This window comes from Streptomyces cyaneofuscatus, assembly GCF_033109485.1.
In the GTDB taxonomy this organism is placed as follows: domain Bacteria; phylum Actinomycetota; class Actinomycetes; order Streptomycetales; family Streptomycetaceae; genus Streptomyces; species Streptomyces cyaneofuscatus.
In genome coordinates, this window is record NZ_CP137002.1 from 1032266 (window position 1) to 1145472 (window position 113207).

The 113207-nt window shown below is 72.2% G+C and carries 100 protein-coding genes and 2 riboswitches (2 of these 102 running past the window's edge); of the genes, 56 read left to right on the plus strand and 44 right to left on the minus strand.

Going from position 1 to position 113207, the window contains the following annotated elements:
- A protein-coding gene (locus R2B67_RS04240; RefSeq protein WP_109980294.1) for a LacI family DNA-binding transcriptional regulator crosses the window boundary here: on the plus strand, nt 1-845 show its 3' portion. It extends 205 nt beyond the left edge of the window; 845 of the gene's 1050 nt are visible here — the last part of the coding sequence; its start codon lies beyond the left edge, outside the window; its stop codon occupies nt 843-845.
- A gap of 74 nt (nt 846-919) precedes the next feature.
- Here the strand turns inward: R2B67_RS04240 and R2B67_RS04245 are convergent, their stop codons facing one another.
- Entirely contained in the window at nt 920-3124 is a 2205-nt protein-coding gene (locus R2B67_RS04245) for a phage holin family protein (protein ID WP_317824774.1), read from the minus strand.
- A 294-nt stretch (nt 3125-3418) separates the two neighbouring features.
- Here R2B67_RS04245 and R2B67_RS04250 point away from each other — a divergent pair, with 294 nt between their 5' ends.
- Both R2B67_RS04250 and R2B67_RS04255 read left to right on the plus strand, forming a co-directional pair.
- The gene (locus tag R2B67_RS04250) at nt 3419-4201 is read left to right on the plus strand and encodes an MBL fold metallo-hydrolase (RefSeq protein ID WP_317816508.1); all 783 of its coding nucleotides are present in this window, start codon (nt 3419-3421) and stop codon (nt 4199-4201) included.
- Nucleotides 4198-4848: a DedA family protein gene (locus R2B67_RS04255; protein WP_317816509.1), complete on the plus strand. Its 651-nt coding sequence runs from the start codon at nt 4198-4200 to the stop codon at nt 4846-4848. Before R2B67_RS04250 ends, R2B67_RS04255 begins: the two co-directional genes overlap by 4 nt.
- A 75-nt stretch (nt 4849-4923) precedes the next feature.
- Here the strand turns inward: R2B67_RS04255 and R2B67_RS04260 are convergent, their stop codons facing one another.
- A complete protein-coding gene (locus R2B67_RS04260) occupies nt 4924-6129 on the minus strand; it encodes an aminotransferase class I/II-fold pyridoxal phosphate-dependent enzyme (protein ID WP_317816510.1) in 1206 nt (401 codons plus the stop codon).
- A gap of 232 nt (nt 6130-6361) precedes the next feature.
- On the opposite strand from R2B67_RS04260, the gene R2B67_RS04265 reads away from it, so the two are divergent.
- Both R2B67_RS04265 and R2B67_RS04270 read left to right on the plus strand, forming a co-directional pair.
- Nucleotides 6362-7867 (plus strand): bifunctional phosphatase PAP2/diacylglycerol kinase family protein, encoded by a 1506-nt coding sequence (locus R2B67_RS04265; protein WP_317816511.1) that lies wholly within the window; start codon nt 6362-6364, stop codon nt 7865-7867.
- A gap of 128 nt (nt 7868-7995) precedes the next feature.
- The gene (locus R2B67_RS04270) at nt 7996-8805 is read left to right on the plus strand and encodes a class I SAM-dependent methyltransferase (protein WP_317816512.1); all 810 of its coding nucleotides are present in this window, start codon (nt 7996-7998) and stop codon (nt 8803-8805) included.
- Between the two features lie 54 nt (nt 8806-8859).
- Here R2B67_RS04270 and R2B67_RS04275 read toward each other — a convergent pair whose 3' ends face one another.
- Entirely contained in the window at nt 8860-9357 is a 498-nt protein-coding gene (locus tag R2B67_RS04275) for a GNAT family N-acetyltransferase (protein ID WP_317816513.1), read from the minus strand.
- A gap of 95 nt (nt 9358-9452) precedes the next feature.
- Between R2B67_RS04275 and R2B67_RS04280 the strand changes: the two genes are divergently transcribed.
- Nucleotides 9453-9806: a VOC family protein gene (locus R2B67_RS04280; protein ID WP_018513445.1), complete on the plus strand. Its 354-nt coding sequence runs from the start codon at nt 9453-9455 to the stop codon at nt 9804-9806.
- 62 nt (nt 9807-9868) lie between these two features.
- On the opposite strand, the gene R2B67_RS04285 is transcribed toward R2B67_RS04280, so the two are convergent.
- From R2B67_RS04285 to R2B67_RS04325, 9 genes are all read right to left on the minus strand, one after another.
- Nucleotides 9869-10765, minus strand: a complete 897-nt coding sequence (locus tag R2B67_RS04285; RefSeq protein WP_018513446.1) for an arginase family protein — start codon at nt 10763-10765, stop codon at nt 9869-9871.
- 41 nt (nt 10766-10806) lie between these two features.
- Nucleotides 10807-11439 (minus strand): GNAT family N-acetyltransferase, encoded by a 633-nt coding sequence (locus tag R2B67_RS04290; RefSeq protein ID WP_317816514.1) that lies wholly within the window; start codon nt 11437-11439, stop codon nt 10807-10809.
- A 98-nt stretch (nt 11440-11537) separates the two neighbouring features.
- Nucleotides 11538-11777 carry a LapA family protein gene (locus R2B67_RS04295; RefSeq protein ID WP_018513448.1) on the minus strand — a complete coding sequence of 80 codons (240 nt, stop codon included), beginning with the start codon at nt 11775-11777 and terminating at the stop codon, nt 11538-11540.
- A 107-nt stretch (nt 11778-11884) separates the two neighbouring features.
- A complete protein-coding gene (locus R2B67_RS04300; protein ID WP_317824775.1) occupies nt 11885-13642 on the minus strand; it encodes a CocE/NonD family hydrolase in 1758 nt (585 codons plus the stop codon).
- A 186-nt stretch (nt 13643-13828) separates the two neighbouring features.
- Entirely contained in the window at nt 13829-14758 is a 930-nt protein-coding gene (locus R2B67_RS04305; protein WP_317816515.1) for a S66 peptidase family protein, read from the minus strand.
- 26 nt (nt 14759-14784) lie between these two features.
- Nucleotides 14785-16800 carry a prolyl oligopeptidase family serine peptidase gene (locus tag R2B67_RS04310; protein ID WP_317816516.1) on the minus strand — a complete coding sequence of 672 codons (2016 nt, stop codon included), beginning with the start codon at nt 16798-16800 and terminating at the stop codon, nt 14785-14787.
- A 53-nt stretch (nt 16801-16853) separates the two neighbouring features.
- On the minus strand, nt 16854-18197 hold the full coding sequence (locus R2B67_RS04315) for a M20/M25/M40 family metallo-hydrolase (RefSeq protein ID WP_109980281.1): 1344 nt from the start codon (nt 18195-18197) through the stop codon (nt 16854-16856).
- Complete coding sequence (locus R2B67_RS04320; protein ID WP_237328761.1) at nt 18190-19023, minus strand: M55 family metallopeptidase; 834 nt, start codon at nt 19021-19023, stop codon at nt 18190-18192. The genes R2B67_RS04315 and R2B67_RS04320 overlap by 8 nt, the downstream gene beginning before the upstream one ends.
- Nucleotides 19024-19075: 52 nt before the next feature.
- Nucleotides 19076-19732: a TetR/AcrR family transcriptional regulator gene (locus R2B67_RS04325; RefSeq protein ID WP_317816517.1), complete on the minus strand. Its 657-nt coding sequence runs from the start codon at nt 19730-19732 to the stop codon at nt 19076-19078.
- A 133-nt stretch (nt 19733-19865) separates the two neighbouring features.
- Here R2B67_RS04325 and R2B67_RS04330 point away from each other — a divergent pair, with 133 nt between their 5' ends.
- The 14 genes from R2B67_RS04330 (at nt 19866) to R2B67_RS04395 (ending at nt 37413) form a co-directional block, all read left to right on the plus strand.
- Nucleotides 19866-20627, plus strand: a complete 762-nt coding sequence (locus R2B67_RS04330) for an SDR family NAD(P)-dependent oxidoreductase (protein ID WP_018513455.1) — start codon at nt 19866-19868, stop codon at nt 20625-20627.
- Nucleotides 20628-20795: 168 nt separating this feature from the next.
- Entirely contained in the window at nt 20796-22265 is a 1470-nt protein-coding gene (locus R2B67_RS04335; RefSeq protein WP_317816518.1) for an MFS transporter, read from the plus strand.
- A 109-nt stretch (nt 22266-22374) separates the two neighbouring features.
- Nucleotides 22375-23871: an FAD-dependent monooxygenase gene (locus R2B67_RS04340; protein ID WP_317816519.1), complete on the plus strand. Its 1497-nt coding sequence runs from the start codon at nt 22375-22377 to the stop codon at nt 23869-23871.
- Between the two features lie 185 nt (nt 23872-24056).
- The gene (locus R2B67_RS04345; RefSeq protein ID WP_317816520.1) at nt 24057-25724 is read left to right on the plus strand and encodes an FAD-binding oxidoreductase; all 1668 of its coding nucleotides are present in this window, start codon (nt 24057-24059) and stop codon (nt 25722-25724) included.
- Nucleotides 25725-25825: 101 nt separating this feature from the next.
- On the plus strand, nt 25826-26281 hold the full coding sequence (locus R2B67_RS04350) for an SRPBCC family protein (RefSeq protein WP_317816521.1): 456 nt from the start codon (nt 25826-25828) through the stop codon (nt 26279-26281).
- Nucleotides 26282-26377: 96 nt separating this feature from the next.
- Nucleotides 26378-28231, plus strand: a complete 1854-nt coding sequence (gene asnB / locus R2B67_RS04355; protein WP_317816522.1) for an asparagine synthase (glutamine-hydrolyzing) — start codon at nt 26378-26380, stop codon at nt 28229-28231.
- 206 nt (nt 28232-28437) lie between these two features.
- Nucleotides 28438-29610 carry a 3-deoxy-7-phosphoheptulonate synthase gene (locus R2B67_RS04360; protein WP_317816523.1) on the plus strand — a complete coding sequence of 391 codons (1173 nt, stop codon included), beginning with the start codon at nt 28438-28440 and terminating at the stop codon, nt 29608-29610.
- A 50-nt stretch (nt 29611-29660) separates the two neighbouring features.
- Nucleotides 29661-30431 carry a 2,3-dihydro-2,3-dihydroxybenzoate dehydrogenase gene (locus R2B67_RS04365; protein ID WP_018513462.1) on the plus strand — a complete coding sequence of 257 codons (771 nt, stop codon included), beginning with the start codon at nt 29661-29663 and terminating at the stop codon, nt 30429-30431.
- 22 nt (nt 30432-30453) lie between these two features.
- Nucleotides 30454-31110 (plus strand): isochorismatase family protein, encoded by a 657-nt coding sequence (locus tag R2B67_RS04370; protein ID WP_317816524.1) that lies wholly within the window; start codon nt 30454-30456, stop codon nt 31108-31110.
- Nucleotides 31111-31136: 26 nt separating this feature from the next.
- The gene (locus R2B67_RS04375) at nt 31137-33023 is read left to right on the plus strand and encodes an anthranilate synthase family protein (RefSeq protein ID WP_317816525.1); all 1887 of its coding nucleotides are present in this window, start codon (nt 31137-31139) and stop codon (nt 33021-33023) included.
- Nucleotides 33011-33352 (plus strand): hypothetical protein, encoded by a 342-nt coding sequence (locus R2B67_RS04380; RefSeq protein WP_317816526.1) that lies wholly within the window; start codon nt 33011-33013, stop codon nt 33350-33352. The genes R2B67_RS04375 and R2B67_RS04380 overlap by 13 nt, the downstream gene beginning before the upstream one ends.
- A gap of 43 nt (nt 33353-33395) precedes the next feature.
- The gene (aroA, locus tag R2B67_RS04385) at nt 33396-34697 is read left to right on the plus strand and encodes a 3-phosphoshikimate 1-carboxyvinyltransferase (protein ID WP_317816527.1); all 1302 of its coding nucleotides are present in this window, start codon (nt 33396-33398) and stop codon (nt 34695-34697) included.
- 56 nt (nt 34698-34753) lie between these two features.
- On the plus strand, nt 34754-35941 hold the full coding sequence (locus R2B67_RS04390; protein WP_317824776.1) for a 3-hydroxybenzoate 6-monooxygenase: 1188 nt from the start codon (nt 34754-34756) through the stop codon (nt 35939-35941).
- A gap of 236 nt (nt 35942-36177) precedes the next feature.
- The gene (locus R2B67_RS04395) at nt 36178-37413 is read left to right on the plus strand and encodes an IS701 family transposase (RefSeq protein ID WP_317816528.1); all 1236 of its coding nucleotides are present in this window, start codon (nt 36178-36180) and stop codon (nt 37411-37413) included.
- On the opposite strand, the gene R2B67_RS04400 is transcribed toward R2B67_RS04395, so the two are convergent.
- Both R2B67_RS04400 and R2B67_RS04405 read right to left on the minus strand, forming a co-directional pair.
- Nucleotides 37374-39344: a helix-turn-helix domain-containing protein gene (locus R2B67_RS04400; protein WP_317816529.1), complete on the minus strand. Its 1971-nt coding sequence runs from the start codon at nt 39342-39344 to the stop codon at nt 37374-37376. The genes R2B67_RS04395 and R2B67_RS04400 overlap by 40 nt on opposite strands.
- A 253-nt stretch (nt 39345-39597) precedes the next feature.
- On the minus strand, nt 39598-40401 hold the full coding sequence (locus R2B67_RS04405) for an AfsR/SARP family transcriptional regulator (RefSeq protein ID WP_317816530.1): 804 nt from the start codon (nt 40399-40401) through the stop codon (nt 39598-39600).
- 143 nt (nt 40402-40544) lie between these two features.
- Here R2B67_RS04405 and R2B67_RS04410 point away from each other — a divergent pair, with 143 nt between their 5' ends.
- Nucleotides 40545-41171 carry a TetR family transcriptional regulator gene (locus R2B67_RS04410; RefSeq protein ID WP_317816531.1) on the plus strand — a complete coding sequence of 209 codons (627 nt, stop codon included), beginning with the start codon at nt 40545-40547 and terminating at the stop codon, nt 41169-41171.
- A 70-nt stretch (nt 41172-41241) separates the two neighbouring features.
- Here R2B67_RS04410 and R2B67_RS04415 read toward each other — a convergent pair whose 3' ends face one another.
- Both R2B67_RS04415 and R2B67_RS04420 read right to left on the minus strand, forming a co-directional pair.
- Entirely contained in the window at nt 41242-42015 is a 774-nt protein-coding gene (locus tag R2B67_RS04415; protein WP_317816532.1) for an SDR family NAD(P)-dependent oxidoreductase, read from the minus strand.
- 130 nt (nt 42016-42145) lie between these two features.
- The gene (locus R2B67_RS04420) at nt 42146-42772 is read right to left on the minus strand and encodes a ScbR family autoregulator-binding transcription factor (protein WP_317816533.1); all 627 of its coding nucleotides are present in this window, start codon (nt 42770-42772) and stop codon (nt 42146-42148) included.
- Nucleotides 42773-42896: 124 nt separating this feature from the next.
- On the opposite strand from R2B67_RS04420, the gene R2B67_RS04425 reads away from it, so the two are divergent.
- The gene (locus tag R2B67_RS04425) at nt 42897-43838 is read left to right on the plus strand and encodes a ScbA/BarX family gamma-butyrolactone biosynthesis protein (protein ID WP_317816534.1); all 942 of its coding nucleotides are present in this window, start codon (nt 42897-42899) and stop codon (nt 43836-43838) included.
- Between the two features lie 112 nt (nt 43839-43950).
- Here the strand turns inward: R2B67_RS04425 and R2B67_RS04430 are convergent, their stop codons facing one another.
- Nucleotides 43951-44952 (minus strand): aldo/keto reductase, encoded by a 1002-nt coding sequence (locus tag R2B67_RS04430; protein WP_317816535.1) that lies wholly within the window; start codon nt 44950-44952, stop codon nt 43951-43953.
- Nucleotides 44953-45064: 112 nt separating this feature from the next.
- On the opposite strand from R2B67_RS04430, the gene R2B67_RS04435 reads away from it, so the two are divergent.
- On the plus strand, nt 45065-46006 hold the full coding sequence (locus tag R2B67_RS04435) for a LysR family transcriptional regulator (RefSeq protein WP_317816536.1): 942 nt from the start codon (nt 45065-45067) through the stop codon (nt 46004-46006).
- 52 nt (nt 46007-46058) lie between these two features.
- Here R2B67_RS04435 and R2B67_RS04440 read toward each other — a convergent pair whose 3' ends face one another.
- Nucleotides 46059-48461, minus strand: coding sequence for an MFS transporter (locus R2B67_RS04440; RefSeq protein WP_317816537.1), 2403 nt, complete (start codon nt 48459-48461; stop codon nt 46059-46061).
- Between the two features lie 220 nt (nt 48462-48681).
- Complete coding sequence (locus tag R2B67_RS04445) at nt 48682-49125, minus strand: SRPBCC family protein (protein ID WP_015612512.1); 444 nt, start codon at nt 49123-49125, stop codon at nt 48682-48684.
- Between the two features lie 159 nt (nt 49126-49284).
- Between R2B67_RS04445 and R2B67_RS04450 the strand changes: the two genes are divergently transcribed.
- The 3 genes from R2B67_RS04450 (at nt 49285) to R2B67_RS04460 (ending at nt 52733) form a co-directional block, all read left to right on the plus strand.
- Nucleotides 49285-50319 (plus strand): Rv2578c family radical SAM protein, encoded by a 1035-nt coding sequence (locus tag R2B67_RS04450; protein WP_317816538.1) that lies wholly within the window; start codon nt 49285-49287, stop codon nt 50317-50319.
- Nucleotides 50320-50498: 179 nt separating this feature from the next.
- Entirely contained in the window at nt 50499-52091 is a 1593-nt protein-coding gene (locus tag R2B67_RS04455; RefSeq protein WP_317816539.1) for an alpha/beta hydrolase, read from the plus strand.
- Between the two features lie 63 nt (nt 52092-52154).
- Nucleotides 52155-52733 (plus strand): GNAT family N-acetyltransferase, encoded by a 579-nt coding sequence (locus tag R2B67_RS04460; protein ID WP_317816540.1) that lies wholly within the window; start codon nt 52155-52157, stop codon nt 52731-52733.
- Here the strand turns inward: R2B67_RS04460 and R2B67_RS04465 are convergent.
- Complete coding sequence (locus tag R2B67_RS04465; protein WP_202481501.1) at nt 52711-53283, minus strand: adenylosuccinate lyase; 573 nt, start codon at nt 53281-53283, stop codon at nt 52711-52713. The two genes, R2B67_RS04460 and R2B67_RS04465, sit on opposite strands and share 23 nt — an antisense overlap.
- Nucleotides 53284-53641: 358 nt before the next feature.
- On the opposite strand from R2B67_RS04465, the gene R2B67_RS04470 reads away from it, so the two are divergent.
- Both R2B67_RS04470 and R2B67_RS04475 read left to right on the plus strand, forming a co-directional pair.
- Nucleotides 53642-55423: a 3-hydroxyacyl-CoA dehydrogenase family protein gene (locus R2B67_RS04470; protein WP_317816541.1), complete on the plus strand. Its 1782-nt coding sequence runs from the start codon at nt 53642-53644 to the stop codon at nt 55421-55423.
- A 91-nt stretch (nt 55424-55514) separates the two neighbouring features.
- Nucleotides 55515-56330, plus strand: a complete 816-nt coding sequence (locus R2B67_RS04475) for a TetR family transcriptional regulator (protein WP_317816542.1) — start codon at nt 55515-55517, stop codon at nt 56328-56330.
- On the opposite strand, the gene R2B67_RS04480 is transcribed toward R2B67_RS04475, so the two are convergent.
- The gene (locus tag R2B67_RS04480; RefSeq protein ID WP_317816543.1) at nt 56317-57090 is read right to left on the minus strand and encodes a restriction endonuclease; all 774 of its coding nucleotides are present in this window, start codon (nt 57088-57090) and stop codon (nt 56317-56319) included. The genes R2B67_RS04475 and R2B67_RS04480 overlap by 14 nt on opposite strands.
- Before the next feature lie 134 nt (nt 57091-57224).
- Between R2B67_RS04480 and R2B67_RS04485 the strand changes: the two genes are divergently transcribed.
- The 8 genes from R2B67_RS04485 (at nt 57225) to pssA (ending at nt 66157) form a co-directional block, all read left to right on the plus strand.
- Nucleotides 57225-58031 (plus strand): GNAT family N-acetyltransferase, encoded by an 807-nt coding sequence (locus tag R2B67_RS04485; RefSeq protein ID WP_317816544.1) that lies wholly within the window; start codon nt 57225-57227, stop codon nt 58029-58031.
- A gap of 356 nt (nt 58032-58387) precedes the next feature.
- The gene (gene ccrA / locus R2B67_RS04490) at nt 58388-59725 is read left to right on the plus strand and encodes a crotonyl-CoA carboxylase/reductase (RefSeq protein ID WP_237328742.1); all 1338 of its coding nucleotides are present in this window, start codon (nt 58388-58390) and stop codon (nt 59723-59725) included.
- A 9-nt stretch (nt 59726-59734) separates the two neighbouring features.
- Nucleotides 59735-61747, plus strand: coding sequence for an ethylmalonyl-CoA mutase (locus R2B67_RS04495; protein ID WP_109980259.1), 2013 nt, complete (start codon nt 59735-59737; stop codon nt 61745-61747).
- Nucleotides 61744-62718 (plus strand): HpcH/HpaI aldolase/citrate lyase family protein, encoded by a 975-nt coding sequence (locus tag R2B67_RS04500; protein WP_317816545.1) that lies wholly within the window; start codon nt 61744-61746, stop codon nt 62716-62718. Before R2B67_RS04495 ends, R2B67_RS04500 begins: the two co-directional genes overlap by 4 nt.
- Before the next feature lie 2 nt (nt 62719-62720).
- The gene (locus tag R2B67_RS04505; RefSeq protein WP_010058362.1) at nt 62721-63224 is read left to right on the plus strand and encodes a MaoC family dehydratase; all 504 of its coding nucleotides are present in this window, start codon (nt 62721-62723) and stop codon (nt 63222-63224) included.
- Between the two features lie 49 nt (nt 63225-63273).
- Nucleotides 63274-64479, plus strand: coding sequence for an acyl-CoA dehydrogenase family protein (locus R2B67_RS04510; RefSeq protein ID WP_018513491.1), 1206 nt, complete (start codon nt 63274-63276; stop codon nt 64477-64479).
- 180 nt (nt 64480-64659) lie between these two features.
- Entirely contained in the window at nt 64660-65307 is a 648-nt protein-coding gene (locus R2B67_RS04515) for a phosphatidylserine decarboxylase (RefSeq protein ID WP_018513492.1), read from the plus strand.
- A 22-nt stretch (nt 65308-65329) separates the two neighbouring features.
- Nucleotides 65330-66157, plus strand: coding sequence for a CDP-diacylglycerol--serine O-phosphatidyltransferase (gene pssA, locus R2B67_RS04520; protein ID WP_317824777.1), 828 nt, complete (start codon nt 65330-65332; stop codon nt 66155-66157).
- Nucleotides 66158-66248: 91 nt separating this feature from the next.
- Here the strand turns inward: pssA and R2B67_RS04525 are convergent, their stop codons facing one another.
- The 3 genes from R2B67_RS04525 to R2B67_RS04535 are packed head-to-tail and all read right to left on the minus strand — an operon-like array spanning nt 66249 to nt 68840.
- Nucleotides 66249-66995 (minus strand): PIG-L family deacetylase, encoded by a 747-nt coding sequence (locus R2B67_RS04525; protein WP_317816546.1) that lies wholly within the window; start codon nt 66993-66995, stop codon nt 66249-66251.
- Nucleotides 66996-67017: 22 nt separating this feature from the next.
- Nucleotides 67018-67638, minus strand: a complete 621-nt coding sequence (locus R2B67_RS04530; RefSeq protein ID WP_317816547.1) for a DUF1796 family putative cysteine peptidase — start codon at nt 67636-67638, stop codon at nt 67018-67020.
- Nucleotides 67639-67649: 11 nt separating this feature from the next.
- On the minus strand, nt 67650-68840 hold the full coding sequence (locus tag R2B67_RS04535; protein ID WP_317816548.1) for a class I SAM-dependent methyltransferase: 1191 nt from the start codon (nt 68838-68840) through the stop codon (nt 67650-67652).
- Between the two features lie 464 nt (nt 68841-69304).
- Between R2B67_RS04535 and R2B67_RS04540 the strand changes: the two genes are divergently transcribed.
- From R2B67_RS04540 to R2B67_RS04550, 3 genes are all read left to right on the plus strand, one after another.
- Entirely contained in the window at nt 69305-70153 is an 849-nt protein-coding gene (locus R2B67_RS04540; RefSeq protein ID WP_317816549.1) for a hypothetical protein, read from the plus strand.
- Between the two features lie 38 nt (nt 70154-70191).
- Nucleotides 70192-72357, plus strand: a complete 2166-nt coding sequence (locus R2B67_RS04545; protein ID WP_317816550.1) for a bifunctional serine/threonine-protein kinase/ABC transporter substrate-binding protein — start codon at nt 70192-70194, stop codon at nt 72355-72357.
- A gap of 185 nt (nt 72358-72542) precedes the next feature.
- Nucleotides 72543-74918 carry a discoidin domain-containing protein gene (locus tag R2B67_RS04550; RefSeq protein WP_317816551.1) on the plus strand — a complete coding sequence of 792 codons (2376 nt, stop codon included), beginning with the start codon at nt 72543-72545 and terminating at the stop codon, nt 74916-74918.
- Nucleotides 74919-74985: 67 nt separating this feature from the next.
- On the opposite strand, the gene R2B67_RS04555 is transcribed toward R2B67_RS04550, so the two are convergent.
- The 5 genes from R2B67_RS04555 to R2B67_RS04575 are packed head-to-tail and all read right to left on the minus strand — an operon-like array spanning nt 74986 to nt 79873.
- Complete coding sequence (locus tag R2B67_RS04555) at nt 74986-76236, minus strand: ABC transporter substrate-binding protein (protein WP_317816552.1); 1251 nt, start codon at nt 76234-76236, stop codon at nt 74986-74988.
- Entirely contained in the window at nt 76233-77393 is a 1161-nt protein-coding gene (locus R2B67_RS04560; RefSeq protein WP_317816553.1) for a branched-chain amino acid ABC transporter permease, read from the minus strand. The genes R2B67_RS04555 and R2B67_RS04560 overlap by 4 nt, the downstream gene beginning before the upstream one ends.
- A complete protein-coding gene (locus R2B67_RS04565) occupies nt 77386-78276 on the minus strand; it encodes a branched-chain amino acid ABC transporter permease (protein ID WP_018513502.1) in 891 nt (296 codons plus the stop codon). Before R2B67_RS04565 ends, R2B67_RS04560 begins: the two co-directional genes overlap by 8 nt.
- Complete coding sequence (locus tag R2B67_RS04570) at nt 78273-79079, minus strand: ABC transporter ATP-binding protein (protein ID WP_381074498.1); 807 nt, start codon at nt 79077-79079, stop codon at nt 78273-78275. Before R2B67_RS04570 ends, R2B67_RS04565 begins: the two co-directional genes overlap by 4 nt.
- Nucleotides 79076-79873: an ABC transporter ATP-binding protein gene (locus tag R2B67_RS04575; RefSeq protein WP_018513504.1), complete on the minus strand. Its 798-nt coding sequence runs from the start codon at nt 79871-79873 to the stop codon at nt 79076-79078. Before R2B67_RS04575 ends, R2B67_RS04570 begins: the two co-directional genes overlap by 4 nt.
- 457 nt (nt 79874-80330) lie before the next feature.
- Here R2B67_RS04575 and R2B67_RS35960 point away from each other — a divergent pair, with 457 nt between their 5' ends.
- The gene (locus R2B67_RS35960; RefSeq protein ID WP_381074501.1) at nt 80331-80669 is read left to right on the plus strand and encodes a helix-turn-helix domain-containing protein; all 339 of its coding nucleotides are present in this window, start codon (nt 80331-80333) and stop codon (nt 80667-80669) included.
- A gap of 112 nt (nt 80670-80781) precedes the next feature.
- Here the strand turns inward: R2B67_RS35960 and R2B67_RS04585 are convergent, their stop codons facing one another.
- On the minus strand, nt 80782-81897 hold the full coding sequence (locus R2B67_RS04585; protein WP_317824778.1) for a glycerate kinase: 1116 nt from the start codon (nt 81895-81897) through the stop codon (nt 80782-80784).
- Nucleotides 81898-82042: 145 nt separating this feature from the next.
- Here R2B67_RS04585 and R2B67_RS04590 point away from each other — a divergent pair, with 145 nt between their 5' ends.
- Nucleotides 82043-82540 carry an NUDIX domain-containing protein gene (locus tag R2B67_RS04590; protein ID WP_317816556.1) on the plus strand — a complete coding sequence of 166 codons (498 nt, stop codon included), beginning with the start codon at nt 82043-82045 and terminating at the stop codon, nt 82538-82540.
- A 44-nt stretch (nt 82541-82584) separates the two neighbouring features.
- On the opposite strand, the gene R2B67_RS04595 is transcribed toward R2B67_RS04590, so the two are convergent.
- Nucleotides 82585-82785: a hypothetical protein gene (locus R2B67_RS04595; RefSeq protein WP_018513508.1), complete on the minus strand. Its 201-nt coding sequence runs from the start codon at nt 82783-82785 to the stop codon at nt 82585-82587.
- Nucleotides 82786-82848: 63 nt separating this feature from the next.
- Between R2B67_RS04595 and R2B67_RS04600 the strand changes: the two genes are divergently transcribed.
- On the plus strand, nt 82849-83571 hold the full coding sequence (locus R2B67_RS04600) for an SIR2 family NAD-dependent protein deacylase (protein WP_317816557.1): 723 nt from the start codon (nt 82849-82851) through the stop codon (nt 83569-83571).
- 9 nt (nt 83572-83580) lie between these two features.
- Here the strand turns inward: R2B67_RS04600 and R2B67_RS04605 are convergent, their stop codons facing one another.
- Complete coding sequence (locus tag R2B67_RS04605; RefSeq protein WP_151512778.1) at nt 83581-83985, minus strand: (2Fe-2S) ferredoxin domain-containing protein; 405 nt, start codon at nt 83983-83985, stop codon at nt 83581-83583.
- Nucleotides 83986-84368: 383 nt separating this feature from the next.
- Here R2B67_RS04605 and R2B67_RS04610 point away from each other — a divergent pair, with 383 nt between their 5' ends.
- Entirely contained in the window at nt 84369-84953 is a 585-nt protein-coding gene (locus tag R2B67_RS04610; RefSeq protein ID WP_317816558.1) for a TMEM165/GDT1 family protein, read from the plus strand.
- A gap of 96 nt (nt 84954-85049) precedes the next feature.
- Here R2B67_RS04610 and R2B67_RS04615 read toward each other — a convergent pair whose 3' ends face one another.
- From R2B67_RS04615 to R2B67_RS04635, 5 genes are all read right to left on the minus strand, one after another.
- A complete protein-coding gene (locus R2B67_RS04615) occupies nt 85050-85577 on the minus strand; it encodes a methylated-DNA--[protein]-cysteine S-methyltransferase (RefSeq protein WP_317816559.1) in 528 nt (175 codons plus the stop codon).
- 16 nt (nt 85578-85593) lie between these two features.
- Nucleotides 85594-87066 (minus strand): AlkA N-terminal domain-containing protein, encoded by a 1473-nt coding sequence (locus R2B67_RS04620; protein ID WP_030571932.1) that lies wholly within the window; start codon nt 87064-87066, stop codon nt 85594-85596.
- 106 nt (nt 87067-87172) lie between these two features.
- Nucleotides 87173-87709, minus strand: coding sequence for an O-acetyl-ADP-ribose deacetylase (locus tag R2B67_RS04625; protein WP_018513514.1), 537 nt, complete (start codon nt 87707-87709; stop codon nt 87173-87175).
- 91 nt (nt 87710-87800) lie between these two features.
- Nucleotides 87801-89216 (minus strand): phytoene desaturase family protein, encoded by a 1416-nt coding sequence (locus R2B67_RS04630; RefSeq protein ID WP_317816560.1) that lies wholly within the window; start codon nt 89214-89216, stop codon nt 87801-87803.
- 139 nt (nt 89217-89355) lie between these two features.
- The gene (locus tag R2B67_RS04635) at nt 89356-90201 is read right to left on the minus strand and encodes an inositol monophosphatase family protein (RefSeq protein ID WP_317816561.1); all 846 of its coding nucleotides are present in this window, start codon (nt 90199-90201) and stop codon (nt 89356-89358) included.
- Between the two features lie 190 nt (nt 90202-90391).
- Between R2B67_RS04635 and R2B67_RS04640 the strand changes: the two genes are divergently transcribed.
- The 4 genes from R2B67_RS04640 (at nt 90392) to R2B67_RS04655 (ending at nt 93813) form a co-directional block, all read left to right on the plus strand.
- On the plus strand, nt 90392-91348 hold the full coding sequence (locus tag R2B67_RS04640; RefSeq protein WP_317816562.1) for an ABC transporter ATP-binding protein: 957 nt from the start codon (nt 90392-90394) through the stop codon (nt 91346-91348).
- A gap of 73 nt (nt 91349-91421) precedes the next feature.
- Nucleotides 91422-92228: an efflux permease Rv1217c-related protein gene (locus tag R2B67_RS04645; RefSeq protein WP_109980240.1), complete on the plus strand. Its 807-nt coding sequence runs from the start codon at nt 91422-91424 to the stop codon at nt 92226-92228.
- Between the two features lie 154 nt (nt 92229-92382).
- Nucleotides 92383-92889 (plus strand): GbsR/MarR family transcriptional regulator, encoded by a 507-nt coding sequence (locus R2B67_RS04650; RefSeq protein WP_109980239.1) that lies wholly within the window; start codon nt 92383-92385, stop codon nt 92887-92889.
- A gap of 228 nt (nt 92890-93117) precedes the next feature.
- On the plus strand, nt 93118-93813 hold the full coding sequence (locus tag R2B67_RS04655; RefSeq protein WP_317816564.1) for a type 1 glutamine amidotransferase domain-containing protein: 696 nt from the start codon (nt 93118-93120) through the stop codon (nt 93811-93813).
- An 82-nt stretch (nt 93814-93895) separates the two neighbouring features.
- Here R2B67_RS04655 and R2B67_RS04660 read toward each other — a convergent pair whose 3' ends face one another.
- On the minus strand, nt 93896-94261 hold the full coding sequence (locus tag R2B67_RS04660; protein WP_018513521.1) for a Zn-ribbon domain-containing OB-fold protein: 366 nt from the start codon (nt 94259-94261) through the stop codon (nt 93896-93898).
- A 169-nt stretch (nt 94262-94430) separates the two neighbouring features.
- The gene (locus tag R2B67_RS04665) at nt 94431-95159 is read right to left on the minus strand and encodes a TetR family transcriptional regulator (RefSeq protein ID WP_317824779.1); all 729 of its coding nucleotides are present in this window, start codon (nt 95157-95159) and stop codon (nt 94431-94433) included.
- A gap of 187 nt (nt 95160-95346) precedes the next feature.
- On the opposite strand from R2B67_RS04665, the gene R2B67_RS04670 reads away from it, so the two are divergent.
- Together R2B67_RS04670 and R2B67_RS04675 are read left to right on the plus strand one after the other, a co-directional pair.
- On the plus strand, nt 95347-96132 hold the full coding sequence (locus R2B67_RS04670; protein WP_317816565.1) for an electron transfer flavoprotein subunit beta/FixA family protein: 786 nt from the start codon (nt 95347-95349) through the stop codon (nt 96130-96132).
- Nucleotides 96133-96190: 58 nt separating this feature from the next.
- On the plus strand, nt 96191-97153 hold the full coding sequence (locus tag R2B67_RS04675; RefSeq protein WP_317816566.1) for an electron transfer flavoprotein subunit alpha/FixB family protein: 963 nt from the start codon (nt 96191-96193) through the stop codon (nt 97151-97153).
- A gap of 74 nt (nt 97154-97227) precedes the next feature.
- On the opposite strand, the gene R2B67_RS04680 is transcribed toward R2B67_RS04675, so the two are convergent.
- The 3 genes from R2B67_RS04680 to metE all read right to left on the minus strand — a co-directional run bounded on the left by R2B67_RS04680 (nt 97228) and on the right by metE (nt 102737).
- Complete coding sequence (locus R2B67_RS04680) at nt 97228-98613, minus strand: lysine N(6)-hydroxylase/L-ornithine N(5)-oxygenase family protein (protein ID WP_317816567.1); 1386 nt, start codon at nt 98611-98613, stop codon at nt 97228-97230.
- A gap of 49 nt (nt 98614-98662) precedes the next feature.
- On the minus strand, nt 98663-100171 hold the full coding sequence (locus R2B67_RS04685; RefSeq protein ID WP_317816568.1) for a pyridoxal phosphate-dependent decarboxylase family protein: 1509 nt from the start codon (nt 100169-100171) through the stop codon (nt 98663-98665).
- 241 nt (nt 100172-100412) lie between these two features.
- Complete coding sequence (gene metE, locus R2B67_RS04690) at nt 100413-102737, minus strand: 5-methyltetrahydropteroyltriglutamate--homocysteine S-methyltransferase (RefSeq protein WP_317816569.1); 2325 nt, start codon at nt 102735-102737, stop codon at nt 100413-100415.
- A 178-nt stretch (nt 102738-102915) separates the two neighbouring features.
- Nucleotides 102916-103106, minus strand: a riboswitch (cobalamin riboswitch).
- A 525-nt stretch (nt 103107-103631) separates the two neighbouring features.
- Between metE and R2B67_RS04695 the strand changes: the two genes are divergently transcribed.
- The gene (locus tag R2B67_RS04695; RefSeq protein ID WP_018514785.1) at nt 103632-103829 is read left to right on the plus strand and encodes a hypothetical protein; all 198 of its coding nucleotides are present in this window, start codon (nt 103632-103634) and stop codon (nt 103827-103829) included.
- Between the two features lie 150 nt (nt 103830-103979).
- Here the strand turns inward: R2B67_RS04695 and cobF are convergent, their stop codons facing one another.
- Nucleotides 103980-104798, minus strand: coding sequence for a precorrin-6A synthase (deacetylating) (gene cobF, locus R2B67_RS04700; RefSeq protein ID WP_317816570.1), 819 nt, complete (start codon nt 104796-104798; stop codon nt 103980-103982).
- Between the two features lie 141 nt (nt 104799-104939).
- A riboswitch (cobalamin riboswitch) is annotated at nt 104940-105118 on the plus strand.
- 226 nt (nt 105119-105344) lie between these two features.
- Here cobF and R2B67_RS04705 point away from each other — a divergent pair.
- The 5 genes from R2B67_RS04705 to R2B67_RS04725 are packed head-to-tail and all read left to right on the plus strand — an operon-like array spanning nt 105345 to nt 110794.
- Nucleotides 105345-106847, plus strand: coding sequence for a CoA-acylating methylmalonate-semialdehyde dehydrogenase (locus R2B67_RS04705; RefSeq protein WP_317816571.1), 1503 nt, complete (start codon nt 105345-105347; stop codon nt 106845-106847).
- Nucleotides 106844-107998, plus strand: coding sequence for an acyl-CoA dehydrogenase family protein (locus R2B67_RS04710; protein ID WP_317816573.1), 1155 nt, complete (start codon nt 106844-106846; stop codon nt 107996-107998). Before R2B67_RS04705 ends, R2B67_RS04710 begins: the two co-directional genes overlap by 4 nt.
- On the plus strand, nt 107995-109065 hold the full coding sequence (locus tag R2B67_RS04715; protein ID WP_317816574.1) for an enoyl-CoA hydratase/isomerase family protein: 1071 nt from the start codon (nt 107995-107997) through the stop codon (nt 109063-109065). The genes R2B67_RS04710 and R2B67_RS04715 overlap by 4 nt, the downstream gene beginning before the upstream one ends.
- Nucleotides 109062-109988 (plus strand): 3-hydroxyisobutyrate dehydrogenase, encoded by a 927-nt coding sequence (gene mmsB, locus R2B67_RS04720; RefSeq protein ID WP_317816575.1) that lies wholly within the window; start codon nt 109062-109064, stop codon nt 109986-109988. The genes R2B67_RS04715 and mmsB overlap by 4 nt, the downstream gene beginning before the upstream one ends.
- A complete protein-coding gene (locus tag R2B67_RS04725) occupies nt 109985-110794 on the plus strand; it encodes an enoyl-CoA hydratase (protein WP_317816576.1) in 810 nt (269 codons plus the stop codon). The genes mmsB and R2B67_RS04725 overlap by 4 nt, the downstream gene beginning before the upstream one ends.
- Here R2B67_RS04725 and R2B67_RS04730 read toward each other — a convergent pair.
- Nucleotides 110781-112244, minus strand: a complete 1464-nt coding sequence (locus R2B67_RS04730; protein WP_317816577.1) for a short-chain fatty acyl-CoA regulator family protein — start codon at nt 112242-112244, stop codon at nt 110781-110783. The two genes, R2B67_RS04725 and R2B67_RS04730, sit on opposite strands and share 14 nt — an antisense overlap.
- Nucleotides 112245-112445: 201 nt before the next feature.
- Between R2B67_RS04730 and R2B67_RS04735 the strand changes: the two genes are divergently transcribed.
- On the plus strand, nt 112446-113207 hold the 5' portion of the coding sequence (locus tag R2B67_RS04735; RefSeq protein WP_317816578.1) for an MmgE/PrpD family protein. It continues 759 nt past the right edge of the window; the window shows 762 of its 1521 coding nt (coding positions 1-762); it begins with the start codon at nt 112446-112448; its stop codon lies beyond the right edge, outside the window.

A 113207-nucleotide genomic window follows, 5' to 3' on the forward strand; every position in this document is an offset into this window, starting at 1 on the left:
ACTCGGTGGCCCTGGTGATCTCGGAGCGGGAGAGGCGGCCGGACTCCGAGCCGTTCGCCGGCCGGATGTTCTCCGACCCCTACTTCGGCCGGGTCGTCAGCGGTCTCCTCGAAGTGCTGCGTCCGGCGGGCATCCAGATGGTGCTGATGCTGGCGGACGACGAGACGTCCCGCACCCAGCTGCTCTCCTACCTGCGCCACGGCCATGTCGACGGCGTCGTCCTGGTCACCTCGCACGCCGACGACCCGCTGCCCCAACTGCTCCAGGAGACCCGGCTGCCCGCCGTTCTCGCCGGCCGCCCTCCGCGTCCGTCGTCGCTGGCCTATGTGGAGGTCGACCAGCAGGCCGGGGCGCGGCTCGCGGCCGACCATCTGGCCGCGCTCGGGCGGCGCCGTATCGGGACCATCTCCGGTCCGCAGGACAGACCCGCGGGGCAGGTCCGGCTGGCCGGGTTCCTGGCCGCCCTCGCCGCGCACGGCATCGAGGATGTGGCCTGCGCCGAAGGGGACTTCACGCATCTGGGCGGCGCGGCGGCGATGCGCCGGCTGCTGGCGGAACAGCCCGGTCTGGACGGGGTGTTCATCGCCTCGGACCTGATGGCGCTGGGCGCGCTCCCGGTGTTGCAGCGGGCCGGGCGCGACGTGCCGTCCGATGTGGCCGTGGTCGGTTTCGACGACAGCAGCGCGGCGGCCGCCTGCGATCCGCCGCTGACCACCGTGCGGCAGCCAGTGGAGGAGATGGCAGCGGAGATGGCCCGGCTGCTGCTGAAGCAGATCGGCGGCCCCGGCGGCCCGTCACCCTCCATGGTCTTCCCGCCCACCCTGGTACGGCGGCAGTCGGCCTGACCCCGAGGGCACGCGCTCAGCCCGGGGTCGCGCACTCGGCCCCCGGGTCGCACGTTCAGCCCCGGGTCGCGCGCTCAGCCCGGTGTCTCCGGCAGTGGGATCTCGCGGAGCACCGGCGCGGTCCGCGCGTCCGGAGCCGGAACAGCGGCCCGCCCCTGACCGTCGACGGCCCCCTCCGCCGGGAACGGCTCGTCCGCCCGGACGGCCCCCGTGAAGCCCTCCGTGCTCACCGGCACCTGGGGCCCGGAGAACTCCAGCAGCCAGCGGTTCAGCACCCGGTGCACCGCCTCCGCGCCCACGAGCCCGCCGCCCGGCGGGGTCGGCGCGCCCTCCGCCGCCTCGGCGGCCACGATGTCCAGCGGGTCCGTCATGCCGCGCGGCCAGAGCAGGAACGGCCGGGACTGCTCGCCGCCGAGACCGCCGTGCGAGCCGATCTGCTCCTCGAAGGCGTGCACGGTGCCGGTCTCGGGGTCGTACATGGAATTGACCATGATGTCGGCGACGTGCGGGAAGGTGTCGGTGCGCCGTACGGCGGCGGCCGCGCCGGTACCGAAGACGGCGAGCGGGCCCTCGCCGTCGGCCAGTTCGGCGACGGGGACCTCAATCCCGCCCGGCCCCATCACCACGGAGCCGTGTTCCTCGCTGCGGACGAGGAGGAAGCCGATCCCGGGATGGTTGGCGAGCGTGGAGAGCAGCGCCGGGTTGCGGCGGTCGATCTGCTCGCGCGAGGCGCGCCCCTCCAGGTCGGGGAAGGAGACCAGGCCGAGGTTGCCGGAGGCCAGCACGATCGGTTCGGAGCGCTTGGCCGCCTGCTCCGCCTCCGGTTCCACCGCGACGGGCGGGCGGTGCAGGGCGATCCGGACCGCGTCGCGTGCCTCGGACGCGCTGTGCGTGCCGCGCGCCCGGCGCGGCACGGGGAGCCCGCAGCCGGCCCGTACGAGGTCCTTGAGCGTGAGCCCGTACCGTGCGGCGAACGTCTCGCCGGGGCTCTGGCCGTGGTCGGAGAGGAGCACGATCCGGTACGTACGCGGGGTGTGGTCGGCGATCTTGGCGATGAGGGCGAGCGAGCGGTCGAGGCGCTGGAGGACCTTCTCGGCGTCGCGGCTGTGCGGTCCGGAGTGGTGGGCGACCTCGTCGTAGGCGACCAGGTCGGCGTAGACGGCGGTGCGTCCGGCGAACATGTCGCCGAGGACGGCGGAGACGACGACATCGCGCTCGACGACGGTGGCGAAGGCCCGGATGAAGGGGTAGAGGCCGCCGCGCTTGACCCGGGGGGTGACCTTGCGGGCGCGGGCCCGGGTCGACTGGCCGATCTCGCGGCCGACCTCGGCGGCGAACGAGAGGGCGGTGCGGACGGCGTTGGCCGGGTCGGAGAAGTAGGCGAAGTACCCGGAGCGGGAGCGGCGGCCCTTGCCGCGCCGGGCGGCCATGGAGAGGACCAGGGCGAGCTGTCCGGCGCCGCCGCTGAAGAGGTTGCCGCGGCTGGCGCCGTCGATGGTGAGCAGGCCGCCGTCCCGGGTGCGGGCGATGGCGCGGCGCTGCATCTCCAGGGCGCTGGCGGGGCGGCTGGAGACCATGACGGTGCCGGTCTCCTTCTCGTACCAGCGGAAGGCGGGGATGTCGTGGTTGGAGCCGTGCAGGATGGCGAGCTGGCTGGCGCCGGTCTGGCTGGACCAGTCGGTGCGCCAGGGGGTGAGGCGGTGTCCGGAGGAGTCGGCGAGCCAGCCGGCGACGGTCGGCATGAGCCCGTCGGCGGCCGCCTTCACCAGGACGTCGTGGCCGACGCCGTCGAGCTGGAGGAAGAGCGTGCCGGGCGGTGCGTCGCGGTCGGGTCCCACGATGTCCGGGGAGCCGCGCCGACGGCGCCGGTCGGCGAGGCGGGAGAGCCTGCGGCGGTAGGCCTCGTCGTCGCGGACGGCGAGTGCGGTGGAGGTGGCGGAGGCGACGGCGGACATCACGGCGGCGACGAGGACGGCGGTCTCCGGGGCGGCCTCACCGCGCCCGTCCGGGATGAGCCGCACCGCGATCAGCAGCAGCGAGCCGTTGAGGAAGAAGACCAGCGCGCCCATGACGAGCGCGGGCACGATGAGCAGGGCCCGGACGAGGACGGGCCACACCAGCGCGGAGAGCAGGCCGAACGCGCCCGCGCCCCAGGCCGCCGTGAAGGCGGTACGGGTGATGGTGTCGCCGTCGTCGGACTGGAGCTGGAAGTCGGGCAGGATCCCGGCGAGCGCGAGCATGGTGAGGGTGGAAACTGCCCAGACTGCGACGACCCGCATGAGCGCGCCGCCCGCCGTACGCCATCGCGGCGTACGCCGCCCCCGCGTACGCCGTCTCCGCTCGTCCACGCCGGTCCACCTCATGCCTTCTTCGCTGCGGACCCGTCGGTCAGGAGCCCGCTCCCCAGCTTTTCACAGCGTCGGGCCCGGTCAGGGGCGGTCGTGGGGAAGCGCCGGACACCCCCTAGGCTCGTGGTGGCAGCGCCTGCCCTGTGGGCCCGTACGGGTGTGGGCGGGCCGCTCCGGGGCAGCGGGTCACGGAGGCCGAGCGGCGGCCGAGCGAGGAGGCGGGACGTGCCGGTGGAGGTCACCTGGTGGGGTCATGCCACCTGCACGATCGAGGACTCCGGGGTACGGGTGCTGACCGACCCCCTGTTCGTACGGCGCTTCGCGCATCTGCGCCGCCGCCGGGGCGACGTGCCGCCGCCGCAGGCCGCGCTCGCCGACGTGGTGCTGGTCTCGCATCTGCACTCCGACCATCTGCATCTGCCGTCGCTGTCCCGGCTGGCCGAGGGCACCCGGCTGGTCGTGCCGAGCGGCGCGGTCGCGGCCGTGCCCGGGCTGCGCACGCTGCTCCGGAGGCGGCGGCTGACCGTCACCGAGGTGCGGGCGGGCGAGACGGTCCGGATCGGCGAGGTGCGGGTCCGGGCGGTTCCGGCGCTCCACGACGGGCGGCGGCTGCCGGTCGGGCCGCACAAGGTGCCCGCGCTCGGTTACGTGGTCGAGGGCGAGGCGCGGACGTACTTCGCCGGGGACACCGGGCTCTACGACGAGATGGCGGAGGCTGTGGGCACGGTGGATGTGGCGCTGCTGCCGGTGGGCGGCTGGGGCCCGTACCTCGGGCACGGCCACCTCGACCCGTCCCGCGCCGCCGAGGCGCTGACCCTGCTGGAGCCGCGCTCGGCGGTGCCGGTGCACTTCGGCACGTACTGGCCGATCGGGCTGGACGGGGTGCGGCCGCACGAGTTCCACGGGCCGGGCGACGAGTTCGTCCGGCAGGCGGGTATCCGGGCGCCCGAGGTGGCGGTGCACCTGCTGGCGCACGGCGAGCGGGTCCGGCCGGAGGCCGCCCGGTGATCCCGGAGCTCGAAACGGTGGTGGGGGCGCTGCCCACCGAGTCGACCCAGCAGGCGGTGGGCTATCCGACGCTGTTCCTCCTGGTGGCGCTGGGGTCGCTGGTGCCGGTGATCCCCACGGGGGCGTTGGTGAGTTCGGCGGCGGTGGTGGCGTTCCACCAGGCGTCGCCGTTCTCGCTGCTCTTCGTGTTCGCGGTGGCCTCGGGGGCGGCGTTCCTGGGCGATATCTGTCTGTACTGGCTCGGTCAGCGCGGGGTGCGCTCGGAGCACGGGTCGAAGTGGCTGGCGGCGCTCACCCGCCGGGCGGCGCCGGAGCGGCTCAAGCAGGCGCAGGAGAAGCTGGAGGAGCACGGCGGGACGGTGCTGATCCTGTCCCGGCTGGTGCCGGCCGGGCGGATCCCGGTGATGCTGGCCTGCCTGCTGGGGAAGATGCCGCTCAAGACGTTCGCCCGGGGCGATGTGCCGGCGTGTCTGGCGTGGGCGGCGACCTACCAGCTGATCGGGATCCTGGGCGGTTCGCTCTTCCCGGAGCCGTGGCAGGGCGTGGTGGCGGCGGTGGCGCTGACCGTGGTGATCAGCGCGGCTCCGGCGGTGTGGCGGAAGCTGCGGGCGCGGTTCGGCCACGGCACGGGCGACGCGACGGGCTGAGGCCCCCGCCCGCGGCCCCGGCGGCTCACCTCACCGCGGCTCACCTCACCGCGGCTCACCTCACCGCAGCTCACCTCACCGCAGCTCGCCGAAGGCCGCCGCGAACGTGGTCAGCGCCCGCTCCACGTGCGGCAGCTCCAGCGGTTCCGCCGCCGTGAGGGACTCCCGCTGCTCCTCGGGCGTCGCCCCCAGCAGCGGCCCGGTTCCCAGCCGTACGCGGAGCGCTCCCAGCTCGTCCCCGAAGCGGTGGCCGCCCGGGGCCGGGGCGCCGAGCCGGTCGGTGAGGTACTCCTCCAGCTCCATGGAGTCCGTGACGTCCAGCTCCGCCAGCCGGGCGCGGAGCGGGCCGAGGTCCGCGTAGAGGTGGCGGCCCGCCTGCGGGGGCCGGGCCAGGGCACCGGCGGAGAGGACCGCGCGGTGGGCGGCGGCGGCCACGTGGGCCTGGAGCCCGGCGGTCTGCCGGATGCGCTCCCGTACGGCCTCCGGCTCGCCGAGGGCGTGGGCGGCGGCGGGCGCGAGCGGGCCGGCGACCAGGGCGCCGAGCGCGGTCAGGATGTCGAGCGTGCGGGCCCGGCGTACGGCCCCTCGCGCGGTCTCCGGGAAGCGGGCGACGGCGACCGGCCAGGCGGCGGGGGTGAAGGCGCCGCAGAGGTCGCTGATGACGGTGACGTCGTCGGGGCACATCTCGGCGGGGCTGAGCAGGACGGTGTCGCGGGGCCGGTGCACGGTGTCGCGCCAGGTCTCGTCGCTGATGATGTGCATGCCCTCGCCGACCGCCGCCTCACAGGCCTCCCTCACCAGCTCGGGCGGGGCGACGGTGGCGGTGGGGTCATCGGCGACGGAGAGCACGAGCAGTTTCGGCCGGCCGCCCTCGGCCCGTACCCGGCGCACGGTCTCCAGCAGGGCGTACGGGTCGGGTACGCCCCCGCACTCGGCGGGCGTCGGCACCTGGTAGGCGGGCCGGCCGAGCAGCCGGGCCTGCGGCATCCAGGTGGCCGGGCTGGGGCGGGGCATGAGGACGTCGCCGCCGTGCGCGGCGATCAGGGCGAGGAGGAGCGGCTGGTCGCCGGGGGCGGCCACGATGTTCTCCGGGCCGCCGTGCAGCCCGCGCCGGTCCCAGTAGCCGCAGGCCGCCTCGCGCAGGGCGCGGCCGCCGCCGGGCGGCTCGGGGCGGGTGCGGTCGGCCGCGGCGGCGAGGACGGCGGCCAGCTCGGGGAGGGCCGGGAGGCCGGGGTCGGGGGCGGGCGGCCCGTAGCGGACGGGCCCGTGGTCCTCGTGCACTCCGGCCTCCTCCGCTGGCTCCGACGGCTCCGGTGCCACCGCCGCTCTGCCACGGCTCCGGGGGCACTCTCTGGGCCCTTTATACGGAGGTTCGGAGCGGGCCGCCCGCCCAACTGCGCAGCCGGGCGAGCCTTGGGCCGTTGTGCCAGTGGTCGGTGGAACGTGGTGCGGCTCTCGGCGCGCCTGCTGGTTCATCGGCCCGAAGCCGGGTATCCGCTGAGCCATGTCGCCCATGTCGTCACCGAACACCTCGTCCTCCTCCCCCGCCGTGGGACGGGTGCGGAACTGGTTGCAAGGACGGGACCTCTCCGTCTTCCACAGCGTCGCCGACCGGCACTGGCCGGGCGCCGACCCGCTGCTGCCCCAGCTGAGCCGGAGCGCCAACCACGGGCTGCTCTGGTTCGGGACGGCGATCGGCATCGCGGCCCTCGGCTCCAGCGCGCGCTCCCGCCGGGCCGCGCTGCGCGGAGTGGCGTCGCTGGCCGTCGCCTCGGCGGCGATCAACACCGTCGGCAAGGGCGCGATCCGCCGGCAGCGGCCGATACTCGATCAGGTGCCGGTCATGCGGCAGCTGAAGCGGCAGCCGATCACCACCTCCTTCCCCTCCGGCCACGCGGCCTCCGCCGCGGCCTTCGCCACCGGGGTCGCCCTGGAGTCGAAGGGCTGGGGCGCGGTCGTCGCCCCCGTGGCTGTGGCGGTGGCCGCCTCCCGCGTCTACACGGGGGTCCACTATCCGAGCGATGTCCTGGCCGGGGCCGCCCTCGGCGTGGGAGCCGCGTTCGCCCTGCGCGGGGTCGTCCCCACCCGGGGCCAGCTCCCGGCGCCCGGCCGCCCGCCCGGTGAGGCGCCCGCGCTGCCCCGCGGCAAAGGGCTCGTGGTGGTGGTGAACGAGGCTTCCGGCACGGCCACGGCGACCGCTTCGATGGTGCGCGAGGCGCTGCCGCTCGCCGAGGTGGTCGAATGCGCGCCCGCCGACCTGTCCACCGCCATGGAGAAGGCGGCGGGCCGGGGCCAGGCCCTGGGGGTGTGCGGGGGCGACGGCACGGTGAATCTGGCGGCCTCCGTCGCGGCGACGCACGGGATGCCGCTGGCCGTCTTCCCCGGCGGGACCCTCAACCACTTCGCCTACGACCTGGGCATCGAGACGGTCCAGGAAGCGGCGGCGGCGCTCACGGCGGGCGATGCCATACAGGTCGACCTCGGCAGGTTCCGCCCCGGCCCGAACGGGCCCGAGGGAGCGGACGGCTACTTCCTCAACGCCTTCAGCCTGGGCGCCTATCCGGAGCTCGTACGGACCCGGGAGCACTGGTCGCCCCGGATCGGCGGCTGGCCGGCCGGGGTGCTCGCCGCCCTCCACGTACTGCGTGGCCAGCGCCCCCTGGAGGCCGAACTCCAGGGCCGCAGGCGCCCGTTGTGGCTGCTCTTCGTCGGCAACGGCCTCTTCCAGCGGGTCGGCCCGGCGCCCGGCCGGCGCCACAACCTGGCGGACGGGCTGCTGGACGTGCGGGTGGTGCACGGCGGCCGGGGCCCGGGGCTGCGGATGCTGGCGGCGGCGGTGGCCGGACCCCTGACCCGCTCCCCCGCGCACGCGGCGGTGCGGCGGCGAAGGGTGCGGATCGCCGGGCTGGCACCGGGGACTCCGTACGCGTACGACGGTGAAGTGGCGCACTCCGGAACCGAGTTGCTGATCGACAAGCTGCCGGAGGCGCTGACGGTCTACTGCCCGATGCCGGTGTAGCGACACACCCGCCGCCCACACCCGCCCTCCACCCCCTGTCCGCATCCCGAGACGTCCATCTCACCATCCGACATGGCGGCGTACGGTGGCCGTAGTGCGCAACCGCCGTACCGAGAAAGGACGCCGTCATGCCGAAAGAGACCGCCGTCTACACCCACGGCCACCATGAGTCGGTGCTGCGCTCGCACCGCTGGCGGACCGCCGCCAACTCGGCGGGCTACCTGCTCGGTGAACTCCGGCCCGGCATGGCGGTCCTGGATGTCGGCTGCGGTCCGGGCACCATCACCGCGGACGTGGCCGCGCTGGTCGCGCCGGGGCGGGTCACGGCCGTCGACACCGGCCCCGGCATCCTGGAGCAGGCGGCCGCGGTGGCGGCCGAACGCGGGCTGGACAACGTCGAGTTCGCGGTCGCCGACGTCCACGCCCTGGACTTCCCCGACGACTCCTTCGACGTCGTCCACGCCCACCAGGTCCTCCAGCACGTGGGCGACCCGGTGCAGGCGCTGCGCGAGATGCGGCGCGTCTGCCGGCCCGGCGGGGTGGTCGCGGCGCGCGACAGCGACTACGCGGCGATGGCCTGGTACCCCGAGACGCCGGGGCTCGCGGAGTGGCAGGAGGTGTACCGCCGGGTGGCCCGCGCCAACGGGGGCGAGCCGGACGCCGGGCGGATGCTGGTCTCCTGGGCGCGGCAGGCCGGGTTCACCGACATCACCCCGACCGCCGCCGCCTGGTGTTTCGCCACCCCGGAGACCCGCACCTGGTGGAGCGGGCTGTGGGCGGACCGTACGACGGCCTCGGTCTACGCCGAACTGGCGGTCCAGGGCGGCCATGCGAGCACCGACCAGCTGACGGCCATCGCGGCCACGTGGCGCGGCTGGGGCGAGGAGGCCGACGGCTGGTTCATGGTGCCGCACGGCGAGGTGCTCTGCCGGGGGTGACCGGCGGAGGCGGTACGAGGCGACGCGAACTCCAGGGCCGGTACGGTACGGACCTCAGGGCCGGTGCCACTCCATGATGTGCCCGGTCGCCGCGAACCGTTCGTTCCCGGCGAGCTTCCCGGTCTTCGTCTCGATGACCACGAACCCCGCGCTCTCGTAGAGGGCGCGGGCGTTGTCGTTCCCGGCCAGAACCGTCAACTCGATCCGGGCGGAGTCGTCGGCCTCCAGCACATGGCCCAGCAGGACCCGCCCGATGCCCTGCCGCTGGCGCGCGGGGTCGACGTACAGCCAGGTCAGCTCGGCGTCCGCGAACGCGGCGAAACCGGCCACCACCGGCTCCGGTCCCGCCCCGTCGGCCACCTCCGCCACCCACAGGTCACCGTCGAACAGCCCCTCCTCCTCATGCGTCTCCGCGAGCGTGAGGAAGGCCTCCACACCGACCGAACTGCGCAGCTCGCCCAGGCGCGCGGTGTCGTGGATGCGGGCGATGGCGTCCCAGTCCTCGGACCGGTAGGGCCGCACGGTCACGGCCGATGGGGTACGTCGTTCCATGGCGCGACCCTCGCACCGCACCACCGCCCCGGCAACCGAATTCCGGCGGACCGAATCGATCACACGCGTGGCGGACGCCAACTACCCTCGTACGCATGGAGATCCTCGGAACCACGCTGCGTATCTGCGTCGACGACCTGGAGTCCTCGGTCGCCTTCTACCAGGGGCTGACCGGCACCCCGGCCCAGCGCTTCGAGCGCGGCGGGGTGTCGGTCGCCGCGATCGGCTGCTTCCTGCTGATGAGCGGGCCCGAGTCGGAGCTGGAGGTGCTGCGGAAGGTGAGCGCGACCATCGCCGTGAAGGACGTCGACGAGGCGAACGCGGCGCTGACCCGGGCGGGCGCCCGGATCGTGGCGGGGCCGGTGCCGACCCCGGCGGGCCGCAATCTGATCGCGCTGCACCCGGACGGCTCGGTCTTCGAGTACGTGGACCGGAATGTGACGGTCTGACCTACCGGCCCGGGGCGGCCGCCTCAGGCCGGTGCGTCAGGCCGGTGCCTCAGGCCCGTGCCTCAGGCCGGGGCCAGCGCTCCGACGACCAGGTCGGCGAGCAGGGCGCCCGCGGTGCCGTCCGGGTCGAGGTCGGGGTCGTAGATCGTGACGTTGAGCCCGACGCAGCGCGGCGATGAGACCAACGTCCGGAGCAGCGGGGCGAGTTCGTCGGGCAGCAGCCCGCCGTCGTCGGGGCTGTCGACGGCGGGCATGACGCTCGGGTCGAGGACGTCGGCGTCCAGGTGGACCCAGTAGCCGTCGAGTGCGGGGGTCTCCAGGCTCTCCACGGTGGCCCGCGCGAGCTCGGCGGCGCCCCACTCGCGGATCTGACCGACGGTCGCGTGAGGGATCTTCAGCGCGGCCAGCTCGGCCTGGTCCTCGTCCTCGTCCCGCATGCCGAAGAGGCGGACGTCCTCGTCCTTGAGGTAGGGCCGGAGCCCTTCGAGGTCGCTGAGGTCCGCCTGGCCGCGCCCGGTGGCGATGGCCAGCTCCTCGCCGCCGGCGGCCCCGACATGGTCGGCGTTGCCCACGTGCCGGAAGTCGGCGGACCCGTCGACGGCGGCGAGCCCGTACCGGCCGAGGCGGCGCAGGGCGAGGGCGGCGCCGAGCTGGATGGAGCAGTCACCGCCGAGGACCAGGGCGAACTCCCCCGCCCGCACGTGTCCTTCGATGCGGTCGGCGAGGGTGCGGGTGTACCGGGCGATAGCGGCGGCGTTGAAGACCCCGTCGCCCGCCTGCCAGTCGCCTCGGTCGTAGCGGGGCGGCACCACGACCCCGCCTTCCAGCGCGCCGATGCGCTGCACGATCCGCTGCTCGCGCAGGGCTCCCGCCAGCTTGTAGCAGCCTGGGACGGTGCCGGGGGCGGGGGGCCGCAGGCCCAGGTTCGAGGGGGCGTCGAGGACCACGATGGTACGCATGCGGTCCATCCTCGCCGCCGTTGCGCACACCCTCAAGGGGGTTACGGGGCGTGGGTGGCCGGTGCCGTGATCGCCCAGCGTTCGTGGTCGCGCCAGGCGCCGTCGATGTGGAGGAAGTCGGGCGAGAACCCCTCCAGGCGGAATCCGGCCCGCCGGACCAGGGCGATGGAGGCCGCGTTGCCGGGCTGGATGTTGGCCTCCAGGCGGTGCAGGCCGAGCGGTCCGAAGGCCAGGTCCATGACGAGGCCGAGCGCCTCGCCCATCAGGCCGCGCCCGGCCGCGTGGGCGAAGGCCCCGTAACCGAGGGCGCCGCAGCGGAAGCCGCCGAGGACGATGTTGTTGATGTTGATGAACCCGGCGATGGTCCCGGTGACGGCCCCGGTGACGGCCCCGTCCGGACGCCTCTCGCCCACCTCGCCCACCGCACCCAGCTCGCCGCGCTCGCAGACGAGGAACCCCTCGCGGGCCGGGTCGCGGGCGAGGGTGTCGGCGTACGCGGCGTAGGTGTCGGTCCGCTCCGGCGGGAAGAGCCATGGGCGGTGGTGGGCGCGGCTCTCCCGGGCGCGGGCCGTGAACTCCGCCGCGTCGGCCTCGGTGAAGCGGCGCAGGGCCGTTCGCGGGCCTTCGGCGAGGTACGGGGCGGTCGGCGTCGGGTGAGCGTCGGGATCGGGCATCGTCCCAGCGTACGACGGGTACGGGCGGCCGGCGGGGAGGGGTGCCGGGGGCTGGCGGGAAGTGACGGCGGGGCGGACGGTCCCGTCGGCCCCCGGCGTCACTTGCCCTTGCGGCGGAACAGGTAGCCGCCGCAGACCAGCCCGATCAGGAACATCGCGAGCAGGGCCAGCCAGAGCGGCATGGTCACTTCGGGGACGATCACCCGGATGGTGACCTTCTGGGTGTTCACGCAGATGAACACGATGACCAGGGCGACCAGCACCGCGACGGCGATGCGCCCCGGGGTCCACAGCCCGGTGCCACGCCTGCCGTCGCTCGACACGTCCTTGGGACTCATGGTCCGGTCCTTCCGCCTCCGCCCCCCGGGGTTCCCCAGCATGGGGCGTCGCCGGGTCCGGAGGGCGGTGATGTTCGGCCGTTCGGGTGAACGCGGAAGGGCGGCGGTCAGCCGGCCGGAACCACCGGGAGCTCCAGCACACCCGTGTCCTCGGGGGCGCTGACCACGGTGACGGGCTTGATGCCCCGGTTGCCGAAGTACGCGGTGTCGCTGGCGGCGATCACGAACTCCAGCCGGTGCCCCTTCTCGTACCGGTGGACGATGCCGGGCAGCTCCACCGTGAAGGGCCGGGTGACATCGGGCACCCTGACCGGTGAGACGAGGCGGTTCACCAGCTTCCTGGTGCCGTCGGGGGCCACGTCGTACACCTTGGCGAAGAGGACCAGCTTGTCGGAGGCGTCCCCGCTGTTCTGGACCCGCTCCGCCTTCGGCGACACGACCTTCAGGGTGGCCTTCGGGGCGCCGACCACATCGAGGGGTGCGGTGAGCGGGGCGCTGCGCCAGCCGAGGTAGGTGCCCTTGGTGTCGTACGGCTTCGGGTCGGGCAGTCCGATCAGCGGGGCGATCGAGCTCTCCGAATGGCTCGTCGGCACGAGCCAGTTGGTGTACTGGCGGCTGCCGCGGGCCACCTTGGAGCGGTTGTCGACGAGCTTGCCGTCGCCGGAGAGGTACATCTTCTGCGACAGGGCGGGCAGTTCGGCCGCCGTACCGTAGCCGTCCTGCCAGGAGCGGTAGTAGGCGAACTCGGGTCCGGTGTCGGTGTCCGTCTTCTTCTGGAGGTACCGGTCGAACCAGGCGAGGACCCGTTGCCCGACGTAGCTGGTCTCCAGATTGCCTTCGCTCAGGTCGAGTTCGCCGGGGACCTGGCCGCCGCTGTGGCCCCAGGACTGCCAGATCATCTTGGCGGTGGTGCCCTGCGCCTTGAGGGTCTTGTAGGTGGCGGTGGCCTCGTTGAGGTTGAAGAGGCTGTCGGCCTGGCCCTGGACGATCAGGGTGGGGGCCTTGACCCGGTCGAGGTAGGAGACGGGCGAGACGCTGCGGGCGTAGGCGAGCATCGCCTCGGTCTTGTCGGCCGGGTAGCGGCCGGAGTTGAGGAGGCGGATGGTCTCGCAGGCCTGGGCGGCGAAGTGCAGGCAGTCCAGCCGGTTGAAGCGGGAGGGGTCCAGGCTCGGGTTGAGGAGCGGCTGGCCCTCGCCGATCAGGTAGAACCCGTTGGTCCACTGCCACTTGAAGACACCGGGGGTGTCGGAGGTGACGCCGGTGCGCGCCCCGGTGTTGGTGGGGGCGAGCGCGTAGGCGAGGTCGTTCCAGGTGATGAGGGGGACGAGGGCGTCGACGCGGGGGTCGGTGGAGGCGGTGGCGAGCTGGATGGCGCCGCCGTAGGAGCCGCCGATCATGCCGACGCGCGGGTCGCCCTCGCCGTCCTGGACGACGTAGTCCGCGCGGGTGCCGTCGTCGGCCGCCCGGGTGCCGCCGAGGAAGTCGAGGAGCCCGCTCGCGGCCTTTCCGTCGATGGCGGGGTCGTCCAGGGTGATCAGGCAGCCGGACCTGCCGAAGCCGAGGCCGGAGTAGACGAGGCCGACATAGCCCCGGGCGGCGACGGCCTTGCCGATGGCGTCGGTGGACCCGTCGGACTTGGAGCCGCCGAAGCCGTTGGTGGCGAGGACGGCGGGGGCGGGGCTCTCCGCGTCGACACCTGCGGGGCGGTAGAGATCGGCGTCGACCACACAGGAGCGGCCGCCCGCCTGGACGGTGAACTTCAGCGGGGTGACGGTGTACGGGGCGGCTTCGGCGTGGGCCGGGCCGGAGAGCACGAGGGGGGCGGCGAGGGCAGCGCCCGCGACCGCGACGAGCGGGTGGCGCAAGCGGAGAACAGCACCTGACACGAAGACCTCCACACCGAGGACACCTTACCGACCGGTAAGTATTGGGCCGCGCTCATGCTGTGACACGTGTCATAGCCGTGTCAACGCTCAGGACAGCGGTTGTTGACGGACCTTCACATAAGGATGCCCGGGAGGACGGATCTGACGTGCCCGGGCCCAGGGCCTCTAGAGGAGCGCGGGGGTCTGGACGGTCAGCGTGCAACGGCCGCCGTCCGCAGGGGCGTCGAGCATCGCGGGCACCCCCAGCGGGACCGTCAGCGCGGTCGGTCCGTGACCGAACCCCAGCTCCTCGATCACGGGTATCCCCAGCGGGCCGAACCGGTCGGCCAGCACCGCGCGGATCTTCTCGTACGGTCCGCACTCCTGCCAGGAGCCGCAGACCACCCCGGACAGTCCCTCCAGGGCGCCGGAGCGCAGCAGCCGGGTGAGGATGCCGTCGAGGCGGTAGGGCTCCTCCCCGGTGTCCTCGATGACGAGGAGTCCGCCCCGGGCGCCGGTCCGGGCGTGCGGGGTGCCGGCGGTGGCGGCGAGCAGGCTGACGCAGCCCCCGTACAGGATGCCCCGGGCCTGCCCGGGGACCAGGACGGCGGCCGTGTCCAGGCCGATGGTCAGGACCGTCTCCGGCTCGAAGAGGGTGGCGCGGAGGTGTGCCCGGGTGGCCGCGTCCTTCAGGAACGCCTCGGTGGCGACCATCGGGCCGTGCAGGGTGGCGTATCCGGCCCGCAGGGCGAACGCCTCGTGCAGCACGGTGATGTCGCTGTAGCCGACGAACACCTTGGGCCCGGCCGCCCGGATCGCCGCCCAGTCGAGCAGGTCCACCATCCGGTGTGCCCCGTACCCGCCCCGGGCACAGAACACGGCGTCCACGGACGGATCGCACCAGGCCGCCTGGAGATCGGCCGCCCGGTCCGCGTCGGCCCCCGCCAGGTAGTCCAACTCCGGGTGGACGTCGAGGACATGAGGCGCCACGACGGGTTCCAGGCCCCAGCCGCGTAGCACCCCGAGCCCCGCCTCCAGCCGGTCGGCGGGGACGGGGCCGCTGGGAGCGACGACGGCGACCCGCGCGCCCGGGCGCAGCCGGGACGGACGGGTCAAGGGGGCCAACGGCGAAGGAACCGACGTCACTTCCTCAGCTCCAGGGGCGACACATCGCTCCGGTCGATACCGAATGTCTGTACGTAGAGGGAGAGTTCGGCCTCCAGCGCCCGGATCAGGGTCTCCGCCCGCCGGAACCCGTGCCCCTCCCCCTCGAAGGTGATGTACGCGTGCGGCACGCCCCGCCCCGCGACGGCGGCCAGGAACCGTTCGCACTGGGCGGGCGGGCAGACCAGGTCGTCCAGCCCCTGGAGCAGCAGGAACGGCGCGGTGAGCCGGTCGGTGCCGTTGATCGGCGCGCGTTCGCGGTAGCGCTCGGGCACCTCGGCGGCCGGTCCGATCAGGGACTCCAGGTACTGCGACTCGAAGTCGTGCGTGCCCTCCGTCGACCAGCCCTCCAGGTCCAGGACCGGGTAGAGGATCGTGCCGCAGGCGTAGCGGTCGGTGGAGACGAGCGAGGCCGCGGTGGTCCAGCCGCCCGCGCTGCCGCCCCGGACCGCGAGCCGGCGGGGGTCGGCCGCGCCCTCGGCGACCAGGGCGTCGGCGACGGCCGCGCAGTCCGCCACGTCGACGACTCCCCACTGTTCGCGGAGCCGTTCGCGGTAGCGGCGGCCGTAGCCGGTGGAGCCCCCGTAGTTGACGACGGCGACCCCGATGCCGCGCGAGGTGAAGTAGGCGAGCTCCAGGTCGAGGACGAGCGGCGTGTGGCCGGTGGGTCCGCCGTGCGCCGCGACGAGGTACGGGGGCGCCTCGCCCTCGGGCCCGGTGCGTTCGGGGCTGTGCGGCGGATAGATGTGGGCGTGGATCTCGCGGCCGTCGGGGCCCGTGAACGTCCGGTCCTCCGGTACGGGGAGGTAGGCCGGGTCGACGGCGTCGTGGTGGGCCGATCCGATGACGCGGGTGCGTCCGGTCGCCGTGTCCAGCTCCACGACCTCGTAGCCGGTGCGCGGGCTCGCCGCGACGCCGACGACCCGGCTGCCGTGCACGGCGAGGGTGTCGGCCCAGGTGGTCCAGCGCCCGGGCACGTCGGCGAGTTCGCCGGTCTCCGGGTCGAGGATGCCGAGCCGCTGGGAGCCCCGCCCGTGCAGGACGGCGACGAGCCCGTTCTCCAGCGGGTGGAACCAGCGCAGCCCGATCTTCCACAGCGGCCCGCCGAACTCCTCGCCCCGGGGCGGCAGAAGCCGGCTGCTGGGCACCGCTCCCCCGGCGACGGCGTCGGGGCGGATGCGCTGGAGCTCCCACCAGCCGGCGAGGTCGGAGACGAACAGGAGGCTGCCGTCGCGGTCCCACTCGATCTGGCACACCGACTCGTCGACATCGCCCACCAGGGGCCGTACACCGGTGAATTCACCGGTCTCGGTGATCTCCGCCAGCATCACCACCGTGCCGTCCCACGGCATCCGGGGGTGGTCCCAGGCGATCCAGGCGGCCCGCCGCCCGTCGTGCGAGACACGGGGTCCGGTGACGAACCGGTGGCCGCCGTCGGAGAGTTCCCGTACGGCGGAGCGGTCCTCGGCGGCGGAGCCGTCCAGCGGTACGGCGGCGATCACCCGGCGTACGTCGGTGGGCCCGGGACCGGTGAACTCCTCCAGCACGCACCACACTTCGCCCTGCTCGCCGCGGTCCAGGTGGACCTGCGGGTCCACCCAGCGCAGCCCGCCGCCGACGTCCGAGAGCGGGGTGAGCGGCCGGGGCGCGTCCGGCCCGTCGGGGGCGTAGGCGTACAGCCGCTGGTCCGGGAAGTGGACGAAGACGACGAGCGGCCCGCCCTCCTCGCGCACCGCCCCGGCCCAGGGCTGTCCGCCGTACTCGATCACCCGGCTGCGCGGGTTCCACGGGGCGGGCAGCACGGGCTCCGTGGTGCCGTCCGGGCGGCGGCGCACCAGGGCGCGGCGGCCGCCCTCGGCCGGGCGCGGCTCGGTCCACCACACCTCGTCGCCGACGGTTCCGAGGTGGTCGGGGCGGCCGTCGTGCGAGGCGGCGAGGGCCGCGTCGATCGGCGACGGCCAGGAGCCGTACGGGGCTTCGGGCACGGTGTTCACGGTGGAGGTCCCCCCAGGGTCCGGTCGGGCGTTACGGGTCAGGACACTGCTGGTCAGGCGGTGCGCAGGTAGTGGTCGAGGACGCGGACGCCGAAGTGGAGGGCGTCGACGGGGACGCGCTCGTCGACGCCGTGGAAGAGCGCCTGGTAGTCGATCCCCGGGGGCAGCTTGAGCGGCGAGAAGCCGTAGCCGGTGATGCCGAGCTTGGCGAACTGCTTGGCGTCGGTGCCGCCCGACATGCAGTACGGGACGGTGTGCGCGCCCGGGTCGAACGTCTCGACGGCGGCGCGGAGTTTGGCGTACGTGGGTGAGTCGACCGGGGCCTGGAGGGACTGCTCGCGGTGGTAGAACTCCCAGGAGACGAGAGGGCCGGTGAGGCGGTCCAGGGTCTCGTGGAACTCGTCCTCGCCGCCGGGGACGAACCGTCCGTCGATGAAGGCGGTGGCGTGGCCCGGGATGACGTTGACCTTGTAACCGGCGCCCAGCATCGTCGGGTTGCTGCTGTTGCGGATGGTGTTCTGGACGAGCGAGGCGGCCGGGCCGAGCTTGGCGAGGAGCTGCGGGACGTCGAAGCCGGGGTCGTCCAGGTCGACGGAGATGCCGTGCAGGGCGGCGATCTCGGTGATGGCGGCGCGGACGGTCGGGGTGAGGCGGACGGGCCACTCGTGCTCGCCGATCCGGGCGACGGCGGCGGCGACGGCGGTCACCGCGTTCTCCCGGTTGACCTTGGAGCCGTGTCCGGCCCGGCCTTCGGCGGTCAGCTTCAGCCAGCCGGTGCCGCGCTCGCCGGCAGCGATCGGGTAGAGGGAGAGGCCCTGCCCGGCGTGGAAGGTGAACGCCCCGGACTCGCTGATGCCTTCCGTGCACCCCTCGAAGAGCTCCGGGTGCTGTTCGGCGAGGAAGCCGGAGCCGTCGGCGGCGCTGTCCTCCTCGTCGGCGGTGTAGGCGATGACGATGTCGCGCGGCGGCCGGAACCCTTCGCGGGCCCAGCCCCGTACGACGGCGAGGATCATCGCGTCCATGTTCTTCATGTCGACGGCCCCGCGCCCCCACACCACCCCGTCCCGGACCTCGCCGGAGAAGGGGTGCACGGTCCAGTCGGCGGGCTCGGCGGGCACCACGTCCAGGTGACCGTGGACGAGCAGCGCGTCGGCGGACGGGTCGGTGCCGGGGATCCGGGCGACCACGTTGGTCCGGCCGGGGGTGCGCTCCAGCATCACCGGTTCGAGGCCGGCGTCCGCGAGCCGCTCGGCGGTGTACTCGGCGGCCGGGCGTTCCCGGCAGTCGCCGCCGCCCCGGTTGGTGGTGTCGATCCGGATCAGTTCGGACGTGAACGTGACCACTTCGTCGAGGGCCTGCTCGTCCACGGGGCCGAGGGGGCCGGGGGCGTCAGCCATATTGTTCCTCCACAGCGGCCGACACGATCGTCGTCACCGCCTTGAACGTGCGAATACCTTCGTACATCGTCGCGCTGGTGTAGGCGACGCGCCTCTCACCGCTCGGCGCCACGCCGGGCACCACGGTCGCCGCGGCCGCCAGATGCTCGGCGTCGAACTCCAGCTCCACGGTGTACGTCCCACCGGTGACGGGCGCCTGACGGCCGGCGAGCGCGGTGGCCTCCCGCGCGGCGGTGCGGATGTCCGCCGCCGTACGGGCGGGGGTGCGGCACACCGCCGCGTACCGCGATACGTAGTCCTTGACGGCGACCTTGCGGGCCTCGGGGGCGTATCCCCCGGCGTCCACGCAGGTGAGGTCGTCGCCGGTGACGAGGACGACGGGGACGCCGTACTCGGCGGCGACCTGCGCGTTGAGCAGTCCCTCGCTGGCGCGGGCCCCGTTGAGCCAGACGCCGGTGATGGAGTTGGCGAGGTAGGTGTGGGCGAGGACGCCTTCCGTACCGGCTCCCGTGTGGTAGCCGACGAAGGCGACCGCGTCCACGTCGCCGTGCTGGATGCCCTCCACCATGGAGAGCGACTTGTGCCGGCCGGTGAGCATCTGCACCCGGTCGTCCAGCTGCTCCAGGAGCAGGTTCCGCATCGACCAGTGGGCCTCGTTGATGAGGACCTCGTCGGCGCCGCCGTCGTAGAAGCCGAGGGCGGCCGCGTTCACGTCGGAGGTGAACATCGGCCGGCAGCGCTCCCACTGCGGGGTGCCCGGCAGCACGTCGGCCGGCCAGGTCACTCCGGTGGCGCCCTCCATGTCGGCGCTGATGAGGATCTTCATGCCGCCACACCGTACGCCCCGGCGGCGGGCTGAGCCAGGGCGGGTGCCCTTGTCACCCCTCCGGTTGGCCGAAGGTCCCTCCGGTGGGCTCTGCGGCGGGCGCGGCGGGAGCGGCCAGGGTGTCCCAGGCGGCCATGGCGCCGGCCACCGTCTGCTGGAGTCCGGGCAGGGCCACGCCGTCGCGGGACTGGATGGACAGACCGTTGAGCACGGCGCTGTAGAAGAGCGCGATGGCCGGTGCGTCCGCGTCGGGCCGTACGTCACCGTCCTTGATGCCCCGGTCCACCCGCTGACGGATCAGGTCCCGGACCTCCGCGCGCATCCGGGCGAGGTGCACGGCGACCGAGGAGTTCTCCCGTACGGGGATGGGGGCGGCGAGCACCGTGAGGCAGCCCGCCGGGGTGGCCGGGTCGGCGTAGGCGGCGGCGTTCTCCTGGAGCATCACGGTCACGGCCTCGCGGGCGGTGGGCTGCTCGTCCATGGCACGGCGGGTGTAGCGGCCCTCGGTCTCCGTGTAGAGGGTGACGGCCTCCTTGAACAGCTTCTCCTTGGATCCGTAGGCCGCGTAGATGCTGGGCGAGTTGATGCCCATGGCGGCGGTCAGATCGCTCATCGAGGTGGCCTGGTAGCCGCGTTCCCAGAACACCCCGAGCGCCTTGCGCAGTGCTTCGTCGCGGTCGAAGGCGCGTGGTCTGCCTCTGCCTGCCATGCCCGGCCACCTTTCTGTGTCGTGCATCAAATATATCTCTTGACCTGCCGAAGAGGCCCGTGCATTATTTATGTGTCAGGCGGCACAGAAACATCGGTGCTCCGCCCTCCCCTTTTGCGTCAGGAGACTTCGCATGTCCGCAACGTTCCACGGCAAGGTCGCGCTCGTCACCGGGGCCGGCTCCGGCATCGGCCGCCGCAGCGCCCGTGCCTTCGCCGAGCGCGGCGCCACGGTCGTCGTCGCCGACCTCAACGCCGAGAACGCCGCGCACACCGTCAAGCTGATCGAGCAGGAGGGTGGCACCGCGAGCGCCGTCACGGTCGACGTGACCGACGCCGACTCCGTGCGCGCGGCGGTCGACGCCACGGTCGCCCGCCACGGCGGCCTGCACATCGCCCACAACAACGCCGGCATCTTCGCCGCGCTCGGCCCGGCCGGCGACATCGACGAGAAGCAGTGGCACACCCAGATCGCCGTCAACCTGACCGGCGTCATGCTGTCCATGAAGTACGAGATCCAGCACATGCGCGAGAACGGCGGCGGCGTCATCGTGAACGCCGCCTCCAACATCGGCTACCACCTGCGCTACCCCGGCACCGGCGCGTACGCGGCCTCCAAGGCCGCCGTGTCGACCCTCACCCGGGCCGCCGCGCTCGACCACATCAAGGACGGCATCCGCATCAACGCGGTCAGCCCCGGCGCCTCCAACACCCCGATGACCTTCATGCCCGGCGAGAGCGAGGCCGACCGCGCGGCCCGGCTGAACGGCACCATCCCGCTCGGCCGCATCGCCGAGACCGACGAGATCGTCGCCTCCGTGCTCTGGCTGGCCTCGGACGAGTCCAGCTTCGTCGTCGGCCACGACCTGGTGACCGACGGCGGCGCCAGCGCCTGAGCCGTACGGCTCCGCCCGCCCCTGCTCCGCAGGTGAGGCCGGCTCCGTCCCGTGGCCGCCTCGACGCCGTACCCGTCCCGGCCCGCCGTTCCCTGGCGGGCCGGGACGGCCGTGTCCACCCGACCGACGGGCCGGCAACCATGCCGCCCCCTCAGAGCAAGGCGTTCGATGCCTGTCGCAGACGATTCCCTCTCCGCCGCCAGCACGGTCGCGCCCCCGCCCTCACCGGGCCGTTCGCAAGAGGCGTTCGTGCTGCTGGCCGCCGTCCAGGTGGTCCTGGTGCTGGCGATCACCATGCTGTCCGTGGCCCTGCCCACGATCAGGACCGAACTGGGCCTCTCCGTAGCCCAGCTGACGCTGGTCAGCGCGGCCTACGGGCTGTCCTTCGGCGGTCTGCTGCTCCTCGGCGGCCGTATCGCCGACCTGTACGGACGCCGCCGCGTCTTCGTCGCCGGCACCGCGCTGTTCGGCCTGGCCTCCGCCGTGGGCGGTTTCGCCCCGGACGTGACGACCCTGCTGACGGCCCGCCTCGTCCAGGGCGCGGGCGCCGCGTTCGCCGCCCCCGCCGCCATGGCACTCGCCGTCTCGCTCCACCAGGCACCGCGGGCCCGCGCCCGGGCCATGGGTGTCTGGGGTGCGCTGGCGCCCCTGGGGGCCGCGGTCGGCACGCTCGTCTCCGGGGCCGCGATCGTGTGGTTCTCCTGGCGCTGGACCTTCCTCGTCCCCACGCTGGTGGCGGTGGCCGCCGTGCTGCTGGCGCCCCGCCTGCTGCCCCGCGACGCCGACGCACCGGCCGAGGGCAAGGTCGACGTGCTCGGCGCCGTCCTGGCCACGGCCGGCCTCTCCCTGCTCAGTTACGGACTGGTCCACGCGGCCGAGACCTCCTGGACCTCGGCCGCCGTGACGGTACCGAGCGTTCTCGGCGTCGTCCTGCTCGCCGCCTTCGCGCTCGTCGAACGGCGGGCCGCCGACCCGCTGCTCCCGCCGGGCTTCCTCGTGTCGCGGCGCCGGGCGACCGCGTTGTGGGCGGTGCTCATCGCCTCGGCGGGCACGGCGACCATGTTCTTCCTGCTCTCCCTCTACTTCCAGCAGGTCGCGGACCTCTCCCCGCTGCGCACCTCGGCGGCGTTCCTGCCGTTCACCGTGGTCCTGCTGGCCGTCGGACCGCTCGGCGGCCGCCTGGTCGCCCGGTTCGGCTCCCGGACGGTCATCGCCGCCGGGCTGCTGCTGGCCGCCGCCGGTCTCCTGCTGCTCGGCCGCCTCACCGACCACAGCCCGTACGCGGGCCCGGTCCTCGCCGGACTGCTGCTGCTGCCGGCCGGTATCGCCCTGGTCTTCTCGTCCGCCACCATCACCATGCTCAACGACGTTCCGGCGGAGCAGTCGGGTCTGGCCGGGGGTGTCGTCAACACGGCGCTGGAGACCGGACCGACGATCGGCCTCGCCGTACTGGCCTCCCTGGCCGCCTCGCACACCGCAGGCCTCACCGGTGGGGCGACCGCCCGTACCGCGGCGGAGGCATCGGGCTACGCCTTCGCCTTCACCACCGCGGGCGTCGTCTTCGCGGTCTCCGCACTCGCGGCCGTCCTGCTGCTGCGCGGGCAGAGCAGGCACGACCTTCCCGCCGACCGTGCGTGAGCCGGCGCCGAGGAAGAAGCAGCCGGCACCTCCCGCCGTCCCGATGACCGGCGGTCCGTCCAACCACGCGCGTCCGGCGTCAGCGACGCCCGTCGAAAGGGGAACGAAGATGGTCCGGGACACCGATGTCGCGGTGGTGGGCGGAGGCCCCGTGGGCATGCTGCTCGCGGCGGAGCTGGCCCTGCACGGGGTACGCACCACGGTGCTGGAGCGGCTGCCCGCGCCGACCGGTGAGTCGAAGGCCGGAACCCTGCACGCCCGTACCGCACAGACGCTGAACCGGCGCGGTCTGCTGGAGGCCGTCCAGCCAGGACCGCACCGGGCGTCGCCACACCCGCACCGGCAGGTGCCCTTCCACTTCGGCGGCATCTTCGGCCTGGACCTCGCCCCGGTGGTGGAGGAGTTCCCCGCCATGCTGGGCAGCCCGCAGGCGTACGCGGAGAACGTCTTCGCCCGGCGCGCGCACCAGCTCGGCGCGGAGATCCGGCGGGGCCAGGACGTCACGGCCGTCGAGGACACGGGCGACGAGGTCCGGCTGACGGTGCGCGGTACCGACGGCGAGTCGGTGCTGCGCGCGGGATGGGTGGTGGGCTGCGACGGAGTGCGCAGCACCGTACGGAAACAGGCCGGCATCCCGTTCTCCGGGACGCTGCCGACGATCTCCTGCCTGATGGGCGAGGTGGAGCTGGCGGAGCCGCACCGGGTACCGGCCGGCTGGCAGCGTACGGAACGCGGCTGGACCATCTTCTGGGTCAACCCGTACGGGCGCAGCCGGATCGGGACGTACGACTTCCGCGGCCCGCACCCCGACCGGCACTCCCCGGTCACGCTGGAGGAGTTGCGGGGTGAGGCGGAGCGGATCACCGGCCAGCGCGTGGCGATGTCCTCCCCGCAGTGGCTGACGCGGTTCAGCGATGCCGCGCTCCAGGCGGAGGAGTACCGCCGGGGCCGGATCCTGGTGGCCGGGGACGCCGCGCATGTGCATTTCCCCGCCGGGGGCCAGGGGCTGAACACGGGGCTTCAGGACGCGGTCAACCTCGGCTGGAAGCTGGCCGCCGAGGTGAACGGCTGGGCGCCCGCAGAGCTGCTGGACACGTATCACAGCGAGCGGCACCCGGTGGCGGCCGAGGTGCTGTACAACGTGCGGGCCCAGGTGGCGCTGATGAACCCGGACCCCTCGGCCGACGCGCTGAGGCAGCTCTTCGGCGAGCTCATGGGGATGAAGGAGGTCAACGCGTACCTCGCCGGGATGGTGAGCGGTACCAGCACCGTCTACGGCGTGGGGCGGCCCGACGACCCGATGGCCGGCCGGTTCGTCCATGACCTGCGCCTCAAGACCGAGCGGGGCCCGGTCCCCCTGGCCTCGCTGCTGCACGCGGGGCGCGGCCTCCTCCTCGACACGGCGGGGCGTCCGGATCTGCGTGAGGTGGCGCGCCCGTGGGCGGACCGGGTGGATGTGGTCTCCGCCGCCGCCGAGGGCGAGGAGCTTCCCGCGGAGGCGGTCCTGCTGCGGCCGGACGGTTATGCGGCGTGGAGCGCCCAGGGCGGGACGGCTGATGCGCGGGACCTCGAAACCGCGCTGCTGCGCTGGTTCGGAGCCGTATAGGAGAGCGGCACCCCGTCGATTTCGACGACTTGACTAAGTATCCGGCAGAGGTTGGCCGCCCCTTCGGGGGCGGCTGCAATATGAGCGTGCGTTCTCACCCGGAGAACGGAGAGTTCACGGCCCGTCGCCCCCCCACTTAACAGACTGCGCTCGTGCACGAAACCGCTCTTTCTCAAAGGATCAGCATGAAGTCTGTCAAGCGACGTGTCGTTCTTTCCAGTGCCGCAACCGTCGCGGCCGGAGCGGGAATTGCGGCGGCGACCGGTATCACCCGCGCACCGAACGCCGCCGCGGCATCCGCCGCCGCCACCTTCAACGCGGTGACCATCAAACCGGCCGACATCCAGTATCCGGAACTCACCAGCGGAATGAACCAGCGCTGGGTCAGCACCCCCGACTACATTCGGGTCGTCTCCACCACCGAGCAGGTGGTCGCCGCGGTTCAGGAGGCGGTGGACGCGGGCAAGCGGATATCGATCCAGGGCGGCGGCCACTGCTACACGGACTTCGTGCACAACCCCGAAGTCAAGGTCGTCATCAACATGACGGAGATGAGCGAGGTCTATTTCGACACGGCGCGCAACGCGTACGCCGTGGAGGCCGGCGCCACGCTCACCGAGCTCTACGAGACGCTGTTCAAGGTCTACGGGGTCACCGTTCCCGGTGGCATGTGCTTCTCCGTCGGCGTGGGCGGCCATGTGAGCGGTGGCGGCTACGGCCTGCTGTCCCGCAAGCTCGGTACGATCATCGACTACCTGCACGCGGTCGAGGTCGTCACCGTGAATGCCGCCGGCAAGGCGCAGGCCGTGATCGCGACGCGCGCCGACAACGACCCCAACCGCGACCTGTGGTGGGCCCACACCGGCGGTGGAGGCGGCAACTTCGGCGTCGTCACCCGCTACTGGTTCCGCGACCCGAAGCCGACCAACAGCCGCCTGGCGGTGCTGCCCAAGCCGCCGAAGACGGTCCTGGTCAACGCGGTGTCGATCCCCTGGAGCCAGCTCGACAAGGCCGGCTTCACCCGGCTGATCAAGAACTACGGCGCCTGGCACGAGGCGAACATGTCGCCCACCTCGCCCAACAAGGGCCTGTGCAGCTTCCTGCTGGCCAACCACAAGGTCAACGGCAACATCGGTCTGCTCACCGTCGTCGACGGCACGGAGCCGAACGCCGAGAAGATGCTCCAGGACTATCTGGCGGCCATCACCGCGGGCGTCGGTGCCACGGCCCGGCCGGTGACCGAGCCCATCGGCGAGCACAGCGCCATGCCGGACCTCTTCCACCCCGTACGGCTGCCCTGGTTCACCGCGGTCCGGCTGCTGGGCACGAGCAACCCGACGCTGACCAACCCGACCCTGCGCGGCGAGTACAAGTCGGCGTACATGAAGAAGAACTTCACGGACGCGCAGGTCGGCTCCATGTGGACGCACCTGACGCGCACCGACTACGTCAACGACCAGGCGCTCATGGTGCTGCTCTCCTACGGCGGGCAGATCAACGCCGTCGCGCCGGACGCCACCGCGTCGGCGCAGCGCGACTCCGCCTTCAAGGTGCTCTTCGAGACGTTCTGGTCGGACGCCGCGGAGGACGCCAAGCACATCGGCTGGTGCCGTGACATCTACACCACCGTCTTCTCCTCGACCGGCGGCTACCCGGTACCGGGGGCACAGACCGACGGCTGCTACATCAACTACCCGGACGCCGACATCCGCAACCCGCAGGTGAACCAGTCCGGGGTGGCCTGGTCGACGCTCTACTACAAGGCCAACTACCCGCGTCTGCGGCAGATCAAGGCCAAGTACGACCCGAAGAACATCTTCCGGCACTCGCAGTCGATCGAACTGCCCGTCTGACGGCGCCGGCCGCTCGACCCTCGCATCCCGGGAAGGCCCGGTGCCGGCGCTGCGCGCGAGCACCGGGCCTTCCCCCTTTCTCCGACCTTGAGGAAATCACCATGACCACGCTCAGCTGGACCGTTCCGATGTACCTGCCGGAAAACCCGTCTGGAATACAGGTGAACAACGAGGAACTGTGGCACGCCATGGTCCATAAGGCGCAGGACCCCGCAAAGTACGTGCCGTACATCACAGGCTGCGAAGTCCTTGAGGAGTACGAGGACGGCCTCCTCCGGGAAATCACCTACGCGGATGGCAGGAAGGTCAGCGAGCGCGTCGTCTACGAGCCGCCCACGCGGATGACGTTCCAGGCGCACAACGACCCCGACATCGCGGAAATCGTCAATGAGATCGGCACGGACGGCGACGGCCGGCCCACGTTCACGCTGCGGTTGACCTTGACCGGCGACGGCCGGCTCAAGGGGCAGAAAGATCCGGAGTTTCTGCCGCACCTCTCGAAGACGTTCGCCGGCTCGCTGCTGCCCATCGTCCACGGCGCGATAAACGGAACCTGACGTATTCCTCTGAGTGGCATTGCCGCGCCCGTCCCCCGGGACGGATAGTCACAGACGTCTCGACATTACGCGTTCTCAGCGAGAGGAAACCCCTTTATGTGCGGCCTGGCCGGATGGGTGAGTTACGGGCGTGACCTCCGGGAATACACCCGGACCGCGTCGACCATGACGGAAACCATGGTGTGCCGTGGCCCGGACGCCGGCGGCCTGTGGAGCTCGCAGCACGCCGTTCTCGGCCACCGCCGCCTCTCGATCATCGACCTGGAGGGCGGCCGGCAGCCGATGGCCGTCGCCGAGGGCGCCGACGACCTGCCCGTCATCACGTACACCGGCGAGGTGTACAACTTCCAGGAACTCCGGGAGGAACTGCGCGGGCTGGGACACGAGTTCCGCACGTCGAGCGATACCGAGGTCGTCCTGCGCGCCTACCTCCAGTGGGGTGCCGACTTCGCCGAGCGGCTCAACGGCATCTACGCCTTCGCCATCTGGGACCCGCGCTCCGAGGAACTCCTGCTGGTCCGCGACCGGATGGGCGTCAAGCCGCTCTACTACCACCCCACCGAGGACGGGGTGATCTTCGGGTCCGAGCTCAAGGCGATCCTCGCCCACGAGGACGTCGAGGCGGTCATCGACGGCGAGGGCCTCCGGGAGATCTTCTCGATCGTCAAGACGCCCGGACACGGAGTGCTCAAGGGCATGTACGAGGTCCTGCCCGCCACCGTCATGCGGTTCACCAAGGACGGCTCCTCCTCCCACCGTTACTGGGAACTGACCGCCCGGGAGCACACCGACGACCTCGACACCACCATCGACACGGTCCGCGAGCTGCTCGAAGACATCGTGGACCGCCAGCTGATCGCGGACGTCACGGTCGGCACCCTGCTCTCCGGCGGCCTCGACTCCAGCGCCATCACGGCGATCGCCGCCAAGGCGCTGGCGGAGAAGGGCGTCACCGAGCCGATCCGGGCCTTCTCCGTCAACTTCACCGGCCACGAGGAGCGGTTCGAGGCGAACGTCCAGTGGGCCGACCCGGACACCCCGTACGCCATCGAGGTCGCCGAGCACGTCGGGGCCGAACACATCATCGTCGAGCTCGACAGCAACGACGTCCTCAACGACGAGGTACGTCAGCAGGTGCTGCGCGCCCAGGACCTCCCGGTCTCCACCGGTGACATGGAGTACTCGCTGCTGCTGCTGTGCCGCGCGCTCAAGGAGCGTATGACGGTCGCCCTGTCCGGCGAGGCCGCCGACGAACTCTTCGGCGGGTACACCTGGTTCCACGACGAGGAGGCCGTCTCGCTCGACAGCTTCCCCTGGCACCACCCGTTCGAGAAGGCCGGCGGCATCGGCGCGCTGCAGGACATCGGCCTGTGGGACCGGCTCGGGCTGACCGAGTACATCAAGCAGCGCTACACCGAGGCCCTCCAGCAGGTTCCCCGGCTGGCCGGGGAGAGTGGCCACGAGGCCCGGATGCGTGAGCTGACCTTCCTCAACCTCACCCGCTGGGAGAACTTCCTGCTGGACCGCAAGGACCGCATCAGCATGGCCGCCAGCCTGGAGGTGCGCGTCCCCTTCACCGACCACCGGCTGGTGGAGTACGTCTACAACACCCCGTGGGCGATGAAGAACTTCGACGGCCGCGAGAAGAGCCTGCTGCGGGCCGCCATGCGAGGCGTCCTGCCCGACTCGGTCCTGGACCGCAAGAAGAACCCGTACCCCTCCACCCAGGACCTCACCTACGAGCTGGAGCTGCGCAAGCGCGTCGAGGCCATCATCACCGAGGGCGCCCCCGTCCTCGGCCTGGTCGGCGAGGCGGACATCCGCAGGCTGCTCGACCGCCCCGAGGGGGCCTACGCCGTCGGGGGCCCCTGGAGCGCCCGCGCCGTCCTGGAGCGCCTGGTCGAGTTCAACACCTGGGTCAGCGACTACGACGTGACGGTCGAGCTGTAACGCTCCGGCCGGCCGCCCCGTCCGGCGGGCCTTCCCCGTCGTCCGCCCCGCAGGCGGCGACCAGGAAGGCCCGCGGGCACCTGCCGCACGCCCCTTTCCGTGCCCTGCACACCAGACGCACCGACCGTGCTCATCGCCTCGCATCACGCCTCACCGCGCCCGCCCGCCGCCGGACCCCGTTCCGGCACGCCCTGCTGAGGGAACCGATGATTGACATTCAGTCCTCCATCCGATCCATACCCGCGCTGCAGCAGCCCGACTGGAGCGCCCATCCACGTCTCGGGGACGTACAGGCAGACCTCGAACGGATGCCGGCCCTCGTGGATGCCGAGGCGGTACGCCGTCTGCGCTCCCTGCTCGCGGAAGCCGCCGCGGGTCATCTCCAGGTGATCCAGACCGGTGACTGCGCCGAGGACCCGGCCGAGGCCACCCCCGAGGACGTCACGCGCAAGAGCGCGCTGCTGGACCTGCTGGCCGGGGCGATGAAGCTCGCCTCGGGGAACTCGGTCGTACGGGTGGGTCGGCTGGCCGGCCAGTTCGGCAAGCCCCGCTCCTCCCCCACCGAGCTGGTGGACGGCGTCGAACTGCCGGTCTACCGCGGCCACATGGTCAACCGTCCGGAGCCCGACGCGGAGCTGCGCCGCCCCGACCCGGGGCATCTGCTGACCGGCTACCGGGCCGCCAGCGACATCATGCACTACCTCGGCTGGCGCGGGACCGCCAGCCGCTCGGTGCTCGACGTCCCCGTCTGGACCAGCCACGAAGCACTGCTGCTCGACTACGAACTGCCGCTGCTGCGCCGCGAACCCGACGGCTCCCTGCTGCTGACCTCGACCCACTGGCCGTGGGTCGGCGAGCGCACCCGGCAGCTGGACGGCGCCCACATCGCGCTGCTCGCCGCCGTCTCCAACCCCGTCGCGGTCAAGGTCGGGCCGACCATGACGCCGGACACGCTGCTCGCCCTGTGCGACCGTCTCGACGCCCGGCGGCACCCCGGCCGGCTCACGCTCATCGCGCGCATGGGCGCCGACAACGTCGCCGAGAAGCTGCCCGCCCTGGTCCGCGCGGTCCACCAGGCCGGCCACCCGGTGCTCTGGCTCTCGGACCCGATGCACGGCAACACCGTCACCAGCCCCGACGGTCTCAAGACCCGCATGGTGTCGACGGTCATCCGTGAGGTGGAGAACTTCCAGAACGCCGTGTGCGCGAACGGCGGTGTCGCCGCCGGTCTCCACCTGGAGACCACCCCGGAGAAGGTCACCGAGTGCGTCCTCGACGCCTCCGAGCTCCGCCGGGTCGGCGACAAGTACCTCAGCTTCTGCGATCCCCGCCTCAATCCCCAGCAGGCCATCGAGGTCGTCTCGGCGTGGCGGGGCTGAGTCCGGACCCGTCCGGCGACACGCATCCATCACTTGTAGGAGGTACGCACGTGGAAGGCAGAGTTGCCCTGGTCACCGGGGCGGCCGGCGGCATCGGCGAGGCGGTCGTCCGGCTCCTGGCGGACCGCGGGGTGAAGGTCGCCGCCGTGGACCTGGTCCCCGAACGGCTGGCGGAGTCCGTGGACAAGCTGCGGGCCGACGGGCTGGCCGTGACCGGCTTCCCGGCCGATGTCACCTCCAGCGCCGAGGTGGAGGCCCTGGTGGAGCGGGTCGAACGCGACCTGGGCCCGGTGGACTATCTCGTCAACGCCGCGGGCGTGCTCCGCCTGGGCGCGGCACGGGACCTCACCGACCAGGACTGGACGGCCACCCTGGCGGTGAACACCAACGGCGTCTTCTTCACCTCCCGCGCCCTCGTCAACCGCATGATCCCCCGCCGGCGCGGCGCCATCGTGACCGTCGCCTCGAACGCGGCGGGCACCGCGCGTACGGAGATGGCCGCCTACGCGGCGTCCAAGGCGGCGGCGACCGCCTTCACCAAGTGCCTCGGCCTTGAGGTCGCCCAGTACAACATCCGCTGCAACCTGGTCGCTCCCGGTTCGACCGACACACCCATGCTGCGCGGGATGCACACCGCGCAGACCGCGGCCAAGGCCTCCGTCACGGGCAATCCCGACGCCTACCGGGTCGGCATTCCGCTGGGCAAGGTCGCCCGTCCCGAGGACGTGGCACAGGCCGTGCTGTTCCTCCTGTCCGACCAGGCGGGCCACATCACCATGCACGACATGACCGTGGACGGCGGAGCCACCCTCGGTGTCTGACCACGAAAGGACCCCCAGCCCCATGCCCGGCATACCCCCTGTCGACCCCTACCCCATGCCCGAAGCCGCGGATCTGCCGGTCAACACGGTGGACTGGCAGGTGGACCCCGGGCGGGCGGTGCTGCTCCTGCACGACATGCAGGAGTTCTTCCTCCGGCCGTTCCCGCGCACCGCCGCGCCGGGGGCCACGCTGGTGGGCAACGCCGTGCTGCTGCGCGAGCGGTGTGCCGCGCTGGGCATCCCGGTCGCCTACACCGCGCAGCCCGGCGGGATGACCCCGCAGGAGCGCGGCCTGCTCAAGGACTTCTGGGGGCCCGGGATGCGTCCCACCCCCGAGCACAAGCGGGTCGTGGCCCCCCTGGAACCCGCCGAGGGCGACTGGGTCTTCACCAAGTGGCGCTACAGCGCCTTCTTCAAGTCCGATCTGCTGGAGCGTATGCGGTCCCACGGCCGGGACCAGCTCATCATCTCCGGCGTCTACGCCCACGTCGGTGTGCTGATGACCGCGGTCGACGCGTTCACGAACGACATCCAGCCGTTCCTGGTGGCCGACGCGGTCGCCGACTTCTCGGCGGACTACCACCGCCTCGCCCTCGACTACGCGGCGCAGCGCGCCGCCCGGGTCGTCACCACCAAGTCCGTCCTGGTCGAACTCGACACGAACGAGTCAGCACGTTGAGTACGGCCTCGGTGAAAGGAACCCCCATGGCCAGCCCGGACACCGCGTCCGATGTCCTGTCGCGGATCCTCGACGGCTCCGCGGGCGCGTTCGCCCTGCTGCACCGGCCCGAGTCGGCCGGACCCGACGTCCTGGAGCTGCTCCGGGGGGATGTGGAGCAGGCCGCACGCCTCGCCGACCTGCCTCTGGACGAGGACGCGGCGCCGGGTCACGAGCTGCTCGCCCTCATCCCGTACCAGCAGATCACCGAGCGGGGTTACGCCGCGCACACCGACGACGCGCCCCTGCTGGCGATGAGGGTGCGTGAGCAGACCGTCCTGCCGCTCGGCGAGACCCTGCCGCTGCTGCCCGACGATCCGGTGAAGCTGGCCGACGGCCATTTCGACGTCGGTGACGACGCCTATGCCGACATCGTGCGACGGGTGATCGCGGACGAGATCGGCACCGGTGAGGGCGCCAACTTCGTCATCAAGCGCTCCTTCACCGCGCAGCTGCCCGGTTTCGGTCCGCGCGCGGCGCTGTCGTTCTTCCGCCGGCTTCTGGAACGGGAGGCCGGGGCCTACTGGACCTTCCTCGTCCATACCGGCGACCGTACGTTCATCGGCGCCACCCCGGAGCGGCACATCAGCCTCCACGACGGTACGGCGGTGATGAACCCGATCAGCGGGACCTACCGCTACCCCGCGAACGGGCCGACGCTCGACGGCGTGCTGAAGTTCCTGGACGACCAGAAGGAAGCCGACGAGCTGTACATGGTCGTCGACGAGGAACTGAAGATGATGGGCCGGCTCTGCCCCGCGGGGGGCCGGGTGGCGGGCCCGTACCTCAAGGAAATGGCCCACCTGGCCCATACGGAGTACTTCATCGAGGGCCGTACGGACAGGGACGTGCGCGAGATCCTGCGCGAAACGCTCTTCGCACCGACCGTGACCGGCTCGCCGCTGGAGAGCGCGGCAAAGGTGATCAGCCGTTACGAGCCCACCGGCCGCGGCTACTACAGCGGGGTCGTGGCGCTGATCGGGCGCGATGCATCGGGCGGGCGCACCCTGGACTCCTCGATCCTGATCCGGACCGCCGAGATCGACGGTGCCGGGCAGATGAAGATCGGCGTCGGCGCGACGCTGGTACGCCACTCCGACCCGGTCTCCGAAGTGCACGAGACCCGCGCCAAGGCGGCCGGGCTGCTGGCCGCGCTGGGTGAGCAGGAGTCCAGCCGGTTCGGGGCGCACCCGGCCGTGCTCGAAGCCCTCGGCGAGCGCAACGGCACCATCGCCGGCTTCTGGCTCAAGGACGCCGTGGACCGGGACCGGGTGACGAGCGCCCTGGCCGGGCGCAGCGTGCTGGTGATCGACGCCGAGGACACCTTCACCTCGATGATCGCCCACCAGGTCCGCTCGCTGGGCTGCGAGGTGACGGTACGCCGCTTCGACGAGCCGTACGACATCGACGGCTACGACCTCCTCATCATGGGGCCGGGACCGGGAGATCCTCGGGAGACCAGCCACCCGAAGATCGCGCATCTGCGGGCGGCGGTCGCCCAGGTGCTGGACGAGGGGCGGCCGTTCCTCGCCGTGTGCCTGAGCCACCAGGTGCTGAGCACCCTGCTCGGTCTGCCGCTGGTGCGGCGGCTGGTCCCGAACCAGGGGGCCCAGCACGAGATCGACCTGTTCGGCCGGCGTGAGCGGGTGGGCTTCTACAACGCCTACGCCGCCCGCGCCGAACAGGACAGCTTCGAGCATCCGGTGCACGGGCGCATCGAGGTCAGCCGCAGCAGCTCGACCGGTGAGGTGCACGCCCTGCGCGCCGAACGCTTCGCGTCCATGCAGTTCCACGCCGAATCCGTGCTGACCCAGAACGGTCTGCGGATCTTCGGCATCCTGCTCGAATCCCTGGCGGCGTCATGCGTGCGGTGATCGTGTGGTGGGACCTGGCGGCGTCCGGGCAGACCATCGAGTCGCTGCGCCACTTCCTCAGGGACGAGGCGGTGGAGAGGTTCTCGAAGATCCCCGGCCTGCGGCTGAAGTTCTGGATCTCGGACGCGGACACCGGGCGCTGGGGGGCGGTGCTGCTGTGGGAGTCGGCCGAGGCCGCGTCCCGGCCGCTGCCGTCCCGGGCCGCCGAGCTGATCGGCTATCCGCCCACCGAGCGTCATGCCTTCGACGTGGAGGCCACCGCGGAGGGCGCCTTCACGCTCGCCGCCCTGGCCGGCCGCGGCCTGGCCCTCGAACAGGCCCCGGGCTGACCTGCCGAGAGGCCGGACCGGTCGTATCCGACGGAGGACAGAGATGACCACTGCCATCAGCCGACCGCGTACCGAACCGGTCGAGGCCCGGGTGCCGGGCTCCAAATCGCTCACCAACCGGGCCCTGCTGCTGGCGTCGGCGGCCGGTACGCCCAGTACGCTCACCGCCCCGCTGGTGAGCGACGACACCGTCGCCTTCCGTCTCGCCCTGGCCGAACTCGGCGTACGTGTCGACGTGTCGGCGGACGACGCGGCCTGGACCGTGACGGGTCCGGAGCGCGGCCCGGCCGGCTCGGGGCGGGTCTGGTGCGCCGACGCGGGTACGGCGGCACGGTTCCTGCCGCCGTACGCCGCGACGGGGCACGGTGAGTTCCTCTTCGAGGGGAGCGACCAGCTCACCGCACGGCCCGTCGCTCCCCTGGCCGACGCCCTGCGCCGACTGGGAGCGGAGGTGGAGACCGGAGCGGGCGGGCGACTGCCCCTGCGGGTCCGCTCGCGCGGCCTGGACGGCGGCGCGCTCGATGTCGACGGGACCCTGAGCAGCCAGTTCCTCACCGGCCTGCTGATGGCGGGCCCGCTGATGCGCCGGCCCCTGGTGGTGACCGTCCGGGACCTGGTCAGCCGCCCCTACATCGATATGACGCTGGCCCTGATGCGGCGTTTCGGGGCGCGCGTCACCGAGGATGCGACGGGTGTCTTCACCGTGCGTCCGGGCGGCTACCGGGGAGCGGATCTGCGCATCGAGCCCGACGCCTCCACCGCCTCGTACTTCTTCGCGGCCGCGGCGGTCACCGGCCGGAGCGTGACCGTTCCCGGCCTCGGCAGCGGCAGCCTCCAGGGCGATCTGCGCTTCGCGCGGGTGCTGGGGCAGCTCGGGGCTCGGGTGGAGACCACCGAGGACGCGACCACGGTCACGGGCACCGGCAGCCTGTCCGGCGGCTTCGGCGTGGACATGGGCGAGATCTCGGACACCTTCATGACCCTGGCGGCGATCGCACCGCTCGCCGACGCCCCCATCAGCATCCGGGGCATCGGGCACGCCCGGCTCAAGGAGTCGGACCGGATCGCCGCGGTCGCGGGAAACCTGCGGGCGCTCGGCATCCGCACCGAGGTGGGCCGCGACTGGATCACCGTCCACCCCGGGGCTCCGGCGCCGGCCCGCATCGCCTGCCACCGGGACCACCGCATCGCCATGGCGTTCTCCGTCCTGAGACTGCGGAGCGAGGGCATCACCCTCGACGACCCCGGCTGCGTCGCCAAGACCTTCCCCGGCTTCCACCAGGAACTGAACCGGCTCTTCCCGCAGCACGGCCCGGCAGCGACCGCGGGCCCGGCCGCCGGATGAGCGGGCGTCACCACCCGTACGAGAAAAGATGAGGACAGAGAGGACAGATGAGCGACATGGCTCAGATAGTGGTCGCCGGTGGCGGCATCGGAGGGCTCGCCACGGCTCTGTCACTGGCCGGGCGAGGACACCGGGTGACGGTGCTGGAGCGCAGTGACACCTTCGCCGAGATCGGCGCGGGCATCCAGCTCGGCCCGAACGCCTTCCACGCCCTGGGCCGGCTGGGCGTGGCCGACGGCGTACGCGACCGTGCCGTCTTCATCGACGAGCTGCGGTTCATGGACGGCACGACGGACCGCAAGATCGCCGCCATGTCACTCACCGACGCCTACCGCGAGCGGTTCGGCAACCCGTACGCGGTGGTGCACCGGGGCGATCTGTACCAGCCGCTGCTGGCCGGCTGCCAGGCGCTGGACAACGTCGAGCTGGTCGCCGGTGCCTCGGTCGCCAGGTACGAGCAGGACGCCTCGGCCGTCACCGTGCACACCACGGACGGGCGGACGTTCACGGGTGCGGCGCTCATCGGCGCCGACGGCATCCGCTCCACGGTGCGCGCGCAGATGCTCGGCGACGGCGAACCGCGCGTCTCGGGCCACACCATCTACCGCTCGGTCATCCCGATCGAGCGGGTGCCCGAGGAGCTCCGCTGGAACACCGTGACCCTGTGGGCCGGCCCCAAGTGGCACTTCGTGCACTACATCATCGGTGACGGCAAGTACCTCAACCTCGCCGTCACCCTGGACGACGGCGCCCGCGAGGCCGTGGCGGGCCGCCCCGCCGAACGCGACCATGTGCTGGGCCGGTTCCCGGGCCTCGGCAGCACGGCCCGCCGCCTTCTGGAGCTCGGCGAGGGCTGGCGCGAGTGGGTGCTGTGCGACCGCGATCCGGTGGACGACTGGACCGACGGCCGGGTCGTGCTGACGGGCGATGCCGCGCACCCGATGCTCCAGTACGCGGCCCAGGGGGCGTGCCAGGCCCTTGAGGACGCCGTGGTGCTGGGCGATCTGCTCGGCGACGCCGACGGTGACGACATCGTGCAACGCCTGGAGAAGTTCAACGCGGAGCGCCGCGAGCGGACCGGCCGGGCCCAGCTGGTCGCCCGGGAGATGGGCACGCAGCTCTACCACCCGGCGGGCGACGCCGCCGCCGCGCGCAACACCATGCTCTCCTCGCTCTCCCAGGACGAGCTGTACGACAAGGTGTCCTGGCTGCACGGGGAGCAGGGGTTCGTCCGGTCCCGCTGAGGCCTGGCCTGACCTGGGGTCACGTCACCGTCCGGGCCGGGCCGCCAGGTGCTCCGGCCACCTCTGTGGCGGGCCGCCCGGACGGCCGGCCGGACGGCACCGCGACGCGGCCGGGACGGTGCTCGCAGGCGCATCCGCACGCCCCGACGGGTGGTCTGTGCACCTCCTGCGGAGCCCTGCCGCACAGCGATGGTGTGCGGGTAGCCAGATAGCTGCCCGACCATGGCTGGAGCGTTGTGAACACGTCTGTCATCAAGGAACGAGACACCTTTGTCACGGCCCCGTTCGGTGAGCGGGCCCACCTGCCGTCCGGTGCCGCGCTGTCCGACGATGTCGTACGGGAACTGTGTGAGTCGCTGTTCTCGGCCTTCCACCGCAAGGACCAACGGCTCAGAGCCGAGCAGTACCTACGGGGGTTGCTCACCGCGCAGGGCCGTAAGTCGATCCGCAACATCGCCGCGCAGGTGGGCGGCCAGGCCGCGGAGCAGAGCCTGCACCACTTCATCTCCAGTTCCACCTGGGACTGGCGGCCGATGCGGCGGGCGCTCGCCTCCTACCTGGAGCGGACCGCCTCTCCCCAGGCCCTGGTGGTGCGCTCGATGGACATACCGAAGGCGGGCGAGCACTCGGTGGGGGTGGACCGGCTGTTCGCCCCGGAGCTGGGCCATATGTTCCGTGGACAGCAGGCGTTCGGCGTGTGGTTCGCCTCCGAGGAGGTCAGCGCCCCGGTCGACTGGCGGCTGCTGCTGCCGCACCAGTGGGCCAGCGACCCCGCGCGTCGTGACCGCGCGGAGGTGCCGGAGGCCGCACCGGCCGAGAGCGCGGAGGAGTGCGCCGTCGCCGTCGCGCTGGACAGTGCGCGGTACGGGGCCGGCCCGCGCCGGCCCGTCCTGCTCGACCTGCGGCGCGGCAATCCGCAGGAGGCGATGGGCCGTCTCTTCGCGGCGGGGGCGCCCGTCCTGGCGCGCGTGAGCGCCTCCGCCCGGGTGAGCGTGGCCAACCGGGCGCTGCCCGGCTACGGGGCCGGTCCCCTGCCCGCCCAGCGGATCGTCGAGATGGTCACGGGGATGCGCCGGCCGGTCCGCTGGCTGGACACCGCCGGGCAGTGGGCCGGGCGGACCTCGCTCGCCACGGCGGTCCCGGTCGCGTTCCCCGTCCGCGCGGGTGTCCGTCCGCGGCCCATGCTGCTGGTCGGGGAGTGGCAGGACCCGGCCCGTCCGCCCGCCCAGTTGTGGCTCACCGACCTGACGCACCTGCCCACCGCGCAACTCCTGCGCACCACCAAGCTGACCCGCCGGGTCGATCAGGATTTCACCCGGACCGGTGTTCCGGCGGGGCTGCGCGATTTCGTCGGCAGGTCGTTCCGGGGGTGGCACCGCCACATCACCCTCGCCTCCGCGGCCCATGCGGCGGTGGCGCTGACGGCCGGGGACTATCCGGTGGACCGCGCGGCCGGCCCGGCGTCCGCCTGACCGGCCTCGGTGTTCGGCTGCTGCTGGAGCACGTTCCGGGCCCGCAGCACCCGCAGGGCGAGCTGGACTTCGAGGGTGCGGTCCGGCTGCGCCCACTCCTGGCCGAGGAGTTCGGAGATCCGTTCCAGCCGGCGCGAGACGGTGTTGGGGTGCACATGCAGGGCCTCGGCCGCGTTGGTCGGGCTGCTGCCCGCCGCGAAGAACGCCTCCAGGGTGGCGATGAGGTCCGTCTGGCGGTCCTGGTCGTGGCCGAGGACCGGGCCGATGGCCGACTCGATGAAGCTGTCCACGTCGTGGTCGTCGGAGAGGAGCAGGCCGAGGAAGCCCAGGTCCCGCACGGAGGCCACACTGCCCGCGCCGTTCAGAGCGGTCAGCACGTCCAGGCAGCGCACGGCCTCCTGGTGCATCCGGCGGATCTCCGCCGGGCCTCGGCCGGGGCCCGCGGCGCCGACCGACACGGGGTGGCCGAGCAGCGGAGAGAGCTCGTCGGCGACCGCCCGGGCCGCGGCGGAGGCGTCGTCGCCGGGCAGGAGCAGCAGGATGCAGCCGTCGTGCGCGGTCTTGAGACCGGACATCCGGTGGGCGTAGGAGGAAGCCCAGACCAGGGCGCGGCCGTGCTCCCCGCCCTCGGGGCGCCCGACCACCAGGACATGGGGCGCGTCGAGGTCGAGGCCGATGCGGTGGGCGCGCTTGACCAGGTGCCGCAGACGGTGCGCGGAGCGGCTGGACGTGGCGAGCAGGTCGTCGAAGAGTTCGTCGCGTACGGGCCCTTCGGCCAGTGCCGTGCTGTGCTGGAGGAGGAGCTGGATCGCGAAGGCCTGCGCCGTGAGGTGCAGCAGGCGTTCGTCCTCCCCGACCAGTGCGGTGGCGGGGCGCAGGATCAGGAAGCCCAGGTCCTCCGCGCCGGCGATGACCGGGGCGACCCAGATGTTGCCGGAGGCCGCCACCGCGGTGCGCCGGGTGTGGGCGTCCAGAGCGGTCCTGGCCACGGCTTCCTCGTCGAGGTCCGGTATCTCCCCGCCGCCGGCCAGGAGGCGGCCGGCGGGATCGCGTAGCTGGAGGGTGCCGTCCAGCGCGTCCCCGGCCGCCTTGGCCACGGTGGTGAGGTCGGCTCCGGCGAGCAGCAGGCTCATGGTGCGGCTGTGGGCCTCGTTGAGCTGCTGGAGTCTGACCAGGCTGGTGCGGGTGCGCAGACCGTCCAGTTCGAGCTCGTCGACCTCGCCCCGGGCCTGTTCGAGCCGCTCGGCCCGTTCGATGGCCACGGCGGCGAGCATGGCCAGCGAGCAGACCAGCCCGATCTCGTCGGGGCTGAAGTGGCGTACCGCGCGGGTGGCGCCGTACAGCACGCCGACGGGGCTGTTCCCGTTCAGCAGCGGGACGGCCATGAGCGCGCGCAGCCCCTCGGCGCGCACGACATCGGTCTCCTGGCAGGCCTCGATGCCTTCGCCGCCGGGATAGTCGGCCGTCCACACGGGGGCGCCGGTGGTCAGGGCCCGGTGGCCGAGACCGCGGCCGGGGGCGATACGGAACTCGTTCGCGAGGGCGGTGGTCGACCCTTCCGACGTACGGGCGTACAGCGTGCCGTCGGCGTCCATCAGCGCGACGCAGGTCATGTCGAAGTTGAGGAGCCGCTTGACCCTCCGGGTGACGACCCTCAGCAGCGCGTCGAGTTCATAGGGGAAGGTCAGATCCCGGGCGGTGTCGACCAGGTCGGCGAGGCCGTCCTCCCGCTGGCGGCGCCGGCCCTGTAAGGCGTGGACGCCGCGGGCCAGCGAGACGGCGCGTTCGAGGCGGGCGATGTCGTCCGGCGCTTGGCCGGCCCGGCGAGCGCTCTGCAGAAGCTCCTCGAACCGGCTGGGGGGCGCTTCCTCGGCGAGGAGTTCCAGGACGGTGAGCAGGTCCGCTCCGCCCGTCCGCGTATTCGTCGTCACGTGCCGATCCCCCCGGTGGCCCCAGTCCCCTTACCTGGCCGAAACTAATTCGCCGATGAACTGCCAGTCAATCGGTTACCGGCGGTGATGGCGTCGGGTGGTGGCCGGGCCACCATGGCGGGAGGCCGAAAGGTGGCTGGAGACGGTACCCGGCCGCGGTGGGTGTGTGGTCGGGGTGAGGGGCATGCCCCAGCGACAGGACGTCCGGACGCCGAGGCGTCCGGACGTCCTGTCATGTGCCGGGCCGGAGCCGTCAGACGAGGCTGGCGCTCAGCCCGAACGACTGCGGCATACGGACGGGTGCCGCCGCCTGGCGGGGCACCCGCGGCTGCGGCGTGCCCCGGCGCAGCCGCTTGTAGGCCTGGAGCACACGGAAGGGGTCGCCGGTGCGGCGCAGTTCCGCCATGAGCCCTTCGTACAGCGGCTGACGGGCGCGGGACCGGGACAGGAGCAGCGACAGGTCGGCGTGCAGGGTGAGGTGCCGGCCGAGCTGCATCTCGGTGGCGATCCACTGGTCGAGGGCGCGCTGCCAGGACTGTTCGAGCTGCTCGGCGTGGGCGCGCAGGTGCGGTCCGTGCAGGACACCGGCGTACGGCTCGGCGGTCCACAGGCCCAGCGCGTCGCGCAGCCGGCCGGCCGCGGTCTCGAAGTCCTCGGTCTCCATGGCCCGGTAGCCGGCGCCCGCCGCCCGGGCGAACGTCCAGGCGTCGCTCGTACCGCCGCCGCTGTCGAGGCGGTAGCCGCCCGACCGGGAGGCCAGCACGGTGTCGGCGCTGCGCGGCTCGCGGTGGGTGGAGCCGTGGGGCGCCTCCAGCGCGGCGCGGGAGAGGGCGGCGGAGATGAGGTCCCGCAGCCGGCGGATGTGGCGTTCCACGATGTCGGTGGCGTGCTGGGGCGGGTCGACGGGCCAGAGCTCCTCGACGAGGACGACCGTCGGGACCGTGTGGTCGACCTGGGCCGCCAGCAGCGCGAGGACCTGCCGGACCTGCGCCTCCATCGGTGTGATCGGTATGCCTCCCTCTTCCACGGACAGGATCCCCAGCACCTTGATGTCCATTACGCCCCCTGTAAATGACTGTCAGGGCGTACGGCAGTGCACGCCGTTCCCCACGGCGCTGGTGCACTCCCCTGGCCCCCCATTACAGTTAATAATAGTGGTTTTTTTTTTTTGGTGAGGCTCAACTGCCGCGAAGGGGAACTGTGAAACAGGCAAGGAGCGCGCGGACGCGCCAGGCTCTGATCGAGGCGGCGGCCGGGGAGTTCGACCGCCACGGGTACGCGGGGTCCTCGCTCGCCCAGATCAGCAAGGCGGCCGGCATCTCCATGGGCGCGCTGACGTTCCACTTCTCGTCGAAGGAGGAGCTGGCGGCGACCGTCAGGAGCCGGGGGCACTACGCCACCACCGCCGTGGTGCACGAGGTGTCCGCCACCGAGGCCGCCCCCGTGCAGGCCGTGGTGCAACTCACTCTGGCGCTGGCCAGGCTGTTACAGGACGAGGCGGTCGTACGGGCTGCCGCACGCCTGACGCAGGAGCGGCCGGGTGCCGCCGCGGACTGGGACAGCGCGTGGGCTCCGACGATCAGCGACTGGCTGCACGCGCCGGGCGCGGAGGGCTCCGACCCCGTGGCGTTCTCGACCCTCGCCACCCTGCTGGTGCTGGGCACGGAGGCGGACATGCGGCGGCGCGCGGCCGCTCCCGAGGCCGGACACAGCCCGGTCCGACAGCTCTCCCGGGTATGGGAGTTGTCCCTGTCCGGCGCGGCCGCGACGCACGGCGCGGGGACCGGTGACGGTGTACCGTGCCGGTCCGCGCGCGGGCACGGCTGAGCGCGGCAAGCCGCCGGAACGTGTTGTGCCGCCGTCGCGTGACGGCGGCACAACACGTCTTCCGTGAGGCTCAGATGGCGCTGCAGCCTCCATCGACGGCCATGGCGCTGCCGGTGATGAAGGAGGCGCGTGCGCTGAGGAGGAAGGCGGCCGCCTGGGCGACTTCGGCGGGGTCGGCCAGCCGGTGCTGGATGGCGCGCGCCGCGGCCGCCTGCTCCAGCTGCGGCACCTCCCGCATCGCCGTCTCCATCAGCTCGGTGCGCGTGCTCCCCACCATGAGGGCGTTCACCCTGATGCCGCGCTCTCCGTACTCCGCCGCCGCGGCCCGGGTCAGGCCCAGGACGGCATGCTTGGCCGCGACGTAGGGAGCGATCGCACCGGTGGCGAACAGGCCCGCGATGCTCGACGTGTTCACGATCGCACCGCCGTCCCCCTGCCCCAGCATCACCGGTATCTGGTGTTTGAGGCAGTTCCACACACCGCGGACGTTCGTCTCCATGACGCGGTCGAAGACCGCGTCATCCGTCTCGTGCAGCGAGGTGCCGATCGAGCCCCATCCGGCGTTGTTGAAGGCCCCGTCGAGCCGGCCGAAGGCGTCCACCGCGTCGGCGACGGCCCGCTCGACGTCACCGCCCGCCGTGACGTCGCCGGCCGCCACCAGCGCCCGGCCGCCACCGGCCTCGATCTCCTCGGCGAGCGCCAGCAGCTTGTCCTTGCGGCGCGCCATCAGCACCACCGCCGCACCCTCGGCGGCGAAAAGCCGGGCGGCTGCCGCACCTATGCCGCTCGAAGCCCCCGTGATCATGACAGTCCTGCCGTGGAGCAGGTCCCGCGTATCTCCCATTGACGCCCCCTCGTTCTCCATCAACCCCCCCGATCACGTAGTTGATCAGGACATACGTGGGACACCGTAGCCGTGCCGTATGACGGGCCGGCCGGTCAGCACCGGCTGCGGCCCGTACCGGCGTACGGCGTCACCGGCCTCTCCCCCGGTCCTCGCCGAACTCGAGCTTCTTCGCGGCGCTCGGCACGGCGATGCCGGGGAGCAGAACCTGCCACATCTCCTCGACGCGGTGCGGAAGGTCCGCGCGCCCCGACTCCATGTGGGCGTGCATCTGCGCGCCCGTACAGGTGCTGACGACGAGACGGGCGATCGCCTGGATGTCGGCTCCGGCCCGCAGTTCACGCCTGCGCTCGGCGACCTGGAAGTCCCTGAGCAGTATCTGCGTCCACTGCTGGTGGGAGTTCTCCTCCGGCGGGACGAACTGGTCCTGGTCCATCACCAGCCGCGCTCCGGCGATCAGCACCGGGTCGTCCAGCAGTTGGTAGGCCCAGGTCAGGGTCACATCGACAGCGTGCTGCAAACCCTGCGAGGGCTGCGGCGGAACGACGAGCTTCGGCTGCTCGGCGACGATCAGCCGGGCCAGCTCCTCCTTGGACTTGAAGTGGAAGTACACGGCGCCCAGGGTCAGTCCGGCCCGGTCGGCGATCTTCGTGACGCTGGCTCCGGCGAACCCGCACTCTCCGAAGATTTCCGCACCCGCGCGAATGAGGGCCGCACGGGTACGTACCGCTCTGTCCTGCTTCACGGTCCGCGTCACTTATGCCTGCTCCCTCAAACTCGGTCTCGACAAGAAAAAAAGTATTCTCTACTTTATAGCTCTCGGGTGATGCGGCCGCACACCTCCTGCAGTCACCACGAAGTTCCGGGGGAGAGAACTCGTCATGGCACTCTGCACAGTCACCGAGAGACACAGCACGACCGGCGCACCGACCGGGGGGTTCGACCAAGGGCTGGCGCGCAAGACGGTCTCCACAGAGGCTCTCGTCACCTCGTGGCGGAGGATCTCCGACACTACTCAGACGGTCACCGTACAGTGGCCCCAGCAGCACAGTTTCTACACAGTATCTACACGCCACAGCCCCCTGTTGGTCATCGAGAGTCTGCGCCAGGCGCTGGCCGTGCTGACCCACACGGTGCACGACATCCCGCTCAGCCACCGGCTCGGCTGGGAGCACATACGCTCCACCGTCGACCCCGAGGCCCTCCGGGCCGGTCCGACGTCCCCGTCCGTGGAACTCACCATCACCCACACGAAGGTGAAGCGACGCCCCGGCGGCTCCGTCCATCTGGCCTCCAAGGTCGAGGCCACCCGCGACGGCGTCGCCCTGGGAGAGGCCGAGCTGCACTACACCACGCATCCGCCCGCCATCTACAACCGTCTGCGGGGGCGCTACGCGGACGCCCGACAGGCCTTCGCCCAGGCGCTCCCCCTCACACCGCCGGTGCCGCCCGCCCATGTGGGGCGCAGCAGTGTGCGGGATGTGGTGCTGTCCCCGACGAGCACCGCCCATCAATGGCAGCTGCGGGTCGACACCACGCACACCGTGCTGTTCGACCACCCGCACGACCATGTCCCCGGGATGGTGCTGCTGGAGGCGGCCGACCAGATCGCACGCGCCGAGGCCCAGCCGCAGGCCGCGATCCCGGTGGCCTTCGACACCACCTTCCACCGCTACGTCGAGTTCGACCGGCCCTGCGTCCTCACGGCCGAGCCCGTCGAGCCCGACGCCCAGGGCCGTTCCCGCGTCCTGGTCAGCGCTTCCCAGGCCGACCAGGTGGTCTTCCGGACCACCGTGACCACCGAGCCCAGCGCCACGCGCTAGACACACGACGGCACCACCCAGAGCAGCCGCTTGCCCGCCGGCGATCCCGGCGGGCAAGCGGCTGTCGCCATGCACACGATGCGCGTGTGCCGTGGCCGTCGGCCGGTGGGCGTCAGCCCGTCCCGGCCTCGGCCACCAGCTCCTCGATCCGGGTCAGCTCCTCCTCGCCGAACTCCAGGTTCCGCACGGCCTCCACACTGTTCTCCAGCTGGGTGACGCTGCTCGCGCCGACCACGGCCGAGGTGAGGCGGCCGCCGCGCAGTACCCATGCCAGGGCCAGCTGGGCGAGGGACTGCCCGCGCTCCTTCGCCACGGCGTCCAGAGCCCGCAGCCGCTCCACCAGCTGGGGCGTCAGGGCGTCGGACGTCAGGAACGGGCTGTCGCCCGCCGCCCGGGAGCCGGCCGGGACGCCGTTCAGGTAGCGGTCGGTGAGGATGCCCTGTTCCAGCGGGGAGTAGGCGATGGAGCCGACGCCCAGCTCGTCCAGCGCGGTGAGCAGCCCGTCCTCGGGGCGGCGGTCCAGCATCGAGTAGCGGGGCTGGTGGATGAGCAGGGGCGTGCCGAGGTCCTGGAGGATCGCGGCGGCCTTCCGGGTCTCCTCGGCGGAGTAGTTGGAGAGGCCGACGTAGAGGGCCTTGCCCTGGCGTACGGCGGTGTCGAGCGCACCCATCGTCTCTTCGAGCGGGGTGTCGGGGTCGGGGCGGTGGGAGTAGAAGATGTCGACGTACTCGACGCCCAGGCGCTTGAGGCTCTGGTCCAGCGAGGAGCGCAGGTACTTCCGCGAGCCCCACTCCCCGTACGGGCCGTCCCACATGTGGTAGCCGGCCTTGGTGGAGATGACGAGCTCGTCGCGCAGCTTCGCGAAGTCACCGGCGAGCGCGCGGCCGAGGGTGAGTTCGGCGGAGCCGGGCGGCGGGCCGTAGTTGTTGGCCAGGTCGAAATGGGTGATGCCGAGGTCGAAGGCGCGGCGCAGGATGCGGCCCTGCTCGTCGGGGGTACGGTCCCCGCCGAAGTTGTGCCAGAGCCCGAGGGAGAGCGCGGGCAGCAGGAGACCGCTGCGGCCGGTGCGCCGGTAGGGCATGGCGGAGTAGCGGTCGGCGGACGGCAGGTACATACGAGAGCTCCGCGGGGAGAGGGCCAGGGGGACGGGCCTTAAGGCTTCCGCAGATCGATCCAGCAGTCCAACAGGAGATTCCGCTCGGATTCATCACCTAGAGTCCTCAATCATGGAACTGCGTCAGCTGGAGCACTTCGTCGCCGTCGCCGAGGAGCAGCACTTCACCCGCGCCGCCGAGCGCCTCGCCGTCTCCCAGTCCGGGCTCTCCGCCTCCGTACGGGCCCTGGAGCAGGAGCTGCGGACCCCGCTGTTCTCCCGCACCACGCGGACGGTCCGGCTCACCGAGGCGGGGCGGGCGCTGCTGGTGGAGGCGGAGCGCACGCTGGCGGGGGCGCGGGCGGCGCGGGACGCGGTCGATGCCGTACGGGGGCTGCTGCGCGGGACGCTGACCCTGGGCGTCGAACAGTGCGTGGCGGGGGTGAGCCCGGCCCGGCTGCTGGCCGCGTTCCACCGGGAGCACCCGCAGATGGAGCTGCGGCTGCGCCAGGAGGGGACGAGCAGTCTGCTGGACGGGGTGGCCGGGGGGCGCCTGGACCTGGCGTTCGCCGCCACGGTCAGCCCGGCGGAGTGGCGCGGGGAGCTGATGCCGCTGGCCCGGGAGGAGATGGTGGTGCTGTGCGCGGCGGGCCACCGGTTCGCGGGCCGGGCCCGGGTGGGGTGGGAGGAGCTGCCGGGTGAGTCGTTCATCGACTTCCACCCGGACTGGGGGCCGCGGCGTGCGGCGGACGAGGCGTTCGCGGCGGCGGGGGCCCGGCGGACGGTGGGCCTGGAGGTCAACGACGTGCACAGCCTGCTGGAGCTGGTGCAGGAGGGGCTGGGGATCGCGGTGGTGCCGCACCACTTCTCCCGCAAGCCGGAGGCGGCCCGGCTGACCGCGGTGGAGGTGGCGCCTGCGGGCGGGCGGCAGGCGGTGTACGAGAGCGTGGTGGTGCTTCCGGCGGCGCGGAGCCTGAGCCCGGGGGCGCGGGCGCTGATGCGGCTGGTGCGGGAGGACGCGGTACGGGAGGTGGGGGTGCGGGGAGCGGAGGTACGGGAGGCGGGGGTGGGCTGAGCCGGTCAGGAGCCCGTACCGGACTCGTGGGCTCAGCTCACCCCCGTACGCCTCAGTCCTCGTGGCCCAGTTGGAGGTCCCGTTCCGTGCGGCCGCCGCCCGCCACCTGGAGCACCGTCGCGACCGGCGGGTATCCGGCGGCGATCACCGTGTACTCGCCGGACGACAGGTCCACGAACCGGAACGAGCCGTCGGGCCCGGTGGTGAGGGTGTCCACCACGTTGCCCGCCGCGTCCAGCAGGGTGACCCGGGCGTCCTCGACCGGTCGGCCCCCGGTCGCCCGGACGACGCCGCGCAGCACGGCCCCGCCCGCCAGCTCGATGTCCTGCCGGGTCTCGCGGGCCGCCTGGACGCTGACCGGGAGGGCGGCGGGGCGGTGGGCGGGGGCGCTGGCGGCGAGGGTGTACTCACCCGCGACCAGCTCGCTGATGACGTAGCCGCCCTCGCGCCCGGTGCGGGTGGAGGCGACGACCTCGCCGCGTACGTCGGTGAGGGTGACGGCCGCGTCCCGCACGGGCACCCCGTCGGCGGTCAGGACGGACCCGGCGAGCCGTCCGGCACCGCCGAGGACCACGTCCAGCTCCACGGGGCGGTCGCCCACGGTGACGCTGACGGCCTGCGGCTGGTGACCGCCCGCCGCGGCGATGAGGACGTAACCTCCGGCGCCCGGGACGCTCAGCGCGTACCCCCCGTCCTCGCCGCTGGCCCCGCGCCCGACCTGCCGCCCCTGGACGTCGATGAGCGTGAGGGCGGCCCGCGCCACCTTCGTACCGTCCGGGTGCTGGACGCTGCCGCGCACGGGCACACCGGTGAGCCTGGAAGGCTGGGTGCGGGCGGCGGGGATCGGTGAGGGCTCGGTGGCCGCTTCGGGGCTGTGGTGGGACACCAGCGGTTTCTCCTTGAGGAAGAAGGCGAGGATCAGGCCGAGGACGAGCACCGGCACGAGGTAGAGGAAGATGCGAGGCATCGCGTCGACGTACGCCTGGATGTAGGCGTCGCGCAGCGCGGGCTCCATCGCGTGGACGATCTGCGGGGTGATCGACTCGGGCGCGGGCAGCGTGACGCCCGTGGGCAGCCGGAGGTCGAGGGCGTCGGAGAGCCGCCCGGCGAACAGCGTGCCGAAGATGGCGGCGCCGACGCTGCCGCCGATCTGCCGGAAGTAGTTGTTGGCGCTGGTGGCGGTGCCGAGGTCGGCGGGGCGTACGGAGTTCTGCACGGCGAGCACGAGGACCGACATGACCAGGCCGATGCCGGTGCCGAGGACGGCCTGCCAGAGGCTGTACTCCAGGCGGGAGGTGCCCCGCTCAAGTCCTGAGAGCAGCCACATGCCGACGACGGAGACGGCGCTGCCGACGATGGGGTAGACGCGGTAGCGGCCGGTACGGGTGATGAGCTGGCCGGAGACGATGGAGCCGCCGACGATGCCCAGCATCATCGGGAGCATCAGCAGTCCGGACTCGGTGGCGCTGGCCCCGTCCACCATCTGGAGATAGGTGGGCAGATAGCTGGCGGCGCCGAAGAGCGCGATGCCGACGACCGCGCCGACGAGACCGGTGATGTTGAAGATCGAGTCGCGGAACAGCCGCAAGGGGATGACGGGTTCGGCCGCGCGGTGCTCGACGGCGACGAAGAGCAGCGTCGTGACGACGGCTCCCGCCGACAGGCCCAGGATGGTGCGCGAGCCCCAGGCGTACTCCGTTCCGCCCCAACTGGTCACCAGGACCAGGCAGGTGGAGGCGGCGGCCAGCAACACGGCGCCCAGGACGTCGAGTCGGGGCCGTACGGCGGGCTTCGGAAGTTTCAGCACCACCGCGATCACGGCGAACGTGACCAGTCCGAACGGCACGTTGATGTAGAAGCACCAGCGCCAGGTGGCATGGTCGGTGAAGAAGCCGCCGAGCAGCGGACCGGCCACCGAGGCGAGACCGAAGACCGCGCCGATGAGGCCCATGTAGCGGCCGCGCTCCCGGGGCGGGACGATGTCCGCGATGATCGCCTGGACGCCGATCATGAGACCGCCGCCGCCGATGCCCTGGATGGCGCGGAAGGCGATCAGCTCGTCCATGGTCCGCGACCAGCCGGCCAGCGCGGAGCCGATGACGAAGACGACGATCGCGAACTGGAAGACGCCCTTGCGGCCGAAGAGGTCGCCGAGCTTCCCGTAGAGCGGCAGGACGATCGTGGAGGCGAGGAGGTAGGCGGTGACCGCCCAGGACATCTTCTCCAGGCCGTGCAGCTCACCGACGATCCTGGGCAGGGCGGTGGCGACGATCATCTGGTCGAGCGCCGCGAGCAGCAGGGTGAGCATCAGCCCGAGGAAGACCATGCGCACCCGGCGGGGGCTGATCTCCTCGGCCGCCGGGTGCGGTCGGGCGTCGGCCGGTGGTGGCGGATCCCCTACGGCGGCCGCCGTACGGTCCGGCTCGTCCTTCACCAGCGTGATACCGCCCACCACGTAACGCTCCCCTTCGTCGCACCTGCGCCGCCCTTTCTCGCATCGCGTGGCAAGGCGGGGCAAACGGGATGAGGAGGGCGCGGGGCGCGCACGAAGGGCTTATGCGCCGGTCGGAGCCGCTACGGCGCACAACCGGCCGACCCGGAAAACCACCCGTTCCGGTGAGGCCGGCCGACCGGCGGGAGCCGGGCCGTTCGACGGCCCGGCGTCCGTGCGGGACCTACTTCTCGACCTCGGTGGCGAGGTTCTGGAGCAGCTCGTCGTAGATCCGGCCGAGGCCCTTGGGGGCGAAGGTGCGCTCGAAGAAGCCGCCGATGCCGCCGGCGCCGTCCCAGACGGTGGTGACGACGGCCTTGGACTTGCCCTCACCGGCCGGGGTGACGGTCCAGGTGGTGACCATGGAGGAGTTGCGGTCCTTCTCGACGAGCTGCCCGTCGGTCGGCTCGGTGACCTCCAGCAGGCAGTCGCGGACGCGCTTGCTGGTCGCCTGGAGCTTCCAGTGGACGAGGGTGCCCTCGCCGTCGCCGCCCTCCCGGACCTCGTACTCGCTGAAGTGCGCGGTCAGCACCTTGCCGCGGACGTCCTTGTAGTCGGCCAGGGCGTCGAACACCGCCTCTGCGTCCGCCGCGATGATCCGCTCCGTGGTGGCCTCGACCTGCGCCATGGCTGTTCCTCCAGCAGTCCGTAATTCCGGGGGGTGAGCTGAGCCAACCACCTCGGGTGCGCCGTTCAAAATCGGGGCCGATCGGGGCCGGCGGCGCGGTCCGCACGATCAAGGGAACAAGTGTTCTATTCTGTGGCCAGTGCTACCGAGGAGGCGTCCATGCGCTGGGACAATCTGGTCGAAAACCGCCCCATGACCGGCAACAGCGCGCTCTTCGCCGCGGACGCGGTGACCACGCGCACCTTCGACACCCCGGAATTCCGGGGCATCACGTTCCACGAGATCCGAGCCCGTTCGATCCTGAACCGGGTGCCCGGGGCCTCACGGATGCCGTTCGAATGGACGGTGAACCCCTACCGGGGCTGCTCGCACGCCTGTGTGTACTGCTTCGCCCGCAAGACCCACAGCTATCTGGACCTGGACACCGGCATCGGGTTCGACTCCCAGATCGTCGTCAAGACCAACGCCGCCGAGCTGCTCCAGCGGGAGCTGGCCTCCCGGCACTGGCAGGGCGAGCACATCGCGATGGGCACCAATGTCGACTGCTACCAGCGGGCGGAGGGCCGGTACCGGCTCATGCCGGGCATCATCACCGCCCTGCGCGACCGCGCGAACCCCTTCTCGATCCTGACGAAGGGCACGCTGATCCTGCGGGACCTGGAGCTGCTGCGGCAGGCCGCCGAGGTGACCGAGGTCGGCGTCTCGGTCTCGGTCGGCTTCACCGACCGCGAGCTGTGGCGCACGGTCGAACCCGGCACTCCTTCCCCCGGCCGCCGCCTCGATGTCGTCCACGCCCTCACCGAGGCCGGGATCGGCTGCTCGGTCCTGATGGCCCCGGTCATCCCGTTCCTCGGCGACAGCCCCGAGCAGCTGCGCGCCACCGTCTCCGCCATCGCGGCGGCCGGGGCGACCTCCGTGACCCCGCTGGTCCTGCATCTGCGCCCCGGCGCGCGCGAGTGGTACCTGCGGTGGCTCGGGCTCCACCATCCGCATCTGGTACCGAGGTATGAGCGGATGTACGCGGACGGGGCGTACGCCCCCACCTGGTATCAGCGCCGGATCACCCGTCAGGTGCACGAGCTGGCGGACGAGTTCGGGATCGGCCCGGCGCACCGGGGCGAGGCCCGCCGGATCACCCCGGTACGGACGCCGGAGGAGCCGGAGCCGGGACCCACGCAGCTCACCCTGCTCTGACGCCGTGAAGCACGCCCTGCACGCCCCCCTGCACGCCCTCCGCAGGCCTCCCGCAGACCCGATCGCGTGACCGTACGGGTCAACTCCGCGCGGAATCGGCCCCCGGCCCGTGGATCTCGGGGACCATGCGGCGGGGACCGGCCGACCGCCGCCGCGTCCCCTCCACCTCGGGAGGCCCCATGACGAAACGTGCAGGAATTCTGGTCGCCGCCGGTGCGACGGTCGCCGGTCTGCTGGCCGCCGCTCCGGCCCCGGCCGCCGCCTCGGGAGCGAGCGCGCCGCCCGCCCCTGAGCTCGCGTGGACCGACTGTCCGACGGAGAACCATCCGACGCTCCAGTGCGCGAAGGTCGACGCCCCGCTGGACCACGCCGACCCCTCGGGCCGCCGGGTCACCCTCGCCCTTTCCCGCATCCCGCACACCGCGAAGACCTTCCAGGGCCCGCTGCTGGTCAATCCGGGCGGGCCGGGCGGCAGCGGCCTGTCGATGGCCGGGTTCGTGGCCTCGGCGCTGCCGAAGAAGGTGGCGTCGCAGTACGACGTGATCGGGTTCGACCCGCGCGGCGTCGGGAAGAGCACCCCGAAGCTGAACTGCCTGCCCGGCCACGCCGACCCGGTGCGCCCGGACTCGGTGCCCGCCTCCTACCGGGACGAGCGGATCAACCGCGACCGGGCCGCCGCCTTCGCCCGCGCCTGCGGCGAGAAGCACGGCGACGTGCTGCCGTACATGGACACCGTCAGCGCCGCCGAGGATCTCGATGTGATCCGCCGGGCGCTGGGCTCGAAACAGATCAACTACTTCGGCTACTCGTACGGTACGTACCTGGGCGCCGTCTACGCGAAGCTGCACCCGGAGCGGGTGCGGCGGCTGGTCCTGGACTCGGTGGTCGGCCCCGACGACGTCTGGTACGAGGGCAACCTCAACCAGGACTACGCCTTCGACGACCGCCACAAGGCGTTCGCGGCCTGGGTGGCGAAGCACGACGCGACGTACGGGCTCGGCACCGACCCGGCCGGGGTCGAGACCGCCTGGTACCGGATGCGGGCGGCCGTCGCGGCCGAGCCGGCCGGCGGCAAGGTCGGGGCGAGCGAGCTGGAGGACACCTTCCTGCCCGGCGGGTACTACAACGGCTACTGGCCCTACCTCGCCGAGGCGTTCGCCGCGTACGTGAACGACCAGGACACCGAGGCGCTGGTGACGGCGTACGAGAACTTCGGCGCGACCGGCACCGGCGGCGACAACAGCTACTCCGTCTACACCGCCGTCCAGTGCCGCGACGCCGGCTGGCCCCGGCACTGGGCGACCTGGCGCAACGACACGCGCCGGATCCACGACAAGGCACCCTTCATGGCCTGGAACAACACCTGGTACAACGCGCCGTGCGCGAGCTGGCCGGTGGCGCCGCTCACCCCGGTCCAGGTGACCAACGACCGCATCCCGGCGGCCCTGATCCTCCAGGCGACGGGCGACGCGGCGACCCCGTACGCGGGCGCGGTCTCCATGCACCGCAAGCTGAAGGGGTCCAGCTTCGTGGTGGAGGAGGGCGGCGGCAACCACGGCATCACGCTCAGCGGCAACGCCTGCCTGGACAAGCACCTGACGGCCTATCTGACCGACGGGACCGTCCCGCGCGGCCGGGGTGAGGGCGAGGCGGACGCGGTCTGCGCGGCGCTCCCGGACCCGAAGCCGCTGCCGGCGGCGAAGGCGGCGGCCCAGTCGGTGGACAACAGCGCGGGCAGCCGCCTGCACGGGCTGCTGGGGCCGCGCCACTAGGAGCGGGCAACACCGCGGAAAACGACGGGCGGTGGGCGAGGGGGTGGGCGAGGATGGCCCGGCATGAGGCACTCCCCCACTCCCCCGCATCTCCTGCCCCCGCCCCCGCCCGGCACCACGATCCGTGACATGCGGATCGAGGACTGCGAGGCGGTCGCCACCATCCGGGTGCGCGGCTGGCAGCACGCCTACCGCGGGCTGCTGCCGCAGCCGTATCTGGACGGGATGGACATCGCCGAGGAGACCGGGCTGCGGCGCAGGTACTTCGAGGAGCGCGGCGAGGCCGTCAACGTGGTGGCCGAGCGGCCGGACGGCCTGGTGACCGGCTGGGCCTGCACCGGCCCGCACCGCGCGGAGGGCCGCCCGCTCCCCGGGCGCGAGCTGTACGCGATCTATGTGCTGCCCGAGCACATCGGGACCGGGACCGGCCGCGCGCTGCTGGCCGAACTGACGGCCCGGGCCGCCGCCGCGGGCCACCCGGAGATGGCGCTGTGGGTGCTCCGGGAGAACGCGGCGGCGCGCCGGTTCTACGAGCGGGCCGGGTTCGGTCCTGACGGGGCCGAGGACCGGTTCCGGGCGGGCGGGGTCCTGGTGACCGAGGTGCGCTACGTCCGCCCGCTCACGCCCCCGGCAGCCGGCTGAGCGCCTCCTCCGCGGCCGCCCCCAGCCGTGGATGCGGGAGCGCCGCTGTGAGGACCGGGCGGGCCCGTCCGTCGCCGAGCCGGCCGAGGCCCTCGACGCAGGCCAGCGCCACCCGCCAGTGCGGCTCCCCCGGGGCCAGCAGCCGGTGGAGGGTGGCGACCAGGGCGGGGACGGCCTCGGGGGCCCGGAGGGCGGTGAGCAGCCGCACCGGGTGCAGGGCGTAGGCGGTGCGCAGGGTGTTGGTGGCGAGCGCGGCGGCGGCCCGGGGCGTGCGGGGGTCGTTCAGCTCGGCCAGGGCGTGGGCGGCGGAGACACAGCGCTCGGGGTCGCGGTGGTTGAGCAGGAGCACCAGCGCCTCGAACGCCCGCCGGTCGCCCGCGCAGCCGAGCCGGAAGGCGGCGATCTCCCGGGCCCACAGGGGGCGCCCCGGCTCCACCAGGACCCGGGCCAGCACCTCGTTGTCGTCGGTCGCCACGAGCAGGTCGTACGCGGCGGACCCGGCCGCCTCGTCCCGTAACCGGTCCAGGAGCGAACGGAGTTCCTCATCCATGACGCTCAGCGTATCGATGAACACGCTGCGTGGGGGGCGGGCCGGGAAAGGCGATGTGGTCCAGCGCACAAAGACCCAGGGGTGGCGCGCTCGTTACTGGCCGGTTAATCTCATCTGAGCGGGAACACACTCCCCGCGACTCCGGTGGCCTGGTGACGCAGCCACCCGGAGTGCTTGTCGGTTCGGCAGTTCAGTGCGACGTGGCTCCGGGACAGAGTCCGTCACCCCTTACGGCCGGGCGTGCTTCCAGCTCCCCGCCACCGCGCTTCACGACACGCATCCGCGCATGCCCACGCGCCGCTCCCTCATCGCCGCGCGCGCCTGCTCCCACAGTCGTCACTCACCCTGGAGTCCCGTGATGGACACCCCGCTCTCCACCATTGCCGTCGTCGGCCTCGGCACCATGGGCACCGGCATCGCCGAGGTCCTGGCTCTCGCGGGCCGCGAGGTCATCGGTATCGACATCAGCGAGGCGGCCGCCCGGCAGGCCGTCGCCTCCCTCGAAGCCTCCACCGCACGGGCCGTCGGCCGCGGGCGGATCACCGAGCAGGAGCGGGCCGACGCGCTCGCCCGGTTCCGTACCCACGACACCCTCCAGGCCGCCGCCGAGGCGGAGCTGGTCATCGAGGTCGTGCCGGAGACGTACGAGATCAAGCAGCAGGTGTTCCGGGAGCTGGACGCCGTCGTCTCCCCCACCGCGATCCTCGCCACCGGGACGAACGCCCTGTCGGTGACCCGTCTCGCCGCCGAGTCGCTCCATCCCGAGCGCGTGCTCGGCCTGCACTTCTTCAACCCGGCGCCCGCGATGAAGCTGGTCGAGGTGGTCTCCTCGGTGCTGACCGCACCGCCGGCCGTCGAGGCCGTCACCAAGCTGGCCAGGGAGCTCGGCAAGGAGCCGGTCGCGGTCGGCGACCGGCCCGGGTTCGTCGCGGACGGGCTGCTCTTCGGCTATCTGAACCAGGCCGCCGCGATGTACGAGGCGAACTACGCGTCGCGCGAGGACATCGACGCCGCGATGAAGCTGGGCTGCGGGCTGCCCATGGGCCCCCTCGCCCTGCTGGACCTGATCGGCATCGACACCGCCCGCACCGTCCTGGAGGCCATGTACGCCGAGTCCCGCGACCGGCTCCACGCCCCCGCCCCCGTCCTCGGCCAGCTCAGCAGCGCGGGCCTGACCGGGCGCAAGGCGGGACGCGGCTTCTACACGTACGAGGCTCCGGGCAGCCAGACCGTGGTGCCCGACGCGCTCACCCCGTCCGCCGAGGCGGCCACCGGTACCGGGCGGGAGATCGCCTCCGTCGGGGTCGCGGGCTCCGGCACCATGGCCTCCGGTATCGCCGAGGTCTTCGCCAAGGCCGGGTACCGCGTGGTCCTGGCGGCACGCGGCCAGGAGAAGGCGGACTTCGCCAAGGGCCGGATCGCGAAGTCGCTGGAGCGGTCGGTCAGCAAGGGGCGGCTCACCGCCGAGGCGCGGGACGAGACGCTGGCGCGGATCACGGCCGCCGGGTCGCTGGACGCCGTCGCGGAGGTCGACCTCGCCGTGGAGGCGGTCGCCGAGGACCTGGAGATCAAGCAGCAGCTCTTCGCCACCCTGGACAAGGTCTGCCGCCCGGGCGCGGTCCTCGCCACCACCACCTCCTCCCTGCCGGTCATCGCCATCGCCCGGGCCACCGGGCGGCCCGAGGACGTCATCGGGATGCACTTCTTCAACCCGGCGCCCGCGATGAAGCTGGTCGAGGTCGTCCGTACGGTCCTGACCGCCGACGACGTCCACGCCACGGTCCGCGCGGTCTGCACGAAGATCCGCAAGCACCCGGTGGACTGCGGGGACCGGGCCGGGTTCATCGTGAACGCGCTGCTGTTCCCGTACCTCAACAACGCGATCAAGATGGTCGAGGAGCACTACGCCACCCTCGACGACATCGACGCCGCGATGAAGCTGGGCGGCGGCTACCCGATGGGCCCGTTCGAACTGCTGGACGTCGTGGGGCTGGATGTCTCCCTCGCCATCGAGAAGGTGCTGCACAAGGAGTTCCGTGACCCGGGGCTCGCCCCGGCACCGCTGCTGGAGCACCTGGTGGCCGCGGGCTGCCTCGGCCGCAAGACGGGCCGGGGCTTCCGCGAATATGCCCGTCGCTGATCCGGGGGCCGGGTGGGGCGGGCTGCTGGGACCCTCCGGCTCCCCGCCCCCGAAGGCGCGCTCTCCTGCACGGATGCGTTACGTTCATGCCATGTCCCAGCCCGCCAAGTCACCCCGTGCCACCGCCGCGTCCGACGCCCCGGAGACCCCCGCGGGAACGCGTGCGGCCGCCCAACGGCTCAAGATGCGCCGCGAACTGGCCGCAGCCGCGATGGAGCTCTTCGCCACGAAGGGGTACGAGGCGACGACCGTCGACGAGATCGCGGGCGCCGCGGGTGTCGCCCGGCGGACCTTCTTCCGGCACTTCCGCTCCAAGGAAGAGGCCATCTTCCCGGACCACGACGACACCCTCGTCAGGGCCGAGGCCGTCCTGAACGCCGCGCCCGCGCACGAGCACCCCCTCGACACGGTCTGCCGCGGCATCAAGGAAGTCATGAAGATGTACGCGGCCAAGCCCGCCGTCTCCGTGGCCCGTTACAAGCTCACCCGCGAGGTGCCGACCCTCCGCGAGGCCGAGATCGCGTCGGTGGCCCGCTACGAGCGGCTGTTCACCCGCTATCTGCTGGGCCACTTCGACGAGCGCGACCACCACGTGGGCAACGACGACCCGCTGCTGGCGGAGGTGGCCGCGTCCGCCGTGGTCACCGCGCACAACCATGTGCTGCGCCGCTGGCTGCGGGCGGACGGCCAGGGCGATGTGGAGGCCCAGCTCGACCGGGCCTTCGCCATCGTGCGCGACACCTTCGGCACCGGCATCGGGGCGGGCCGGACCGCCCCGTCCGAGCCCGCCACGCCCCCGGCGGCGACGGTGGCCTCGGAGGGCGAGGTCCTGGTCGCGGTGGCGCGTACGGACGCCCCGCTGGACGAGGTCATGCGGACGATCCAGCAGGCGCTCAAGGAGCGCTGAGCGGGACGGTCGTCTCTTCGACAGCGGTCCACGGCGGCGGTGCGTCGCCCTCGCTCCAGGCGGCCAGCTCCTCGGGGCCGTAGCAGAGGATGGCGCACTGCTCGGCGTAGTCGAGCGCGGGTTCGGTGAAGCCGCCGGTGGAGACCACGAGCGCGATGTCCGCCTCGTGCACCGCGTAGCAGGTGCCGCCGAAGCGCTGGAGGTCCTGGGATCCGGCCCGGTTCTCGGGCCCGTACCGCTTGCACTGGACGACCAGGCGACGGCCGTCCGGGGTGGTGGCCAGTACGTCGGCGCCGAGGTCTCCGGCGCCGCCCACCACCTCGGCGTCCGCGCACCCGTCGCGCCGGCAGAGCTCGGCCACGGCCTCCTCGAAGGCGTACGGGTCCAGCTGGGCGTAGTCGACCGGGTGGGCGGCGACCTCCGGGGGCTCCAGGCGCCGCTCCTCGCGCGCGGCCTCGGCGGCGGCGTCCAGCTCCGCGATTCCGGCGTCGACGATCCCGTACGCGGCATCCGTGACGGTCTCCGCGATCCGCCGGGCCCGACGGCGGCGGCGCAGCACCAGGAGGGCCGCGACGAGGAGCAGGGCGATCACGAGCACGGCGGCGACCGGATGGCGTCCGGCGCTCCGCCAGGCCGCCCGCAGGGCCATCCCGCCGCCCGCGAGGATCAGCGCGATGAGGGCGAAGCCGAAGGTGGTGCGTCGGAGGTCGAAGGGGCCCCGGCGCCGGTGGATGCTTCCTCTGCGGATCGGTATCGCCATCGGTGTCCCACCCCTGTCTTCCGGACCACTTCAAGATCACTTGGTTCCGCACATCTGCCCCGCGCAGCTGTTTCGACGCGCGCGAGGGCCGAAAACCGCTGGTCCGCCGGTCACCGCTGTGCTGAGGTGCGCGGATGCGATCACCTGAGAACGTCATCGAGACACGTGACCTGTTCGACCGCGAGATGCGGGAGCACGCCCGCCCCGACGGACCCGGCGTACGCGTCGAGCGCGCCGGCCCCGTCGTACGCCAGGTGGGCGGGCCCGACGACTGGAACGGGGTGGTGTGGTCGGACCCGGAGCTGGACGCGGCCGGGGCCGACGCCGCCATCGCCGCGCAGATCGAGCACTGTACGGCGCTCGGCCTGCCGGATTTCGAGTGGAAGCTGTACACGCACGACCGCCCCGCCGACCTGGGCGACCGGCTGCGGGCCGCGGGATTCGTGCCGGAGGAGCCGGAGACCCTGCTGGTGGCGCCGACCGAGCTGCTGGCCGGGCCGGTCGAGCTGCCCGAAGGGCTCACGCTGGTGCCCGTGACCGACGCGGCGGGCGCGGAGCTGATGGCCCGGGCCCATGAGCGGGCGTTCGGGACCGACGCGACCCGCCTCCTCCATCAGGTGGTGAAGCGGCTGGAGGAGGCCCCCGAGGACTTCGTCGCGGTGATGGCCGTGGACGCCGGCGGGGAGCCGGTCTGCTCGGGGCGGATGGAGCTGTACCCGGGCACGGGCTTCGCGGGGCTCTGGGGCGGCGGCACGGTGACCGCCTGGCGCGGGAAGGGCGTCTACCGGGCCCTGGTCGCCCACCGGGCCCGGATCGCCGCCGAGCGCGGCTACCGCCACCTCCAGGTCGACGCGACCGGGATGTCCGCCCCGATCCTGGCCCGGCTCGGCTTCACGGAGCTGGGGACGACGACGCCGTATGTGTACCGACCCGCTCGCTGACCGCATGCCAGCAGGACAGAACGTCTCGTAACACCCATCGTGTTGCTCATGCGTGCCTACGAGATGACAAGTGAGAGAAATTGTTGGCACTGGGTGCCTTGTCAGGTGTCACGGAGTGCCATACGTTGAAGGTGTCCGGGCGGCCGGCGTGCTGGGATCTCACGTACGCCGGCTGTCCCCGCAACCACCGTGCTGCGCGCCCGGACGCCTGCGTCACAGGCACCCTTCTGCTCCACCCGAGCAAAGCCGAAGCTCCACCCGCCGAACCGACGGCAAACACCTCCACACCGCACCGCACCCCTGCCAGCAGGGCCCCTCAAGCGTTCCCTCGACGCCGCATCACCGGAGGCAACACCGTGAAGGAAATCCTGGACGCGATTCAGTCGCAGGACAGCACCGCCGCGGACTTCGCGGCCCTGTCCCTCCCCGAGTCCTACCGCGCGATCACCGTGCACAAGGACGAGGCGGAGATGTTCGCGGGGCTCGAATCCCGCGACAAGGACCCCCGCAAGTCGCTCCACCTGGACGAGGTCCCGGTCCCCGAACTCGGCCCCGGCGAGGCCCTCGTCGCCGTGATGGCCAGCTCGGTGAACTACAACTCCGTCTGGACCTCGATCTTCGAGCCGGTGTCCACCTTCGGCTTCCTGGAGCGGTACGGACGGCTCAGCGAGCTCACCAAGCGCCACGACCTCCCCTACCACGTCATCGGCTCGGACCTCGCGGGCGTCGTCCTGCGCACCGGCCCCGGCGTGAACGCCTGGAACCCGGGTGACGAGGTCGTCGCGCACTGCCTCTCCGTCGAGCTGGAGTCCTCCGACGGCCACAACGACACGATGCTCGACCCCGAGCAGCGCATCTGGGGCTTCGAGACCAACTTCGGCGGCCTGGCGGAGATCGCGCTCGTCAAGTCCAACCAGCTGATGCCGAAGCCCAAGCACCTCAGCTGGGAGGAGGCCGCCTCTCCCGGCCTGGTCAACTCCACCGCGTACCGCCAGCTCGTCTCGCGCAACGGCGCGGGCATGAAGCAGGGCGACAACGTGCTGATCTGGGGTGCCAGCGGCGGCCTCGGCTCCTACGCCACCCAGTTCGCGCTGGCCGGCGGCGCCAACCCGATCTGTGTCGTCTCCAGCCCCGAGAAGGCCGACATCTGCCGGTCGATGGGCGCCGAGGCGGTCATCGACCGCAATGCCGAGGGCTACAAGTTCTGGAAGGACGAGCGCACCCAGGACCCCAAGGAGTGGAAGCGCTTCGGCAAGCGCATCCGCGAGTACACCGGCGGCGAGGACATCGACATCGTCTTCGAGCACCCGGGCCGCGAGACCTTCGGCGCCTCGGTCTACGTCACCCGCAAGGGCGGCACCATCACCACCTGCGCCTCCACCTCGGGCTACATGCACGAGTACGACAACCGCTACCTGTGGATGTCCCTCAAGCGGATCATCGGCTCCCACTTCGCCAACTACCGCGAGGCGTGGGAGGCCAACCGCCTCATCGCCAAGGGCAAGATCCACCCGACGCTCTCCAAGACGTACACGCTGGAGGAGACCGGCCAGGCCGCCCACGACGTCCACCGCAACGCCCACCAGGGCAAGGTCGGCGTCCTGGCACTCGCCCCCCGCGAGGGCCTGGGCGTCCGCGACCAGGAAATGCGCGAGCAGCACATCGACGCCATCAACCGCTTCCGCAACGTCTGAGGTTCTCCCATGACCGAACGTCAGAAGGACCGGCCCTGGCTCATGCGGACGTACGCCGGTCACTCGACCGCCGAGGCGTCCAACGAGCTGTACCGCCGCAACCTCGCCAAGGGCCAGACGGGTCTCTCGGTCGCCTTCGATCTGCCCACGCAGACCGGATACGACCCGGACCACATTCTCGCCCGCGGCGAGGTGGGCCGTGTCGGTGTGCCCGTCTCGCACCTCGGTGACATGCGCCGGCTGTTCCAGGACATCCCCCTGGAGCAGATGAACACCTCGATGACGATCAACGCGACCGCCATGTGGCTGCTGGCGCTCTACCAGGTGGTCGCGGAGGAGCAGGGGGCCGATGCCACCAAGCTCCAGGGGACCACGCAGAACGACATCGTGAAGGAGTACCTCTCGCGCGGGACGCACGTCTTCCCGCCGGTGCCCTCGCTGCGGCTGACCACGGACATGATCACGTACACGGTCAACCGCATCCCCAAGTGGAACCCGATCAACATCTGCAGCTACCACCTCCAGGAGGCGGGGGCCACCCCGGTCCAGGAGATCGCGTACGCCATGTCGACCGCCATCGCGGTGCTCGACGCGGTCCGCGACTCGGGCCAGGTGCCGGAGGAGAAGTTCGGTGACGTGGTCGCCCGGATCTCGTTCTTCGTGAACGCGGGCGTCCGCTTCATCGAGGAGATGTGCAAGATGCGCGCCTTCAGCCGCATCTGGGACCGCGTCACCCGCGAGCGGTACGGCATCACCAACGCCAAGCAGCGCCGCTTCCGCTATGGCGTCCAGGTCAACTCCCTCGGCCTGACCGAGGCGCAGCCGGAGAACAACGTCCAGCGCATCGTCCTGGAGATGCTGGCCGTCACCCTCTCCAAGGACGCCCGCGCCCGCGCCGTACAGCTCCCGGCCTGGAACGAGGCGCTGGGCCTGCCGCGGCCCTGGGACCAGCAGTGGTCCCTGCGGATCCAGCAGGTGCTGGCGCACGAGAGCGATCTGCTGGAGTACGAGGACATCTTCGCCGGGTCGCACGTCATCGAGGCCAAGGTGGACTCGCTGGTCGAGGAGTCGCTGGCGGAGATCGACCGGATCCAGCAGATGGGCGGCGCGATGGCGGCCGTCGAGTCCGGCTATCTGAAGTCGGAGCTGGTCTCCTCGCACGCGGCGCGGCGGGCCCGGATCGAGGGCGGTGAGGAGAAGATCGTCGGCGTCAACATCTACGAGACGACCGAGCCCAACCCGCTCACCTCCGACCTCGACGGCGCGATCATGACCGTCGACCCGGCGAACGAGGCCCGGGTCGTCGCGGCCCTCCACGAGTGGCGCGACAACCGCGACGAGGCCCGGGCGACGGAGGCCCTGGCCGCGCTGAAGAAGGCCGCCGCGGGCACCGAGAACATGATGGAAGCCACCGTCGAGTGCGCCCGCGCGGGCGTCACCACCGGCGAGTGGTCCTGGGCGCTGCGGGACGTCTTCGGCGAGTTCCGCGCTCCCACCGGGGTCTCCTCGGCCCCGGTCGCGGTCACCGCCGAGCCGGGCAGCACGCTCGCGCTGGTCCGCGAGAAGGTCACCCGTACCGCCGGCGACCTGGGCGTGGGACGGCTGCGCCTGCTGGTCGGGAAGCCGGGTCTGGACGGGCACTCCAACGGGGCCGAGCAGATCGCCGTACGGGCCCGGGACGCCGGGTTCGAGGTGGTCTACCAGGGGATCCGGCTGACCCCCGAGCAGATCACCGACGCGGCGCTCGCCGAGGACGTGCACTGCGTGGGGCTCTCCATCCTCTCCGGCTCGCACGCGGAGCTGGTGCCCGACGTGCTGCACCGGCTGCGCGAGGCCGGGGCGCCGGACATCCCGGTGATCGCGGGCGGCATCATCCCGCCGGCCGACGCCGCGGCGCTCATCGAAGCCGGTGTGGCCGCCGTCTTCACCCCGAAGGACTTCGGCATCACGGAGATCATCGGCCGTATCGTCGACGAGATCCGGAAAGCGAACAAGCTCGACCCTCTGGAGGTCTCCGCATGACCACGCCCACCACCCCCGTGAACCGGCTGCGCCCCCGGCGTTCGTGTCTGGCCGTGCCGGGTTCCAACCCGCGCTTCCTGGAGAAGGCGCAGGGGCTTCCGGCGGACCAGGTCTTCCTGGACCTGGAGGACGCCTGCGCGCCGCTCGCCAAGGAGGGCGCCCGCCACACCATCGTGGACGCGCTGAACAACGGTGACTGGCGCGGCAAGACCCGGGTCGTGCGGGTCAACGACTGGACGACGCACTGGACGTACCGGGACGTCATCACGGTCGTCGAGGGCGCGGGCCCCAACCTCGACTGCATCATGCTGCCGAAGGTCCAGGACGCCCAGCAGGTCGTGGCGCTGGACCTGCTGCTGACCCAGATCGAGAAGACGATGGGCTTCGAGGTCGGGAAGATCGGCATCGAGGCGCAGATCGAGAACGCCAAGGGCCTGGTGAACATCGACGACATCGCCGCCGCCTCGCCCCGCCTGGAGACGCTGATCTTCGGCCCGGCCGACTTCATGGCCTCGATCAACATGAAGACCCTGGTCGTCGGCCAGCAGCCGCCCGGCTACCCGGCGGACGCGTACCACTACATCCTGATGCGCATCCTGATGGCGGCCCGCACGCACGACCTCCAGGCGATCGACGGGCCGTTCCTCCAGATCCGCGATGTGGACGCCTACCGCGAGGTGGCCGGCCGCGCCGCCGCTCTCGGCTTCGACGGCAAGTGGGTGCTGCACCCGGGCCAGGTCGACGCGGCCAACGAGGTGTTCTCGCCCTCGCAGGAGGACTACGACCACGCCGAGCTGATCCTCGACGCCTACGACTGGTGCACCTCCGAGGAGGGCGGCAAGAAGGGCTCGGCGATGCTCGGCGACGAGATGATCGACGAGGCCAGCCGCAAGATGGCGCTCGTCATCGCGGGCAAGGGCCGGGCCGCCGGAATGCAGCGCACCTCCAAGTTCGAAGCCCCGGAGGCCTGATCATGCAGTTCGGACGCACTTTTGAGGAGTTCGAGGTCGGTGCCGTCTACAAGCACTGGCCCGGAAAGACGGTCACCGAATACGACGACCACCTCTTCTGCCTGCTGACCATGAATCACCACCCGCTCCACATGGACAGCAACTACGCGGAGAAGACGACCGACTTCGGGAAGAACGTCGTCGTCGGCAATTACATCTACTCGCTGCTGCTCGGCATGTCGGTGCCGGACGTCTCCGGGAAGGCCATCGCCAACCTGGAGGTCGAATCGCTCAAGCACATCGCGCCGACCTTCCACGGCGACACCATCTACGGCGAGACGACCGTGCTGGACAAGACCCCGTCGAAGTCCAAGAACGACCGCGGGATCGTGTACGTGGAGACCAAGGGCTACAAGCAGGACGGCACTGTGGTCTGCGTGTTCCGGCGCAAGGTGATGGTCCCCACCGAGACGTACATCAAGGAGCGCGGCGGAGAGCAGCCCGGCCGCCCGACGCCCGCCAAGTAACTGTGTGAAGCCTTAAGGCCATCCGCGTGAAGCCACAGGAGAAGCAGCCATGACGCGACTCGCCCAGACCGCCGGTCTGAACGACATCCAGCGGGAAATCCTTTCCACGGTCCGGGATTTCGTCGACAAGGAGATCATTCCGGTCGCGACCCAGCTGGAGCACCGCGACGAGTACCCCACGGAGATCGTGGAGGGGCTCAAGGAACTCGGCCTGTTCGGGCTGATGATCCCCGAGGAGTACGGGGGTCTGGGAGAGTCGCTGCTCACCTACGCGCTGTGCGTGGAGGAGATCGCCCGCGGTTGGATGAGCGTGTCAGGGATCATCAACACGCATTTCATCGTGGCCTACATGCTCAAGCAGCACGGCACCCAGGAGCAGAAGGACACGTTCCTGCCGCGGATGGCGCTCGGTGAGGTGCGGGGCGCGTTCTCGATGTCGGAGCCGGCGCTCGGCTCCGATGTCTCGGCGATCACGTCGAAGGGCGTGAAGGACGGAGACGAGTACGTTCTCAACGGCCAGAAGATGTGGCTGACGAACGGCGGAACGTCGACTCTCGTGGCCGTGCTGGCCCGAAGTGACGAAGGCCACCCCGAAGGCACCGCGCCCCACAAGTCGATGACGACCTTCCTGATCGAGAAGGAACCCGGCTTCGGAGAGGTCCGGCCCGGTCTGACCATCCCCGGGAAGATCGACAAGATGGGCTACAAGGGCGTCGACACGACCGAGCTCATCATGGACGACCTGCGCATTCCGGCCAATCGCGTCCTCGGCGGCACGACCGGCCGAGGGTTTTACCAAATGATGGACGGTGTCGAGGTCGGCCGGGTGAATGTCGCAGCGCGTGGTTGCGGCGTCGCTCAGCGTGCATTCGAGCTGGGTGTTTCGTACGCCCAGCAGCGCCACACCTTCGGCAAGCCGATCGCTCAGCACCAGGCGATCCAGTTCAAATTGGCTGAAATGGCCACCAAGGTCGAAGCCGCCCATGCGATGATGGTGAATGCAGCACGCAAAAAGGACTCCGGGGAGCGTAACGACCTGGAGGCAGGGATGGCGAAGTACCTCGCCTCCGAGTACTGCAAGGAAGTCGTCGAGGACGCCTTCCGTATCCACGGCGGCTACGGCTTCTCCAAGGAGTACGAGATCGAGCGCCTCTACCGCGAGGCGCCGATGCTGCTGATCGGTGAAGGTACCGCCGAGATCCAGAAAATGATCATTGGCCGGCGACTCCTGGAGGAGTACCGATTCCAGGGCTGATTGTCCCCTTCCGGGTGATTTGGTGGCGAAGAACATCACACCGGGTCACCCTCGGCGGGGGTCGTTCGACAGTCCGACTCGGCTGCTGGCTTGCCCAGTTGCGCCCGGCAACCGATAGCATCTTCGGAAAGCCGCCGTCCCCCGTTGCCAGCGCGGCATCATCCGCTACGAAGGTCATTCATGCCCGACAGCCCTACCTCCGCAAACCGCGGCGGGGTCCGCATCGCCCGCGGAGCATCGCCGTGGCTCCTTCCGACCGTCGCCACCGCGGCCCTCAGCCTGGCCCGCGCCCGCAAGTCCGGGCGCTGGGCAGCAGCGGCCGTGCCCACCACCGCGCTCGCGGCGGGCATGCTGTGGTTCTTCCGTGACCCCGAGCGCGAGATCGCCGAGGGCCGGGTCATCTCCCCGGCCGACGGTGTGGTGCAGAGCATCATGCCGTGGAAGGACGGGCGCACCCGGGTCGCGATCTTCATGAGCCCGCTCAACGTCCACGTCAACCGCGCGCCGCTGGCGGGCACCGTGACGTCGGTCGAGCACATCCCGGGCGGGTTCGTTCCGGCGTTCAACAAGGAGAGCGAGAACAACGAGCGCGTTGTCTGGCACTTCGACACCGAGCTCGGCGACATCGAGATGGTGCAGATCGCGGGAGCGGTCGCCCGTCGGATCGTGCCGTACCTCCCCCAGGGCACGAAGGTGGAGCAGGGCGAGCGCATCGGCCTGATCCGCTTCGGCTCGCGCGTCGACATCTACCTTCCGGAAGGTATCGATGTCGCGGTCGAGGTCGGCCAGGCCACCACCGCGGGGGTGACTCGAATTGACCGTAGTTGATCCGGATACCAAGGCCGGCTGGGTGCCCGAGGCCGACGCGGAGAGCGACGCCGACGGCACGGAGGACATGCCGCTCTCGATGCGGCTGTCGATAGCGGACACGCTCACGCTCGGTAACGCCACGTGCGGATTCATGGCGGTGTACTTCACCACCACCGGAATCCTCATCCCGCACCTCACGGGCAGCGAGGAGACGGGGATGGCCCGCCACTCGGCGGCCACCGCGGTCATCCTCATGCTGTTGGCGGCGATCTTCGACCTCTTCGACGGGCTCGTGGCACGCAAGCTGCGCTCCTCGCCGATGGGGGCCGAGCTGGACAACCTCTCCGACCTCATCAGCTTCGGGCTCGCCCCGGCCTACTTCGTGCTCGTGTACGGGATGGTCGCGGACGACGCCCATCAGCGGGTGTCGGCGCTGGCGGCGATCGTCGTGCTGCTGGCAGTGGTGCTCAGGCTGGCCAGATTCTCCTGTGTGACCTTGAAGGACGGCATGTTCCAGGGCATGCCATCCCCCTTCGGAGCGCTGACGGTCGTCTCGATCGTGCTCCTGGAGCTGCCCTTCGTCCCGACGCTGCTCGCGATCATCGGAGTGGCGTGGCTGATGGTGAGCCGGGTCGAGTACCCCAAGCCGCGGGGCATCCTCGCGGTGGCGATGCTCAGCTGGATCGTCGGCGCGATGGGGCTGCTCGCCGCGTGGGCGTTCGACGCACCGGGCGGTCAGCTGCTGCTCCAGACCGGCTGTGCGCTCCAGGTCGTCCTCGGTGCGGTGATCCCGCTCTTCGCCACGGCGCGACGGGTCAACACGTTCCGTGACAACCGGCGCGAGGCACGGGCGGCACAGCTGCCGTAGCGGTACGGACACAGTGGTACGCATGCAGTACACGGCGAAGGCCCGGATGCTCCCCGGCATCCGGGCCTTCGCGCGTTCCGGGGCACTCGCGTCAGGCGGTGCCCTTCGGCTCCAGGCTCCAGATCAGCTCGGCGCGCAGGGGGCCGGTGCGGGCGAGGAAGGTGCCGTGGTCGGGGGCGAGGGCGGCGAGCTGGGAGGCGTGGCTGAGGACCGCCGCGCGCTTGGCCGCCCACTGCTCGTCGGAGAGCACCAGCTCGCGCTCGACGGTGACCCGGTGGCGGCGGGTGAGCTCCTGGTAGGCGGTCCCCCACTTCTGGCTGGCGGCCAGCGCCCCGGACGCCTCGGGCGTGCCCCACTCGGGCAGGTGTCCGGTGTAGGGCAGGTCGGCGTAGACCCAGGGGGCGGGGGCGCCGGCCGCGGCGAGGGCGCGTTCGGCGCGGAGCCGTACGGCCTCGTGGTCGGGCTGGTTGGTGCCGAGCGGGACGAGGACCTGGGTGGTGGGCGCGAGGCCGCTCAGGAGGGCGTCCAGGGCGTCCGGGCCGTCGCCCTCGGTGACGTACGGGCCGTCGGGGTGGTCGATGAGGACCTGCTCGGCGCCGAGCAGCTCGCAGGCGCGGGCGTCCTCGGCGCTGCGGACCCGGTGGGCCTCGGCGGCGGTGGTGAAGCCGCAGACGCTGTCCCACCAGGAGACGGGGGAACCGGGCGGCGGGGGCCCGCCGTGGACGGTGACGACGGCGAGGGGGCCGGGCAGGGTGGGCAGGAGCCCGGCGAGGGAGAGCGCGGCGTCGTCGAAGTGCGGGGAGACGACGAGGGTGCGCCAGGGGGGCGGTACGGGCACGGTTCCTCCGGAGGGAAGCGGGTCAGGATGCGGAAGCTCTGGGGATGTCCAGGGAGGCGAGAGCGGCGTCCCAGGCCGCGTCGTCGCCTTCCCAGCGGCCGGGCTGGGCGGCGACGGTGCCCCACATGACGCCGGGCGGGAGGGCGGCGATGGTCTCCGGAGGCGTACGGCGCAGCCAGAGGAGATCAAAGGCGTGGTCCGGGTAGCGGTCGCGCAGGAGGCCGTGCAGGGCCGCCAGGTCGCCGGGGCCGCTTTCGTCGAACGCGTCGTGGTGCACGTACAGGACGCGGGAGCGGGACGCCGTCAGCACCCGCCAGCGGTCGGCGAGGTACGCGAACTTCTCCCGGACCCTCGGATACTGCTCGGCAACGATGTCAGGGGTCAGCGGAGTGCCCCCTGGAGCTTCGAAGTCGTGGAAGAAGCGGATGTCCGAGCCCCGGTCCCGTACGCACAGGCCGTTGCTGAAGGGTTCGCTCAGGCCGGGGCGCAGCACGTTGGCGAAGTCGGCCGCGATGATCTCCCGTACGGCGACGAGGTCGAGGTCGAGCCAGTCGAAGAAGTGGGCCCGGTCCTGGCCGGTGATGCGGCGGAGCTGGTAGGTGGACTCGCAGTGGTAGCCGAGCCCGACGCAGACGTCGTACATGGCGGGCTCCGTCAGGCGCCGGTGCGGCGCAGCAGGACGCCGACGCTGCCGCGTTTGCTGAGGTAGGCGCGGCCGCCGCAGACCGTCTCCAGCGCCGGGGCGACGAGCGGGGTCTCGCCGGCCTTCTCCCAGTGCGGGGCGCTCTCCAGCCAGGGGGTCAGCCGGGTGGCGAGCGTCTCGGGTTCGAGGGCGACGAAGACCAGGTCGGCCGGGAGCCGGTCGAGCAGGGCGAGGTCCTGGCCGTAGTAGAGCATCTCGATCAGGAGGTAGGCCGCCCCTGGCAGCTCCGGCCGGGCCGCCAGCTCCTCCAGGGAGGCGGGGTGGACCCGGGCGGTGTCGCCGACGGCGTCGGTCAGCCGGCGGCGGAAGGCGGGGTTGGGTTCGGTCGCGTGGACGGTGAAGCCCTTCTCCGCGAGCCGGGTGGTGAGCGCCCCTTCGCAGGCGCCGACCTCGATGAGGGGCCCGCTGCCGGGCGGACAGTGCTCGGCGATCCAGGCGACGGTGCGGTCCAGCCGCTCCGCCTCGTACGCGGAGGTGGCGAACTCCCACGGGTCGGGCACGGTGGCCGCGTCCTCGTCCAGGCTGGCCAGCAGCGCGAACAGCCGCTCGCGCTCCTCCGCGGTCCCGGCCTCGAAGAACCGCTCGGTGGCATGGACCCGGCCGGTCTGTACGACGTACTCGGCGGATTCGGTGCGCAGCAGGTGGCCGCAGTGCCGGTTGACGAAGGCGAGCTTGGCCTCGACCCCGGCGCGGTCCAGCGGCCGGTCGAGGTCGCTGATGAACTGGAGGTACGGGGAGTGGCCGACGGCGTGCAGGACGGGCGGCCCGCCCGGGGCGACGGCAGCGGCGGCGTCCCGGCCGAGGCGGCCCCTGCTGCGGCGGGTGTCGGCGGGCGAGTGGGTCCAGAGCCGCGCCTCCGCGCCCCGGGCCGCGGCCTCGATCAGCGTGGCCAGCGCCTCCGGTCCCGGCGAGGCGGCGCTCTCGTCGACGGGCCGGATGTGCCGGGCGACGGCGGCGAGGCGCTCGGTGGGAGGCAGGCCCGCCGGGAGGACCAGGTGCTCGGCGGTGTCGCCGAGCAGGACATGGACCTCATGGCCCTCGTGGTCCCCGTCCTGGCGGTGGCGGGGCTCGGGGGCGGTGAGCACGGAGAGGAAGTCCAGTACGGCGTCCTCGGCCCTGAGTACGGCCACGATGTCGATCACGGGATGGATCCCCTCAGCAGGACGCGGGCAAGCGGCGGAAACGCGGACCGGAACGGAGCGGACCGGCGGACCGGAACGTGACGGCCCGCAGCCCGGCGGCCCCGGGTCCGGAGTCGAGCTAACCACCGGCCTCTCAGGTGGTCCAGACCAATTTTCCGCCGAACACGGAACCCGTACAGGGTGGTTACGCGGCGCCCGAGCGCCCGCTGCCGCCCCTGCCGTACGGGAGTTCCACCCGCCCGCCATGGCCTGATTTCAGCCACCGGGGCCCGTGGTCGGCGGCGCATACCACGCCCCACTCCCCCGCACCAGAGGCCAACCCCTCCCGGTGGCTGAGAAGTTCCGGCAGGGGGATGAGTACCGGGTTCCCGTCAACCCGGCGCGCCGGGCTTCTAGAATCGCCTCGCACCCGACGCCCCGACGTCTCGGGCGGGGCGCGGGGCAGGGGGACGACGGGGGGTCCGATGATGACGAAGCACAGGCGCAACGGGGCACGTCTGGTGGCGGTCGCGGCGGCGGGGATCCTGCTGGCGGGCTGCGGGAGTTCGGGGGCGAAGACCGGGGCGGACCCGGATCCGAAGCCGTCGGGTTCGGTGAAGCAGGCCGGGGAGTCGGCGGATCCGTCAGGAACGCCCGAGCCGAAGAAGCCCGAGGAGACCAAGGAGCCGGGTGCGCTGCCCAGCGCGTACGAGTTCACTCCGGACCCGGCCCGGGTGCCGAGGACGGCGGCGGAGGCCCGCAGGCTGACCCGTAACGCCGCGCTCGGGGAGAACGACTGGACGGCGGGGATGGTGCGCGGGACGCCGTACGAGACCGCCGGGACCTGGACCGTACTGGCCGATTCCTGTGTCTGGAGCCGGAGCGCGCTCCCCGACGGAGTGCTCGGCTCCTTCACCCGGCGGCTCGACGTCCCGGCCCAGGACGGCAAGGGGCGGGTCCGGGGGGCGGTGACCGTGACGGTGCACAAGACGGTGGCGGGCGCCGACCGGGAGATCAAGGACACCGTCCAGGAGAGCTTCCGCTGCCCGGCGCAGGAGTTGGGCGGCGGGCAGCGGCTGAGCGGGCTGATGTCGTTGCAGTTCGACCAGAAGGACGTGCGCAACGCGGACGCCTCGCTGTTCGAGGCGGGCAAGTACACCGGTCCCGGTTCGGGCGGGACCCAGGACTACGTCTGGTCCAAGTCCCGGATCGGGCCGGTCACCACGGCCGTCTCGGTCAAGGGCGCGAAGGGCTACCAGAACTCCGACCTGCTGCGGATCGCCGCCGAAGGCGGCGCCAAGGTGCTCTACCGCGTCGAGCTGGAACTGAAGTGACCGCGAGACCGGTCCTGAACGAGAGGCCCTGAGCGCTGATGGAACCGCTCCGTTCCACGGACCCGGCACGGATCGCCGGGTACCGCATCCTCGGCCGGCTCGGCGCCGGGGGCATGGGCGTGGTGCTGCTGGGCCGGTCGCCCGGCGGCGCGTTGGTGGCCATCAAGCTGATCCGGGCCGAGTACGCGGACGACGCCGGGTTCCGCACCCGGTTCCGGCGTGAGGTGGCGATCGCCCGGCAGGTGCGCAACCGGTGGGCGGTGCCGGTGGTCGACGCGGACACCGAGGCGGGGGCGCCGTGGCTGGCCACGGAGTTCGTTCCGGGTCCCGCTCTGAGCGAGGCCGTGGGCGGCGGGGCGCCGCTGCCCGAGCGCAGTGTGCGGGCGCTCGGCTCGATGCTGGCGGAGGCGCTGGAGGCCGTCCACGGGGCGGGGCTCGTGCACCGGGACGTGAAGCCCGGCAACGTCCTGCTGGGTCTGGACGGTCCCCGGTTGATCGACTTCGGGATCGCGCGGGCGCTGGACGACACGGTCCTGACGGCGACGGACGCGATCGTCGGCTCGCCCGGCTTCCTCTCGCCGGAGCAGGCGCAGGGGCGGCGGATCGGCCCGCCGAGCGACATCTTCTCGCTGGGCTGTGTCCTGGTGTACGCGGCGACCGGCGGGCGGCCGTTCGGCAGCGGCCCGGTCGAGGCGATGCTCTTCCGTACGGTGCACGACCCGGCGGACCTGGGTGCGCTGCCGCCGGGGCTGCGGCCCGTGGTGGAGGGGTGCCTGTCGAAGGAGCCGGAGGGGCGGCCGACCGCCGGGGACATCCGGCGGGCGTTCGCGGAGGACACGGCGGGCGGCAGCTGGCTGCCCGGCCCGGTGACCCACCTGATCGCGGAGCGCTCGGCTCGGATGCTCGCCCTGCCCGACATCGAGGCGACGAGCCTGGACGCCGGTTCCACCGTGGAGACGGGCGCCGGGAGCCGGGACACCACGACCGTCCCGACCTCTCCCGGCCGCCGGCGCTTCCTCGCGTACGTCACGGGCGGCGCGGTCCTCGCGGCGGCGGGCGGGACCACCGCCTGGCTGGCCACGGCGTTCGGGGACGAGAAGGACCCGGACGGGAACGGCGAGGGGGACGGCGACAGGGCGGCGGCCGCCCGGCCGGAGCTGCACATCGGGTTGCAGGCCGACCTCAGCGGCCCCTCGGCGGCGATCGGCAAGGGCCAGGAGCGGGCGGCGCTCCTGGCGGTCGAGGAGCACAACGCCCGCAAGGACGCGCCGTTCACGCTGCGCCTGGTCGCGGCCGACGACGGCGGCGTGGAGGCGCGGGCGACAGCGGCGGTCCGGCGGTTCGCCGAGGACCCGCTGCTGGTGGCGGCGATCGGGGCGACCGGCGCGGACGCGGCGCGCGAGGCGCTGGTGGCGTACGACGAGGCGGCGCTGCCGCTGCTCAGCGTGGTCGACGGGGACACCAGGAACCTGAACCGGATCTTCCTGTGCGCCCGGCCGCGCAACGACATGCAGATGCTGCCGGTGGCGCAGTTCCTGGGCGCGAACGGGCTCGACACCGTGGCGCTGGTGGACGACGGGACCGAGTACGGCCGGCAGACCACGCGGTTCCTGGACGCGGGGCTGCGGGGCAACGGCCGGACGGTCCTCGCGGAGACGGTGCGGGAGGGCACCCGCGACCTGGACGCCGAGGCGGAGCGGATCGTCGCGAGGAAACCGAAGGCGGTGGTGTACGGGGGCGGGTGGCGGGACGCGGGGCGGTTCGCGCGGGCGCTGACGAAGGCGGGGTTCCTGGGGCCGAAGATCGGCACCCAGGCCGTGCACGATCCCCGGTTCCTGGCGGAGGCGGGCGAGGACGCGGCGGGGTGGCTGGTCGTGTCGACGGCCGCCGACCCCGCCTCCGTACCCTCCGTGCACCCCTTCGCCGCCGCGTACCGCAAGCGCTTCGACAGTGCGCCGCCGCTGCTGGCCGCCGAGGCGTACGACGCGGTCGGGCTGATCGCGGCCTGCGCGGAGGGGCTGGGCCGGGAGAGCGTGACGCGGCAGGACATGCTGCCCGTGCTGCGGTCGACGCGGTACAAGGGCGTGTCCAAGAGCTATGCGTTCGAGCCCGCCAACGGGATGTACGCGGGCACCGGGGTCTTCATCTACCGCGTGGAGCGGGGGCGTTTCCGGTACATCGGGATGGACGGCCGGGAGGTCTGATCAAGTCGACTGCTCCGAGGACCTGTTGAGGACCCGTCCGGCGTGAAAGGCCGCCACATCCCACCCTGAGTCGCCAATTTGAGCTTCCAGGGCAATGTTTTGCGCACCGGCATAGACTTCCTTGCGGGGTCTCTCCTAGCCTCAGGGCGTCCGCAGAGCCCCCGAGCCGCAAGGACGGACCTCCCGTGACCCCTCCCCCACCACCCCCACGCCCCGGCCGCATCCTGCGGCGCTCCCTGTCCGCCTCCCTGGCGCTGGCCCTCACCGCGCTCGCCGCCGCCAGCTCACTGGTCGTGGCCGGTGCACCGCCCGCCGCTGCCGCCGCCGTCCCCGCGCCCTCCCCGCTGAGCGTCCCCGGACGCGGGGCGACCGTGCCGTTCAAGGAGCAGGAGGCCGAGTACGCCGCGACCAACGGCACGCTCATCGGGCCGAACCGGCTCTACGGCTCGCTGCCCTCGGAGGCCTCGGGCCGCCAGGCCGTCACGCTCGACGCGGTCGGTGAGTACGTGGAGTTCACGCTCACCGCACCGGCCAACGCCATGACCTTCCGCTACTCGCTGCCGGACAACGCCGCCGGGACGGGCCGGGACGCCTCGATCGACGTGCGGGTCAACGGGGCGCAGCTCAAGAGCGTGCCCGTGACCTCGAAGTACGGCTGGTACTACGGGGGTTACCCGTTCAACAACAACCCCGGCGACACCAACCCGCACCACTTCTACGACGAGACCCGGACCATGTTCGGCTCCACCCTGGCGGCCGGGACGAAGGTGCGCCTCCAGGTCTCCTCGACCGCCCAGTCCCCCACCTTCACCATCGACCTGGCCGACTTCGAGCAGGTCGCCGCGCCCATCGGCAAGCCCTCCGGGGCGCTGGACGTGGTGAGCGACTTCGGCGCCGACCCGAGCGGCGCGGCGGACTCCACGGCGAAGATCCAGGCGGCGGTGGACGCGGGCCGCAGCCAGGGCCGGGAGGTATACATCCCGCAGGGCACGTTCAAGGTCCAGGACCACATCATCGTCGACAAGGTGACGCTGCGCGGGGCGGGCCCCTGGTACAGCGTGCTGACCGGCCGGCACCCCACGGAGCGCCACAAGGCCGTCGGCGTCTACGGCAAGTACGCGTCCCAGGGCGGCAGTTCGAACGTCACCCTGAAGGACTTCGCGATCATCGGCGACATCCGCGAGCGGATCGACGACGACCAGGTGAACGCCATCGGCGGTTCGCTCTCCGATTCGGTCGTCGACAACCTCTGGCTCCAGCACACCAAGTGCGGTGCCTGGCTGACCGGCCCGATGAACAACTTCACCATGAAGAACACCCGGATCCTGGACCAGACGGCCGACGGGGTGAACTTCCACTACGGCGTCACCAACTCCACCGTCACCAACACGTTCGTCCGCAACAGCGGTGACGACGGCCTCGCCATGTGGGCGGAGAACATCCCGAACGTGAACAACAAGTTCACGTTCAACACCGTCATCCTGCCGATCCTGGCGAACAACATCGTGACGTACGGCGGCAAGGACATCACGATCTCCGACAACGTCATGGCGGACACCATCACCAACGGCGGCGGCCTGCACATCGCCAACCGCTATCCCGGGGTGAACTCCGGCCGTGGTACCGCTGTTTCGGGTACGCACACCGCCGCCCGCAACACCCTCATCCGGACCGGGAACAACGACTACAACTGGAAGTTCGGCGTCGGAGCGGTCTGGTTCAGCGGTCTCAACGAACCGATCCAGGGCGCGACGGTCAACGTCACGGACACCGAGATCCTGGACAGCTCCTATGCCGCGATCCACCTCATCGAGGGAGCGAGCAACGGGCTCAACTTCAATCGGGTGAAGATCGACGGGGCGGGGACCTACGCGCTCCAGATCCAGTCGCCGGGCCGGGCCTCGTTCACCGATGTCGTCGCCACGAACATCGCCCAGTCCAACCCGATCCACAACTGCGTCGGCGCGGGCTTCCAGATCACCCGGGGCTCCGGCAACTCCGGCTGGTACGCCGATCCGCCCGCCTGCACGGGCGTCTGGCCGGACCCGGTGTGGACCAACGGCGGGGTTCCGGGAGGCGGCGGCCCGACCGACCCGCCCGGCCCGACCGACCCGCCCGGACCCACGGACCCGCCGGAGGAGACCGGCAACCTCGCGCAGGGGCGTGCGGTGACGGCGAGCAGCCACGTCGACGTGTACGGCGCCGGCAACGCGGTGGACGGGAACCCGAACACGTACTGGGAGAGCCGTAACAACGCCTTCCCGCAGTCCCTCACCGTGGACCTGGGCTCGGCGAGGGCGGTCAAGCGGGTGGTGCTGAAGCTGCCCCCGCAGGCGGCCTGGGCCACGCGCACCCAGACCCTGAGCGTACTGGGGTCCACCGACAACTCCACGTACAACACCCTGAAGGCACCGGCGGGTTACACCTTCAACCCGTCGAGCGGCAACACGGCCACGGTCACACTGTCCGGCACCTCGGCCCGCTATCTGCGGCTGGCGTTCACCGGCAACACGGGCTGGCCGGCGGCGCAGCTCTCGGAGGTGGAGGCGTACACGAGCTGATCAGCCGTACGAGGTTGGGCCCGGTCGCAGTTCCGCGCGGCCGGGCCCAACTCGGTTGCTCAACGCATCACTTCACCGTGAACGACTTCGCCGCATCGGAGACCGACGCCGGGCTGATGACCTTCAGTCCGCCGGGGACCGAGGCGTCCGGCTTCATGATGACGCTCTCCCGGGTGGACGGCGCTGCGGGGTCGGAGAAGTCATGGGTGACCCCGAACTCGGTTCCATACCCCTTGATCGTCAGCAGCGCCTTGTCGACGCCCTCACGGGTGAGGTCCTTGTTGTCGCACGCCTTGTCCAGCGCCTCGCCGAAGATGGAGGCCGCCGTCCAGCCCGCCACGACGCCGTTGTCGAGGACGTCGTTCGGGTACTGCGACGCGTACTCCTTCGCCAGCAGCGACGGGCCGTCGCCGGGGTCGCCGATCGGCAGGGTGGAGGAGGCGATGTAGTAGTCCTTCAGCAGCGCCGGGCCTGCCTGGGTCTTCAACAGCTGGGGCGCGTAAGCCGAGTTGTTGCCGACGACGGGGACGTTGAAGCCGGTGGCCGCCGCGACGCCGACCAGCGAGGCCGCCTGACGCGGGCCCGCGCTGACGACGACGGCCTTCACACCGGCCTGCTTGAGGGCGGCGACCTGGGCCGTCATGTCGTTGTCGGTCGGCTTGATCTTCTGCTCGACGACCGTCAACCCGGATTCCTTGGCAGCGTGCTTGGAGCCGGTGAGCGCGTTCTCGCCGTAGTCGCCCTCGAAGTACACGTGGCCGATCTTGTCGCCCTTGGCGATCCGCTTCTCCTTGAGCAGGTGGTCGATCAGGTTGATGGTCTCGACGTCGTACGTGGCGCCGACGACGCGGATGTACGGGGAGCCGAGCAGGTTCGCCGACCAGGCCTGCGGCAGCACCAGCCCCTTGTCCTTGCCGTCGATGCGCTGCTCGACGGCGGCGACGAACGGGGAGCCGATGAACTGGGCGAAGCCGAGCACCTTCGGCTCCAGCTCGGTGTAGCCGGCGATGGCCTTCTGCGGGTCGTAGCCGTGGTCCCGTACGGTCAGCTCGATCTTGCGGTCGCAGATGCCGCCCTTGGCGTTGATCTGCTTCGCCCACAGCTGCTGGGCCTGGGTGACGCTCTTGCCGAGCGAGGCGTAGACGCCGGTCATGTCGGTGAGGACGCCGAGCGAGATCGTCGAGGAGGTGACGCCGGGCCCCGTCTTGATCCCGGCCTTGTCCTGCTCGTCGCCCTTCCCCTCGGTCGCCTTGCCGCTGCACCCGACGAGGGTGACGGTGAGGGCCGCGACCACGGCCGTGAGCGCTCTGAGTTTCATTTCTTCTCCCCTGACTTCTTCGGACGGTTGACGCGCGGGAGTGCGATGCCGAGGCGGGAGAGGCCGCCGGGCAGGAACAGGACCACCGCGACCACCGCGGCGCCGTACAGATAGCGGGACGCCTCACCGGGTGCCAGGCCGCCCGTACCGGGGGCGGAGACCAGCGGGAGGGAGTCGCTGTAGTGCGTGAGCACCTGCGGGAGCAGGGAGACGAAGAAGGCGCCGACGACGGCCCCCGCGACGCTGCCGAGCCCGCCGATGACGATCATGGCGAGGTATTCGAGGGAGAGGATCATGCCGAAGTACTCGGGCACGGTTCGCTGGAAGACCAGCGCGAGCAGGACGCCCGCGAGGCCCGCGTACATGGAGGACAGGACGAAGACCCCGGCCCGGTAGCGCGCCACCGGTACGCCCATCACGCCCGCCGCGATCCGGTGGTCACGGATGGCGTTCATCGCCCGGCCCGGCCTGCCCCGCAGGATGCCGCGGGCGAACAGGGCGCTGAGCAGCAGGGCGGCCAGGCCCACGTACCAGAGCTTCTCCGAGGAGCCGAACGGGACGGCCGCGATGACGACTTCGGTGTCGTCGAAGGTGAACCCGAAGAGGGAGAGCGGCGGTACGGACCGCCCGTTGTAACCCCCGGTCAGGGAGCCCGCGTTGAACAGGACGTGCTGCCCGATGAAGATCAGCGCGAGGGTCGCGATACCGAGGTAGGCGCCGCGCAGCCGTCCGGCGATCGGGCTGAACACCCCGCCGGCGGCCCCCGCGAGCAGGACGGCGAGGATCGCGGCCAGCCAGGTGGGCAGCCCGAGGCCGGTCAGGGCGTGGCCGTTCTCGGTGCTGGGCTCCCCCGCCAGGACGCAGTAGCTGTAGGCGCCGACGGCGAGGAAGAAGGCGTGACCCATGGAGAGTTGGCCGGTGGCGCCGGTGAGCATGTTGAGCCCGATGGCACCGATCGCCGCCGCCATCGCGAACAGTCCGGCCTGGAGCCAGAAGCGGTCCAGGTAGAACGGGAGGGCCAGGAGCAGGACGGACGCGACGAGGACGGCGTACGTACGGGGCCTGCGCAGCCGGTCGGCGAGGCTCGAAGCCCCAACGGGTGCGGGAGGGAGCGTGGTTGTCGCCTCGGGCGCGGCTTCGGCAGTGGTGTCAGACACGGGCCAGCTCCTTCGTACCGAAGAGTCCCGCGGGCCGGATCAGCAGGACCGCGACCATCACCAGGTAGGGCGCCAGATCGCCGATGCCCCGGCCGAGGAAGGAGAGGTCGCTCTGGTAGCCGGTGGCGAGCGACTCGGTGACACCGACGATGAGCCCGCCGGCGAGCGCCCCGGTGGTGGAGTCGAGTCCGCCGAGAATCGCGGCGGGGAACGCCTTGAGCGCGGCGAGCGAGGTGGCGCGCTCCAGGCCGGGGGTCGGGAAGACGGTGAGGAAGAGGGCGGCGACGGCGGCGAGGGCTCCGGCGACGGCCCAGGCGGCGAGCGAGACCCGGCCCAGCTTGATGCCCATCAACGCCGCCGTCTGCGGATTCTCGGCGGCGGCCCGCATCGACACGCCCCACGAGGTGTAGCGGAAGGCCAGCAGGAACACGGTGATGAGGAGCCCGGCGGCGAGGAACGCGGCGATCCTGGTCTGGGCGAGGGTGATCCCGCCGATGTTCACCACCTCGTTGCCCCACGGGTCGCCGAGGGCGAGGACGTCCGTGCCCATGCGGCGGGTGAGTTCGGTGATGAGGAGGATGTCGACGCCGATGGTGACGATGGCCAGGACGCTGTGGTCACTGCCCCGGTAGCGGCGCATCACGAAGAACTCGATGGCGGCCCCCACGGTCGCGGCCCCGGCGATCCCGACGAGCAGCGCGGGCCAGAACCCGATGTCGTCGTGGAGGACGGCGGTGACGTAGCCGCCCGCCAACAGCAGTGAGGCATGGGCGAAGTTGACGACCTCGGTGGCCTTGAAGATGACGACGAAGCCGAGGGCGATCAGTGCGTAGACCGAACCGATCGACAGGCCGCCGAGGAGAAGTTCGATGAACGTGGTCATTGAGGTGCTCCCAAGTAGGCCTGGACGACGGCCGGGTCGTTCTGGACCTCGGCGGGGGTGCCGCCCGCGATCCTGCGTCCGAAGTCGAGTACGGTCACCGCGTCCGCCAGCCGCATCACCACCCCCATGTCGTGCTCGACCAGCACGATGGAGATGCCGAGGCTGTCGCGGACGTCGGCGACGACGGCCGCGGTACGGCGGCGTTCGTCGGCGGTCATCCCCGCGATCGGCTCGTCCAGCAGCAGGACCCGGGGCTCCATGCACAGGGCGCGGCCGAGCTCGACGAGCTTCTGCTGCCCGTACGGCAGTGAGCCCGCCGGGCGTTCCAACGCGGCCTCCAGGCCGATGAACGCGGCGATCTCGCGGACCCGGTCCAGGTGGCGCCGCTCCTCGCGGGCGGCGGACGGCAGCCGCAGGCCGGTGGCGAGGAAGCCGGAGCGGGTGAGCCGGTGGCGGCCGAGCAGCAGGCTGTCGGCGACGGTGGCGTGCGGCGGGAGCGCGATGTTCTGGAAGGTGCGGGCGACGCCGAGGGCGGCGATGGCGTGCGGCGGGAGTCCGGTGAGCTCGGTGGTGCCGAGGTGGACGGTGCCGGCGGAGGCGCGGTAGACGCCGGAGAGGACGTTGAAGCAGGTGGACTTGCCGGCGCCGTTGGGGCCGATGACGGCGTGCACACTGCCGGGTTCCACGGTGAAGGAGACGCTGTCGAGGGCGGTGAGCCCGGCGAACCGTACGGTCACGTCGGAGACGGTGAGGGCGCCCGTGGTGGTGTGGGTGCCGGCCTCGGGTGCCGGTGCGGTGCTCACGCGGACCACCTGCTCAGGGTGCGCCGGTTGCGGGACGCCACGTCGGCGTCGGCGGCGGCCTCCTCGTCGACCACACCGAGATAGCGGCGGCGCACCTCGTCGGAGGCGGCGAGTTCGTCGGCGGGCCCGTGCAGGGCGACCTCGCCGACGTCCAGGACGTACGCCGTCGAGGCGAGGCGCAGCGCGATGGCCGCGTTCTGCTCGACGAGCATGACGGAGGTGCCGCTCGCGTTGATCTCCTGCACGGTCTCCGCGATCCGGGCCGCCATCAGCGGGGCGAGGCCGAGGGACGGCTCGTCCAGCAGGAGCAGCCGGGGCCCCGCCATCAGGGCGCGGCCCATGGCCAGCATCTGCTGCTCGCCGCCGGAGAGGAGCCCGGCCCGCTGGTGGGCGCGGTCGGAGAGGACCGGGAACAGTTCGTGGACGCGGGCCAGGGCGGCGCTCGTCCGCTTGCGCCCGCCGCGCGCCCCGAGGGCGCCCGCGCGCAGGTTGTCGGCCACCGTCATCCGGGCGAAGACCTGCCGGCCCTCCGGTACCTGGACCACTCCGGCGGCCACCACCTGGGCGGGCCGCAGCCCCTCCAGGGGACGGCCGTCGAACCGGATGGTGCCGGTGCCCGTACCGCGGTGGAAGCCGAGGGTCCGCGATACGGCCCGCAGCAGCGTGGTCTTGCCCGCGCCGTTGCCGCCGAGTACGGCGGTGATCGCGCCGTCCGGGACATCGACCGAGATGTCGCGCAGGGCGCGGACCGGGCCGTAGCCGACGGACAGTGCGCGGATCTCCAGCGTTGCCATGCGTTCTCCTCCTTCCGCCTTCTCGTGTCGTGCTGGGTCTGTGGGGATGTGGGGATGTGCGGGTGTGGCTCCGTGTGGTGCCACAGACCAGCACCGGCCGGAGCGCGCGTCCACGGGGCGGGGCGGACTCGATGCGGGTGACCAGCGAGCGAAGGGCCCCGTTGTGCACGCGCACAGAGGCGGTGACGGGCGGGCTCCCGCCCGCGCGGCCGGTGGCATCCTCGTCGGTCACCGGGAGACCGGCCCCGGTGGCCGCCTCCGCGGCGGTGTCCCGTCGGCTGCCCCGGCGGCGGGCGAGGGGCGCCGGTCGTCGGTCCGGCGGACGGAGGCGGGGATGCGGAGGGAGACGGGGGCCGGAGGCCCGCACGCCGGGAGCGCCGGGGGCCCGCACGCGGGAAGCGCCGGGGGCTCGCACGCCGGGAGCCCGGGAGCTGAGGGCCTGGGTGCGCGGGAGGCCTTGGCGCAGGACGACGTGGCGCAGGACGAGCGGTGGCCGGCGGTCCTGGTGGCGGGTGCGCCGAAACTGTCCGCACGGCTGCTCACGGAGGTGTTCGGCCCGCTGTTGGCCCTGGCTCCGGCCGAACGGGCGCTGCTGGTGGGGACGTTGGAGGCGTGGCTGGAGTGCGGGGGCTCGGTGGGGCGTGCGGCGGTGCGGCTGCGGTGCCACCGGAACACGGTTTTCAACCGGCTGCGGCGGCTGGAACGGCTGACCTCACGGTCGCTGTCGCACCCGCGCGAGCTGGTCGAGACGGTGCTGGCGCTGGAGGCGCTGCGGTGGGAGGCGGGACGGGGGTAAGGCGTCGGGGCGTTGCGTCGGGTGTCCTCCCACCCGCCTCCGTACCCGCAGCGGGCGGGGGCACGGAAAAGGGCCGGGCGTACGTCTCGTACGCCCGGCCCTTTCTCCGTCGTCAGCTCAGGAAGTCCCGCGCGATCGACTCGGCCGCCCGCTCCAGCAGGGGTCCGGCCTGGGCCATCGAGACGGCCGGGTCCGGTTCCAGCTCGGCCAGGGCGTAGGCGCGCGCGATGCCCGCCCCGCTCAGGGCCTCCTGCGACAGGGCGAGCCGGCCGCAGACCGCGACGACCTCGATCCCGGCCTCCCGGGCGGCCGCGGCGACCCCCGCCGGAGCCTTGCCGTGCAGGGTCTGCTCGTCCAGCGAGCCCTCGCCGGTGATGACGAGGGTGGCGCGGGCGAGCGCCGGGGCGAAGCCGAGGACGTCGAGCATGACCTCGATGCCGGGCCGGAAGCGGGCGCCGAGGGCGACGAGCGCCCCGTAGCCGATGCCTCCGGCCGCGCCTGCGCCCGGCAGGGCGGCGGTCTCCGGCCCCAGGACGGAGGCGTAGTGGCTCAGGGCCGCGTCGAGGACCGCGATGTCCTCCTCGCTCGCGCCCTTCTGCCGCCCGTACACCTCGGGGGCGCCCTTGGGCCCGGTCAGCGGGTTGTCCACATCGCTGGCCAGGACGAGGTCCACGTCCTTCAGCCGCGCATCGAGCCCGGAGAGGTCGGCCTCGGCCAGCTCGGCGAGCCCCCCGCCGCCGGGGCCGACGGGCTTGCCGTCCGCGTCCAGGAAGCGGGCCCCGAGCGCGGCGAGCATGCCCGCACCGCCGTCCGTGGTGGCGCTGCCACCGACCCCGAACACGATGGTCGTCGCCCCGGCCTCCAGGGCGGCCCTCAGGAGTTCGCCGGAGCCGTACGTGGTGGCCGTGAGCGGGGCGAACACCCCGTCGGGCAGGTGCTGGAGGCCCGAGGCCTCGGCCATCTCCACCACGGCGGTGGACCCGCGCAGCGCGTACGCCGCCGTCACCGGGTCCCCGAGGGGTCCGGTCACCCGCGCCTCGCGGCGCTCGAACCCGGCGGCCACCGCCGCCGCGACCGTGCCGTCGCCGCCGTCCGCGACGGGCAGCGTCTCCACCTGCACGCCGGGGACGACGCGCCGCAGCCCGGCCGTCACCCGCTCCGCGACCTGTACGGCCGTGAGCGAGCCCTTGAACTTGTCCGCCGCGACGAGCACGCGGGCGGTCTCCACATCTGCTCCGTCCGTCACCTTGCATCCCTTGCCTTCGAACAGAGTCGCGCCGCCCCGACCCTATCCGCACACCCCCTGATCTGCCCATGGCCGTCCGGAACCGCCCGTCCCCACCCCTGCCCGCTCCCCCACTACGCTGTCGCCCGTGACGACTACCGATCCGCACTACGCCACGTACATCGCCGGGCTCCCCAAGGTCCTGGCCGGAGCCGCGTGCCTCTTCCGCGACACGGAGGGACGGGTCCTGCTCGTCGAGCCGAACTACCGCGAGGGCTGGGCGCTGCCCGGCGGGACCGTCGAGTCGGAGGCGGGCGAAGGCCCCCGGCAGGGCGCCCGGCGCGAGACGGTGGAGGAGATCGGGCTCGACATCGCACCGGGCCGGCTGCTCGCCGTCGACTGGGTGCGCGGCGAGGGCCGGCCGCCGATCGTGGCGTACCTGTACGACGGCGGGGTGCTCACCCCGGAGCAGCTCGGGGCGATCCGGCTCCAGGAGGAGGAGCTGCTCTCCTGGAAGCTGGTCGCCCGGGACGACCTGCCCGTCCACCTGCTCGGCCGGCTGGCGGGGCGGGTGCGGGCGGCCCTGGACGTGCTGGAGTCCGGTGCCGGCACGGTGGAGCTGGAGGACGGGAAGCCGGTGGCGTAGGGGGCGTCGGCCCTCCTGGGCCTCACGTCAGGGCCCGGGATCCGTCAGCCCTGCTGAGCCTGCGGCTTGGGCTCCACGTCCCGCACCGACTCCTCGCGCTCGGCGACCAGCGCCTCGGTGCGGTGGCCGCGGGCGATGTAGTCGCGCACCACGAGTTCCACCGCGTCCTGCGGGCTGCCCACGCCCGCGAGGACCATGACTTCGACGACGAGTTCGGCGTCCAGACTGACGCTCACCTTGGCCATGGCCGGACTGTACCCGGCGAAATGCGCTCGCGAGGCGCGTTCCCGCATCCGTACGCTCGGCGCATGACCCTTGTCGCGATCCTCAGTGGCGCCGGCATCTCCACGGACTCCGGCATCCCCGACTACCGGGGCCCGAACGGGGTGTGGCGCAAGGATCCGGAGGCCGAGAAGCTCGTCACGTACGACTTCTACCTGGCCGATCCGGAGATCCGCCGCCGTTCCTGGCAGATGCGCCGCGCGGCCTCGACCTGGAACGCCGAGCCGAACGCGGCCCACCGGGCGGTGGTGGACCTGGAGCGGTCCGGCACCCCGGTCCGGGTGATCACCCAGAACGTCGACGGGCTCCACCAGCTGGCCGGCCTGCCCGCCCGGAAGGTCCTCGAACTCCACGGCACCGCCCGCGAGGTGACCTGCACCCGCTGCCACGCCCGCTCCTCGATGGGCGAGGCCCTGGAGCGCGTCGAGGCGGGCGAGGCGGACCCGGCGTGCGCGGTCTGCGGCGGGATCCTGAAGGCGGCGACGGTGATGTTCGGCGAACGGCTGGACCCGCGGGTGCTGGCCGACGCGATGGCGGTCGCCAAGGCGTGCGAGGTCTTCGTGGCGGTCGGCTCGACGCTCCAGGTGCAGCCCGCCGCCTCGCTCGCCGGGATCGCGGCCGAGCACGGGGCGCGGCTCATCGTGGTGAACGCGGAGCCGACGCCGTACGACGCACTCGCGGACGAGGTCGTCCGGGAGCCGATCGGTACGGCGCTGCCCCGGCTGCTGGCGGGACTGGCCGCGAGGTGACCCGCGGCTTCAGCCGTCCAGCCCCGCCCGGACCCGGCGCGAGGGCTGGAAGACGTACAGGTCGAGGATGTCGGGGGCGTCCGCGAGGCCGGGGCCGCCGGCCGTCGCCCAGGTGATGACGTCCTGCTCCGCGTGCTCGTCGTTGACCAGGCCGAGCCAGACCGGGCGGCCCCCGGCGCGTCGGCCCTCGGCGGAGGGCTGGACGACGATCACGTTGCCCTGCTCGCAGGCGTCCAGGCACTCGACGGCCCGTACGGTGGCGGCGCCCTCCAGGCCGGAGCGGAGCCGGGCCAGCTGGGCGGCGTGGTCGACGCCCGGGATCTTCTCGGTGCCGCAGCAGCAGCCCCGGCAGACGCTCACGGTGGGCCGGGGAACGCTCTGGGCGGGCACGTCCTTGCGGGGGCGGCGGCTCATGCGGGCACTTCCGGTCGGTGGGGGGAGCGGGACGGCGACCACCACCGCTGGTGAGGGTGGTGATTTCACGGCGACTCTACCGAGACCGCCCCGCTTCGAACACCTGCCCTCCCACCGGGCCAGGTGGGGTAGTGTTGATGGCTGCGAAGGGGAGTAGCCCCGCAAACCGGTCGTCGACACACTGGAGCCTCCGGGTTCCCGGTGGCCGGGCTCGTGGATCCTTGAGGGGATCATCTGTCACGGGCGGGCGAGACCTTCGGTCCTGTATGACACGTCCACGCCCTGTGGGCGCTGCCGTCATGCCGGGCCGAGTGGTCCTCCGAACAGCCCGAGCGGCGCTTCGCGAAGATCCGGGGCCCGGCTCGCACAGAAAGCCACCCGGAATGCACCTCGACCCTCTGGCGATCATCACCGCCTTCGGGCTGATCTTCCTCGCGGAGCTCCCCGACAAGACGATGTTCGCGTCGCTGGCCATGGGCACGCGGATGCGCCCGCTCTACGTGTGGTTCGGCACGTCGTCCGCGTTCATCGTGCATGTCGCCATCGCCGTGGGCGCGGGCAGCCTGATCGGGCTGCTGCCCGACTGGACCGTCAAGCTCGTCTCGGCCTCGCTCTTCGCGTTCGGCGCGTTCATCCTGCTGCGCGGCAGCGGCGGGGACGACGATGACGACACCGAGGTGAAGACCGTGACCGGCTTCTGGCCGGTCTACTCGACCGCGTTCATGGCGGTCTTCATCAGCGAGTGGGGCGACCTGACCCAGATCACCACGGCCAACCTGGCCGCGAGCAACGGCACCTGGTCGACCGCGATCGGTTCGGCCGCCGCGCTGATGTCCGTCTCGGCCCTGGCGCTGCTCGCGGGCAAGTTCATCGCCAAGCGCGTACCGCTGAAGACCGTGCAGCGCATCGGCGGGATCTGCATGCTGGGACTGGCGATCTGGACGGGCGTGGAGATCTTCACCGGCTGAGGGCGGTGAAGCTGCTCGGGGGCGTACCGGTGGTGCCGGTACGCCCCCAGCCCTGTGCGCCTCATCCGCCTTCCCGCCTCGTCCTCCTCATCCGCCTCAGAACAGCGCCTGCACCCCGTCGCCCATCCGGTCGCCGCTCTCGAAGGCGAGCAGCCGCTGCTTGCGGTCCAGGCCGCCGCCGTATCCGGTGAGGCTGCCCGAGGCTCCGATGACCCGGTGGCACGGCACGATGATGCCGACCGGGTTCTTGCCGTTGGCCAGGCCTACCGCCCTCGATGCGCCCCGCTTGCCGAGCTCCTCGGCCAGTTCGCCGTACGTACGCGTCTCGCCGTACGGGATCTTGCTCAGCTCCGCCCAGACGCTCCGCTGGAACGGGGTGCCGTGCAGGTGGAGCGGGAGGTCGAAGGTGGTGAGCTCGCCGGCGAAGTACGCGGTGAGCTGGCGGATCACCTCGGGGAAGGGTTCCGGGTCCGGGACGCCGAAGGTCTCCTCGGGCGGGCGGTGGCGCTGGTCGGTCATGTACAGGGCGCTGAGTACGCCGTCGGTGGCGACGAGCGTCAGCGGGCCGTAGGGGCTGTCGACGACCGTGTGCTGCTTGGTGGGCGGGGACACAAGAGTGGTCATGGCGGGGCTTCCTCCGTCAGGCGGGCAGGTGGTTGATGGGGTGGTCGTCCACGGTCCAGAGGTACTGGACGGCGTACGCACGCCAGGGGCGCCAGTCGGCGGCCCGTGCGGTGAGGGCGGCGGGGGTGGCCGGGAGGCCGAGGCGTTCGGCCGCGCGGCGGATGCCGAGGTCGGTGGGGAGGAAGGCGTCGGGGTCGCCGAGGGCTCGCATGGCGATCGCCTCGACCGTCCAGGGGCCGAATCCGGGGAGTGCGGAGAGTTCGGTGCGTGCTCGCTCCCAGTCGGTGTCGGTGCCCAGCCGGAGCGTTCCGTCGGCGAGGGCGGCGACCAGGGTGGTGAGCGTGGTGCGGCGGGTGCGGGGCAGGGCCAGGGTCTCCGGGTCGAGTCCGGCCAGCGCCTCCGGGGTCGGGAAGAGGTGGGTGAGCCCGCCCTCGGGGTCGTCGACGGGCACTCCGTGCGCGGTGACCAGGCGGGCCGCGTGGGTGCGGGCGGCGGCGGTGGAGACCTGCTGGCCGAGGACCGCGCGTACGGCGAACTCGGCGCCGTCCACCGTACGCGGCACCCGGCGGCCGGGTCCCGCCTCCACCAGCGGGGCGAGCAGAGGGTCGGTGCGCAGCCGGTCGTCGACGGCGACCGGGTCCGCGTCCAGGTCCAGGAGCCAGCGGCACCGGCTGATGGCCTGGGTGAGGTCGCGGGGGTCGGTGAGGGAGAGCCGGGCGGCGATGTGGCCGGGCTGCGGGGTGAGGGCGACGGTGCCGTGGCCGTACGGGAGGGTCAGCGTGCGGCGGTAGGCGCCGTCCCGCCACTCCTCGACGCCGGGGACGGCGGTCGCGGCGAGGTGGCCGAAGAGGTTGCTGGGGTTGAGCGGGGCCCGGTACGGGAGGCGGAGCGCGATCACGCCGGGGGTGGCGGGGGCGAGGGGGCCGCGGGCGGCGCGGGTGCGCAGTTCGCCGGGGGCCAGGGCGAAGACCTCGCGGACGGTCTCGTTGAAGGTGCGGATCGAGGAGAACCCGGCGGCGAACGCCACCTCCGCCAGGGGCAGGGTGGTCGTCTCGATGAGGACGCGGGCGGTCTGGGCCCGCTGCGCGCGGGCCAGGGCCAGCGGTCCGGCGCCCAGCTCGGCGAGGAGCTGGCGTTCGATCTGCCGGGCGGAGTAGCCGAGCCGGGCGGCCAGGCCCGGCACGCCCTCGCGGTCGACGACCCCGTCCCGGATGAGCCGCATGGCGCGGGCCACCGAGTCGGCGCGGGCGTTCCACTCGGGGGAACCGGGGCTGGTGTCGGGGCGGCACCGCTTGCAGGCCCGGAATCCGGCCTGCTGGCAGGCGGCGGCGCTCGGGTAGAAGGTCATGTTGCGGACCTTGGGCGGAACGACGGGGCAGCTGGGGCGGCAGTAGATCCGGGTGGTGAGGACCGCGGTGAAGAACCAGCCGTCGAAGCGGGCGTCCTTGGACTGGACGGCCCGCACGCAGCGCTCGGTGTCGGTGTGCATGGTTCCAGGATGGTTCACCGGTCAGGGGCCTGGCTGGCGGAAATCCGACATGGGCCTCGGGGCCCGCAGACTGCGGCCCGTGGAGCCGCAGCCGTTCCCCCGGGTGTCAGCCGCGCATCGCGAGGACTTCCTCGAACTCCACATACGCGTGCGCGTCGAAGAGCACGAACCGCACCTCCTCGACCGGGGCGACGGTCTCCGCGAGCACCGTGCGCACGGCGATCCGTGCGCCGTCGTCCATCGGCCAGCCGTAGATGCCCGTCGAGATCGCCGGGAACGCGACGGTCCTGGCGCCCAGTTCGGCGGCCAGGTGCAGGGATTCGCGGTAACAGGAGGCGAGCAGCGCGGAGCGGTCCTGGGCTCCGGAGAAGACCGGGCCGACCGTGTGGACCACCCAGCGCGCGGCGAGGCGTCCGGCCGTGGTGGCGACGGCCCGGCCGGTGGCCAGGCCCTTGCCGTACTGCGAGGCGCGCAGCTCCCGGCAGGCGGCGAGGATCTCGGGGCCGCCGCGCCGGTGGATGGCCCCGTCGACCCCGCCGCCGCCGAGGAGCGAGGAGTTCGCGGCGTTGACGATGACGTCGACGGACTGGTCGGTGATGTCACCGCGGACCAGGCGGACCGCGGGGGTGACGGAGGTGCTCATGCGGACATCATGCCGCGCTCGACGCGCCCGTGCCGCCCGCTCACGCGGACCGGGCCCGCGGGACGGCACCGCCCTGCTCGCGGCGGCTGATTCAGGCGGCGCGCAGCCTGCGCCATACGGCCTTGGCGGCGTGGTGGCCGGACATGCCGTGCACACCGGGTCCGGGCGGGGTGGCCGAGGAGCAGAGGAAGACCGCCGGGTGCGCGGTCGCGTACGGAACGCGGGCGAGCTTGGGGCGGATCAGGGTCTGGAGGCCGGAGAAGGCTCCGCAGGCGATGTCGCCGCCGATGTAGTTGGCGTTGCGGGCGGCGAGTTCGGGCGGGCCGGAGACCGCGCGGGCCAGCACCAGGTCGCGGAATCCGGGGGCGAAGCGCTCCAGTTGGCGTTCGATGACGTCGGTGGCGTCGCCCTCCCAGCCGGCCGGGACATGTCCGTACACCCAGAAGACGTGGCGTCCCTCGGGGGCGCGGGAGGGGTCGGTGAGGCTGGGCTGGGCGGTGATGAGGAAGGGGACGGAGGGGTCGCGGCCGTCGACTGCGGCCCTGAGCGCGGTGTCGATGGTGCGGGCGTCGGGGCCGATGTGGACGGTGCCGGCGCGGCGGGCGGCCTCGGCGGTCCAGGGGACGGGGCCGGAGAGCGCGTAGTCGATCTTGAAGGCGGAGGCGCCGTAGCGGTAGTGGCTGTAGGCGGAGCCGAGGCCGGCGATACGGGCGAGCGCGGAGGGCGAGGTGTCGAAGATGTAGGCGCGGGCGGGCGGGAGTTCGTCGAGCCGCTTGACCTCGCTGCCGGTGCGGATGGTCCCGCCCTGTTCGCGGAGGTAGGAGGCGAGGGCGTCGGAGATGGCCTGCGATCCGCCGCGCGGCACCGGCCAGCCGTTCTCGTGGGCGGCGAGCGCGAAGACGAGGGCGATGGCCGAGGTGGCGAAGCCGCTGGTGGGGGCTATGGCGTGGGCGGCGAGCCCGGCGAAGAGACCGCGCGCCTTCTCGCCCTGGAAGCGCCGGGAGACCCAGGTGGCGGGCTGGAGGCCGAGCAGGCCGAAGCGGGCCAGCCGGTACGGGTCGCGGGGCAGGCCGTCCCAGGGGGTGCGCAGGAAGTCGGCGGCCAGAGTGTCCCAGCGGCCGGTGAAGGGGGCGACAAGGCGGCGGTAGGCGCCCGCGTCGGCGGGGCCGAGCGTCATCGCGCTCTCGCCGACGGAGCGGGTGAGGGCTGCGGCGGTGCCGTCGGGAAGGGGGTGGGCGAGGTCGACCTCGGGGTGCAGCCACTCCAGGCCGTGCCGGGCCAGGGGCATCGCCCGGAACGCGGGCGAGCCGATGCCGAGCGGGTGCACGGCGGAGCAGGGGTCGTGCCGGAACCCCGGCAGCGTCAGCTCCTCGGTGCGGGCGCCTCCGCCGACGGTGTCGTGCGCCTCGTGGACCTCCACGGCGAAGCCCCTGCGGGCCAGTTCGGCGGCGGCGGTCAGCCCGTTGGGCCCGGCCCCCACGACGACCGCATCGAGCATCGACGTCACCTTGGGACTCCTTCGTCGGCCGGCAGGCGGAACCCCAGGGTATTCGGGCCCACCGAAAGCGCGGACGCGGGGACCCCGGGCCCGGCCCGGCAAGGGGCCGGGCCGGACCGCCCAGGGTGGGTCAGCCGCCCAGGGTGGGTCAGCCGCCCGCCCTCAGGGCGGCCAGGACACGCTGGGCGGTGGCCTCGTCGCGGGCGGCCGTGAACGGCAGGTCATTGCCGCCCGCGATCCGGTACGGGGCACCGGACAGGGTCGCCTGGGCGCCCCCCGCCTCGGTGACCAGGAGCAGGCCCGCCGCATGGTCCCAGGCGAGCTCCCAGTTGAAGGCGACGGCATCCTGGGCACCACGGGCGACCGCCAGGTATTCGAGCCCGGCCGAGCCGCAGGGGCGGGGGGCGATGCCTTCGGTGCGCAGGCCGAGCAGGGCCCGCTTCTGCGCCTCGGTGGTGTAGTCGGGGTGCGACATCGCCACGTTCAGTACGGCGCCGGGGGCGGGCGCGCCGGAGCGCACCGGCGTGCCGTTCAGGGTGGCGCCCCGGCCGCGTACGGCGACGGCCATCTCGCCCAGGACCGGTGCGTACGTCCAGGAGGCGTGGACCTCGCCGTGCAGGGCGAGGGCGACCAGGGTGCAGAAACCGGCCTCGCCCCGGACGAACTGGCGGGTGCCGTCGACCGGGTCGACGATCCAGACCGGGGCGTCGCCGCCGAGGGCGTCGTAGACCGCGGGGTCGGCGTGGACGGCCTCCTCGCCGACGACGACCGAGCCGGGCAGCAGCTTGGTGAGGGCGGCGGTGAGGTGCTCCTCGGCCAGCCGGTCGGCGGCGGTGACCAGGTCGTGCGGGCCGCTCTTCTCGATGATCTCGTGGGCGGCGAGCTTCCGGTGGCGCGGCATGATCTCGGCCGCGGCCGCGGCGCGCACGACCGCCTCGACCTCGGCGAGCGGTCCGGTGGGCCCGGCGGTTCCGTAAAGGAAGTCATCGATCATGGCTCCAGCTAAGCACGGTCCGCCGGGGCCCTTCGGACCGGAGCGTTTCGGGCCACTGGAGGTGAGCATTCCGTTGCAGCAGGTGAGCTGCGCCGATAGTCTCGTTGATCAGATTCAGTAATCAGTGAACGAGCTGTACGTGTGGACGCAGGACGCAAGACAAGACGCAAGAGGAGAGAGCAGAAGAGACGTGACCCCTCTCATCGAATGTACTGATGTCACCAAGAAGTTCGGTGACTTCACCGCGCTGAGCCGACTGAACCTGACGGTCCCCCTGGGCGTGATCTACGGCTACCTGGGCCCCAACGGAGCGGGCAAGAGCACCACCCTCCGTATGCTCATGGGCCTCTCCCGGCCCACGTCGGGCCAGGTCAGGGTGTTCGGCCAGGACCCGACCGACTCCGAGGTCCGGCGGCGCATCGGCTACCTCCCCGGCGAACTGCGGCTGGACGAACGGCTGACCATCGAGCAGACGCTGACCTCCTGGGCGCGGCTGCGGGGACTGACCGACACCTCCTACCGGGACGAGCTGGTCCAGCGGTTCGGCGTCGACCCGTCCCGGCAGGTGCACGGGCTCTCCACCGGCAACCGCCGCAAGGTCGGCCTCGTCGGCGCCTTCATGGCCCGGCCGGAGCTGCTGATCCTCGACGAACCGACCAACGGGCTGGACCCGTTGATGCAGCAGGTGTTCCTGACCACCGTCGAGGAGGCCCGGGAGCACGGGCAGAGCGTGCTGCTCTCCTCGCACATCCTCTCCGAGGTCGAGCGGGTCGCGGACCTGGTCGCCGTACTCCAGGGCGGCAAGCTCGCCGCCTCCGGGCCGACGCGCGAGCTGCGCCGTCAGGCCGCGCAGCGCTTCCACATCACCTTCGCGGAGGGCCAGGACGTGCCGCTCGACGCGCTGGCCGCCCTGGACGGGGCATCGGCCGTGGAGCGGCGCCGGCCGGAGGGCCAGGAGGTCTCCCTGGCCTGGGCGGGCTCGCCCGACGCGCTGCTGACCTTGCTGGCGGGCCACCGGATCACCACCCTCACCGCGCCCGAACCGGACCTGGAGGAAGCGTTCCTGGAGTACTACCAGCAGGACGTCCCCGGCAGCCGGAGCTCCACCGCCGAGGAGCCCTCCCTGGCCGCCGATCCGGCGCGGTAGCGAAGCCGGCCGCCACCGCCACGGATCAACAGTCATCAAGGCCGCTCCCCCGGGCCGGCCGGAAGGGAAACACATGTCATCGCCCAGCTCGGAGATCTTCCGGCGCGGAGTACAGATCCAGAAGCGCACCCTGATCGCCTGGTCGGCCGCGCTGGTCCTGCTCGCACTCTCCGTCGTCGGCGCCTGGCCCTCGATGGAGAGCTCCGGCGCCCTGGAGGACTTCTCCACAGGTCTGTCGCCGGAGCTGGCCGCCGCGCTCGGGGTCGACCAGATCGCCAGCGCCAGCGGCTATCTCAAGGGCAATCTGTACGCGGTCCTGCTGCCGCTGCTCCTCGGCCTGATGGCCGTCACCGCCACCGCCGCCCTGACCGGGGGCGACGAGGAGGCCGGGCGGCTCGAACTGCTGCTCGCACTGCCGGTGGCCCGCCGCCAGGTCTTCCTGGTGCGCTTCCTCTGCGTGGCCTTCGGCCTGGCCCTCACCAGCGTGCTGGTCTGGCTGTCGGTGTACGGCTCGGTGGTTTCGTACGACATGGACGTCTCCACCGGCGGGGTGGCCGCGGTGACGCTGACCGTCGCCCTGCTGGCCGTGCTGCACGCGGGGATCGCGTACGCCATCGTCGGGTTCGGCCTCGGGCGCGGTCCCGCGCTGGGCGTGGCGGCGGGGGTGCTCGTCGTCGGGTACCTGCTGCACGGCATCGCGCCGATGTCCGACGCCCTGGAGCCGCTGGCCAACGTCTCCCCCTGGGAGTGGGCGCTGGGCAGCGACCCGCTGGTCAACGGCGTCCCGTGGGGCGGGGTCGCGCTGCTGGTGGCCGTCTCGGCCGTGGTCGTCGCCGCCGGGACGTACGCGGTGGACCGGCGCGACATCAAGAACGCCTGACCAGCGGGTCCGCGCCCGCCCGGAGCGGCCCGGCGTCTCCCCCGGAGGCGCCGGGCCGGCCCTTTCCCGGATCCCCGCCACTTCCCGTAACATCCGCTCGGCGGGCCACCGGCTGACCGTCGCCTTCCTCAAGGCCTGAGAACCCAGCGAGACCATGACTGACCACGACAGCACGCCCGACGCCGGATCGTCCCCGGCCCCCGGACCCGACGGGTTCAGCGCGGGGGAAGCCTCCTTCATCAGCGAGATGGGCTCGCTGATGGAGCGCTGGGGCCTCCCCCAGGCCACCGGCCGCCTCTTCGGCTACCTCCTGCTGCGCAACAAGCCGGTGGACCTCGACACCATGACCCGCGAGCTCGGCCAGGCCAAGAGCGGACTCAGCGTGGCCGCCCGCCAGTTGGAGGCCTGGACCCTGGTGCGGCGCTCCACCAGGCCCGGCAGCAGGCGGATCGATTACGAGGCGGTGGGCGACCTTCAGCACCTGCTGCTGGTGAACAACGCCCATATGCGCAAGTTCACCGAGACGCTGAGCTCGGGCATCCCGGTGGCGCACGGCGAGGCCAGGGACCGGCTGGCCTCGCTCGCCGACCTGTTCAGCGGGTTCGTGGAGCAGACCGAGGCGCTGGTGGCCGACTGGGAAGCCCGGCGCACCACGTCCTGACCCGGCCGGGGGGCGGGCGCCGGGGCGTGCCGACCGTCCCGGATGATCGCGCCGGCCGTCTCCGGATGATTCGGACGGGCTGCCGGGGGCAGGCGATCCGCCGGACGGCCGATCGCCGCCGACCCGTCGGAAGCCTCTTTCCGGTACACGTCGGCGGGGCGCCGATCCTGGCCGGACCGGGCCTACCGTCGGCCTGGTCAGCCACCCCGACCAACGGAGATGTACGACATGGCAAAGATCCTTTTCGTGGTGACCGGCGCGGACCACTGGACCCTGGCGGACGGCACGGCCCATCCGACGGGCTTCTGGGCCGAGGAGGCCGTGGCCCCGTACCAGGTGTTCACCGGCGCCGGTCACGAGGTGGTCGTCGCCACCCCGGGCGGCGTCGTCCCGACCGTGGACCGCGGCAGCCTGACCCCCGACGTCAACGGCGGCCAGGAGGGCGCCGACAAGGTGGCGGCGGGTCTTGAGGCGTTCGAGGAGCTGCGGCGGCCGGTCGCGCTGGAGAACGTGGACCTGGACGCGTACGACGCCGTCTTCTACCCGGGCGGCCACGGCCCGATGGAGGACCTCGCGGTGGACCCGGCCTCCGGCCGGCTGCTCACCGAGACCCTGGCGTCGGGCAAGCCGCTCGGCGTCGTCTGCCACGCCCCGGCGGCGCTGCTGGCCGCCACGGGTCCGGACGGCACCAACGCGTTCACCGGCTACCGGCTGACCGGCTTCACCAACGCCGAGGAGACCCAGGCGGGCTTCGCGGACAAGGCGAAGTGGCTGCTCCAGGACCGGCTGGTGGCGCTCGGCGCGGACTTCCAGGAGGGCGAGCCCTGGGCGCCGTTCGTGATCACCGACCGGAACCTGGTGACCGGTCAGAACCCGGCCTCCTCCACACCGCTGGCCGAGGAGCTGCTGAAGCGGATCGGCTGACCGGGACCGCTCCCGTGACGCCCGCGCCCCGGCCCGGCGTGGTACGGCCGGTCAGGCTGGTACGGCCACGTGTGCGCGGGCGTCACCAGTCCCGCTGCCCCGGCGGCTCGCAGAGCTCCAGGACCACGGCGCCCGAGTCCGGCTCCTCCCCCGCGAGGGGCTTCACGCGGGCGCCGACCGTCACCATCTGCGGTGCGGCGCCGACGACCTGGCAGCGGAAGACGAAACCCTCGGGGAAGCGGACCAGGGATTCGTTGCGCGCCGCCTCGGTATAGCGGTGGACCACGGCGGTCCGTACGACCACCCCGTGGCCGGTGGTGCGTTCCGGCTCCAGTTCGCTGGACGCGCACACCGGGCAGAGCAACCGCCGGAAGGAGGCGGTGCCGCACCAGCGGCAGCGGTTGTAGGAGAGGCCGCACTCCTCGTGCGCCTTCTGGACGGTGCCCATTCCTGCCTGAGACACGGATCGACCCCCTGCGCTCGACTCGGACGCGCCGCACCTGGCTGACGGCGCGTCCGCACCATATGGCACTGAGTGCCGGAGAGTAAAGGCACTGAGTGCCGATTATTACCGAGTTCTTGCCGCGCCTGTGGTCCGGTGCCGCCGCCGGACCCGCTCAGCTCTCGCCGACGGCCGCCTCGATCTGCTGCACGACGCGCCACATGGGGGTGCCTTTGGCGGCCACCATGACGATGACCTCGTTGTCGCCGGATCCGGCGGTGATGCCGCCGGCCGGCACCGGTTTCTCCAGCCGCCTCTCAAGCTGTTCCTCCAGCGCGGGCGAGGGCTCGGCGGGCCGCTCCCACACATCCCGTACCAGGTCTAGGGCATGATCCACAGCCGCTTCGGGATCCCCCGCACCGCCCGAACGCAGCCACAGCCGCAGCCCGTTGTTGTGCGCGGCGACCACGGAGGCGGCGATCACCTCGGCCCTCAGCTCCCCGTCACCGTCGGCCCCGAAGCGGCCCCGGAGGTGACCGGCGAGCGTCTGTTCGTACCGGCGCACCACGGAGAGTTCGTACGTCCGCAGTCCGGGCACCTCCCGGGTGAGCCGGTAGCGCTGTACGGAGAACTCGGGGTCGGCCGCGTACATCCGGAGCACGATCCGCGCCGCGTCGCACACCGCGCCCACCGGATCGCCGTCGTCCACAGCGGCCAGGAATTCCGTCATCTCGGCGAGACAGCGCTCATGATCCGGGAAGACCACGTCCTCCTTGGAGGGGAAGTACCGGAAGAAGGAGCGCCGCCCCACCCCGGCCCGCGCCACGATGTCGTCGACCGTCGTCCGCTCGAAACCCCGCTCCAGGAAGAGCTGGAAGGCAGCCTGGGCGAGCACCTCCCGCATGGGTGCCTTCTTCTCGGGTCCGCGTGCCTCGCTCATGCGGCGAAACGTAGCATCGGAAGGAGGGTTTTGGCACTGGGTACCTTTACAGAGGGTACTGAGTACCATAAGGTCACCCTTAGAAACCACACCCAGGTGGGACCGGGCCCGATCGGCAGGGGACCACACCCAGGTAGGCAGGAGAGCCGGCGTGAGCTTGAGGATCGTTGTCTGTGTGAAGTACGTGCCCGACGCGACCGGTGACCGGCATTTCGCCGATGACCTGACGCTGGACCGTGATGATGTCGACGGTCTGCTGTCGGAGCTGGACGAGTACGCGGTCGAGCAGGCGTTGCAGATCGCGGATGCGGCGGACGATGCGGAGATCACCGTGGTGACGGTGGGTCCGGAGGATGCCAAGGACGCGTTGCGCAAGGCGTTGTCGATGGGTGCGGACAAGGCTGTGCACGTCGAGGACGACGATCTCCACGGCACCGATGTGATCGGTACGTCGCTGGTTCTGGCGAAGGCGGTCGAGAAGACCGGCTTTGACCTGGTGATCTGCGGGATGGCTTCCACCGACGGTGTGATGGGTGTGCTGCCGGCGCTGCTGGCGGAGCGTCTGGGTGTGCCGCAGGTGACGCTGCTCTCCGAGGTCGCGGTGGACGGTGGTGTGGTGACCGGGCGGCGTGACGGTGACACCGCTTCCGAGCAGCTTGAGGCCTCGCTCCCGGCGGTGGTGTCGGTGACCGACCAGTCCGGCGAGGCCCGCTACCCGTCGTTCAAGGGGATCATGGCGGCGAAGAAGAAGCCGGTCGAGTCGCTGGATCTGGACGATCTGGGCCTGGACGCGGACGAGGTGGGTCTGGCGGGTGCGTGGACCGCGGTCGATTCGGCGACCGAGCGTCCGGCGCGGACGGCGGGCACGATCGTGAAGGACGAGGGCGAGGGCGGCAAGCAGCTCGCCGAGTTCCTCGCGGGCCAGAAGTTCATCTAGGCCCCGGCCCCCTGTCTGTCCCCTCCTTCTTCTCTTCTCTCGTCTGGAGTGCGTTGTCATGGCTGAAGTTCTTGTTCTGGTCGATCACGTGGACGGTGCGGTCCGCAAGCCCACCCTGGAGCTGCTGACGCTGGCCCGCCGGATCGGTGACCCCGTAGCCGTCGCTCTCGGTGCCGGCGCGGAGGGCACCGCGGGTGTGCTGGGTGAGCACGGTGCGGTGAAGGTGCTGACCGCGGATGCCCCGGAGTTCGCGGACTATCTGGTGGTGCCGAAGGTCGACGCGCTGCAGGCCGCGTTCGACGCGGTGGGCCCGGTGGCGGTGCTGGTGGTGTCCTCGGCCGAGGGCAAGGAGATCGCCGCCCGTCTCGCGCTGCGGACCGGCTCCGGGATCATCACCGACGCCACCGACCTGGAGGCCGGTGAGCAGGGTCCGGTCGCGACGCAGGCCGCGTTCGCCGCCTCCTACACCACGAAGTCCCGGGTCTCCAAGGGGGTTCCGGTCATCACGGTCAAGCCGAACTCCGCCCCCGTCGAGCCCGCCGCCGCCGCCGGCACCGTCGAGGCCCTGTCGGTGTCGTTCAGTGACGGCGCCACGGGGACGAAGGTGACCTCCCGTACGCCGCGTGAGTCGACCGGGCGCCCGGAGCTGACCGAGGCCGCGATCGTCGTCTCCGGCGGCCGTGGCGTCAACGGTGCGGAGAACTTCCCCCTCATCGAGGCCCTCGCCGACTCCCTCGGTGCCGCGGTGGGTGCCTCGCGGGCCGCGGTGGACGCGGGCTGGTACCCGCACACCTCCCAGGTCGGCCAGACCGGCAAGTCCGTCTCCCCCCAGCTCTACATCGCCTCCGGTATCTCCGGCGCGATCCAGCACCGGGCCGGGATGCAGACCTCGAAGACCATCGTCGCGGTCAACAAGGACGCCGAGGCCCCGATCTTCGACCTCGTCGACTACGGCGTCGTCGGCGACCTCTTCACCGTCGTCCCCCAGCTCACCGAAGAGATCAACACCCGCAAGGGCTGACACACCCAAGCAAACACACGAACAACACCCGCCTGGGCCGCACGGTGCACCCCACCGCGCGGCCCAGCGCCGTACTACCGCCGCTCTTCGGCTATGCGGCTCGGTACGCCACCCCGGTCGTCCGCACCGAGTCCGAACGTGGTGAAGGCCGTCCGGTCCGGCAGCGGGTAAGTCTCCTTGCCCGTCAGCGCGTTGATGATGACGGCGGACCGCCAGGCGGCCAGGCCCAGGTCGGGGGCGCCGACCCCGTGCGTATGCCGTTCCGCGTTCTGCACGAAGACCGATCCGTCGATCTCGGGTGCCAGGACGAGCCGTTGGGCCTCGTCGACCTGCGGGCGCCCGGCGTCGTCGCGGACGATGTACGGGTCCATCGCGGCGAGCAGCGTGTCGACGGGGCGCTCCCGGTACCCGGTGGCGAGGACCACCGCGTCCGTGGTCAGCCTGCCCCGGGCCTCCTGCTGGCCGTGCTCCACGGCCAGTTCGATGCGGCCGCTCCCCGTGACGGTGGCGCCGGTGACCTCGATGCCGGGCGTGAGGGTCACGTCGGGCCAGCCGCCGCCGAGGCTGCGGCGGTACAGCTCGTCGTGGATGTCCCCGAGGGTGTCCCCGCTGACCCCCTTGTAGAGCTGCCACTGGCTGGGCAGCAGGCGGTCCCGGGTGGCCTGCGGGAGCCCGTGGAAGTAGCGCGTGTAGTCCGGGGTGAACTGCTCCAGGCCGATCTTGCTGTACTCCATGGGCGCGAAGGCCGGGGTACGGGCGAGCCAGGTGAGCCCCTCCGCGCCCTCCGGCCTCAACCGCAGCAGGTCCAGCAGGACTTCGGCGCCGGACTGGCCCGACCCGACGACGGTGACGTGCCGGGCGGCGAGCAGCCGGTCCCGCTGGGCGAGGTAGTCGGCGGAGTGCAGGACGAGGGGTACGGAGTCCGCCTCCAGGGCCCTCAGCGGCTCGGGGACATGGGGCGCGGTGCCGACGCCGAGGGCGAGGTTACGGGTGTGGGTGAGCCCGCTCCCGAGGCTCTCGCCGTCCGGTCCGAGCCGGGTGAAGTCGACGGCGAACGCGCTCTCCCCCGCGTCCCAGGCGATGGCGTCGACGCGGTGGCCGAAGTGGGTGGAGGGCAGTTCGGTGCTCACCCAGCGCAGGTAGTTGTCGAACTCGGAGCGGTGGATGTGGAAGCGCTCGGCGAAGTAGAACGGGAAGAGCCTGCGCCGCGTCTTGAGGTAATTGAGGTAGCACCAGGGGCTGATCGGGTCCACCAGGCTCACCAGGTCTGCCAGGAACGGGACTTGGAGGGTCGCTCCTTCGATGAGCAGGCCGGGGTGCCAGTGGAAGGCGGTGCGCTGTTCGTGGAAGGCGCTGCGCAGGCCGGGTACGCCGTCGGCGAGTGCGGCGAGCGACAGGTTGAAGGGCCCTGCGCCCACCCCCAGCAGATCGAGAGGCGGGGTTCGCGGTCCGGGCGTCATCGGGTTCCTCCAACGGAATTCGTGCGCGTCAGCAACGTCATGGCGAACGTCATGGCGACAGCCTTTCCGCCGCCGGGGCGCCGGTACCGCCGGCGGCGGAAAGGCTGTTGCCGTCTTCGGCCGCCGCCGCCCGCTCCGCCGCCTCCGTCACCAGGTCGAGCAGCGGAAGCAGGTCGGCGCTCGCGGCGGCGGGGTGCAGCAACGTGGCCTTGAGCCAGAGCCGGCGCCTCCCGTCGCCGTCTTCGGCCACCGCCCGTCCGAGGACGGCCCGGCCGTCCATGAGCAGGGTGCGGCGGACCTCGGCGACGACGGCGTCCCCGGCCTCCGCTTCCCGCTCGTCGGCCACCACCGGCCGGAACAGCACGGTGCTGATCCCGATCGCGCCGGGCCGGCGGCGCAGTGCGGGCCGGGCGTCGACGGCCCGGCCGAACTCCTCCGCCGTACGTACGCAGTGCTCGACCAGTTCGCTCAGTCCCCGGCGTCCCAGCGCCCGGAAGGTGACCGCCATCTTCAGGGCGTCGGGGCGCCGGGTCGTACGGACCGAGCGGCCCAGCAGGTCGGGGAGCCCGGCCTCGGTGTCGTCGTCGGCGTTGAGGTAGTCGGCGCGCAGGGACAGCGGGGCGAGCAGGGCGGTGTCCGCGACGGCGAGCACTCCGGCGGCGACCGGCTGCCAGCCGAGTTTGTGGAGGTCGAGCGTTACGGAGACGGCCCGGTCGAGCCCCGAGAGCCGGGGCGCCAGGCGCTCGCTGAACAGCAGGGGCCCGCCGTACGCCGCGTCGACGTGGAGCTCGGCTCCGAACCGCTCCGCGATCCGGGCTATCTCGGGGAGCGGGTCGATGCGCCCCTCGTCGGTGGTCCCGGCGGTGGCGACGACCAGGACCGGTCCGCCGCCGAGCCCGGCCAGGGTGCGGTCGAGGGCGGCGGGGTCGATGCGGCCGTCGTGGCAGGCAACGATGGCGGGGGCGGGCAGGCCGAGCATCCAGGCGGCGCGGTGCACGCTGTGGTGGGCGTTGGCCCCGGTCACCACACGCAGCGGGCCGGGCGCCGCCCGTTCGCGGGCGAGGAGCAGGGCGACCAGGTTGGACTCGGTGCCGCCGCTGGTGATGAGGGCGTCGGGCGCGGGGGCTTCCGGGTGGACGAGCCGGGCCAGTGCGGCGCTGGTCAGCTTCTCGATGACCCCGGCGGCGGGTGCCTGGTCCCAGGAGTCCATCGACGGGTTCAGTGCGGCCCCCGCCAGCTCCGCCGCGGCCGCCACCGCCAGCGGCGGGCAGTGCAGATGGGCGACGCACGCGGGGTCGGCCGGGTCGGCGGCCCCCTCGGCGACGGCCCGTACCAGGTCCGCGAGCGCGGCCTCGGCGCCGATGCCCTCCTCGGGCAGCACCGGTGCGGCCAGGGCGGTGGTCCGCCGGGCCACCTCGTCCGGTCCTCCGGCGGGCAGCGGTCCGCCCCGGGCCCGGGCGGCGGACTCCAGGGTGTCCAGGACGACCGCGGTCAGGGCGCGCAGATGGCCGGGTCCGTCGACGCCGCCCGCGAGCGGGGCTCCCGTACCGGCGCTCACGCCGCACGCCGCACGGGGAGTTCGGCGGACAGCAGGCCCTGAGCACGCTCCATGGCGAAGCCCTTCGATCGGAGTGCAAGATCCACAACCGGGATTCGCTGGTTAGGCTAACCTAACTCCACCGTTGGGGAAGAACGCACTCCGGTCGGCCGGACCTGGCGAACCGGCCTGCCGCCGAACCGAGTCGGGGGCGCGTGCCCCGGTACGGGAGCGGCGGTGGCCGCTCCCGTACCGGGTCGGATCACGCCGCTTCGGTGGGCAGCTCCGCGCGGATCTCCCGCGCGGCGGCGACCAGGTTCTCCAGGGAGGTCCGGGTCTCGGGCCACCCCCGGGTCTTCAGGCCGCAGTCGGGGTTCACCCACAGGCGTGTCGCCGGGATGGCCTCAAGTCCCTTGCGCAGCAGGGTGGCTGCCTCTTCGGTGCTCGGGATGCGCGGGGAGTGGATGTCGTAGACGCCGGGTCCGGCCTCACGCGGGTAGCCGTGGGCGGCCAGTTCGCGGGCGACCTGCATGTGGGAGCGGGCGGCCTCCAGGCTGATGACGTCGGCGTCGAGGTCGTCGATGGCCTGGACGATGTCGCCGAACTCCGCGTAGCACATGTGGGTGTGGATCTGGGTGTCCGGCCGCACCCCGGAGGTGGCGAGGCGGAAGGACTCCGTCGCCCACTCCAGGTACGCGGCGTGGTCGGCGGCCCGCAGCGGCAGCGTCTCGCGCAGGGCGGGCTCGTCGACCTGGATCACCGAAGTGCCGTTCGCCTCCAGGTCGTTCACCTCGTCGCGCAGGGCGAGGGCGACCTGGCGGGCGGTCTCGCCGAGCGGCTGGTCGTCACGGACGAAGGACCAGGCGAGCATGGTGACCGGGCCGGTGAGCATGCCCTTGACGGGGCGCTCGGTGAGCGACTGCGCGTACGCCGTCCAGCGCACCGTCATCGGCTCGGGGCGCGAGATGTCCCCGGCGAGGACCGGCGGGCGGACGTAGCGGGTGCCGTACGACTGGACCCAGCCGTGCTGCGTGGCGAGGTAGCCGGTGAGCTGCTCGGCGAAGTACTGGACCATGTCGTTGCGTTCGGGCTCGCCGTGGACCAGGACATCGATCCCGGCCTTCTCCTGGAAGGAGAGGACCTCGCGGATCTCGTCCTTGATCCGCTCCTCGTACCCGGCCTCGTCGATCCGGCCCGCGCGCAGGTCGGCGCGGGCGGTGCGGAGTTCGGTGGTCTGCGGGAACGAGCCGATCGTGGTGGTCGGCAGGAGCGGCAGACCGAGGTGGGCGCGCTGGGCCACGGTCCGCTCGGCGTACGGCTGGGAGCGGCGGCCGTCGGCGTCGGTGATGGCCGCCGTACGGGCCCGGACGGCCGGGTCACGGGTGATGACGGCGTCGGTGCGGGAGGCCAGGTCGGCCCGGTTGGCGGCGATTTCGGCGGCGATGGCCTCGGTGCCGGCGGACAGGCCGCGTGCCAGGACGACGATCTCCTGGGTCTTCTGGCGGGCGAAGGCGAGCCAGCGGGCGACCTGCGGGTCGATGTCGTGTTCGGCGGCGGCGTCCAGCGGGACGTGCAGGAGGGAGGAGGAGGCGGAGACATCGACGTGGTCCGCGAGGCCGAGGAGCGTGCCCAGGGTGGCGAGCGACTTCTCGTAGTCGTTGATCCAGATGTTGCGGCCGTTGACGACGCCCGCGATTAGGCGCTTGCCGGGCAGGCCGCCGGCCGCCGCGAGGTCGGTGAGGTTCGCGGCGCCGGACTCGGTGAAGTCCAGCGCGAGCCCCTCGACCGGGGACTTGGCGAGCACCGGAAGCGCCTCGCCGAGCCGTCCGAAGTAGGAGGCGACGAGCAGCTTGGACCGGTCCGTGAGGCCGCCGAGCTCGCGGTAGGCGCGGGCGGCGGCGTTCAGCTCGGCCGGGGTGCGGTCCTGGACGAGGGCGGGCTCATCCAGCTGCACCCACTCGGCGCCTGCGGCCCGGAGGTCGGCGAGGACTTCGGCGTACACGGGCAGGAGCCGGTCGAGGAGGGTCAGCGGCTCGAAGTCGGCGGCGATCCCGGGGGCCGCCTTGGCGAGCAGGAGGTAGGTGACCGGGCCGACGAGGACCGGGCGCGGGGTGTGGCCCAGCGCGAGGGCTTCCTTCAGCTCGGCGACCTGCTTGGCGGAGTCGGCGGTGAACACCGTGTCCGGGCCCAACTCGGGCACGAGGTAGTGGTAGTTGGTGTCGAACCACTTGGTCATTTCGAGCGGGGCCACGTCCTGCGTACCGCGGGCCATGGCGAAGTAGCCGTCGAGGGCGTCGGTACGGACCGCCTCGCGGTGCCGCTCGGGGACAGCGCCGACCATGACACTGGTGTCCAGGACGTGGTCGTAGTACGAGAAATCACCGGTCGGCACCTCGTGGACTCCGGCCTCGGCGAGCTGCTGCCAGGTTCCCCTGCGCAGTTCGGCGGCGGTCCGCCGGAGGGTGTCCGCGTCGACGCGGCCCTTCCAGTAGCCCTCGATGGCCTTCTTCAGTTCACGGTTCTGACCCTGGCGGGGGTAGCCGTACACGGTGGCCCGTGCTGCCGCGGCTGCGGGCTTCGCTGTCACGTGACTCTCCTTCGCGAGCATGTCTCCAGCTGATCCCGGGACGGGACGCGGACGCGCGAAGGGGTGACCGAACCGGGCGGAAAACGCGACACGCTTGACCGTGTCCGTCCACCCGACGGTTACGCCGACCCGCCCACGAGGTCACCGGGAACTCCGCACGCGAACGGTCGCGTGCGGGCAACGGGCAGGTCTTCGGACTCGCGGGCACGTCTGCCGGGGGCAGACACCTACTGGCCGTCGCTTCCCAGACCCGGCCGGGTCCAGTGCGTATGACGGCGGTCGTTCCCGCTCACCGCTGCGGGGCAGTCCCGGATTCCCACCGGGTTCCCTCTTACGACACCCTGCCTGGCGGACAGGGCGAACCAGCTGCACCGGCCACCCTAAGGGGACGACCGCCGGGCGCACACCGTTGTTCACACTTCGGACGGTGATATGAGACACGGCCTCCGGTCACGTCCCGAACTGCCGAGGAACGTCCTCCGAACGGGTGAAGAAGGGCATTGGAACGGTCCGCGCACCCATCCGAACCGGCAGGTGGCACCGAATGGTCGGCACAGGGGCGCGGAGCGGGCGCTCCTGGAACACTGCCCGGGACCGGATCCGGCATCCTGGCACGATCCGGCCCCGGGCAGGCAGTTCGCGCCGGTTTTCCCCCCTGGGCAGGCGGTTCGCGTCGGCATTCCTCCCCCGGGCGGCAGTGCGCGCGCCGGCCCTCCTCGCCCTGTTCCGCCGTTCGTCGCCGGTTCGCTGACTCACGGTCAGGTCGTGGTGGCACGGTGACTCAGATGTAACCAAATGGCGTAGGCGAGCCGGAACCACCGAGGGTCACAGGCCGTTCTTCTTGCCAATACACGGCCGCCGACCCACGGCGGCGATGAGCGAGAGAAGCAGTAGATGAAGAAGACAGTCGGGTGGGCTCAGGACGGCGACGACTGGACGATCACCGTGAACGGCACGCTGTACCGGGCCGTCGAGCGCCCCACGGACGGGCGCGTGCACAACTATCTGGTGCGGGGGAACGACCTGACCGCCGAGTGCCCGAGCCTCGGTCATGGGCTCGGAGTGATCCGGGCGCACGAGTCCCGGAGCTGACCTCCGGCCGGTCCGGCGACCAGGACGTGTCCGGGGTGCGGCGGCCGCCCGCGCCTCGACGCGACCCGCCGCCCTGCGTCACGTCACCCGCTCACCTGTCCGGGCCCCCGCTCGCGGGCCGGGGCCCCTCAGCTGTCCGTGCCTGCCGCCTCAGCTGTCCGTGCCGCGTGGGCCCGCCCCGAGGTCGGCACCCTCCGGCCGGTGGCGCAGCAGATACGTGTCCATGATCCAGCCGTGCCGTTCGCGGGCCTCGGCGCGCACCCGGCTGATCCGCTCGGCGACCTCGTCGAGCGGCCCGGAGACCAGGAGTTCGTCCGGGGTGCCGATGTAGGCGCCCCAGTAGATCCACAGCCCCCTGCCCGTCAGATGGGTGAAGCTCTCGTGGCCGTCGAGCATCACCACGATGTCGCCGTCGTCGTCCGGGAACCCCTCGGCGAGCCGCCGCCCGGGGGTGATGTGGATGGGGCGGCCGACCTGGTTCAGGGAGGTGCGGTGGCGGGCGGCGAGCGCGGAGACGCTGCTGATCCCGGGGATCACCTCATGGCCGAATTCCACCGTGCCCCGGTCCCGGATGTCCTCCAGGATCGCGAGGGTGCTGTCGTACAGGGACGGGTCGCCCCACACCAGGAACGCGCCGGTCTCCCCCGGCGCCAGCTCCTCGATGATCAGCCGCTCGCAGATGTCGGCGCGGCGGTGGCGCCAGTCGTGCACCGCCGAGGTGTAGCGCCCCCGGTCGTCCTGGGTACGGTCCCGCCAGGGGTCCTCGGCCTCCACGACCCGGTAGGGGCCGGTGAGGTGCTCGGCCAGGATGTCCCGCCGCAGCCGGGTCAGGGACTCCTTCTCCCGGCCCTTGCCGAGCACGAAGAAGACCTGCGCCCTGCGCATGGCCTTCACCGCGGCGAGGGTCAGGTGGTCGGGGTCGCCGGCGCCCATGCCGATGACGAGGATGTGCCGTGGTGCGTCGCTCATGTCGGCCGATCATGCCAGGAGCGGGGTGCGGGGCGCGCGATCGCGCCAGGCCTCGGGACGGAGGCCGGGGCGAGGCGGGGTGGACTTACTAGGACGTCCAACTATATGTTCGTGAGCAGAGGGGCGACCGGCATGGTGCCGGGCGCCTCGAAGGCCCGTGGTGTCAGGGAAGCCGGTGCGATTCCGGCGCGGTCCCGCCACTGTGACCGGGGAGTTCGTCCTCGCAGGACACGCCACTGACGGTGCAGAAGCCGTCGGGAAGGCATGAGGGCGCGCGCTGATCCGGGAGTCAGGATACCGGCCACGGGATTGTTCCGTGTTTCCACGAGGATGGAGCAGACACGCATGGCACCGGTCCGCACCCACGGCCCCGCAGGCACGTCCCGGCGAGCGGTTCTCCCCGCCCCCTGACGGCCCCGCCCTTCGCGTCCCCCCTGGCGGCAGCCCTTCCGCGCCCCCGCGCACCCGACCGGTGCGTGGGCCGGTGGCAGCCGTGCGCCATCCCCGGATCTCTCCTGACGATCTCACCGACGAGAGCAGGTTTCCATGGTCCGCGAACTCACCCATTTCATCGGCGGCAAGCACACGCCCGGCACCTCGGGCACGTACGGCGATGTCTACGACCCCAACACCGGCCGGGTGCAGGCCCGGGTGCCGCTGGCCGACCGGTCCGAGACCGAGGCGGCCATCGCCGACGCGGCACAGGCGCAGGTCGAGTGGGGCGAGTGGAACCCGCAGCGCCGGGCCCGCGTCCTGCTGCGCTTCCTCCAGCTGGTCGAGAAGGAGAAGGACTCCCTGGCCCGGCTGCTCTCCTCCGAGCACGGCAAGACCGTGGCCGACGCGCACGGCGACCTCTCACGCGGCCTGGACGTGGTGGAGTTCGCCGCGGGGGTGCCGCATCTGCTGAAGGGCGAGTTCAGCGACAACGCGGGCGCCGGGATCGACGTCCACTCGCTGCGCCGGCCGCTCGGCGTGGTCGCGGGCATCACCCCGTTCAACTTCCCCGCGATGATCCCGCTGTGGAAGGCCGCACCGGCTCTGGCCTGCGGTAACGCCTTCATCCTCAAGCCGTCCGAGCGGGACCCGTCGGTGCCGCTGCGGCTGGCGGAGCTGTTCCTGGAGGCGGGGCTTCCGCCCGGGGTCCTCAACGTCGTCAACGGCGGCAAGGAGGCCGTGGACACCCTGCTGGAGGACCCGCGCGTCAAGGCGCTCGGCTTCGTCGGCTCGACGCCGATCGCCGCGCACATCTACGCGACGGCCGCCGCCCACGGCAAGCGGGCGCAGTGTTTCGGCGGGGCGAAGAACCACATGATCGTGATGCCGGACGCCGATCTGGACCAGGCGGTGGACGCGCTGATCGGCGCCGGTTACGGCTCGGCGGGTGAGCGGTGCATGGCGATCTCGGTGGCCGTGCCGGTCGGTGAGGAGACCGCCGACGCGCTGGTGGCCCGGCTCACCGAGCGGATCGCCGAGCTGCGGATCGGGCGCTCGGACGACCCGGACGCCGACTTCGGGCCGCTGGTGGGCCGTGACGCGGTGGACCGGGTACGCGGCTATGTCGACCTCGGTGTCGAGGAGGGCGCCGAACTGGTCGTGGACGGGCGCGACTTCACCCTCGAAGGCCACGAGGACGGCTTCTTCGCGGGCGCCTCGCTCTTCGACCGGGTCACCCCGGACATGCGGATCTACCAGGAGGAGATCTTCGGCCCGGTGGTCTGCGTGGTGCGTGCGGCGGACTACGAGGAGGCCCTGCGGCTGCCCTCGGAGCACCTGTACGGCAACGGCGTCGCCCTCTTCACCCGCGACGGCGACATCGCCCGCGACTTCACCCGCCGGGTCGAGACGGGCATGGTCGGCGTCAACGTGCCGATCCCCGTGCCGGTGGCGTACCACACGTTCGGCGGCTGGAAGCGGTCCGGTTTCGGCGACCTCAACCAGCACGGGCCGGACGCCATCCGCTTCTACACCCGTACCAAGACCGTCACTTCGCGCTGGCCCGCCTCCGGGATCCGGGACGGCGCGAGCTTCACGATTCCGACCATGGGATGACTGCCGTGACCACCCTGCTCAGCGACGACCAGCTCGCGGTCGTCGAGACCACACTCGACTTCGCCCAGGAACACCTGGCCCCGCACGCCGTCGCCTGGGACCAGGACAAGCACTTCCCCGTCGACGTCCTGCGGAAGGCGGCGGGGCTCGGCCTCGGAGGTGTGTACGTACGGGAGGACCTGGGCGGCTCCGAGCTGTCCCGCTCCGACGGGGTCCTCGTCTTCGAGGCCCTGGCCACCGGCTGCCCGTCGGTGGCGGGCTACCTCTCGATCCACAACATGGTCGCCTGGATGGTCGACCAGTACGGCACCGAGGTCCAGCGCGGCCGGTATCTGCCGGAGCTCTGCACCATGGAGCAGCTGGGCAGTTACTGCCTGACCGAACCGGGCGCGGGCTCCGACGCGGCCGCGCTGCGCACGCGCGCGGTCCGCGACGGCGACCACTACGTGCTGACGGGGACCAAGCAGTTCATCTCCGGCGCGGGCGCCACCCACCTCTACATCGTGCTGGCCCGCACCGGCGAGGACGGGCCCGGCGGGATCTCCGCGTTCCTCGTCGAACGGGACGACGAGGGGCTCTCGTTCGGGGCCAACGAGAAGAAGATGGGCTGGAACGCGCAGCCCACCCGGCAGGTCGTGCTGGACGGGGTGCGCATCCCGGCCGACCGGATGCTGGGCGCCGAGGGCGAGGGTTTCCGGATCGCCATGAACGGCCTCAACGGCGGCCGGCTCGGCATCGCCGCCTGCTCGTTGGGCGGCGCGCAGAGCGCGCTGGACCGCTCGCTGGCCCATCTCGCGGACCGGGAGGCGTTCGGCGGGCCCTTGCTGAACGCGCAGGCGCTCCAGTTCCGGCTGGCCGACATGGCGACCGAACTCGCCGCCGCCCGAGCACTGGTGCGACAGGCCGCCGAGGCACTGGACCGGAAGGTGGGCGGGGCACCGGAGTTGTGCGCGATGGCCAAGCGCTTCGCCACCGACACCGGCTATTCCGTCGCCGACCGGGCGCTCCAACTCCACGGCGGTTACGGCTATCTGGCCGAGTACGGCATCGAGAAGATCGTGCGGGACCTGCGGGTCCACCAGATTCTGGAAGGGACCAACGAGATCATGCGCGTCATTGTGGCCCGGAGCCTGACGGGAGCCCTGCGATGACCGAGGAGCAGCTCGTACGGGTGCACACCGAAGGCCGTACGGGGGTGGTGACCCTGAACCGGCCGAAGGCGCTCAACGCGCTCACCCACGCGATGGTGGAGACGATCGCGGCGGCCCTGGACCGGTGGGAGCACGACCCGGAGGTGGCCACCGTGGTCATCACCGGGGCCGGGGAGCGCGGCCTGTGCGCGGGCGGCGACATCCGGTCCATCTACGAGGACGCCCGCGTCGGCGGCAAGGCCTCGGCCGCCTTCTGGCGCGACGAGTACCGGCTGAACGCCCGCATCGCCCGCTATCCGAAGCCGTACGTCGCGGTCATGGACGGCATCGTGATGGGCGGCGGGGTCGGGGTATCGGCGCACGGCAGCGTCCGGATCGTCACCGAGCGGTCCAAGGTGGCCATGCCGGAGACCGGGATCGGCTTCGTGCCGGACGTCGGCGGCACCTACCTGCTGGCGCTGGCCCCCGGGGAGCTGGGCACCCATCTCGCCCTGACAGGTGCGGTGGTGGGGGCCCGGGACGCGCTGCTGTGCGGGCTGGCCGACCACTTCGTACCGGCGGGAGAGCTGCCCGCGTTCCTGGCCGAGCTGCGGACCGAGGCCCCGGCGGCGGCACTGCACCGCCACGTCCGGGAAGCGCCTCCAGGGGTGTTGGAGGACAACCGCGCCTGGATCGACGACTGTTACGCGGCCGACACGGTCGAGGAGATCGTGGAGCGGCTGCTCGCATCGGACGTCCCGGCGGCCGGCGAGGCGGCCGCCACGATCCTCGGCCGGTCCCCCACCGCGCTGAAGGTCACCCTCGCCGCACTGCGCCGGGCCCGTGAACTCGGTCCGTTGGAAAGGGTGCTGGAGCAGGAGTACCGCGTCTCGTACGCTGCGCTCTCCTCCGCCGATCTGGTGGAGGGCATCCGGGCCCAGGTGATCGACAAGGACCGGGCGCCGCGGTGGTCGCCCGGCACGCTCGTGGAGGTCACGGACACCGACGTGGCCCGGTACTTCGCTCCGACCGGCGACGAGGAACTCTCCCTCGCCGTAGCCGACTCACCGCAGGAGGTGCCCTGGTGACCACGACCGTCGCATTCATCGGCCTCGGCCACATGGGCGGCCCGATGGCCGCCAACCTCGTCAAGGCCGGGCACCGGGTGCTCGGCCACGATCTGGTCGAGACGTCTCTGGCCACCGCCGTGGAGAGCGGGGTGGAGCGGGCCAAGTCCGCCGCCGACGCGGCCGCGGTGGCCGATGTGGTGATCACCATGCTGCCCGCCGGACGCCATGTCCTCTCCCTGTACGGGCAGGAGGGGCTGCTCGCCGCCGCCCGCCCCGGCACCCTGTTCGTCGACTGCTCGACCATCGACGTGGCCGACTCCCGCGCCGCCCACGCGGCAGCGGCGGCGGCCGGTCACCGCTCGCTGGACGCCCCGGTCTCCGGCGGGGTGGTGGGGGCCGAGGCGGGCACGCTCACCTTCATGGCCGGGGGCGAGGAGGCCGCGTTCGCGGAGGCCGAACCGCTGCTGGCGGTGATGGGAAAGAAGGCGGTGCACTGCGGCGGGGCCGGTGCCGGGCAGGCGGCGAAGATCTGCAACAACATGATCCTCGGCGTCTCGATGATCGCCGTCAGCGAGGCGTTCGTCCTCGCGGAGAGCCTGGGCCTCTCGGACCAGGCGCTGTACGACGTGGCGTCGGCGGCCTCCGGCCAGTGCTGGGCGCTCACCGTCAACTGCCCCGTCCCCGGCCCGGTCCCGACCAGCCCGGCCAACCGCGACTACCGCCCCGGGTTCGCCGCACCGCTGATGGCGAAGGACCTGGGGCTGGCCGCCAACGCCCTGCGCGCGGGCGGCATCGATGCCGAACTGGGGCTGCGGGCAGCCGAGTTGTACGCACGGTTCGCCGATGGGGCCGGAGCGGAGCAGGACTTCTCCGGGATCGTCCGGGCCATCCGGGCCGCCTCGACAGCCACCACCGTCACAGAGAAGGGCACCACCGCGTGAGCGAGAACAGTGAGAGCGCGTCCACCCCGGGCCCGTACGGGACCATCCTGGTCGAGCGCCGGGGCCGTACCGCCCTGCTCACCCTGAACCGCCCCAAGGCGCTCAACGCGCTCAGCCTGGACGTCATGCGTGAGACGGTCGAGGCGACCGAGGCCCTGGACCGGGACCCGGACGTCGGCTGCATCGTCATCACCGGCAGCGGGAGCAAGGCGTTCGCGGCGGGGGCGGACATCAAGGAGATGCAGCCCCGGAGCTACATGGACATGTATCTCAGCGACTGGTTCGCCGCCTGGGACCGGCTCGGCCAGCTCCGGACCCCGACGATCGCCGCCGTACGGGGCTACGCCCTGGGCGGCGGCTGCGAGTTGGCCATGCTGTGCGACCTGGTGATCGCCTCGGAGACGGCGGTCTTCGGGCAGCCGGAGATCCGGCTCGGGGTGATCCCCGGCATCGGCGGCTCCCAGCGGCTGACCCGGGCGGTCGGCAAGGCCAAGGCGATGGACCTCTGTCTCACCGGCCGGAACATGGACGCGGAGGAGGCGGAGCGGGCCGGCCTGGTGTCCAGGATCGTCCCGGACGCGGATCTGCTGACCGAGGCACTGGCCGTCGCGGACACGGTCTCCGGTATGTCGGCGCCCGTCGTGATGATGGCGAAGGAGGCGGTGAACCGGGCCTTCGAGACCACGCTCGCCGAGGGCGTCCGCTTCGAACGCCGCCTGTTCCACGCGGTGTTCGCGACCGCCGACCAGAAGGAGGGCATGAAGGCGTTCACCGAGAAGCGGGCCGCGGAGTTCACCCACCGCTGATCCCCGGGGGCGGTGCGAACCGGCCGTCGGCGACCACCGGGTACGGCACATGGGTGCGCCGGTCGGGGTCGACGGCCAGCCGGCCCCCGGCCGGGGGCCGGGCCCGCTGGGCGCAGTCCTGCCGTTCGCAGATCCGGCAGCCGAGCCCGATGGGGGTGACCGACCGGGGGTCGTCCAGGGCCAGGCCCTCGGCGTACACCAGGCGGTGGGCGTGGCGGAGTTCGCAGCCGAGGGCGACGGCGAAGTCGGCCCGGGGCGCGCGGTGCCCGAATCCGCCGCGCGTCACGGTCCGGGCCACCCAGAAGTACCTTTTGCCGTCGGGCATTTCGGCGACCTGGGTGAGAATGCGGCCGGGCGCGGAGAACGCCTCGTACACCGTCCAGAGCGGGCAGGTGCCGCCGAGCCGGGAGAAGTGGAAGTCGCTGGCGGACTGCCGCTTGGAGATGTTGCCCGCCCGGTCGACGCGCAGGAACGAGAACGGTACGCCCCGGTCGCCGGTCCGCTGGAGGGTGGAGAGCCGGTGGCAGACGGTCTCGAAGCCGACGCCGAAGCGGGCCTGGAGCAGCTCGATGTCGTAGCGCAGCTCCTCGGCGGCCCGGTGGAACGCGGTGTACGGCATGAGCAGGGCACCGGCGAAGTAGTTGGCGAGGCCGATCCTGGCGAGTCCGGCGGCCTGCTCGGAGGCCAGTTCGCCGCCGGCGACCAGGGTGTCCAGCAGTGATCCGTGTTCCAGCAGGGCGAGTTGGGTGGCGAGCTGGAAGGCGCGCTGGGCCTCGCTGAGCCAGGGCGAGAGCAGCAGGAGGCCGCTGTCGGGATCGAACCTTCGTGCGTCGGCGGCCCGTTCGGGGCCGGTCACCACGACGGTGATGCCGTGGCGGGCCGCGAGGCGCTCCTTCAGGGCGTCGGCGGTGCGGCCGGCCGAGCCCGTGCCGAGATCGGCCGCCGTGCGTTCGGCGACGGCGTCGAGGGCGCCGAAGTGGTTGTGGTGGGCGTAGAAGAAGTCCCGTACCTCGTCGTGGGGTTCGGCGGTGAGGAGCGGATCGCCGTCCTGCGGCGGGGCGAGGGCGACGACGCGTTCGGCGGCGTCCCGGTAGCGGTGGTGCAGGGCGACCAGCGCGCGGGCCACCTCCGGGTGGTCGCGGGCCACATCGGCGGCCTCCTCCAGCGGCACCCGGGTCCCGCAGGCCTCGTCGCCGAGCGCGGCGCGCAGGTCGGTGGCGAGGCGCTCCTCGTCGGCCTCGGAGAAGAACTCCGGGTCGACGCCGAAGACCTCCGCGATCCGCAGCAGCACCGGCGCGGTGAGCGGGCGGCGGCTGTGTTCGATCTGGTTGAGGTAGCTGGTGGAGAGGCCGAGCGCGCGGGCCAGCTCGACCTGGTTCATCCCGCGCTCGCGGCGCAGGCGCCGCAGCTTGGCGTGGGCGTAGATCTTGCGTCCGGCAGGCCGTGCCATGGTGCGCGACTCCTCTCCCCCGCCCCGTCCTCCACGCTGAGGACTGCTGCGAACCTAGCATCCGCATCTTTCGCAACATTCGCAGATTCGCAGCTCAGGGCTGTACGGATTGTGCACAGTGGAGCGGTCGCCTCGGGGGCGTCGACGGGGAAAGCTCCTCTCGTACCGCAGATCCGCACCACCGATGTCGCGAGGAGCCCTGTGATCGACCACCACGTCCGCGTCCACCCCAGCGCCGACCGGCTGCCCCGCCAGGAGCAGCTCGCCTGGAAGCTGGCGGCCGTCGCCACCGGCACCCAGGACGCCTCCGCGCTCGACCCGCAGGCGGCCGCGATGGCCGTCAACCGGGTCGCCGACAACGCCTCCGTCGCCGTGGCGTCCCTGCTGCGCCGGCCGGTCGCGGTCGCCCGCAGCCAGGCGCTGGCGCACCGCGCCACGCCGGGAGCGGCCGTGTTCGGCGCGGCGCCCGGTGTCCGGGTCTCCCCCGAGTGGGCGGCCTGGGCGAACGGCACGGCCGTGCGGGAGCTGGACTTCCACGACACGTTCCTGGCCGCGGACTATTCGCACCCGGGTGACAACATTCCGCCGCTGCTCGCCGTGGCCCAGCACACCGGGCGGACCGGGGCGGAGCTGCTGCGCGGGATCGTCGCCGCGTACGAGATCCATGTGGCGCTGGTCCGGGCCATCTGCCTGCACGAGCACCGCATCGACCATGTGGCCCACCTGAGCGCCGCCACCGCGTGCGGGCTCGGCGCGCTGCTGGGGCTGGACACGGAGACCACGTACCAGGCGGTCCAACAGGCGGTGCACACGACGACGGCGACCCGGCAGTCGCGCAAGGGCGAGATCTCCAGCTGGAAGGCGTTCGCCCCGGCGTTCGCGGGCAAGGCGGCGATCGAGGCGGTGGACCGGGCGATGCGCGGCGAGGGGTCGCCGTCGCCCGTCTACGAGGGTGAGGACGGG

What these genes read in the sequence shown, in the direction of transcription:
- R2B67_RS04245 (WP_317824774.1), bottom strand. Translation starts at nt 3,124, where the DNA reads ATGCGGGTCGTCGCAGTCTGGGCAGTTTCCACCCTCACCATGCTCGCG.
- R2B67_RS04265 (WP_317816511.1), top strand. Translation starts at nt 6,362, where the DNA reads ATGTCGTCACCGAACACCTCGTCCTCCTCCCCCGCCGTGGGACGGGTG.
- R2B67_RS04270 (WP_317816512.1), top strand. Translation starts at nt 7,996, where the DNA reads ATGCCGAAAGAGACCGCCGTCTACACCCACGGCCACCATGAGTCGGTG.
- R2B67_RS04275 (WP_317816513.1), bottom strand. Translation starts at nt 9,357, where the DNA reads ATGGAACGACGTACCCCATCGGCCGTGACCGTGCGGCCCTACCGGTCC.
- R2B67_RS04280 (WP_018513445.1), top strand. Translation starts at nt 9,453, where the DNA reads ATGGAGATCCTCGGAACCACGCTGCGTATCTGCGTCGACGACCTGGAG.
- R2B67_RS04285 (WP_018513446.1), bottom strand. Translation starts at nt 10,765, where the DNA reads ATGCGTACCATCGTGGTCCTCGACGCCCCCTCGAACCTGGGCCTGCGG.
- R2B67_RS04290 (WP_317816514.1), bottom strand. Translation starts at nt 11,439, where the DNA reads ATGCCCGATCCCGACGCTCACCCGACGCCGACCGCCCCGTACCTCGCC.
- R2B67_RS04295 (WP_018513448.1), bottom strand. Translation starts at nt 11,777, where the DNA reads ATGAGTCCCAAGGACGTGTCGAGCGACGGCAGGCGTGGCACCGGGCTG.
- R2B67_RS04315 (WP_109980281.1), bottom strand. Translation starts at nt 18,197, where the DNA reads ATGGCTGACGCCCCCGGCCCCCTCGGCCCCGTGGACGAGCAGGCCCTC.
- R2B67_RS04320 (WP_237328761.1), bottom strand. Translation starts at nt 19,023, where the DNA reads ATGAAGATCCTCATCAGCGCCGACATGGAGGGCGCCACCGGAGTGACC.
- R2B67_RS04325 (WP_317816517.1), bottom strand. Translation starts at nt 19,732, where the DNA reads ATGGCAGGCAGAGGCAGACCACGCGCCTTCGACCGCGACGAAGCACTG.
- R2B67_RS04330 (WP_018513455.1), top strand. Translation starts at nt 19,866, where the DNA reads ATGTCCGCAACGTTCCACGGCAAGGTCGCGCTCGTCACCGGGGCCGGC.
- R2B67_RS04335 (WP_317816518.1), top strand. Translation starts at nt 20,796, where the DNA reads ATGCCTGTCGCAGACGATTCCCTCTCCGCCGCCAGCACGGTCGCGCCC.
- R2B67_RS04340 (WP_317816519.1), top strand. Translation starts at nt 22,375, where the DNA reads ATGGTCCGGGACACCGATGTCGCGGTGGTGGGCGGAGGCCCCGTGGGC.
- R2B67_RS04345 (WP_317816520.1), top strand. Translation starts at nt 24,057, where the DNA reads ATGAAGTCTGTCAAGCGACGTGTCGTTCTTTCCAGTGCCGCAACCGTC.
- R2B67_RS04350 (WP_317816521.1), top strand. Translation starts at nt 25,826, where the DNA reads ATGACCACGCTCAGCTGGACCGTTCCGATGTACCTGCCGGAAAACCCG.
- asnB (WP_317816522.1), top strand. Translation starts at nt 26,378, where the DNA reads ATGTGCGGCCTGGCCGGATGGGTGAGTTACGGGCGTGACCTCCGGGAA.
- R2B67_RS04360 (WP_317816523.1), top strand. Translation starts at nt 28,438, where the DNA reads ATGATTGACATTCAGTCCTCCATCCGATCCATACCCGCGCTGCAGCAG.
- R2B67_RS04370 (WP_317816524.1), top strand. Translation starts at nt 30,454, where the DNA reads ATGCCCGGCATACCCCCTGTCGACCCCTACCCCATGCCCGAAGCCGCG.
- R2B67_RS04375 (WP_317816525.1), top strand. Translation starts at nt 31,137, where the DNA reads ATGGCCAGCCCGGACACCGCGTCCGATGTCCTGTCGCGGATCCTCGAC.
- R2B67_RS04380 (WP_317816526.1), top strand. Translation starts at nt 33,011, where the DNA reads ATGCGTGCGGTGATCGTGTGGTGGGACCTGGCGGCGTCCGGGCAGACC.
- aroA (WP_317816527.1), top strand. Translation starts at nt 33,396, where the DNA reads ATGACCACTGCCATCAGCCGACCGCGTACCGAACCGGTCGAGGCCCGG.
- R2B67_RS04390 (WP_317824776.1), top strand. Translation starts at nt 34,754, where the DNA reads ATGGCTCAGATAGTGGTCGCCGGTGGCGGCATCGGAGGGCTCGCCACG.
- R2B67_RS04405 (WP_317816530.1), bottom strand. Translation starts at nt 40,401, where the DNA reads ATGGACATCAAGGTGCTGGGGATCCTGTCCGTGGAAGAGGGAGGCATA.
- R2B67_RS04415 (WP_317816532.1), bottom strand. Translation starts at nt 42,015, where the DNA reads ATGGGAGATACGCGGGACCTGCTCCACGGCAGGACTGTCATGATCACG.
- R2B67_RS04425 (WP_317816534.1), top strand. Translation starts at nt 42,897, where the DNA reads ATGGCACTCTGCACAGTCACCGAGAGACACAGCACGACCGGCGCACCG.
- R2B67_RS04430 (WP_317816535.1), bottom strand. Translation starts at nt 44,952, where the DNA reads ATGTACCTGCCGTCCGCCGACCGCTACTCCGCCATGCCCTACCGGCGC.
- R2B67_RS04435 (WP_317816536.1), top strand. Translation starts at nt 45,065, where the DNA reads ATGGAACTGCGTCAGCTGGAGCACTTCGTCGCCGTCGCCGAGGAGCAG.
- R2B67_RS04445 (WP_015612512.1), bottom strand. Translation starts at nt 49,125, where the DNA reads ATGGCGCAGGTCGAGGCCACCACGGAGCGGATCATCGCGGCGGACGCA.
- R2B67_RS04450 (WP_317816538.1), top strand. Translation starts at nt 49,285, where the DNA reads ATGCGCTGGGACAATCTGGTCGAAAACCGCCCCATGACCGGCAACAGC.
- R2B67_RS04455 (WP_317816539.1), top strand. Translation starts at nt 50,499, where the DNA reads ATGACGAAACGTGCAGGAATTCTGGTCGCCGCCGGTGCGACGGTCGCC.
- R2B67_RS04460 (WP_317816540.1), top strand. Translation starts at nt 52,155, where the DNA reads ATGAGGCACTCCCCCACTCCCCCGCATCTCCTGCCCCCGCCCCCGCCC.
- R2B67_RS04465 (WP_202481501.1), bottom strand. Translation starts at nt 53,283, where the DNA reads ATGGATGAGGAACTCCGTTCGCTCCTGGACCGGTTACGGGACGAGGCG.
- R2B67_RS04470 (WP_317816541.1), top strand. Translation starts at nt 53,642, where the DNA reads ATGGACACCCCGCTCTCCACCATTGCCGTCGTCGGCCTCGGCACCATG.
- R2B67_RS04475 (WP_317816542.1), top strand. Translation starts at nt 55,515, where the DNA reads ATGTCCCAGCCCGCCAAGTCACCCCGTGCCACCGCCGCGTCCGACGCC.
- R2B67_RS04480 (WP_317816543.1), bottom strand. Translation starts at nt 57,090, where the DNA reads ATGGCGATACCGATCCGCAGAGGAAGCATCCACCGGCGCCGGGGCCCC.
- R2B67_RS04485 (WP_317816544.1), top strand. Translation starts at nt 57,225, where the DNA reads ATGCGATCACCTGAGAACGTCATCGAGACACGTGACCTGTTCGACCGC.
- R2B67_RS04495 (WP_109980259.1), top strand. Translation starts at nt 59,735, where the DNA reads ATGACCGAACGTCAGAAGGACCGGCCCTGGCTCATGCGGACGTACGCC.
- R2B67_RS04500 (WP_317816545.1), top strand. Translation starts at nt 61,744, where the DNA reads ATGACCACGCCCACCACCCCCGTGAACCGGCTGCGCCCCCGGCGTTCG.
- R2B67_RS04505 (WP_010058362.1), top strand. Translation starts at nt 62,721, where the DNA reads ATGCAGTTCGGACGCACTTTTGAGGAGTTCGAGGTCGGTGCCGTCTAC.
- R2B67_RS04510 (WP_018513491.1), top strand. Translation starts at nt 63,274, where the DNA reads ATGACGCGACTCGCCCAGACCGCCGGTCTGAACGACATCCAGCGGGAA.
- R2B67_RS04515 (WP_018513492.1), top strand. Translation starts at nt 64,660, where the DNA reads ATGCCCGACAGCCCTACCTCCGCAAACCGCGGCGGGGTCCGCATCGCC.
- R2B67_RS04530 (WP_317816547.1), bottom strand. Translation starts at nt 67,638, where the DNA reads ATGTACGACGTCTGCGTCGGGCTCGGCTACCACTGCGAGTCCACCTAC.
- R2B67_RS04540 (WP_317816549.1), top strand. Translation starts at nt 69,305, where the DNA reads ATGATGACGAAGCACAGGCGCAACGGGGCACGTCTGGTGGCGGTCGCG.
- R2B67_RS04545 (WP_317816550.1), top strand. Translation starts at nt 70,192, where the DNA reads ATGGAACCGCTCCGTTCCACGGACCCGGCACGGATCGCCGGGTACCGC.
- R2B67_RS04555 (WP_317816552.1), bottom strand. Translation starts at nt 76,236, where the DNA reads ATGAAACTCAGAGCGCTCACGGCCGTGGTCGCGGCCCTCACCGTCACC.
- R2B67_RS04565 (WP_018513502.1), bottom strand. Translation starts at nt 78,276, where the DNA reads ATGACCACGTTCATCGAACTTCTCCTCGGCGGCCTGTCGATCGGTTCG.
- R2B67_RS04575 (WP_018513504.1), bottom strand. Translation starts at nt 79,873, where the DNA reads ATGGCAACGCTGGAGATCCGCGCACTGTCCGTCGGCTACGGCCCGGTC.
- R2B67_RS04595 (WP_018513508.1), bottom strand. Translation starts at nt 82,785, where the DNA reads ATGGCCAAGGTGAGCGTCAGTCTGGACGCCGAACTCGTCGTCGAAGTC.
- R2B67_RS04600 (WP_317816557.1), top strand. Translation starts at nt 82,849, where the DNA reads ATGACCCTTGTCGCGATCCTCAGTGGCGCCGGCATCTCCACGGACTCC.
- R2B67_RS04605 (WP_151512778.1), bottom strand. Translation starts at nt 83,985, where the DNA reads ATGAGCCGCCGCCCCCGCAAGGACGTGCCCGCCCAGAGCGTTCCCCGG.
- R2B67_RS04610 (WP_317816558.1), top strand. Translation starts at nt 84,369, where the DNA reads ATGCACCTCGACCCTCTGGCGATCATCACCGCCTTCGGGCTGATCTTC.
- R2B67_RS04615 (WP_317816559.1), bottom strand. Translation starts at nt 85,577, where the DNA reads ATGACCACTCTTGTGTCCCCGCCCACCAAGCAGCACACGGTCGTCGAC.
- R2B67_RS04620 (WP_030571932.1), bottom strand. Translation starts at nt 87,066, where the DNA reads ATGCACACCGACACCGAGCGCTGCGTGCGGGCCGTCCAGTCCAAGGAC.
- R2B67_RS04625 (WP_018513514.1), bottom strand. Translation starts at nt 87,709, where the DNA reads ATGAGCACCTCCGTCACCCCCGCGGTCCGCCTGGTCCGCGGTGACATC.
- R2B67_RS04635 (WP_317816561.1), bottom strand. Translation starts at nt 90,201, where the DNA reads ATGATCGATGACTTCCTTTACGGAACCGCCGGGCCCACCGGACCGCTC.
- R2B67_RS04645 (WP_109980240.1), top strand. Translation starts at nt 91,422, where the DNA reads ATGTCATCGCCCAGCTCGGAGATCTTCCGGCGCGGAGTACAGATCCAG.
- R2B67_RS04650 (WP_109980239.1), top strand. Translation starts at nt 92,383, where the DNA reads ATGACTGACCACGACAGCACGCCCGACGCCGGATCGTCCCCGGCCCCC.
- R2B67_RS04655 (WP_317816564.1), top strand. Translation starts at nt 93,118, where the DNA reads ATGGCAAAGATCCTTTTCGTGGTGACCGGCGCGGACCACTGGACCCTG.
- R2B67_RS04660 (WP_018513521.1), bottom strand. Translation starts at nt 94,261, where the DNA reads ATGGGCACCGTCCAGAAGGCGCACGAGGAGTGCGGCCTCTCCTACAAC.
- R2B67_RS04665 (WP_317824779.1), bottom strand. Translation starts at nt 95,159, where the DNA reads ATGCGGGAGGTGCTCGCCCAGGCTGCCTTCCAGCTCTTCCTGGAGCGG.
- R2B67_RS04675 (WP_317816566.1), top strand. Translation starts at nt 96,191, where the DNA reads ATGGCTGAAGTTCTTGTTCTGGTCGATCACGTGGACGGTGCGGTCCGC.
- R2B67_RS04680 (WP_317816567.1), bottom strand. Translation starts at nt 98,613, where the DNA reads ATGACGCCCGGACCGCGAACCCCGCCTCTCGATCTGCTGGGGGTGGGC.
- R2B67_RS04695 (WP_018514785.1), top strand. Translation starts at nt 103,632, where the DNA reads ATGAAGAAGACAGTCGGGTGGGCTCAGGACGGCGACGACTGGACGATC.
- cobF (WP_317816570.1), bottom strand. Translation starts at nt 104,798, where the DNA reads ATGAGCGACGCACCACGGCACATCCTCGTCATCGGCATGGGCGCCGGC.
- R2B67_RS04705 (WP_317816571.1), top strand. Translation starts at nt 105,345, where the DNA reads ATGGTCCGCGAACTCACCCATTTCATCGGCGGCAAGCACACGCCCGGC.
- R2B67_RS04710 (WP_317816573.1), top strand. Translation starts at nt 106,844, where the DNA reads ATGACTGCCGTGACCACCCTGCTCAGCGACGACCAGCTCGCGGTCGTC.
- R2B67_RS04715 (WP_317816574.1), top strand. Translation starts at nt 107,995, where the DNA reads ATGACCGAGGAGCAGCTCGTACGGGTGCACACCGAAGGCCGTACGGGG.
- R2B67_RS04730 (WP_317816577.1), bottom strand. Translation starts at nt 112,244, where the DNA reads ATGGCACGGCCTGCCGGACGCAAGATCTACGCCCACGCCAAGCTGCGG.